The sequence below is a fragment of the Flagellimonas sp. 2504JD1-5 genome, from assembly GCF_053618295.1.
Genome location: NZ_JBSIOU010000001.1, coordinates 346,029 through 461,371 on the forward strand (window position 1 = coordinate 346,029; position 115,343 = coordinate 461,371).

Here is a 115,343-nt window from a genome sequence, read left to right on the forward strand (position 1 = left end):
CTGGAGGATATAAGGCCACAAACCATTGTGGCCCGAAAAGGCAAGCGAATTTTTGACAAAAAACTACCTGAATTCAATACTTACATAGATGCATATCTTGCCAATCATTATACATTGATCAAAACCATTGATAGGGGTTTGATTTATCAGCGATTAGAATGAGTTAAGCGTCGCTTTGAATTGTTCAGCATATTTTTTGACCGTTTCTTTGTCGAAACCTTCTTCTTCATTGATTCTTCCTAAAAAAGTGACTCCTGTTTTTTGAAGAATGATACTTTCAGTGGTTTCATGTTCATCACCACTAAAAATAATTCCAATTTCCAGGTTTTTTTCCTGAAGTTTTTCAATGGTCAAAAGGGAATGGTTAATACTGCCCAAATAATGTCTCGATACCACAATGACTTTGTCATTCGGTTGAATCAAATCAAAAATGGTATCCTTATCATTTAGTGGGACCAACAATCCGCCGGCGCCTTCGACAACCAGATGGTTCTTAGTCTGAGGAGGCACAATTTTATCCAATTCTATAGTTATACCATCAATTTCCGCAGCTGCATGCGGACTCATGGGGGTGTTCAGGGCATAGCTGTTCTTATGAATTGTACTCTTATTATTGGAAATCAAGTCTTGAATCTTGTGACTATCCGAATTATCCAAATCCCCAGCTTGAATAGGTTTCCAATAGTCTGCCTCAAGTGCTTCAACAACTATTGCTGAAGCGATTGTTTTGCCGACTTCTGTGGAAATTCCGGTAATAAAAACTCTCATTATTGGGGTTTTGTAATAAAATTACAGTTGGTACAGCGGTATTTTCTAGGTTCAAAAAAGGGAAAGAGCTTATAAAAGATGGTATTTCTCAAAAAGTGCACTTCGGATTTGCTCTGCCCGCAGTTAGGACACTTAATAAGAATCCCATTTTCATCTACAGCATAATTGCGTACCTCATTGAAAATAACCTGCGCTTTTTCCTGATCAGAGCTATATACTTGCAATTTTATACCTCCCAAAGCATTGCTTGCAAAAGGCTCCACACTTACAGTGTTTTCATCTTTTAAAACCACCGCTATCCCTTCAGCTTCAAGACGCCCCTTGATGATTTGAACATCTGCCAAGAATTCAAAACTTCCCAATGTCACCAAATCTTTGCTCATATATGTGTTTTAACTATTTGAAGTAAGTTCGCTATCTCTGCTTTTGTGTTGTACGAATGTAAACAAAATCGAAGTCGTTCCTGCCCTGCCTTTACCGTTGGGGATAGAATGGGTTTCACATCAAACCCTGCTTCATGAAGTTGCTCGGACAATTGCTTTACTTTTTGGTTTCCGGGCACCACGAAACAATGAATCGGAGAGCCACTTGGAATAAAACTATCTGCCAACCCCAATAATTGAATCTGTTCCTTAAAATAATCAATATTGGATCTTAGTTTTTTACGTTGTATTTCACCATACTTCATCATATAACTATATGCAACCAAAACCGAGGCAATGGTATGCGGAGAAAGTGCTGTAGTATAAATCAAGCTCCTCGAAAAATTGACCAGATATGTTTTTAGCTCTTCACTGCATAAAACAGCAGCTCCGTGATTACCCAGCGCTTTACCGAAGGTAATAATTCGTGCAAATACATCTTTCTCAATATTCAATTGAGCAATTAATCCTCGGCCATCCCCAAAAATTCCCGTGGCATGGGCCTCATCAACAATCAAATGATATCCGTTTTCAGCGCAAAAATTGGCCAATAATTCCAAATCTGGAGAATCTCCGTCCATCGAAAAAACAGATTCTGTGACGATGTAGATTTCAGAGTCCTCGACCAGGTCATTTCGACTTCGCTCTATGACCTTTGACAATTTCTCTATATCATTATGACTGAACTTGTAGCTTTTGGCATTGCCCATTTTAATACCATCTCGGATACTGGCATGCACTAATTCGTCATAGTAAATGATATCTCCCCGCTGCGGAACAGAGGAAAAAAAGCCAATATTGGCATCATACCCTGAGTTAAATACCAAGGCCGACTCTGACCTATGGTAACTTTCCAAAAATTCTTCCAGGTCAGTATACAAAGTATGATTGCCACTTAAAAGGCGAGACCCAGTAGAGCCGTTTTTGTGCAATTGACTTAGATTCAATAGTTCATCGGTCGACTCGCTCAACTCAAAATTATTGGCCAACCCTAAATAGTCATTGGAAGAAAAGTCAATCAAGACATGTGATTCCGGAAGTTTCCGTAAAGCATTGTCTGCTCTCCTTTTTTCCAATTTTTGCTCGAGCTTCTTGGGAAATTTCGCCATATGGCAAATTTAGTATTTACTATCCTTAAACATTATATTCGTTCCCAATAAACTATTGAAGGATGAAAACCCCATTTACTTTTTTAAGCTTGATTTTTACTTGCATTGCATTGGGTCAAACCAACACCTACAAAATATCATTTGAAAATGCCGTGCACCACGAAGCCGTCATTGAGGCAACTTTTCCAGACTTGAAAATGGATACCGTTGCATTGCGCATGAGTAGAACTTCGCCGGGTCGCTATGCCCTGCATGAATTTGCCAAAAATGTCTATGGATTTAAAGCCACCGATGGTAACGGAAATCGATTAAAAGTACATCGACCTAATCCCTATGAGTGGGAAATAACGGGTCATGATGGAACCGTGAATATACAATATATCCTTTTTGCCAATCGCGGAGATGGCACATATTCCCAAATTGATGAAACGCATGCCCATTTGAACATCCCTGCAACGTTTATGTATGTTCCCGAATTGGGTGAGCGAAAAATAGAGGTGAATTTTGATGTTCGTGAGGATTTAAACTGGAAAGTCGCCACACAACTACCCTTGGTTTCGGGTTCAACACATATGGCGCCAAACCTGTACTATTTTATGGACAGCCCGACCGAAATCAGTGATTTTACCCTGAAATCTTTTGAATTGGCTGGACAGATAATACAACTGGCTCTACACCATAATGGAACCGAAGCAGAGGCGGATGAATATTTTGAAAGCGTAAAAAAGACCGTTCTGGAACAAAAAGAGGTGTATGGCGAGCTCCCAAATTTCGATTACGATACCTATACCTTTCTGGCATGTTATATTTCCAATGCATCTGGTGATGGGATGGAACATCGGAATTCGACAATTTTGACAAGTACCCGAAGTCTGGCCAACGGAGGGATGAGTCGCAACCTTGGTACTGTTTCCCATGAGTTTTTTCATGCTTGGAACGTAGAGCGAATTCGTCCCAAAAGTTTGGAACCTTTTGATTTTGAAGCTACCGACATGAGCGGGGCACTTTGGTTTGCTGAAGGGTTTACCAGTTACTACACAAACTTAATTCTGTGCAGGGCAGGACTTATTTCTCCAAAAGAGTATGTGGAAGGACTTGCTGGTGGGTTTAATTATGTTTGGACCTCTCCGGCACGTCAGTTTTTCAATCCCATTGAAATGAGTTATCAAGCTCCTTTTGTTGATGCTGCTACTTCGGTTGACCCTGTAAATCGTGAAAACACCTTTATTTCCTATTATTCCTATGGCAGTGTTTTGGGATTGGCCTTGGATTTGTCTTTGAGACGAGAAGGACTGAATCTCGATGATTATATGAAGTTGGTTTGGCAACGCCACGGTAAAAACGAAATTCCGTATACCATCCAAAATTTACATGAACTCCTCAATGAATATGCCGGGAAATATTTTGGAGATAACTTTTTCAATGAATTTATCTATAAAAGTGGAATGCCGGATTACGTTTCACTTTTCGAATCCGTTGGGGTTAGCTTGAAGCAAGATGGTGAAAGTCTATATTTTGGCGCTTCAGTTTCCATAAGTGATGATGGCACAAAAGCTATCGTTCGTAGTAATCCAAAAATTGGGAGCCCTGCTTATAAGGCAGGTTTAGCCCAAGGTGATGCTATTTCCAACATCAACAATATCCCATTTATTATTGGACAAAATTTTGCAGATTACTTAAAGCAATTTACGCAAGGTGAATCCCTAGACGTTAATTTCTCTCGATTTGGAAATACTAAAACAGCCCCGTTGATCTTGGAACCAAGCCCGAATTATTCCATAAACCTGATGGAGGATGCGGCGCAGAAACCTTCTGCCAAAATGTTAAAAATGCGAAAGGAGTGGCTCAAAAGTGAATAGATGATACACTTTACACAGGCTTCAACAACGGATCATCTTGAGCAAATTCTTGAGTTGCAACAACAAAATCTTCCCAAGAATCTTACCGCTAATGAAAAGGAATTGGAAGGTTTTTTAACGGTGGAGCATTCCTTGCCCATCCTAAAAGAAATGAATGATGTATGTGGACACATCATCGCATTGGATCATGAAAAAGTGATTGCCTACGCGCTTTGTATGCATCCAAAATTTGCAGAAAGTATTGAAGTCTTAAAACCTATGTTCCATGAGATCAACCAAGTTGTAAAGGGTAAAAGCAACTATATGGTCATGGGACAGGTTTGTGTAGCCAAATCGCATCGAGGCAAAGGTCTTTTCCGAAGACTCTATGAAACCATGAAGGAAAAATTACCTGATGGTTTTGACTCTATCATTACTGAGGTGGATGCCAAAAATCATAGATCCATAAAAGCTCACGAAGCTATTGGTTTTATCGAGCTAAAAAGGTATAGTTCGGATGGGAAGGATTGGTTGTTAATCGTTTTATGATAAATTATTATTGTTTTTCAATAATTACTGTATATTTGTTATCGTTAAACAATAATTTTATGAAAGACAACACCTATATCCTTAAAATAATCATTTATGGAGTACTGCTATCTTCCGTGGCAATCTTGTTAAATGATTTGCGTGATTTTAATTGGAACCGGTTTGAATCATTTCTTAACTGGAGCAGGACGGCTGACAAAAATGAAAATTGGTTTACTTCCCAAAACGCAATTGAGTGGAGCTACTATGCAGTTAGTGCCATGATATTCTTTTTTAGGGGCTATCTTATCTATGGCTTTACTTATTTTGTCTCTATATTAAATGAGGTTGAAGAGGGAAATTATTTTGGCGACAAGATCATTTCCCATTTTAAGAAGATTGGTAGGATCTTTATTACCTATGCCATCAATATTGTTGTTTTAAAGTGTCTGTTGGTCGCAATAGAAAAGTCAACCTTCAATGTATTTCAGGAAGCACGTAATGAGCTAATGTTACTTATTCCGTGTGGTTTAGGGTTCTACATTCTTGCCGAAATTTTTAAAAAAGCTAAGAACTTGAAAGAAGAAAACGATTTAACTGTCTAGTTATGCCCATAATTGTGAACCTAGATGTAATGCTTGCCAAAAACAAGATGAAAAGTAATGAGTTGGCAAAAAAAATTGGGATTACCACGGCCAACCTTTCCATACTCAAAACAGGAAAAGCCAAGGCAATTCGCTTTTCAACTTTGGAAGCTATCTGTAAAGAACTGGACTGTCAACCGGCAGATATTTTGGAATATCTAGAAGTGACACCCCTATAGTCCCCTCAAAGGGACATTGACTTCTGAAAATAAAAAAGCCGCTGCACTTCGACTTCGCTCGGTGACCGCGGCTTTTTAATCTATATGTTTGAATTGACTAATCTGCCAATACAATAACTTTGTTATCCTTCATTTCAATGGTGCCACTAGAAATGGATAAAACAGTTTCCCCATTTGCGCCTTTGGAAAACTTATTTTGAAAATCTTCTTCAATAGTGATATCTCCCTGCACTTTAACAGCCCCTTCTTGCAATAAGGAAACAATAGGTGCGTGGTTCTCCAACATTTGAAATTCGCCATTGATTCCTGGGACAGTAACCGAGGTAACTTCTCCCGCAAACAAAGTGGCTTCTGGTGATACAATTTCTAAATACATTTTTTCAAAGTATTGAGTATTGAGAAAAAAGTACTGAGAATTTCTAATTACTCACTACTAATCACTCAGTACTATTTACGCTTCAGCCAACATTTTCTCACCTGCCTCAATAGCATCTTGAATGCTCCCTTTAAGGTTGAAGGCAGATTCTGGTAGGTGATCTAGTTCACCGTCCATAATCATGTTGAATCCTTTGATGGTATCTTTAATATCTACCAATACCCCAGGGATACCGGTAAACTGCTCGGCAACATGGAAAGGTTGTGACAAGAAACGCTGTACCCTTCTTGCTCTACCTACTGCTAATTTATCCTCTTCGGAAAGTTCTTCCATACCAAGGATGGCAATAATATCTTGAAGTTCTTTATAGCGTTGCAACAACTCTTTTACGCGCTGCGCACATGCATAATGATCTTTTCCTAAAATCTCCGGGGTCAAAATTCTTGAAGTAGAATCCAATGGATCCACAGCAGGATAAATACCCAACTCAGCAATCTTACGTGAAAGTACGGTAGTTGCGTCCAAGTGAGCAAACGTAGTTGCAGGAGCAGGATCCGTTAAGTCATCCGCAGGAACGTAAACCGCCTGTACAGATGTAATGGAACCTCTCTTTGTCGATGTAATTCTTTCCTGCATCGCACCCATCTCTGTAGCCAAAGTTGGTTGGTAACCCACCGCAGATGGCATACGTCCTAGAAGTGCCGACACCTCAGAACCAGCTTGTGTAAAACGGAAAATGTTATCTACGAAGAAAAGAACGTCTTTTCCTTGTCCATCACCGGCACCATCACGGAAATATTCAGCAATGGTCAATCCAGAAAGGGCCACACGTGCACGTGCACCAGGAGGTTCGTTCATCTGTCCGAAAACGAATGTCGCTTTGGACTCTTTCATCGCTTTTTTATCCACTTTGGATAAATCCCATCCACCTTCTTCCATAGAGTGTAAGAAATCGTCCCCGTATTTGATAATACCAGATTCCAACATCTCACGAAGCAAATCGTTTCCTTCACGTGTTCTTTCACCAACACCGGCAAATACAGAAAGACCACCGTGTCCTTTTGCAATGTTGTTGATCAATTCCTGAATCAATACGGTTTTACCAACCCCAGCACCACCAAACAATCCAATTTTACCACCTTTTGCATAAGGCTCAATCAAATCGATAACCTTGATTCCAGTAAACAACACTTCTGTAGAAGTTGAAAGGTCTTCAAATTTTGGAGCTTCTCTGTGGATTGGTAATCCGTTGTCGCCAGTTTTTGGCAGGTTTTCCATACCATCAATAGCGTCTCCGATTACATTGAACAATCTTCCGTAAACGTCCTCACCTATTGGCATTTGAATTGCACTTCCGGTAGCATGGACATCAACACCCCTGCTCAAACCATCGGTCGAATCCATGGAAATGGTTCTTACCGTGTTTTCACCTATATGGGATTGAACTTCCAACACCAACTTAGTTCCGTCGGCTTTATTGATTTCAAGGGAATCGTAAATTTTTGGGATTTCAACTCCCGACTCAAACTCAACGTCAATGACCGGGCCAATAATCTGGGCAACCTTACCTGTAACTTTAGACATTACTGTGTTTATTTTTAATTGAATACGTGAGGAAAAAACTGCTTTTTTTCCGGCTGCAAAGATATACTATTCAGTTTGTAATAAGAAACTTAAAATTTGTTTTTTTAGCAACAAAAAAAGCATCGAAATTTTCGATGCTTTTGTAATTTCTTTTTACTTCTTGTCTATGGATTAATTGTCCATGAAACGTAATAGATAGATCCTATATTACCTGTACCCACCGCAGTAAAGTATTCATCGCCTAAAAGGTTAGATCCACCAGCCTTGAAAACTGATTTGATGCTAGGTACGGAATAATTGATTTGCGCATCCAACACAGTATAGGCTGGTACGTCGCCGTCAGCAAAAGATGCTTCCCAGAAATAGCTGTCGCTCCATCTGTAGTTAACGTTAAACCCAAAGTTTTTGAATAGTTCCGTATTTCCGAAAGAGGCTTTTACCTTATGTTTTGGAGTGTTAAAGTTTGTTCTGAAATCTGGGAACCTTGCTTCATCAAAATCCAATTCAGCATACGTATAGTTAACACCTAGGTCGAAATTTCCAAGTTTTGTGTCCACTCCAACTGTACCTCCATAGGAGTTAATGTCCACAGATGAATTGGTATACGTCTGGTAGGCTTGAAAATCTCCATTTTGAAGCGCAAGTAGTGATAACGCTCCGTCTCCTGCGGTACCATAAAAGGGAACCAATACGGTGACATTGGCAATGAAATCCTTATAGCTATTGTAGTACCCGCTCAAATCTATGGTGAATTTCCCAATTTGACCTCTATACCCAGCTTCCAGAGCTGTAATTTCCTCTGGTTTGATAAGAGGTGTGTTTACAGCTGTAGGGGCACCTGTTTGAACGGAATTCAATGAGAAAGCATTTTCATAGGCTGCTCTACCAGTAATGTCTACTGTAGATCTACCTATAACACCCTGTCCACTTTGACTCACGTTAAATGTTCTAACATCGCGATCCAAGTTGGAAGGGGCTGATCCAACCAAAATTGCTGCACCGGCGTTCAATCCAATGAACAAATCCTGCGTGGTTGGGTTTCTAAAACCTTGCTGGGCCGATATCCTAATATTATGGTTTCTCTTTTCACCAGCTGTATATCCCAATGAAAGTCTAGGAGAAACAAAGCCATCAAAGAATTCATTTTTGTCGTAACGAGCGGATCCTGTAAATTTCAATCGATCGTCCAAAAGCTTTTTTTGAAGCTGAACATAGGCGCCATATTCATTATATTTAATAGGACCATCTGAATCCGTGAAAATGGTACCTCCTGAATTCAATTCGTATTGTCTGTAAGATCCTCCAATCTGTAAATCAGCCCAATCGTCAATCAAATGTGCCAAATTATAGTTACCATTGATATGGCGGAACTTGGTGTTGTCGATAAACTTTGCCCCGGTTGTTAAATCCCCATCGTTGGTAACGGTATTGAACGCACTCTGGAATGCAGGTGTGCCAGGAATTAATCTACCTGTATCTGCCAACTGCCTGCCTGCGGCATGGGCAGCGACCGAAGCTTGCTCCCTTGTTAATCCTCCTTGCTGAATTCCTGCTAAGAAGGTTGGAATATAGGCGGTGGCATAATCCGTGAACCATGGGACATCATCTTTCCATAATCTATTTACGTTAATCGCAGTAAATCTTGTGTCGTATGAGTCACCTGCATTCTCAGTGGTGATGTATCCTCTTAGGAAGAAATTTTTGTTTCTAAACTCCAACTTATGCTGCTGAAGAATGAAGTTCTTTACGGAATATCGGTTTGCTCCTTGATAGATGGTATTTCCGCGTCCTACCCTTCCGTTATAGATGATTTCAAAATCATCGGCAAACGGTCTGTAGAAAATAGAGAAATCGGTCTTAACACTTTCCGCATCATAATCCAAAAGGTCACTTTCCGCATAACCTGTCCTTGAAATCCGTGCGCTCCCCACCGTGCCAGCTGGAAGTCCTGCAGCGGCATCAAAATTCAGTAAAGTGGAAACCTCGTCACCATATACATTAAGCCCGTTGTAATTTGGGTCGGTTCGATCAGCTCCCGGATTGTTCAAATCCAAAGTGTTCACGGCATGCCAATCCTCACCTTTTAAATAGGACAGATTCGCTTTTAAAGCCAGTTTATCACTAAAGGCATGGGCCACTCTTATTCCAAAATCATAATAATTATTGTCTCCGGCAGCAACTTGAGAAGTTATTCCCGTTTTTCCATAGGCACTTATTCCTTGGAAATCAAATGGACTTTTACTGTTCATAAATAAAATACCGTTGAAGGCACCCGCTCCATAAAGTGCGGAGGACGCTCCTGGTAGAATCTCGATACTTTGCACCTCCAATTCTGACATACCCACAAGGTTTCCTAAAACGAAGTTCAGACCTGGAGCTGAGTTGTCCATTCCATCAACCAATTGCAAAAACCTATTGTTCGCAAAAGTGGCAAAACCTCTGGTGTTAATCGATTGAAAGGTTAAACTGTTGGTATTAATGTCGACTCCTTTGAGGTTTTGTAGTCCTCCATAAAAGGATTCCGCGGTTGTGTTCTTTATTTCTTTCAATCCGAATCGTTCAACAGAGACGGGGGATTCAAATATACGTTCCGGCGTCCTCGAAGCGGAGATTACGATTTCATCCAAAATTGTTGATGCTTCGGAAAGGGTAATGGAAAGGGTTTGATTATTAGAGGTTACACTAGCCAGGAAATCGGAAAATCCTATGCTTGTAACTCGTAGTTGAAAGGGGGGTTGTTCAGAAGTATTAAAGGTGAAATTTCCATCAAAATCGGTAGTGGTTCCTTCTGCCTTTCCTACCAAGATTACGTTTGCTCCTGGTATGGGTTCGTTATTTTGGTCAACTACTTTTCCCTGAACTGTGGTCTGTGCATAAGCGATAACACCAAACAGCATGAGGGAAACAATCATTAATCTTCTCATCAGTTTTGTATTTGAGTTAATTAGTTTAAAGATCTGCTAAGTATTGGAGTCGGAAGATACATTTTTTTTCATTTGCTCACCACAAAATTGAAAAAAATTATGCATGCATAGTAATTTTTTGCTAAAAAAACCACGGTTTATCTATGGTTTTAACAAAAAAGGCATCGAATTCGATGCCTTTTCTTCATTTTATTAATTAAACCTAGTCACTCCACGGTAACCGATTTTGCCAGGTTACGCGGCTGATCTACATTGCATCCTCTCATCACAGCGATGTGATACGACAACAGTTGTAATGGAATGGTTGTCAACAGTGGAGATAAGCTTTCCGAGGTCTCGGGAACTTCGATGACATGATCTGCCAGTTCTTTTACCGATACATCTCCTTCGGTAACAATAGCGATGATTTTTCCGCTTCGGGATTTAATCTCCTGAATATTGCTCACCACCTTTTCATAATGTCCTTTTTTGGTAGCGATAACAATCACAGGCATTTGTTCATCAATCAATGCAATAGGTCCGTGCTTCATTTCGGCTGCAGGATATCCTTCTGCGTGGATGTAACTGATTTCTTTGAGTTTCAGTGCTCCTTCCAAGGCAACAGGGAAATTATACCCTCTCCCCAGGTACAAACAGTTGGTTGAGTCCTTATATATTTCTGAAATGTCCTCTACAATTTGGTTGGACTCCAACATCTTTTCCACTTTAACCGGAACACTTTCCAACTCCGTTAAGTATTCGTGGTATTTTGATTCTGAAAACACTCCTTTTTCATGGGCCAACTTTAGTGCAATAAGCGTGAGTACGGTAATTTGTGTGGTAAATGCCTTTGTTGAGGCCACACCAATCTCAGGCCCGGCGTGCGTATACGCCCCCGCATGTGTTTCACGGGCGATGGACGATCCCACAACATTACAAACACCAAAAACAAAAGCTCCTTTTTCCTTAGCCAGTTTAATAGCAGCTAAAGTATCTGCCGTTTCCCCAGATTGTGATATCGCAATTAAAACATCATTTTCAGTTATGACAGGATTCCTATATCTAAACTCTGAGGCGTATTCGACTTCAACAGGAATTCGTGCCAAATCCTCAAAAATATACTCCGCTACAAGACCTGCATGCCATGACGTGCCGCAAGCAACAATTATGATTCTATTCGCATTCAGGAATTTTTCCAGGTTTTGGTCAATCCCCGCCATCTTGATAATTCCTTGATCCGCCAACAACCGCCCTCGGTAGGTATCTAGAATTGCCCTGGGCTGTTCGTAGATTTCTTTGAGCATAAAGTGGTCATACCCTCCTTTTTCAATTTCCTCAAGGTTCAATTGAAGTTCAAGTATATTGGGATATGCAATGGCATCATCTTTTATCTTTCGCAGTTTGATTTCCTTTCCAATTCGTATAATGGCCATTTCTTCATCTTCCAAGTACACGGCATTGTTAGTGAATTCAATAAAGGGGGAAGCGTCGGAGGCAATGAAATACTCATTTTCACCAATTCCTATAGCTAATGGGCTTCCTAGTTTCGCCACGACAATCTCATCAGGTTTGTTCTTATCAAAAACGGCAATGGCATAAGCTCCAACTACCTGATTCAATGCAATCTGCACTGCTTGACCCAATTTAACACCTTCTTTTTTCTTTACTTCCTCGATAAGGTTAACCAATACTTCTGTATCGGTATCTGACTCAAAACTGTATCCTCTTTCTATAAGTGCTTTTTTTATTGCCTCATAGTTTTCGATGATTCCGTTATGAATAATCACCAAATCTCCTGAATTGGAATAGTGCGGATGGGAATTAGTGTCGTTAGGAACCCCGTGTGTGGCCCAACGGGTATGTCCAAGCCCCAATTTACCTTTGGTATCAATTGTTGCTTCTGATTTTTTCTTTAAGTCTTCGACCTTGCCCTTGGTTTTGGAAAGATGGGTTTCTTCTCCATCGAACAGTACTATTCCAGCACTATCATATCCTCGATATTCGAGACGTTGTAGGCCTTTTATAATAACAGGATAGGCATCCCTGTGGCCAATGTATCCAACAATTCCACACATAAGAAGAGTTTTAAGTAGTTATAATAGTTTGAGTTATCTGCAAATTTAGTATTACCATTGGGATAATTTGTATCACAACGGTTCTACGGCAGAAAAATTCTGTAAATGGTAGTAAAAAGTGTATAATTAGTTGGCTTGGGTGTAATAAATTTCCAATTTCAACTTTTTGTCCTCATTGCCGGGAGCGACGTTGCTTCCAAAAAGAACTGTCCCCAAGGGATTGATATTGGCCATAACCGGAACATCCAAAACTGGCTCTTGGGTTCCAACGGCCTCTGACACTGCTCCCACTCCAATGTTGGAAGTTAAGGTAAGGGCCAGTTTGGCATTTGTGGAATCCCTAATAATGATATTATTGATATGATCTGTAACTCGAATCGTGTATTTCCCTTGATTGTTTTCCTCTTTCAATATTCCATCGTACTCAAGAAAAAGCCCTAAAGGCTCATTAGTCACGCTATTTTCTGTGGCAGGGTTAAATATGAGCTGATTGGTTTCACCATTATATAAATAAAGACGTAGTGGCTCTTCCCCAACTCCAGCCGACTCATCCACATAAAACACCAAATTGGCTTCGTTAATTATCCAGTTATTGGATCGTATCTGGTTTATGATATCGGCACCGCCATTTTCAGTTTCCTCAAACAGTCTGATTTCCGCAAGAGTTCCTGCTCCTTTTACGTATATTCTCGAAGCGTTTTCGCCATTGTCCAACTCATTGGCAATGGGTAAAGGCTCATCCAAAAAAGTATTGACCGCATTTCCAGAAATAATCCCATTGTTATTAACCAAAAGATTGAGCACAAAATCCCGTTCTGCTGTCTCAATAACATCATCAGTTGCATTATAATCCTGAAAATTATATGTAATTGTGATATTTGCCTGTGTCAAATCCAATAAGAACATCAGTTCTTCCATATCGGATTGCCCCGATATACGTATCCCCCTTAAAAAGTCCCTAAAATTGGATTGGCTTAAGAGCTCTGATTTTCCTTCCTTATCCAAAATATTGGCTTGAAAGAAGTCGTTGTTCAAGGGTACTCGGATTCCAGGATTAAGACGAGTTCTCACCGTAGTGGATTCATCTACATCATCGGTATCTGGATCATCTTCATTAAAAAACAACATTTCCTCATCGCCAACAGTCACCGGACCCTCAAAAAGAATCTCTCCTTCAAAAGCAGTGAAATCGTGGTTGGAAAAATATTCTTGTGCTTCTTCGAAATTGGCACTTGGGTCTAAATCCCTCAGAAAGAAGGTACTTCTTGCCACTCTTAAATCAAATTCTCCTTGCCTGTTTCCAAAAATACTATCCAGATCAAATCTGTTTGGGAAAGTATTTGCAACAAAATCATCGCCCGTCCCATCCTCGTTTGCATCAAAGGGATTGGAACCTATAATACGTTCGTCATTGTCACTTACTCCATCACCATCCCAATCTGAATTGGGGTCATTCGGATCATCATCAAGTGAGTTTTGAACACCATCGCCATCATTGTCCCTTAATGTGGCGGGCGGCAATTGAAAGGGTATATAAAGAAATACTTCCTTTACGGTTTCATTTTCTGGGATGGTAGCATCCAGGTCATCTGAATCGGCAGCATCTTCCACATCTTGGGTCGAATCACCAAATCTTGGATCTCCTTGCCCTCCATTAGGCAATGTTAACTGCGATACGATACTGGCATTTCTTCGACCGTAAAATGGGTCATTGAACGTTCCCAATTGATATAGTGGCAACTGATTGGTCTGTACTGTAGCAATACCTTTATTGAACGCAAAAACGTCAAATGACTGTTTTCCCGTTGTAAAAGGTTCTCCTCCTACAACTCCTTCTCCAATAGTTCCCAATTCTTCCTCACAAGAAGTAATGATCAGAAATAAAGCTCCAAGTAAAGTTGAAACTTTTAAAATCCTAGAAAATTTCATGCAATTTATTTTAAAACTTCTGTTTGATAGAAATTTGTGTACGCTTCCTCCGCCTCCTGAAGAGAGACATAGGGCAATACTGGTTTGGAAAGATTTGCAATATGATTTTTCAAGTCCTCCGACACCTCTTCCGAGGCTAAAATAATGGCATCGGAATAATCGGCGGCAACTTTTAACAAATTATTATAGTCAGGCTTTGAAAGGGAAGAAATACTTTCCTTCTCAATACCATCAAAAGCAATTTTATCTATCATACCTTCATCAAGTTCACCTTCATAGGCCCGATCATAAATTGATGTTACTATTTTACTGTCGGCAAACAAGGGTTCATCTGCATAATATTTGCGTAAGTACAAGGGAAGCAATGAAGCCATCCAACCATGAACATGTATAATGTCAGGAGACCAGTTCAACTTTTTTACGGTTTCTACAACCCCTTTGGCAAAAAAGATGGCGCGCTCATCATTGTCCGGAAACAAATTCCCTTCTGCATCTTCAAACGTTGCCTTTCTCTTAAAATATTCTTCGTTATCAATAAAATACACCTGAATCCGCTCCCTGGGAATGGAGGCCACCTTAATAATTAGGGGCATGTCCATATCGTTGATCACCAAGTTCATCCCAGACAAACGAATGACCTCGTGCAATTGATGCCTTCTTTCATTAATATTTCCATATCTGGGCATAAAAATGCGTATCTGGCCCCCATTGCTGTTGACCATTCTCGGCGCTTCGTATGACATTAAGGAAACTGGGTTCTCTGGTAGATAGGGCACTAATTCAGAAGATACAAACAATATCTTTTTACCATTCATAAACACTTTCTTTTGCTTATCTGAAAAACGTAGCTGCAAAAGTACAAAAATTATGTCGATTAGCAGTATTTATAGTATTTTTGCACGCTTTTGAACCTTACTATGAAGGTATTTGATCAAAAAAAGGATTTAATTCCATTTATCTCGGCCCAGAAAGACAAAAATCAAAGTGTTGGGTTGGTTCCTACCATGGGCGCACTGCATCAAGGGCATTTGTCGTTGGTAAAAACAGCTCTTGAACAAAACGAGTTGGTTGTCGTCAGTATTTTTGTGAACCCTACTCAATTTGACAAGAAAGATGATCTGGAAAAATATCCCCGTAGTCTTGATCAAGACCTTGCTCTTTTAGAAAGTGTTTCAGAAAACATTGTGGTTTTTGCTCCATCCGCTGAGGACATCTATGAGGGGGAGGTAAAATCAGAATCTTATCAGTTTGATGGGTTGGACAAAGTAATGGAGGGCCGGTATAGAGAGGGACATTTTGACGGTGTCGGAACCATAGTTGGGCTTTTACTGGCAACCGTTTCACCTCACAAAGCCTATTTTGGGGAAAAAGATTTTCAACAACTCCAAATCATCAGGAATATGGTACGACAAAAGGAATTACCTTATGAAATAATTCCTTGCCCCATAGAGCGTGAACCCCATGGTTTGGCCATGAGTTCTCGTAACGAACGCCTGACAAAAGCAACAAGAAACGAGGCTGGTTTTATTTATAAAACCTTGCAGACTGCCAAATCAAAATTTGGCATAGAAAGTGCTATCTATATTTCAGAATGGGTAAAATCCCAGTTCGACAAAAATGAACTTTTGGAGTTGGAGTATTTTGAAATTTGTGATGAAGAAACATTGACCCCAATTTCAAAAAGGCAAACAAATAAAAAATATAGGGCTTTTATTGCCGTTTATGCCGAAGGCGTAAGGCTTATAGACAATCTAAGACTGAATTAACTAATTTTGCACCATGCAAGTAGAAGTTGTAAAATCTAAAATTCACAGAGTAAAGGTCACCGGGGCCGACCTCAATTATATTGGAAGCATTACCATTGATGAAGATTTGATGGATGCCGCGAATATAATTCGAGGTGAGAAGGTTCAAATCGTGAACAACAACAATGGAGAGCGTTTGGAGACGTACGCAATTCCCGGTCCCAGAGGTTCGGGTGAACTCACCTTAAATGGAGCGGCCGCCCGTAAAGTTGCGGTGGGCGACGTACTCATTCTTATTACCTATGCATGGATGGATATTGAAGAAGCAAAATCATTCAATCCAGCATTGGTATTTCCTAACGAGGAAACCAATCTTTTGAACTAGTTTTGAGCAATTCCCTCAAAAAATTTCTGAAAATTTTGGTGCCCATCCTAATTGGACTGGGATTGGTTTTTTATTCCTACACCTCAACAACCCCAGAAGATAGGGCCAGAATTCTCGAAGCTATCAAAAATGCCGATCCGGTTTGGGTGTTCCTATCCATATTCATTGGAATTTTAAGTCATATCTCAAGAGCAATTCGATGGAACTATTTGTTAAACCCGATGGGCTACAAACCAAAATTGCTCAATAATGTACTCATTATACTTACAAGTTATTTTGCGAATACCCTTGTATTGCGATCTGGAGAATTTCTGCGAGCAACAGCATTGAACACCTACGAAAATGTTCCTTTTGAAAAAGGTTTTGGCACTATTGTTACGGAGCGAATTGTCGACGTAATCATGCTTTTGGCAATAATAGCGGCTGCGCTTTTGGTGCAAACCGATGTGATATTGGGCATTTTAGAAGAAAATGGTATCGGCTTGGTGGGCTCTCTCGTATTGCTTTTAGTTGGAGTGCTTGGACTTTTCATATCTATACGTATTATTAAAAAATCATCGTCCAAGTTAGCGGTGAAAATAAAAACGTTCCTCAACGGTCTTTTAGATGGCGTTCTGAGTATCTTCAAAATGAAAAGAAGTGGTGCTTTTATATTCCACACTTTCTTTATCTGGGCATGCTATATAGCCATGTTTTGGGTGATAAAATTCACGGTGCCCGAAACAACTGAACTCCCTTTAGGTGCATTTCTGGTTGCATTTGTAGCGGGAGCGTTTGCGATGGCCACCACCAATGGAGGTTTGGGACTCTTTCCTATTGTTGTTACCGCAGCTTTATCCGTTTATGGAGTCAGCAAAACATCAGGTGACGCCTACGGCTGGATCATGTGGACCGCCCAGACCTTAATGGTCGTTGTTTTCGGGACAATATCCTTTATCATCTTGCCGTTATTGAATAGAAATCGGTAGACCCCGACCACATAAAACTTTGTCCAATGAAAAGATGTCTATTTGTTTTAATAGGCTTACTGTGCTTCAATTTGGGCGCACAGGTCAAAAAAGAAATTTTTGAATCCTTCAAGCTTCAAGAAAGAAGGGATGTTTCCTATTATTTCCCCGAAGATTATTCCGAAGATCAAAAATATCCACTTTTAGTAGTGCTTGATGCTGAATATCTTTTTGATATTGTGGTAGCCAACGCCAAATTCTATAGCAAACATCACAGAATGCCCCAAGCCATAATAGTGGGAGTGGATCAAGCTAAAAATGACCTTCGTTGGGAAGATTGCGATTTTGAACAGACCACAGGGCTTCCAACAGAGAAAGGTGCACAATTTTATGAATTTTTGGGCACTGAGCTTATCCCATATTTGGAAACCAGTTATAATGTAGCCCCTTTTAAAATGTTTATTGGATATGATATTACGGCAAACTTTGGAAACTACTTTTTATTCAAAGACAGATCGTTGTTCAATTCATACCTGTCAATATCCCCTGTGCTGGCGACAGAAATGGAGAGTAGGGTACCATCCAGATTGTCCGATTTAGATCAACAGATTTTTTACAACATAGTACTGGAAAAAGAACCCACAGAAGATAGGCAGAGAATTCTGCAAATGAACAATGCTATTAAGTCGATAGACAAAGAATCCCTGCATTACTTTTTTGACGAGTATGCCAACGCCGACCATGTTTCAATTGCCGCTTATGGAATAAGCAAAGCTTTCGACAATGTGTTCAAAATCTTTCGTCCCATTACTCCAAAAGAATATAAAACCCAAATTCTCACATCCGACGAACCCGTATTTAAATATCTCCAAGATCGATATGATATGATCGAAAGTCTGCTCGGTTTCAGAAAACCGGTGGAGCTAAATGATATTATGGCCATTTACGCAGCTTCATTAAAAAAGGAAGACTTTGAGTCTTTAAAGCCCCTTGCCGAAGTCTGCAAAAAACAGTTTCCGGGTACCATGTTGGGTTTTTATTTTGAAGGTGAGTATTACGAGCAACTTGGCGAACCCAAAAAAGCATTCAAGACCTTTGAAAAAGCATTTCAAATGGAAGAAATCGATTTTTTGACAAAGGATATGGCACTTGAGAAGATTGATGCATTAAAAGCTGATTTCGGTTACTAGATTACTGAATTTTTAGGTTAGAAGATTGGTTGGCGTCTATTTCCAACAATCAAATTATCTAAAAATCCATTCCTCCAAGAATCCATTCATCCCACCATCAAATTCCATATCTTTAGGCTCTTCTTTTAAAAACGAATGGCCAAGACCAAAACAGCCTTTTTCTGTCAAAACTGCGGTTTCCAATATCCAAAATGGGTTGGGCAATGCTCCTCTTGCAAGCAATGGAACACGATTGTGGAAGAAGTGGTCCAAAAAGAAGAAAAAAGGACTTGGAAAAGTGATTCCTCAGCAACCAAAAAAGCATCCTCACCGCTCCGAATTTCAGAAATAACCAACGAAAAAGAGCTTCGGTTAGATACAAAAGATCAAGAGTTCAACAGAGTTTTGGGAGGTGGACTGGTTCCTGGTTCCTTGACGTTGTTGGGAGGGGAACCTGGAATTGGAAAAAGCACCTTGCTTTTACAGATAGCGCTAAAACTGTCATACAAAACATTATATGTTTCTGGTGAAGAAAGTCAGAAACAAATTAAAATGCGAGCCGACCGCATTCATCCAAACAGCGAAAATTGCTATATCCTTACCGAAACCAAGACCCAAAATATCTTTCAGCAAATTGCATCGTTGGAACCTGACATTCTAGTCATCGATTCCATACAAACCTTGCATACCGATTATATCGAATCGGCAGCTGGAAGCATTTCACAAATTCGGGAGTGCACAGCGGAGCTTATCAAATTTGCCAAAGAAAGTCATACCCCTGTTATTTTGGTCGGTCATATTACCAAAGATGGCACTATTGCAGGACCCAAGATTTTGGAACATATGGTCGACACCGTTTTGCAGTTTGAAGGCGATAGAAATTATGTGTATAGAATCCTTCGCTCGCTAAAAAACCGTTTTGGTTCTACCGCCGAATTGGGTATTTATGAAATGCAGGGAAGCGGACTTCGTGAAGTGAACAATCCCTCCGAAGTGCTCATTTCCAAAAATGATGAGGATTTAAGCGGAACGGCTATCGCCGCGACCGTGGAAGGTATGCGCCCGCTTTTGATAGAAATACAAGCCTTGGTAAGCACTGCAGTCTATGGAACACCCCAACGTTCAGCAACCGGATTCAATGCCAAGCGATTGAATATGCTTTTAGCCGTGCTTGAAAAAAGAGCTGGATTTAAACTGGCTGCCAAGGATGTTTTTTTGAACATTACAGGTGGAATCTCTGTGGATGACCCCGCTATAGATTTGGCCGTAGTTGCCGCAATTCTTTCGAGCAATTCGGACATCCCAATTGAAAAAGGAGTTTGTTTTGCTGCTGAAATAGGCCTTGCCGGCGAAGTAAGGCCGGTTCAACGTGTGGACCAACGTATCCTTGAGGCCGAAAAGTTGGGTTTTACATCAATTTATGTCTCCAAAAACAATAAGATAGGATTAAAAAATACTGCTATTGAAGTGCATTTGGTTTCCAAAATTGAGGATGTGGTTGGCAGGCTTTTCGGCTAGCCCCTAATTTTCTTGCACACTTTTTTGAAGATATTCCGGTAAAAAAGCAAGCATCTTTTCGCGATTTTTATTGTAAACTAGTTTATTGTGGGTGCCATTTTTTTGATAGCTGAAATTATCATACAAATAGAACATGAGTAATCGATTGTAATCATCTAGGTTTTTATCCGATACCATTAGTGGCAACTCATCTTCAAAAATTGACACATCCTTACTTTCGGCTATTGCCCTACCCATTCTTCCTATATTTCCAAAATAGTGATTTTCTGCCACATTTTTGCTCCTGAAAGCCGTTCCAAAAATCAATTCCGGAACATTGATATCCAGTTCTTCAAGTTCCTTGATATAGGTTTGCCTAGCCTCCCAAGCATAACTGCCATCTGAAGCCCTGTTAAAATAATCATTTAGAACATTAAGATGGGCTCTAAGAAAAATGTCCCAGTTCAAGGACTCTCCTGCAAGTTGAGCAATGTTCATGGCATGAATTCTTGGACTATTGTCCATACTACATTGACCCACTACAACCCTATTGCGTTTAAGTTCTAGCGCGTTCTCAGTCGATAATAAAAAAGAAACATATTCCTCGAACTCATTATTGGAGTTTTTATTTTTTAGGGCTTCATTATATGCTTCATTCAACAATTTGCAAAAAATAGGGTCTTTGGAAAGTTCATTTTTAACGAACATTTTTTTTGACTTCTCCCATCGTTTCAGACTGTCAAATCTTGCAAGCATTTCATCCCTTGATAAATCCTCATTGGGATACGTCGCAGGTTTTTCTTTACCAAACCTTTGAAGAATATAGCTATTGAATTTTTCCATTTTTACCCTAGATTCCTTTTTATGTGAAAACCATCGGTTTTTGGATGCACCCTCATTGAAAATTTGACTTGTTGTATCGATCAAACATTCTGAATACAATATCATTCGCGCATATCTGTCGGGCAAATCTTTACTAGAAAATTCTTTTTCCAAATAGGTGACGTACACGTATTCCGAATTGGAAAAATCCCATATCCACAACCCCTTTTTTGACTTTTCGAAAGATGATTCCAATATTTCCAATGTATTACCAGTAGGCTGTTCTCGAATTCCAACTACCTGTTTCCCTTTATAATTCAAGTAGTGGCTTTTGGTGAGAAGTAACGGTTTGAAATTGTTGGAAATTCCATATTTTTTGACAAAGGCATCAACGGAAATATTATTTAACAAATCCGTTTTCAATTGATTTAAACTAGGCTTGGTCAGCACAAAAACCCTCCCTTTGGTCTGTTCCAGTGATCGATACACTTTTGTTAAATCACACACCTTAAATTCCTCATTTTTTTCTCCTACTACTGTCTTTAGCCGCTCCATTGCGTAGGGTGAATAAATAAGTCCATTTTCGTAGGTTTGGAACTCTTGTGAAAATGCAAAAAAGGACAATAACACTAGAACGGTGAATAGACTATTTCTCATCTTGATCGGTTTTTGTGATTCAATATTAGTTCTGACACAACAATTATTCCAATCAAAATGAGGGAAGTGTACTTTTCAATGAGTAATAGGTCAAATCAAGTCTTCCATCAAATATCGTGACAGCAATAATCTTTCTATATTTAGAAAAACATCCGTATGAAAAACTTTGCCTTCCCTGTTTTTCTGATTTTACTTCTTTCCATATCCTGCAACAAAAATGGAAAAGAGTCCATAATAAAGGAATATCACACCACTTGGCAACATTACTTGGGTGACCCTGGAAGATCTCATTATTCAACATTAAACCAAATTGATACGTCAAATGTGACCCAACTTAAGTTGGCCTGGTCCTATAAAAGTGGAGGCGTTGAGGAAGGTCGAACCACCCAAATTCAGACCAACCCACTGATCATAGACAGTATTTTATATGGGGTAAATGCCGCTAACAGCTTGTTTGCCATCAGCACAAAAACAGGTCAAGAAATATGGACATTTAACCCTTTTTCAAAAGGCAATTCAGGAGCTGGGTTAAGTCGTGGATTAAGTCACTGGAAATCCTCTGATGATAATCCCAGTCGGATTTTTTTCTCTTCAAAACATAATCTTTATGCCATCAATATTTTGGATGGAAAACCAATTTCTTCCTTTGGAAATGGTGGCAGCATTGATTTAAGGGATGGGCTTGGCAGAAATGCAGAGCAACTATCTGTAATTACCAGAACTCCGGGTACCATCTACAAAAATTTGTTGATTCAAGGAACCTTGGTCGGAGAAGGTCCTGGTTCTTCCCCCGGCCATGTTAGGGCGTATAATGTGTTAACGGGTAAAATCGAATGGACCTTTCACACCATCCCGCAACCCAATGAATTTGGATACGATACATGGCCAAAAAATGCCTATAAAACTGTGGGTGGCGCAAACAGTTGGGCGGGCATGGCCTTGGACATTGAAAGAGGTATTGTTTATGTCCCCACGGGCTCACCGGCCTTTGATTGGTATGGTGGTGATAGGTCTGGCGCCAATTTATTTGCCAATTCGTTACTGGCATTAAATGCCGAAACCGGAGAACGTCTATGGCATTTTCAAATGGTCCATCATGATTTATGGGATCGAGATTTACCAGCTCCACCAAATTTATTTACAATGGAAAGGGATGGCAAGAAAATCCCAGCGGTGGCCCAAGTGACAAAAAGCGGTCATGTTTTTGTGTTTAACAGGATTACAGGGGAGCCCTTGTTTCCCATTGAGGAGAAACCCTATTCTTCTTCTCCTTTAAAAGGGGAAGAAACCTATAAAACCCAACCGCTACCTACCAAACCAAAACCGTTCGCTCGTCAATTGTTGACGGAGGCAGATCTATATGACCCCAACAGGCCCTCATTTGTAGATGATCTGGTAGATAAAAATCAAAAAACAAACCCTCCAACGGTTCAGGAAAAATTTGTTGAAATCACCTCAAAGGGACAATTTACTCCCATTGATACTACAGGAACAATTTTGTATCCAGGTGCTGATGGTGGTGCCGAATGGGGAGGTGCGGCTTTGGACCCCCGAAGTGGAATAATGTATGTGAATTCCAATGAAATGGCTTGGATAGTTCGTATGAAGGAAATCCAAGAAAAAGAAGGGGAGCAGAGCAATATTGGGCAATCCTTGACGCAAATCCACTGTGCCCGATGTCATGGAGGTGATCTACAAGGACTGGATGCTATTCCCAATCTTCAAAACCTTAAAGAGAAGTTTTCCATAGATTCCATTTCAAGTATCATTGAAAATGGAAAAGGAGCCATGCCAGGAATGCCTAATTTGTCTGACAACGAGGTTAAGGGCATAGCCAACTTTCTTTTAGGAATTGAAGAAGCAACCGATCATAGGGCAGAAAAAACTGATGTTGAAGTGCCATATTCCGTAGCTGGATTTGGTCGTTTTAAAGATGATAGGGGCTTCCCGGTCGTAAAACCGCCATGGGGCACCCTAAACGCCATCGATTTGAATACTGGCGAATATTTATGGAAAGTTCCACTGGGGCACGAAGATGCATTGAAGGATCCCAAAATTCCAATATCAGGAACGGAAAACTATGGAGGACCTGTCATTACCGAGGGCGGAATCCTATTTATTGCTGCAACAAAAGATGAAAAAATCCGTGCTTTTCATATGAAAACCGGTGAGCTGTTATGGGAAGACAAACTTCCGGCAGGTGGTTATGCTACTCCTGCAACGTATACCGTAGATGGCAAACAATATTTGGTTATTTCTTGCGGTGGAGGTAAAATGGGCACTCCGTCCGGTGATGAATATCGGGCCTATGTTTTGGAGTAATTAGGGTGCCGGGTTCGGAATTGCGTTATGAATATCCTCAATTCCTTTTAACACCTCATCAGAAAGTTCAACATCGATACTACCAATGTTCTCTTTTAGCTGCTCCATAGTGGTCGCACCAATAATATTACTGGTCAAAAATGGTCGGGTATTGATAAAGGCCAATGCCATTTGAGTCAAGCTCAAACCATTTTCCTTGGCCAATTGGTTATATTTTCGGGTAGCTTCAGTAGCGGTTTCACCACTGTAACGGTCATAATGTGGAAATAAGGACAATCTTGCCTTTCTTGGGGCTATCTCATCCAAATATTTTCCACTCAACACTCCAAATGCCAATGGCGAATAGGCCAAAAGACCAATATCTTCGCGCATTGATATTTCAGAAAGGCCAACCTCATACAATCGGTTCAATAAACTATACGGGTTTTGAATGGTCAACATTCTTGGAAGGTCTTGGTGCACCTTGCTTTCTTCCAAATAACGCATGGTTCCCCAAGGTGTTTCGTTCGACAGTCCAACATGCCTTATTTTTCCCTCCGCAATCAAATCGCGAAGCGTTTCCAAAATTTGGTGGATATTATCTTCCCAAGGATCTATGGAATGAGCATTGAAACCACGCTGGCCAAAAAAGTTGGTGTTCCTTTCAGGCCAATGTAACTGATACAAGTCGATATAATCCGTTTGCAAACGTTTTAAGCTTCCGTCAACAGCGTCAATTATAGAGTCTTTGCTGAAACCCGTGGTTCGAATATATTTTGCGAAATCTGCCCTTCCCACAATTTTTGTGGCCAAAACCACTTTATCACGATTTCCCGTTTTTTTGAACCAACTACCAATAAATTCCTCCGTAACAGCATAAAGCTCTTTTTTCGGTGGAATAGGATACATTTCGGCCGTATCAAAAAAATTGACCCCTTCTTCAAGAGCATAATCCATTTGTTCATGAGCCTCTTCTTCATTGTTCTGACGCCCCCAAGTCATGGTTCCCAAACAGATTCTGCTGACTTTGATATCGGTATGTGGTAGTCTGGTATATTTCATTTGGATATGCAATTTGAGCTGGCAAAAATACTTAATCCATATTTTAGCTTGCTAAGGCAATTGTTATTTTTCTATCTCGATAAGCACAGGACAATGATCACTATGCTTTGCATCGGAAAGAATTACCGAACGCTTTAATCGATCCTTTAAAGATTCGTTCACCATTCCATAATCCAACCGCCATCCTTTATTGTTGGCTCTTGAATTGGCACGGTAACTCCACCAGGTATAGTTATGGGGTTCTTTATTGAAGTGTCTGAAACTGTCAATAAATCCACTTTTGATGAAATTCCCGATCCATTCGCGTTCCACGGGTAAAAATCCTGAGACATTTTTGTTTCGTACGGGATCGTGAATGTCAATGGCTTCATGACAAATATTATAGTCACCACATACAATAAGATTGGGACGTTCCTTTCTTAAATTGTCGGCATACTTCTGAAAATCTGCCATATAGGTGAGCTTATGCTCCAAACGCGCCATATTGGTTCCGGAAGGCAGGTACATGCTCATTACGGAAACATCTCCATAATCTGCCCGGATGTTTCTCCCTTCAAAATCCATATAATCAATGCCTGTACCATATTCCACATGGTCCGGCTTTTCCTTACATAGCAAAGCCACTCCACTATACCCTTTTTTCTGCGCACTGAACCAATAGTGATGGTTATATCCAGCAGCTTCAAACAGAGATACATCCACTTGCTCCTTCATTGCCTTCGTTTCTTGAATACAGACCACATCTGGGTCTACCGCCTGTAACCAATCAATAAAACCTTTGTTCAAGGCTGCTCGAATTCCATTTACGTTATATGTGACAATTTTCATTTCAAAATTTTCACTAAATGTAGCCATAGTATTTGGCTCTTTAAAATTGATTTTTGTGATGACCGTATCAGCATAAAAGATTGTTAATATACAGTCCTCCAATAGGAATTAAAGGTTTAAGCAGTAAATTTAAGCTTTAGTTTTCCTGAATGACCGCCTTAGTATTGATAGACATCCAACTTGGTCTCCAAGAAACCCATTTTTATGGCTCTGAGCGGAACAATGCAACGGCCGAAACCAATGCGGGTAAAATCTTGGAGGTTTTTAGAACCAGAAATCTCCCGGTTTTCCACATTCAGCATAACTCCACCAACCCAAAATCTCCTTTGTATCCCGGAAAAAAGGGGAATGGGTTTAATCCTGAAGTTATTCCCATAAAAGGGGAGCTGGTTTTTCAAAAAAATGTGAACAGCGCCTTTATAGGCACCCCATTGGAAAGTGAACTCAGAAAACAAAACATCGATCATATTGTTGTGGCCGGGCTTACTACCGAACATTGTGTGTCCACCTCGGTTAGGATGGCTGCCAATTTGGGATTCCGCGTAACCTTGGTTTCCGATGCGACCGCAGCTTTTGACAAAATCGGGGTTGATGGTCAAAAATTCAGTGCGAATCTTGTTCATAATGCAGCCTTGGCCAATTTAAAAGATGAATTTGCAACAATAACCAAAACGAAAACCATACTAAACGACCTTGCTAATTGAACCATGAATCCTTCAAAACATTTTAAAAAGACCGTTTTACAACGATATCTAATTTTTTGTCTCTTTTTGTTGACACTCCCGGTTTTAGCCCAGACTCAGGAAAAACCCTTGCGAGTCGGAGTTGCCGGACTTACCCATACCCATGTGCACTGGATCTTGGGCCGCGAGGACATTGGCGATATTGATCTCGTGGGTATTGCAGAGCCCAATCGCGAATTGGCCCAGCGTTATGCTGACCAACATGGTTTTTCTATGGATTTGGTGTTCGACACATTGGAAGAAATGATTTTCGCGACCAAACCCGAAGCTGTTACCGCCTTTGGAACTATTTATGATCATTTGGAGGTTGTGCAGACCTGTGCCCCATTGGGTGTTCATGTAATGGTGGAAAAACCCCTGGCCGTGAGTTTGGATCATGCCAAGCAAATGGCCGCCCTTGCCGAAGAACACAACATTCACTTATTGACCAATTATGAAACTACTTGGTACCCCACAAACCATATGGCCAAAAATTTCCTCAACCATGGCAAAATAGGAAGGCTTAGAAAAATTGTTGTTCGCGATGGCCATAAAGGCCCAGTGAAAATAGGGGTTAACAAAGAGTTTTTGGACTGGTTACAAGATCCAGAAGAAAATGGCGGAGGGGCCATTACCGACTTTGGCTGTTATGGTGCCAATTTGACCACCTGGCTCATGAACGGAAAGAGACCCAATACCGTTACCGCGATCACACAACAATTTCAACCCCTGAACAATCCAAAAGTGGATGACGAAGCCACCATTCTGCTTACCTACGATAACACCCAGGCAATCATTCAAGCGTCATGGAATTGGCCCATTGGCCGTAAGGATATGGAACTCTACGGATTGATAGGTGCCCTTTATGCCGACAATCGAAACGAACTTCGTCTTCGCATTGCTGAAGGCTACGACGGTTATCACGAGGAAAAATTTACGTTGAAAGAACGGCCATCCCCATACAACGATCCATTTGCCATGCTAGCTGCTGTTGTAAAGAACAAAATTCGGTTACGACCGTATAGTCTCACCTCTTTGGAAAACAATTTGGTGGTCATGGAAATTTTGGACGCAGCAAGAGAAAGCGCCAAACATGGAAAAACAATCAAATTAAGATACTAACCCCATCAATCTCAACTACAACTGAACCCATGATTTATAAAAAAACCCCTAGCATACTAGCTTTCTTGTTTTTTTCGTTTTCATTTTTCGCACAGGAGGTCCAAAAAGATTCTGTGAACCAGTTGGATGAAATCATTCTCATTGAGGATATCACCATTAGGAATGCAATAGGAATAACTCCAAGTTCCAGCATTGGCGTGCAAACCTTTGAAAAATTCAATCCCATTGACATTTCTTCGGCTGTCAATCAAATCCCAGGGGTCTATGTACTTTCAGGGGCGCTTAACACCAATCGAATTACTATTCGTGGTGTCGGTGCTCGTACCCCTTTTGGTACAGATAAGCTACGTATGTATTTTAATGGTATTCCTGTGACCAATGGAACGGGTTCTTCCACTATCGAGGCCTTCGATTTGGAGAATTTGGGCAATATTGAAGTAATCAAGGGGCCTAAAGGCACAGCTTTTGGTGCCAATTTGGGTGGTGCTTTATTGCTAGACACAAAAAGCCTTGAAGAAAATGAAACAAAATTAGCGAGTTCCTTCACCCTGGGTTCATATAAAATGTTGAAGGAGAACCTATCGTTCCAACATTCAGAAAACAACTTCAACCTGACTTTCAATTACAATCATTTTGAAACGGACGGCTATCGCCAGAACAATCGTTTTGAACGTGATGGATTTTTGCTAAACACCAATCTAAACCTCAGCAGTAAAAGCACCTTGGGACTATTGGTCAATTATATTGATTACACCGCACAGATTCCCAGTTCGTTGAACCAGACCGATTTTGACGAAGACCCTACCCGTGCAGCGGGCAATTGGCTGGCTGCCCAAGGTTTTGAAGCAAATAAATATGTGCTAACGGGGTTGTACCACACCTATGAGTTCAACCCTTCATTCGAAAACACCACAAGTATCTTTTACACCTATTTAGATCATTACGAACCCCGTCCTTTTAATATTTTGGATGAGTTCACCAACGGATTTGGTATACGTAGCCAATTCAAGGGCATGTCTGGAACTTTCGAATATACTTTTGGTGGGGAATTGTACAAAGACGAATATCATTGGGGTACTTTCCAGAATCTTTTTCGAGACAACAACGGTAATGGAAGTTTGCAAGGAAATCGCTTAAGCGACAATAGTGAATTTCGGAGACAATTGAATCTGTTCGGTACGTTCACACATGTTTTTGCACATGGATTTTCGGCTCAATTAGGTCTTAACCTGAACAAGACCAACTATAATTTTCAAGATCTGTTCAACCAAGGAGATGCCAATACCTCCGCCAACCGGAATTTTGACGCCATTCTCTTGCCCAGTTTTGGGTTGCAATACCTGTTTGCAGGTGGAAAATTGTTTGCCAATGTTAGTAGGGGCTTTTCCAATCCCAGTTTAGAAGAAACTTTAACTCCTGATGGAGTCATCAACCCAGATATTGCCCAAGAAACAGGAACTAATTATGAGCTTGGCGGAGTGCTAAACCTGCTAAAGGAGCATTTGATTTTAGATTGGTCTATTTACCATATGGACATCAACAATTTGTTGGTGGCCCAACGTGTGGGTGAGGACCAATTTATTGGTCGAAATGCAGGTGAAACCCGCCACCAAGGTTTAGAGCTGAGCGCAAAATCAGTATTTGAGCTTTGCAAAGACCTTAAGGTCTATCCCTATCTCAACTATACCTTTAGTGATCATAGTTTTGTGGATTTTGTTGATGAAGATGATGATTTTTCGGGTAATCCATTGACCGGAGTACCCAAACACCGGATCAGTTCTGGAGTGGATTTCAGGCACACCGCTGGTTTTCAACTGAACCTGGTCCACCAATATGTAGATGAAATTCCATTGACCGATGCCAACAGCTTAAGCAGTGATTCTTTTAATGTGTTCAATGCCAAATTGGGGTACAAAACTAAGCTTTCCAACCATTTTTCCTTGGGATTGAATGCAGGAATCAACAATCTGTTTGATACCCGTTATGCCCAAAGTGTATTGATCAATGCCGTTGGGTTTGGTGGTGCCCTGCCCCGATACTTTTATCCTGGAAATGACAGAAATTTTTATGGAGGGATTAAACTAGGGTATCTTTTTTAAAGCTGCGAATACGGCAATGGTTTTAAAAACACTCGGATAATATCGTTCATGGAATTGGCATATTCTTCCACTTTAATGATTCTTTGCCATTCGGGGTGCGCAATAAACTTGGACCAGCCTTCGGCATGTGCTTCCATATCCTTTAGTGCCAGCATATAGGTGAGGCAGGGCATTTGGCCCCCGGCAATGTTCACCCCAAAAAATAGCATGGGAAGTCCGGCATCCGCAAAAATGGGAAACTCGGCATCATTGAACATCTTCACTTTTCTGCGCAGTGCATCCTCATTGGCGCTCTCGTAGATTCTCAATTCAAAAAGATTGGCTTCGCCACTGGGCTTTATCAAATTTGGAAATCCCGTGGAAGACCGAATTAGACTTGTGGAAATTCGTTTATAGGGAATCACATCATCCCCGGCAACCAGATAATCATGCGCATCTTTTAGATACTGCGCATCTTGGGCCAAGGCGTCCTGACTATCTTGAAAAGCTTGGATATTGGCATAGGCCACCAATAAATATATTTTTTTGGGCAGGGCATCACCTGCTTCCTCAAAGGCACCGACATTTTCAATCCCTTGCCTGTTCAAGGCTGGAATAAGTGCATCCTTAAAATAGTTGTGCAGCACATTTGCCGATCTAAAAAATTCCAGTTCATAGGTTCTGAACTCATACACCTCTTCTTGGGCAGCTATAAATTGTACAGAAACCAGTAATAGAACAAGGGAGCAAAACAGTTTGGATTTCATAATCATTGAGTTTGATTGGTTTTAAGAAGCAATTGATTACCAACAAGATACTAAAATGTTCTTTCCAAAACCTCATGGTTTGGACTTTCTTGTTGGTAGTCCAGAAAATCTTACATTGTTGTTCTCAAACGTTATATTTTACTTTTAAATCACGATTGGATCATGCTACCACGCTTAAAAACTACTTGGGCATTATATATTTTAATCTTGGCATTGGCATGCCAGACCAAATCCAAAGAAAAGGAAGCTGAGTCCGTTGCTGCTTTTGAGCAGCCCAATATATTGTGGTTGGTGGTCGAGGACATGGGGCCGTACATTCCCTCCTTTGGAGATTCTACCGTGGTAACGCCCAATCTAAACAAATTGGCCTCCGAAGGTATCCGTTATACCCATGTATTTTCTCCTTCCGGGGTGTGTGCCCCCAGCAGGGCGGCCATTGCTACGGGCATGTACCCAACCAGTATCGGGGCCAGCCATATGCGCACCCATTCCTATACCGAGGTTACCGGATTGCCCGCATACGAAGCCATTCCCCCGCCACAGGTAAAGATGTTCAGCGAACTGCTGCGAAGTGAAGGTTATTATTGCACCAACAACGCCAAAAACGATTATCAATTTAAAGCTCCGGTGACCGCTTGGGACCAAAATGGCAAAGATGGTCATTGGCGAAACCGCGAGTCGGGGCAACCCTTCTTTTCCATTTTTAATATTGGGGTAACGCACGAATCCGGGCTTTTTGAACCCTATGAAAGGGAAGAAATTATCCCCAAGGATACCCAGTTTCCGATTCCACCCTATTTGCCGGATACCGAAGTGGTGCGCCATGACCTTTGGAAAATGTACAACAACATCGCCTTAATGGACCGTCAAGTAGGGGACATCTTGGATCAATTGGAGGCCGATGGACTTTTGGAAAGCACCATCATCTTTTTCTATGCCGATCATGGTGGGCCATTGCCGCGCCAAAAAAGATTGGTGTACGATTCTGGGCTCAACGTGCCCTTGATCGTACGTTATCCAGATAAATCACATGCTGGAACCATTAACGACCAACTCATAAGTTTTATAGATTTTGCACCTACCATGCTCACTTTGACCGGACAAACACCTCCCGACCATCTGCAGGGCCAAACTTTTGTAGGGGATCAAAAACCAAGACAGTACATTCATGGAGCGGCGGATCGATTTGATGGTGTTACCGATGCCAGAAGGGCGGTGAGAGACCAACGTTTTAAATATGTTCGAAACTATAGGCCGGAGCACGGCAACTATTTGGCCAATACGTATCGGGAGCGGATTCCCACCATGAAAGAACTCCTCCGCATGCGGGACCAAGGGCAACTGAACGAAACCCAGATGTTGTGGTTCAGAGAAAGTAAGCCCAAGGAAGAACTGTATGATTGCCTGAACGACCCGCACGAGATCAACAATCTGGCCCAAAACCCGGAATATGCTGAAAAACTACAAGAATTGAGCGCGGAGATGGACCGTTGGCTGGCGGAAATTGGTGATCAACCCAACCTGCCCGAACGCGAACTGATTGACCAGCTTTGGCAAGGTGCAGAAGAGCAACCCATGACAGCCAAACCTACGGTGATTCAGGTAGGTAACGAGATTGCGATGGAATGTAAGACCAAGGGCGCCTCCATCGGCTACCGAAAAATGGGCGACGACCCTGACACACCATGGAAAATTTATGCAGCCCCGTTTAAAGTGGAAAATGGTACACAACTGGAACTAGTAGCCCATAGAATTGGGTTTAAGCCGAGTGAAGTTATACAGTTTCAAGTGTCGTTTTAACCAAAGGAACTCATTTACTACAGATATCCCTTACAGTTTATAGTGTTTATACGTTATATTTATACAATGCAGTTGTGTTGTATATTTCTGCAAACAAGTTGGGTTACTTAAACATCAAATATGAGCTTGTCAGCAACAAAGATTACGGATAATACCCATGAAATGAGTTTTCATGAGCTTTTTTCACAATCAACTCAGGTACAGATTCCCTTGTTTCAGCGAGAATATGTTTGGACTGAAAAGCAACTCAAACGTATGATAGAAGAAATTGATGTGATTGTCGAAGGTGAAGATTCCAATCGTTTTCTTGGAGCAATAATCGCTGTTAGAAGAAATGCCAATCCTTCTGAACCACAGCCCTATGAGATAGTTGATGGTCAACAACGTTTATCTACGCTATACTTATTTGTTCTTGCGGCAGCCTATGTGGCGGCAAGGAACAAAGAGGACGATTATGCGAGAGGATTGATTAATACAAACCTCATGATTGATTGGTGGCAGAATGGTGTAAATACGAAGCTAGTTCCTTCTTTTGCAGATAGAAATCAGTTCTGCCAAGCATTTCAAGTCCTAATAAATACTGGTAACATGTCTGACTGGCTTGGAGTTAAAGCCAAATTACCAGAAAAAAGCGGACTTGATAAAGGACGTTATTTAGCCCAATTCAATCGCATTAAGTCTTTTTTACAGAAAAGATTCAAGGAATATGGAATAAATCATCTAAAGGAAATTGTAACTACAGCGCAAACTAAATTAACCTTTGTGTTCATCCTGCTTAAGGACCCTTCTAATGCAACTACGGTATTTGAAGGCCTTAATGACCCTGGCATCCCAATCGGTATTGGAGATTTAGTGCGAAATGAGGTGTTCTCCAAAATTAGTGATCAACCTGACAAGGCACAATCAATTCATAGAGATGTATGGTTGCCATTTAGAAATAAATTAGGACCTAATTTTGACAATTATTTCTTCCCCTATGCAATTATCCAGGAATCATCTATAAAAAATGCAGATTTGTTTCGTGGTTTGCGGAAAATATGGGGAGAAACAAAAGAACCGGAGGAAATAATATCACAGCTTGAAGAATATACAGTTCCATACTTAGCTATAAGCGCAGGCCTATATCCAAAAAATTATAATAAAGATGTCAAAGCGGGTTTGGAAAAACTTGTGCGCGCCAAAAGCCCTACTTCAATTTACCCTTTTGTTATGCGTCTTTTAAAAGGGTATCAGGAGGGATCTGTTAGTGAAAAGAATACAGGAGATTGTTTAAGAGTTCTTGAGTCTTTTTTGGTAAGACGCGCGTTATGCGGTATTGAACCAACCGGACTCCTAGTCCTATTTAGAACTGCTTGGAATGTTATGAAAGGTATCCCCACCAAGGAGAATCTTGAATCAACAATAAAAAGAAGAAATACAATTGAGTGGCCAGATGACCAAAGGTTTGAAACTTCCATACTAACCAGAAATATTTACTCAAGTTCTATCTGTAAGTATGCACTTTTGGAGTATGAAGCCAGCCTTGGGTCTGACATTCCAGAAAATGATTTTTGGATTGAGCATGTAATGCCTCAATCTTTAACGAAGGAATGGAAGGAAGTAATTACCCCTGAAGATCATCAAAATGTACTACACACTTGGGGTAACCTCGTTCCCTTGACCAAGGAAATGAACAAAGGAGTATCGCGATCAGTATTTGATAAAAAGAAAGTTCAATTTGAAAAACATTCTGTATTTGCTACAGCTAGATCTATTGCAAAAGAGTTTGATGAATGGAATAAAGAAGTAATCATGGAAAGATCCAAAAAAATAAGTAAGTGGGCTTTAAAAAGATGGGAGAAATAACCAACCCCACAATTCCTATGATGGATTAAATACTATTTTATTAAGACCATTGTCTCAAAACCTCTCCCAACCCTTTTAGTAATTCCACTGCACTTTGCACCTCTCTTTTGGTAAAAACTTCTTCTTCCAAAAAGTGCAGCATAAAAATTAGGTTGTCCAATTGCTTGCTCAGTTCTTCTGGAGAACCATAGGCTTCTTTAATCCACGAGTTTATGTTTTCTAATTGGGTAGGTGTTAACATGGGAGCAAGTTAAACAGCGAAACCCACCTATGTAACCACTAATTAGTAGTATTTTTAAAGTAGCAAAGTCCTAAAAATGACCATCAAACACCTTACCCCAGAAGACTTAACCGTTGACATGGAAAACCAAATGGTAAAGCTGTTTAAGCAGTTAAACCCCGATATAAAACTCAACCCCTTGGCCAAAATCATGGCAAAACCAGACCAGTTGAGCTTGGTGTATTGCCAAGAGGGTGACCAAATAATCGGTATGGCGGCTATGGTTACTTACAGTGTACTTTCAGGCAGCAAAGGTTTGGTAGAAGATGTTGTGGTGGATGTCAACGCGCGTGGCAAAGGCCTTGGCCGTAAACTTATGGAGGAGCTGCTCGATATTGCCGAGCAAAACGGACTGTCTGAGGTACTGCTCTTTACCGGCAACCATAGGCAAAGTGCCATCCGTTTATATACCAAACTGGGGTTTGCAAAATCGGAGAGTGGGATGTACCGACTTCGGTTGGCTACGTAGAAAATCCAACAAAAACCATACCTTTAAAAGGAACATCATTCATCAATCAACATAACACCATGAAGTATCGCCTATCCTTTCTTGCTTTGGTGCTCTCCATTTCCGTGGGGGCTACCGATCTTAAAATTTCAACCCCTCTGCTTTATATTGAGGGCGACCAAGCCTATACCCTATTTAATGTAAGCTGGGACAATGCTTGGTACAACACAAAAAACCACGATGCTGTGTGGTTGTTCTTTAAATCCATTTCGGAAAACGGAGGCTATAAACACATTAATGTGGCCCAAAGTGGGCATCGTGTCGTTTCAGTTTTTTCCAAGGATCCCAATCTCATTTTTGAGGTGCCCAAAGATGGTGCAGGTTTGTTCGTAAAACCCAATAACACCTTCCGCGGCAGAGTGGAGGTGACCCTAAAAGTGGCCTTGCACAAACCCAGCTTTGTAGATGTGGACCAAAGGGGCTGGTACTTTCATGCCTATGGTATTGAAATGGTCCATATTCCGCAAGGAGGCTTTACCTTGGGCGACCCAGACCCCGTAGCCCAAGAATTTGGCAGTTTTTATAAACCCAATAAAAAGGGAAAGCCTTCTGGCTTAGTGAAAATCACTTCCCAAGATCAGGAATTGACCGTTTCCGAAACTGGAGATTTGTTCTATAATTCAGGAGAATACAAATACGAAGGGGATCAACAGGGTCCCATTCCAGCTTCCTATCCCAAGGGTGTTACTCCCTATTATATGATGAAATACGAACCTACGGAAGGTCAATATGCTGAATTTCTAAATAGTTTGGCATCTGATCAAACTCCAGCGAGATTGCTACATCTTGAACGGCAATATAAGGACCACGATGGGACCATAACCCCAAAAAATGATAGGTACATTACCAAATTTCCCAACAAACCTTGCTTGTTTATGGGATGGGATGATGCCATGGCCTATGCCGATTGGGCCGGATTGCGTCCCATGACCGAATTTGAGTTTGTCAAGGCCGCACGGGGAACGGAACCGCCCAAAGCCCATGATTTTCCATGGGGAACCAGCAGCAAAGAAAGGATGCAACGCCTACCACATCCCAATCGAACCTTGATCATGGCCAATGGGTGGGACGAGTCCAAACTTACGGAAGAAACCCGTGATTATTATGGGGCTTCCCACTATTGGGTGATGGACATGGCTGGAAGCATTTGGGAGCGGGTAATTACCTTAGGGCATCCGAATGGAAGAGCGTTTACTGGAGTACATGGTGATGGCAACTTGTCGCCCGATGGGGCTGCAGATGTTCAAAATTGGCCAACGGGTGAATCTGAGGGCGGCATAGGATTTCGCGGTGGTGGATTTTATAGTTATGATCGTGAATACCATGAGTTCAATCCGTTTAGCCCTGTCGCATACCGAAGATATGGCGGGTGGCATGGCCCCATGCGCAACAATGCCTACGGCACCCGATTTGTACGAAGTATTGATTAACTTAGTGCCCCTTACAATCAAAAAACCAAAACATGAAATCTCTTTTTTACATGGCAACCTTTAGTCTATTGTTTGTTTCCGTAAAAGCGCAAACAAAAACCATAGAACTTTCGCACTATGTTTTTCCAAAATTTACTCCGGGCTATGTGCTTATGAAATCGGGGGAAAAGAATGCAGCCTTGCTAAATTACCATTCCATTCTTGAAGAGGTGGTTTTTGAGGATGGCCAAGGTAAGAGAGCAATCGCAGATGCACAATTACCGCAGGTGGACACAGTCTTTATTAAGGGCAGAAAGTTTTTCAGACTTAACGATACATTTGTAGAGTTGGCCCACCAGTCAACCTATGACCTTTATATTGAATACAAGTGCGATGTGAAATATCCCGGAAATGTCAGCGCTTTTGGTCAGACTTCCCAAACTTCTTCCAATCAATCTTTTTCACAAGTGGCCATTCGGGGGACCATGTATGAATTGTCCTTGCCAAGTGGTTATAAAACCAAACCCTACCAATATTATTGGATCAGGAAAGACGGCGAATTGAACCAGTTCAAAAACCTGAATCAGTTGCTAAAACTGTATGATGCCAAAAAAAATGCTGGTAAAACCTTTATAAAAGAGCATAAAATCAAAATCAAAGATCAAGCTGACGTGATTCAATTAATTGATTATTTGGAAACGGATTGAGAAGCTTGTGAAAAATCTACAGCTACAGTCCAACCCAGCAGTTGCTGCGGTTTTTAAACACTATCCAGATAACGTTCGGGCTAAAATGGAGACGCTACGGCAGCTAGTTTTGGAAGTGGCCCAAGAAACTCCCGAAATTACCAAGTTGGAAGAAACCCTAAAATGGAGTGAACCTAGTTACTTGGCTCCAAAAGGCAGTACCCTACGTATGGACTGGAAGGCCAAATCGCCAAACCAATATGCGCTCTATTTCCAGTGCTCTAGTCTATTGGTGTCCACCTTTAAAATGGTATATGGCAATACGTTCAACTATGAGGGCAATCGGGCCATCGTATTTCAATTGGAGGATAAACTCCCGGTGGAGGAACTCAAAAACTGCATTCGTGCTACTTTGCAATACCATAAGGTAAAGCACCTGCCCAGTTTAGGGATGTAACAAAAGGCTTATGTCATACTGAAACGTGTCATCCTGAGCCCGTCGAAGGATTGACACCTCAATACTTTCTACACACTTCGACAGGCTCAGTGTGACTATGCTACAGTTAAGGTCTCCGTCACATCGAGTGGATTTTCTCGACCTTTGGAGAGAAAATTTGTATCGAGATGTTTTTACAATAGGTTCTCGATACACTCCTCCTTCGGCGAAGCACTCGAACAGACAGTTTTATCAGATCGAGCTATCTTAGTCCAATGCAGAAGGTTTATCGTTTAGTTATTCTTGTTTTGTTGATGCACCAATTTATGTGGTCGCAAACTACCGTGTCCTCGGAAGATTTGGTAGAGGCTGCTCTTGAACTCACCCAACAACAGGTGACTTACGATGGCAGTTATTTTTCCATTCCCTACCCTAATGGCGATGTGCCAGAAGGCAAAGGTGTTTGTACCGATGTGGTCATACGTGCCTACCGAAAAATGGGGGTGGACCTTCAAAAAGAGGTGCATGAAGATATGAAGGCCAATTTCAGTGTTTATCCGAACATTTGGGGCCTTTCCCGAACCGATACCAATATAGACCATCGCCGTGTTCCCAATTTGATGACCTATTTTAAGCGTCAAGGTGCTGAAAAACCTATTACCGACAATGCGAAAGATTACCTTCCCGGGGATGTGGTCTGCTGGAACTTGGGCGGTGCCATCACCCATATCGGTATTGTGGTGGATAAAAAATCGCGGGATGGAAAACGACATTTGATTGTCCATAACATTGGTCGTGGACAGGTGATGGAAGATATTCTTTTCGATTTTAAAATTATTGGGCATTATACCTACAAACCCGAAATCTCAAACTAACTCACTATGTCTTTGTACCAAACCTTGATGGATTTCGGTGCCAAATTCTTTAAAAAGAATGTGCTGCTCAAATACGGGTTCAATCTGTCTCCCATGTATCGACGTAGCACTGGCAGAATCACTTTTATTTCTGAAGATCTGTTGACAATAACAATGAAACTTCCCATTACCTACAAAAATCGAAACTATGTAAACACCATTTTTGGAGGTAGTATGTTTTCGGCCGCTGATCCCATTCCCATGGTACAGCTCATCAATCTATTAGGTCCTGACTATGTGGTTTGGGATAAATCCGCAGAGATTTTCTTTAAACGCCCTGCCAAGGAAACCCTTTATGCAGAGTTCCGTTATACCATAGAAGAGTTGGAAGAAATCAAGGCGAAAGTGGCGCAACAAAATGAATTGGAAATCATAAAAACTACTGATCTCACCAACAAGGACCAAAGTAAGGTATTCTGTCAGATCAAGAAGATCATTTACATTGCGGACAAGGCCTATTTTAAACAAAAAAGGGCCAGAAAATGATCTTGAAAACTGTTCCGATTGTAGTATATTGTACAAGCTAACACGGAACAATTTTGTTCCGTTCCGACTAATTCAAAACAACAACCCATGACCGATTTGGAAATTGCCAAAGGCGTTACGCTACAACCTATTTCGAACATTGCAGAAAAATTTGGAGTAGACCCCGATTCCATAGAAATGTATGGCAAGTACAAGGCCAAATTACCGTTGCAAGCCATTGATAAGAACAAAGGGGAAAAGAGCAATCTTATTTTGGTATCGGCCATTTCACCGACCCCGGCCGGGGAGGGTAAGACCACCATGTCCATCGGCTTGACCGAAGGATTAAACAGGTTGGGCAAGAAAACAACCGTTGTGCTTCGTGAACCCTCTTTGGGTCCTGTTTTTGGCATTAAAGGTGGTGCCACAGGGGGCGGATATTCACAGGTACTCCCAATGGAGGATATCAACCTTCACTTTACCGGGGATTTTGCCGCTATTGAAAAGGCGCATAACCTATTGTCTGCGGTAATCGATAATAACATCCAAAGCAAAACAAGGTCGTTACGCCTTGACCCAAGAACTATTGGTTGGAAACGGGTGATGGATATGAACGATCGTTCGTTGCGTCATGTAATCGTTGGATTGGGCGGAACTACTTCGGGTATCCCACGGGAAACCGGGTTTGATATTACCGCTGCTTCCGAAATTATGGCGATTCTCTGTTTGGCTGAAAACCTAAGTGACCTAAAAAAGCGACTGGGAAGTATTTTCATTGGCTATACTTTTGACAAGGAACCTATTTATGCACGGGATCTAAACGCGGAGGGTGCTATGGCCGCGCTGTTGAAAGATGCCATCAAGCCAAATCTGGTGCAGACCATGGAAGGGAATCCGGCCATTATTCATGGTGGGCCCTTTGCCAATATTGCGCAAGGAACCAACTCTGTGATTGCAACCCGAATGGGGATGACATATTCCGATTATACGGTTACCGAAGCTGGTTTTGGATTCGATTTAGGAGCAGAGAAATTCTTCGATATTAAATGTCAAAGTGCCGGATTGAAGCCAAAGGCAGTTGTGCTTACCGCTACCATTCGCGCATTAAAATACCATGGCGGAGCTGACTTAAAATCCTTAACGGAGCCCAATGTGGAGGCCCTTAAAAAGGGATTGCCCAATTTGGAAAAGCATTTGGAGAACATTGCCAAGTTCAATGTGGTTCCCGTTATTTCTATCAACAGGTTTGTTTCGGATACCGATGAAGAAATTGAGGTGATCAAAGAATTGGCAGCATCCAAAGGCGTTCGGGTGGCCTTGGCCGAGGTTTGGGCCAAAGGTGGAGAAGGTGCGGAAGAGTTGGCCCAACATGTAATTGATGTTGTGGAATCTGGCGCTTCAGATTTTAAACCCTTGTACAAATGGGAGTCGAGTGTCATGGATAAAATTGCCACCATTGCCACAGAAATCTATGGGGCCGAACATGTGGATTATACTTCAAAAGCCAAAGCGCATCTTAGAAAAATAGCGAATTTGGGATTGGATCATTTGCCAGTCTGTATTGCAAAAACCCAAAAATCCCTTTCGGACAATCCCAAACTGTTGGGACGGCCAAAAGACTTTATCATCACCGTTCGGGAAATCGAAATCGCTGTTGGCGCTGGATTTTTAGTACCCATTACCGGAGATATTATGCGTATGCCAGGGTTGCCAGCCCATCCTTCATCCGAAGGGATAGACGTAAATGATGCTGGTGAGATTACTGGCCTATTCTGAATTCGAAGGTTTAGATTTTCTGTAACCAATAACGCATATCCACCTCTTTGGAGATGATTTCTTTGACCTCATCCAACTTTACACGTTGTTGCTCCATGGTATCGCGATGACGAATGGTAACGGTGTCATCTTCCAAAGTTTGATGGTCAACCGTAATACAGAAAGGTGTGCCTGCAGCATCTTGACGTCGGTAACGACGACCCACGGCATCCTTTTCATCATAGATGACGTTAAAATCCCATTTCAAATCATCAATAAGCTTATGGGCTACTTCAGGAAGGCCATCACGTTTTAGCAATGGTAAAACCGCAGCTTTTGTTGGTGCCAACACTGCTGGAAGCTTAAGTACGGTTCGGGTAGTGCCATTTTCCAATTCCTCTTCTTTTAAGGAGTTTGAAAAAACAGCCAAGAACATACGATCTAGACCTATAGAAGTTTCGAGTACATATGGTACGTAGCTCTTGTTTTCCTCTGGGTCGAAATACTGCAATTTTTTACCTGAAAATTCTTCGTGCTGACTCAAATCAAAATCGGTACGGGAATGGATTCCTTCCAGTTCTTTAAAGCCAAATGGAAACTTGAATTCAATATCGGCAGCGGCATCGGCGTAGTGAGCCAATTTTTCATGATCATGGAAGCGATAATTGTCTTCTCCCATTCCTAGAGAAAGGTGCCACTTTAATCGTTTTTCCTTCCATTTTTCGTACCACTCTTGCTGGGTACCAGGTTTGATGAAGTATTGCATTTCCATTTGTTCAAACTCACGCATACGGAAGATGAACTGACGGGCCACAATCTCATTACGGAACGCTTTTCCGGTTTGGGCAATTCCAAACGGGATTTTCATACGTCCAGTTTTCTGTACGTTCAAAAAGTTGACGAAAATTCCCTGGGCGGTCTCTGGTCTTAAATACAGATCCATGGCGGAATCTGCTGAAGCTCCCAACTTTGTCCCGAACATCAAATTGAACTGTTTTACATCCGTCCAGTTTTTAGATCCTGAAAGTGGGCAAGCAATTTCCAGTTCTTCAATCAAGGCCTTTACGTCAGCCAAATCTTCATTTTCCAAAGATTTGCCCAGTCGTTTAAGAATTCCATCACCCTTTGCTTGATAATCCAAAACACGTTGGTTGGTCGCCAAGAATTGCTCCTTGTCAAAACTATCTCCAAAGCGCTTGGAAGCCTTCTTGACTTCCTTATCTATTTTAGCTTCAATTTTGGCAACGTGGTCTTCCACCAAAACATCGGCACGGTATCTTTTTTTGGAATCTTTGTTGTCAATCAATGGGTCATTGAAGGCATCTACGTGACCGGAAGCTTTCCAAGTGGTGGGGTGCATAAAAATGGCCGCATCAATTCCAACAATATTGTCATTGAGCTGCACCATGGCTTGCCACCAATATTCTCGAATGTTCTTCTTTAGCTCTGCTCCATTCTGGGCATAGTCGTAAACAGCACTGAGTCCGTCATAAATCTCACTGGATTGGAATACATATCCATACTCCTTTGCATGGGAGATAACCTTCTTAAAAATGTCTTCTTGATTTGCCATTGCGCAAAAATAGAATTTTGCCCAAAAAGAAAAGTGCTATTTCAGCTGAAATTCGGTGGAAGCCAGCAATCTTTCGTCTTCGAACACATTTAGGGTGTAGATACCTTCGGAAAGTGACCCTTCTGGTACGGTTATGGCATCACAAACGCTAATTTCTTTTCCTGTGTAGATGATTTCAACTTTTTTACTATACGTGTTTCCACTTACCGAAATAGTACTTGCATTATCCTCGATAACCGCCATATTGGGGTCTAAAAATTGTAGGTAGAGTACTTTTACATCACCTTCCTCACCTGGATTGGCAAGAATGGTAACACAGCCCCTTAGTTTTTCAATTGTGGAAGCTTTGTTTGTTTTTAAAGGCCTTCCTGCCCTTAGTCTAAAACCGCTCCCTTCTGCATCTTGGAGTTTTAGGTAGCTTTTTATTTTTAGTTCCCTTGCCAATTCCCTATTGGTTTCACGCAGCAAAGATTCGGTTTGCTCCATAGAGCTGGCTCTTCCCTTGGCATCTTCAAGCTGTTTTCGGGTTTCTTCAAATCGGTTGGCCAACAAGCTATTGTTATACCGAAGAAAATTGTTTTTGAGTTTTAAACTATCAAACCTAATCTCTAAAGTTCTAAGTTCTTTTCGGGTTTCCTTCAGCTTGGTTAAACTAAAGTTTAATCGACCCACAGAATCAAGCAGTTCCTGAACCCTGAAGCGGGATGTCTGGAGTTCAATTTCATTTACCTCGTTAAGCCCCGACAAACGATCTACTTCGGCCTTCATCAAGGTCAAGTCCTTTACCAATAATGACTTTTCCTGTTCCAAAAAGGTCATTTGGTTTTGGGACTGCGCATAACTGTAGTAAAAAGCAATGAGAATGCCCACGATCACTGCAACAAGCGCTGCAAAGATGATCTTGTAGTTGAAATTGTTATCTTGGGCATCCATGGGGTCAATTCGGCTTCTGTAACGCGTATAAGACTTGATCGATAAGTTGGCTAAGATACTAAACGAGATTAACACCATACTATTGCCAAAGGTATGTTTTGGATGTAATGCGCAATTATCCAGAGGAGAAAACGTGTTGTGTACCGTTTGTCGACATGAAATGCCACTCACCGATTATAACTTTACTGATGAAAACGCGGTAGACCGCATATTTTATGGGAGGATTCCTATAAAAAAGGCGGTTTCTTTCCTGTATTTTTCTAAAAAAGGGGCCGTAAAGGAACTGTTGCATTATCTGAAGTACAAGAATCAGGAGACCGTTGGGGATTTTTTGGGGGAATGGTTTGGTTCTTATTTGGAAGAGGAGGAAAATCTTAAATCGGTTGATGTGGTCGTTCCAGTTCCACTTCATCCCAAGAAACAAAAGAAGCGTGGTTATAACCAAGTTACCCTGTTCGCGAAGCGCATTTCGGAAGCAATCCAAGCGGAATACCGTGATGATATATTGGTAAAAGTGAACAACACTAAAACCCAGACCAAAAAAGGTAGGCTTTTACGATGGGAAAACGCCCAAGAAGTCTTTGAGGTAAATGCCAATACCAAGAGAGGCTTTCAACATATTTTGTTGGTAGACGATGTTATTACAACTGGAGCCACTGTGGAAGCCTGTGCAAAAAAATTGCATTCCCTGGGCCCAATTTCCGTTTCTGTACTGAGCATGGCGGTGGTGCCCAAGGGTTAAAATTCTATAAATCCTTGGTTTCAATTTTTAAATTAGTTGTTTCTTTGCCCAACACTTGTTTTTCAATGCGGTACTTTAAAAAACTGTTGAGTTTATCCTTTCTTTTTTTAATGGGTTTGGCGCTTTGGCAATGTGCCAAAAGAGGAACTCCCACCGGCGGACCAAAAGATGTGACTCCTCCAGTTTTGTTAAGGACTGAACCTGAGAATTTTTCCACCAACTTTGAAGCAAAAGAGATTCGATTGTATTTTGATGAGTTCATCAAACTCAAGGATGTCCAAAATCAGTTGATCGTTTCCCCTCCGCTAAAATATCCACCAGAGGTAACACCTTTAGGTGGTGCCAGCAAATATATTCAGGTGGTCATCAAGGACACCCTAAAGGAAAACACCACCTACACCTTAAATTTTGGACAGAGTATTACTGATAATAATGAGGGAAATCCAAACAGTTTTTTGTCCTATGTGTTCTCCACAGGCGATTATATCGATTCCTTAACGCTTTCTGGAGCGGTCAAGGATGCTTTAAATCGAAAGGCCGATCAATTTGTAAGCGTGATGCTTTACGAACTAGATACGGCTTACACCGATTCCACCATATATAAAAGCCCTCCCAATTATATCACCAATACGTTGGATAGTGTTCCGTTTTTTGAACTAAAAAACTTAAAGGCAGGGAAGTACAGTTTGATTGCAGTTAAAGACATCAACAAAAACAATATGTTTGATCAACGGCAGGATAAAATTGGTTTTTTGCAGGACACGATTACAATCCCAACAGATTCCATTTACCTGCTCAATCTTTTTCAAGAGCTTCCGGATTATAGCATATCCGTACCAAGTTATGTGGCCAAAAACCGTATCATTTTCGGATACCAGGGCGAACATAAAGATATTGAAATAACTGCGTTGACCCCGCTTCCTGATTCCGTGCAAACAGTAATTTTAAAGGATAGGGAAAAAGATACACTGGATTACTGGTTGCAACCCACAGATATCGATTCCATAATTTTTACGGTGACCAATTCAAAATTGGAACAGATCGATACATTTACAGTAAAAACCAGAAAACTTCCTTTGGATTCTTTGCTCTTGAGCACAAGTATTGGAAGGTCTTTTGGATTTGAAGATACGTTTAGCATTTTGGCCAACACACCTATTACCGAATTGGATTCCAGCAAAATTGCGCTTTTTATTAAGGATTCCATAAGCTCACCATTTTCATTTTCATTGGATACCCTTGAGAACAAAGTTGACTTTGATTTTACCATTGAACCCAACCAAAGCTATTCTTTTGAGTTGTTACCTGGGGCCTTTACCGACTTTTTTGGCATGCAAAACGATTCCCTCAACTATCGGTTTTCTACCCAAGGTTATGCCGACTATGGGAATCTACGCATAAATGTGGGTGGGGCGGTGCGTTACCCGCTTATTGTTCAACTAACCGATGAAGCAGGCGAAATAAAACGCGAGCTTTTTGCCCAGCAGCCCCAACAGTTTGAATTCAATAATCTTGATCCCAGCAACTATGTAATTCGGGTCATTTTTGACGAAAATGGAAATGGCATCTGGGACACGGGCAGCTATTTGAACAAAAGACAGCCCGAAAAGGTAAGTTATTATCCTGATGTTATTGATGTTCGGGCCAACTGGGAATTGGAGCAGACTTTTGTTATTTCAGACTAAAATGATCTCTATCTTCCAAAAACCGTAGCTTTTCTCTGGTTGAAATGATATGTTCCTTATCCAAAGTTGCATATAGGATTTCTTCATTTTCTGAATAGGCCAATTGATTTCCAAGAACGTCATAAACTGCAGAGTGGCCTGAATATTCATAGCCCAATCCATCCTTACCAATACGATTTACGCCAACACAATAAGCCATATTCTCTATTGCACGTGCTTTTAACAAGGTGTCCCACGCTTGAACCCTGGGTCTCGGCCAATTGGCCACATAGATCAAAGCATCATAATTTTCCACATTTCGCGCCCAGACGGGAAATCTAAGATCATAACAAATCAAGGGACATAATTTGAAACCTCGATATTCCACTATTAATTTGGAATTTCCAGCTTTAAAGACTTTGTCTTCTCCGGCCAAGGTGAAGGAATGTTTTTTGTCATAATGCATGCTTTCTCCTTCAGGATGAACAAAAAACAAACGGTTGTGGTTTTTACCTTCTTCAAAGAAAACAATGCTTCCAATTATTGCAGCATTCTTCTCCCTTGCTTTTGCCTGCATCCACTTTACCGTTTTTATGCCCTCTTCCGGGTCAATATTTTCTGGATTCATAGTGAAGCCCGTGGAAAACATTTCTGGGAGTACAATTAAATCCAGCCCTCCTGAAATACCCGCAATTTTTTCGTCAAATAATTTTCTGTTGGCTACCGGGTCCTCCCAAATTAAACGGGATTGGATCAAGGCTATTTTTAATTTTTGATTCATGGCTTCCACTAAAAACATGCTTCGACGAGCTCAGCATGACAATTTAAAGTAATATCAATCAAAATAAACATTAGAAGCTGACGATTTCGCCAATTCATATAAATGCTTTAATTGACTTTCTAAAATTCGTTCTTCGGAAAGTTCGGGTAAATTGTCCAAAGCAAAAAAGTCGGCCCCCAACATATCAAAGCCAGGACTAAGTTCTCCACCAACAATTTTACATAAGAAATTGAGCTTGTATATGTAGTAAGGTTCTGGTGGATGTGGATGCACTTGTTTATCATATACAGCAAGTAGTTTTACCACCTCAACCTTTAAGCCGGTTTCTTCTTCCACTTCTTTGATAGCAATTTCCGAGGGTGTACTGCCAATATCCGCCCACCCTCCTGGAATGGTCCATTTGCCATCTATACTCTCCCTCGCCATTAAGATTTCATCTTTTTCGTTCAGTACAAAACCACGAACATCAACTTTTGGAGTGGGATAATCATCCTGTGGTATAAAGAATTCCTGTAAAACTTCTATTGAGGTATCCCCAATATTGGACATCAATCTTAAACTGATCTGTTGTAGTTCTTCATAACGCTCACGATCATAAAGGTCTTGTGCATACACCAAACCAGTTTCTGAAATTGCCTTTATACGCTTAATCAGGTTCAGTTGTTCTTTTGAATCCATTACGATTTTTGGCTTTTCTGAAAAAGTTCTATCAAAGGTTTAGTCCCTTGCATTTTGGCATGATCCATCGCGGTATTTCCCCGAGCATCTTTTATTGATATATCGGCTTGATGCTCCAATAGCAACTGCGCGATTTCAACTCTGTTAAATGTAGCCGCATAGATCAAACAGGTTGCTCCCATAGCATTTATATGGTTGACATCTGCGCCAGCGTTAAGAAGCAATTTCGCTAGTTTATTAAATCCTTTAAAACAAACTCCCATTAGCGCAGTGTTCCCCGACCCATCTTGCGCATCAATATTTGCTCCTTTTTCCAATAAAAGGGCGGTTATGTTTTCATGATTGTAGTAAGTGGCCAAAATTAATGGCGTAGAGCCCCGTTCGTCTTTGGTTTCCAATAATGCCTTGTCTGATTCCAGAAATTTGGTGGTTGTCTCTACATCACCATTTCTAATTGCATTGAAGAAGTCTTCCTTTTTACTCATAATCTTACGGAAAGTTATAAAAAAACTGCCACAACCTTTGCAGGAAGTGACAGTTGTTGATAGTTAATTTTCTTTTTCTATGCTTTATGCTAAATCGAAACGATCTAGATTCATAACCTTGGTCCATGCTGATACGAAATCGTTCAGAAAACGGTCGCCGGCATCGTTGCTTCCATAAACTTCGGCAATGGCCCTAAGTTCAGTATTGGAACCAAAAATAAGGTCAGCTCGGGTACCAGCCCATTTCACTTCGCCAGAGACACGGTCACGGCCTGCAAAAACGGTTTCATCTTCTGAAGATGCTTCCCATTTGGTACTAAGATCCAACAAATTCACAAAGAAGTCATTGGTAAGGGAACCGACTCTTTCGGTGAATACCCCATGCTGGGATTGTTCATGATTAATGTCGAGTACCCGAAGTCCGCCAAGCAACACGGTCATTTCAGGAGCGGTCAAGGTCAATAATTGCGCTTGGTCAATCAACATTTCCTCTGCTGATACTGTGTATTTCGATTTCATATAATTTCTGAATGCATCGGCTTTAGGTTCCAAAACAGCTACTGATTCAACATCCGTCTGTTCTTGTGTGGCGTCACCTCTTCCAGGTGTGAATGAAACGGAAATGTTTTTACCTGCGTTCTTGGCCGCCTGCTCAATTCCGGCATTTCCTCCAAGCACAATTAAATCGGCCATGGAAACTTTTTTACCGGATTGATTGCTGTTGAACTCTCCCTGGATTCGCTCCAAAGTATCCAACACTTTTGCAAGTTGCTCCGGATTGTTCACTTCCCAATCTTTCTGGGGAGCAAGTCTGATTCGGGCTCCATTGGCGCCCCCTCTTTTATCCGAGCCACGGAAGGTAGAGGCCGAAGCCCAAGCTGTACCCACCAATTCAGCAACTGAAAGTCCCGAAGCCAAAATGTTCTGCTTTAATGCAGAAGCATCTTCTTCATTGATCAAATCGTGATCAACTATTGGAATTGGGTCTTGCCAGATCAATTGTTCTGACGGTACTTCTGACCCCAAATATCTTGAAATGGGTCCCATATCACGATGTGTCAATTTATACCAAGCCCTTGCAAAGGCATCGGCAAACTCATCCGGATTTTCATGAAAACGTCTTGATATTTTTTCATAAGCTGGATCCTCGCGTAAAGACAAATCCGTAGTCAACATTATAGGTGTATGTCTTTTTGATGAATCATGCGCATCTGGCACGCTATTCGCCCCTGCACCATGCTTTGGAATCCATTGGTGGGCTCCAGCGGGGCTTTTTGTCAACTCCCATTCGTATCCGAACAAATTCCAGAAAAAGTTGTTGCTCCATTTGGTAGGAGTTGTGGTCCAAGCTCCTTCCAATCCGCTTGTAATGGTATCTCCGGCATTACCTTTTCCAAAATTATTCTTCCATCCCTGGCTTTGTTCAGTTATTCCGGCAGCGGCAGGCTCGCGTTCTACATATTTACCAGGATCCGCAGCACCGTGTGTTTTACCAAAGGTATGTCCACCAGCAATCAATGCAACGGTTTCCTCATCGTTCATTGCCATCCTACCAAAGGTTTCACGAATGTCGTGTGCGGCGGCAACTGGATCCGGGTTCCCGTTTGGTCCTTCCGGATTTACATAGATCAATCCCATTTGAACGGCTCCCAACGGATTTTCAAGTTCACGGTCACCCTCATAGCGTTTGTCACCCAACCATTCTGTTTCTGCTCCCCAGTAAATGTCCTCCTCAGGTTCCCAAACGTCTTCACGCCCTCCACCAAAACCGAAGGTTTTGAATCCCATGGATTCCAAAGCGCAATTCCCTGCAAGAATCATCAGATCTGCCCAGGAAATTTTCTTGCCATATTTCTGTTTGATTGGCCATAATAATAAACGTGCCTTATCCAGATTCGCATTATCGGGCCAGCTGTTCAAGGGTGCAAACCGTTGGGTTCCTGAACCAGCTCCACCTCTTCCATCTGCAATACGGTACGTTCCTGCACTGTGCCACGCCATACGAATAAAAAACGGTCCATAATGACCATAATCTGCGGGCCACCAATCTTGCGAATCTGTCATTAACTCATATAGGTCTTTTTTAATGGAGTCCAAATCCAAAGATTTGAATTCTTCTGCATAATTGAAATCTTCATCCATTGGGTTTGAAAGTGAAGAATGTTGACGCAGAATATTCAGTGGTAATTGGTTTGGCCACCAATCCCGGTTTGAAGTTCCTCCCCCTGCTCCATGTTTTAGGGCTCCGGTCATAAATGGGCACTTGCTCTCTCCATTTGCATTTTGGCCTTCGGCTGAAGTTGCTGATTTTTTACTCATGATCGTATAGTGTTTTATTATTTTTTTAACCTCAATAAAATTAAGCAAACATCCTATTTTATAATAGATAATTCATATTAAAACATTATAAAAAAATAAACATAATCTATTCTATTCTTTCAAAAACCGAACCTTTAGCGGAAATCCACATTTATTTTGGCACATATGCCCCCTTTTATGGTGTAAATTTACATTAACTTTGAAGTCGGACCTTTAAGGTATGATTTTACCAATGTCCAATTTGAAGTTTTCTAAACGTCAGTACACAGTAACTATAGCTTATACAATTTAATTTAAACTTTAGCAGTAATGAAAAAATTGATTTTACCCCTGATTGCCTTGGTTCTTTTTAGCTTCGGCATGGATACGTTTAAACTATCAGATGATGATCGTAAAATGGCAGTAAATCATTTGGAAAAAACACGTGATGAAATGTCCAAAGTGCTCCGTGGTCTTTCCGAAGAACAATTGAACTTTAAATCGGAAGAAGGTTCTTGGTCCATCTCAGAATGTGTTGAGCACCTGACCATCTCCGAAAATGCCTTTGGTGGATTGATCCAAAAAACCGTTGCGGCAGGTCCGAACCCTGCACTTAAGGATTCTGTAAAATTCAAGGATGACCAACTCTTGGGGATTATTTCGGACAGATCAAAAAAAGTTAAGACGCGTGAACCTTTTGAACCATCTGGAAAGTTTGGTTCGCACGAGGCGACCGTTCAAGCTTTTATCGCCAAAAGAGATGAACATATCAACTACATTAAAACCACGGATGACGATTTAAGGAATCGCTACAATTCTGATCTCCCCTTCGGAACAGTTGATGGACTTCAAGTTGTACTCTTTATGTCTGGTCATACGGAGCGACATGTAAACCAAATGAAAGAAATTATGGCGCACAAGCTTTTCCCAAAGGGGAAATAGGTAAGTGTTAACATTTATTGGCAAACCCTTTCCGTATTGGAAGGGGTTTATTTTTTAATTTTAGCTGTACTTTATAAAGAAGAGATTATATGAAAAAAGGTAGATTGCTGGTAATGATTTGTTTGATGTTTGCCACTTCGGCAACCTTTGCCCAAAACAAGAAGGACAGAAAAATAATGAACGATGCCAAAAAGGCCAAGAAGACACTTTTAAAGGCCGATTCGGGGCTGGAGCGATTCTTTGATAATTCCGCTGGCTATGTACTATTTCCTAATGTAGGAAAAGGTGGTTTTATTATCGGCGGTGCATCCGGGAATGGTGTGGTCTATGAAGGTGGAAAAACCATTGGAATGGCCGGTCTTAAAAAATTGAATATTGGATTACAAGCAGGCGGGCAGGCCATAATAGAAGTGATTTTCTTTGAAACCTCGGTGGATTTGCAACGCTTTAAGGAGGGAAAGTTCGCTTTTGCCGCAGAAACCTCCGCAGTAGCTTTAAAGTCTGGAATCGCATTTAATGCTAAATACAAAGATGGGGTTGCGGTTTTTGCATTGCCCAAAGCTGGTCTTATGGCCGATGCTTCAGTGGGTGGGCAAAAGTTTAGTTTTAAGCCGTTTTAAAGTTTTAGCCTCAATTCCTTTGCCCCGGAGTAAAATCCTCGGGGGCATTTTGGGGTAGTTTTGTGGTGCCCGAATCTCCGGTATCGTTAAGTATTGTCCACTCGGAAAAAGTGTAAACTGGATTGCCTTTGATAATTTCAAACCTCCGAATTGCCCTTCCGTCCTCAAACTCATGATTGGTACCGGAACCATCTTCTCCGACAATTCCAAATACGTCTATGACGGTCCCAAAAGGGTCCACCAATTCCAAATTATCATCTCCATTGGAATCCGCAGGACTGTTGGTGGAGACGCCCATGTCTGGTGGAAAACCATATACCAATTCAAACTCAGCGGCATTGGGAGAAATCACCAGGGTACTTTGCGCTTCTACAATAAAACCTGAAAGGTCAATGGTGGAGCTTACCTCGGTCTTATCATTGGTATAGCGCCTCAAGGTCCATTTATTCAAATCCAATGGTTCGGAAGCTGAATTGAAGAGCTCTACAAACCGGGCTCCGGAATTGTTATCGGGGTCGGCCAATTCGGAAATTAAAATATTGGTAGACGTAAATTCAGTAATGATTTCCGGACAACGTTGATTGACCAAATCCATATCCTCTAAATCACGAATGACCAATTGATATTGCTTTCCATCTTTCTTTAATATTCCTGTTACCGAACCATTGCCCTTCGGCAAAATTTCAGTTTGAAAATCAGAAAAGCCACTGTTCAAAAGAAGCACCTCATTTTCCGCACAATCTTTTAACCGATATTCGGTGTCCTCCCCTTCAATGGCAAATGGATTACCCAAGTGTTCTTCCACAATTTCCAAACTATCAATTTTAACAAGGGTGTTTAAGGCGACACTATCCAATGATGGAATTGATATCGTGGTAGTACTTAATTGATTAAAGGCATCGCAGGCCTTAAAAATATGTTGCTTAACCTTGTGCGTGGGCAATCTCCCCACCGAAACATTTCCGAAGGAAGAAAATGTACCTCCGAGCTTTAATGTTTCTCGACTTTTGCCTAAAAACAACCCTTTTAACTTGATAAAAATCTTGTTGCCAACTGGGTAAAAAAGATGGGATTCCCTTAACTCAATTTCCAATTGAATGCCTGCAGTTGGATTATTGGGCAAATCTTGAATGAAAAGGACATTGTAAAAATTTCCGGCCTTGTCCGAAGAAATCACAAAACCTTCTATGACCAAATCCTCTTGAATCTGAATGGTCTCCCCTGTGAACAAACTTTCCAATTCCGTAAAACTAGTATTCGCCAGTAGATTAGAATCACAGTCTTGTTTTGGAACATCAAACTCTGCATTTTCCACACAAGACCATGCAATTACCAGTATACAATACCATCTGATCTTCTTACCAATTCGCATATTATTCTTTTTGATTTTTATTGAACGCTTATTAGAAACTCACTGCCAGATTTAAAAAAAAGGTGCGCCCGTAACCATACCAATATTTTGGCCCAAAAGACGGTGAACCACTTAAATTATCCTGATACAATTGCCCATAATTCCCATTTCGACCTTGTTCATATCCACCACTTTTGAAAACCTCATCAAACAGGTTGTTTACACTTATAAATGCACTGACATATTTTTTCCCCACCAACCAAGATTTCCCTCCAATTAAATTGAGAAGGTAAAATTTGTTCAAAGGCCGTTGTTTTAAAATGGCGCTCACATTTTCGTCGGTGGCGTTGGGGAATCGCTCTCCGGTTTCGGGATCCAAAAGAAAACTATTGGTATGCCGAATGGCGGATATATCAATGTAGCTATTGGCCAGATGGTTTGCAGTTGCTCCCATCCACCAGTATCTAGGGCTTCTATACTCCACTCCAACTGTAAAAGCGGTTTGAGGTCCCTGGGCCAACTTCAACCCTTTTAGCTTTGCTATTCCCAAATCCTGACTTCCTTTCGTGCTAATAAGGTCTTCATCCGCAGCGGCGGTATCAAAATTTATCTGTACTGAGGGATCACTGGCGTAAACATATGCTCCCAAATTGCCAGCCATAGAAACTTTGACGCTGGACGAAAGTTCATATTGTAATCCAAATTCAATTCCTTTATGAAGTTTGTCCAATCCCGTGATCGCCTCTTGAACAAAATCAGAGCCCAAACCAGAATCCACATAGAAGAAATTAATATCGGTGGTGTTCATAAACCTGGTATAGAAAGCACTGATCCGTCCGGTTAAATCCGGCAATCGAATATGGTAATTGATGTCTGCCGTGGTAATGGTCTCGTTTAAAATTTCTGGAACAACCGCATTATTTTCTCTTGGATTGATGAAGATATTTTGAATTGTGGGTGGCCTTTTCACCAATGCTCCGTTTGCAGTAAACCAATGCCTGCCTGAGAGAAAATATGTTGCTCCCGCCTTTAATTTCATATTGGAAAAGTCGATTTTATCGCTTTTACCCAATGAGTTATCCAAAAAGCGTTCATTTTGAAACAAACCCTCCCGCTCTGTGCTGAAATTGCCAATGGCTGCGGAAACGAATCCACCCATTTTTTCAAAATCCAGTTGTACTTGTCCAAAACCTTCCCATTCCGATGCTAGTAATTTGTAATGGTAATTGAATTTTTCTCCCTCAATTTTGGTGGGGTTTCCATTCAAATCGTTTTGAGTATCTGAAAAAGTATCCATGTCGTCATGGAAATCGGCTCCCATTAAGTCTTGAATTTTTGCATAGTTTTCAGATGTCAGCGCTTGGTAGCGTATCCCTCCGCCAATTTTTATCTGTTCTTTGATATCCCAATTGAAATTGGTCGAGGCTATGATTCGTTCATCTTGGGTCTGGTCATCATAAAAAAGATAGGCCGCTTTTTGGTTGGCGTTGGCAACGTAAAGGGATTCCCAATGCATTTGAGGTTGATCTATAAAGCCTTGCCTCGCAAGTGCAGCATTATTGAAATCGGCACCTATTGGACTGTTCAGATAAAAGCTTGGTAAATAGCGATAATATGTTGGGTCCGGACTTGAGGCATTGTAGTATCCCATTCTGCTTCGGACCGTGGAACCAAATTGATAGGCGATCCCGGTATTCCAATTCCAGGTGTTGGATTTTGCATAATGATTGAATAAAAACAAGGGCTCAAATATCTGACGCTCCCTGGAGTTTCTCATTTTTCCATCTTGATTCCCCCAATATGGATTATACCTACTTCCCACTAACTCAAAAACTTCCTCCGTTAGCGCAGCGAAACGCCCACGTCGGTTTTTGGCCAAAATCGAGGTGAGAACAATGCTATGTTTTGGGTTTAACTGATATTCCAAAGCGCCAAAAAAGGAATAGGCATCGTACAAGGTCCCTTCTACATAGCCCGAATCCGACCACCTTCTTGAGGAAGAAACGGTATAGGCCAATCCACTTTCCTTCACCCCAGAACTATAGGTAGCCATTAGTCGACCTCCATAGGTGCGGTTGGACGCAGAACCTGACAGCCGCATTCCGGGTCTTGAACCGGATGGACGTGTATCCATATTGGTGTTCCCCAAAATACCTCCAAAAGTATATGGGTTTGGATCAAGTGCGTTGGTGAACTCCTGATTTCGGGTTGCATCATTGAGTCCGCCCCAATTATTCCAATCGGGTCGGCCATTAAAAAGTTTGTTCATAGGGATTCCATTGATCATGACCATGCCATTGCGTGAATCGTACCCTCTAACTCTAAAAAAGGCCTGTCCAAAATCGAAAGCTGCCTTACCCAGAAAAATATCCCTAGTGGATTGTAGCAAACCAGAAGAGCCGGATAGGGTTTCACTGTCATTGGAAATATCATTTTCCGTCAGCGTGATAAGATTATCCGTTTTTTCGATGGTAATATCTTGCTCCAAAAAAATATCGCCCAAATTCACAGGTCCACCATTCAAAAAAATGGGAATACGTTTCAGCAAATAATCCGAAGATTGGACAATCAGGGTTTGTTCCCCTTCCAATACCGTTGAAATATTAAAATTACCATGGTCATCGGTCAAGAATTCTTTGGAAGTACCACCAATACGAAGTACTGTCCTCGGTATTGGGTTTCGTGTGACCCGATCATTTATTGTCCCGGAAATTAGAGTGTGCTGTTGGCCATAACTTATTGTTGCACAACATATCAGCACAAAGAACAAAGCTGTTCTCATAAGCTTTAATAGTAGGTTAATTAATAAGATTACGGGGTTATTATCTTTCTTTTTTGTAAGAAAAGTGAACAATCTTACTTATTTTCGAGCACAAATCAAAACCCAAATGAAATTTTTAACCTACCTACTCCTGTTCTGTGTGCTCTCAATTTCAGCCCAGTCCCCTAAAAAATACAAGCTAAGAACCATCGCTTTTTATAATGTTGAAAACCTTTTTGATACCACCAACGATTCGTTGGTTTTTGATGATGAACGGACTCCTGAAGGAAAATACCAATGGACCACAAATCGATATCAAAAGAAAATAGAACACATATCCAAAGTGCTTTCACAAATAGGTGTAGGCACTTCCAAAACTTCACCAGATGTTATTGGATTGTGTGAAGTAGAAAACAAATCTGTAATAGAAGATTTAGTACATCATTCCAACCTCATTCATAAAGATTATGGCATTGTTCACATCGATTCTCCAGATGAACGTGGGATAGATGTGGCACTATTATATAAAAAATCAGCCTATCTGCCGTCTTCGTTCAAAAGTCATCGATTACTGTTGTTCGATGATCTTGGAAAAAGAAATTATACCCGTGATCAATTGGTTGTTGGGGGTATGTTGGATGATGAAGAATTTTATTTTCTGGTGAATCATTGGCCCTCGCGAAGAGGTGGGGCTTCCAAAAGCAAACCCAACCGAATTAGGGCGGCTTTGCTCAACAAGCGGATCATCGATTCTGTGCAAAGACTAAATCCGGATGCCAAAATCATTAGCATGGGCGATTTAAATGACGACCCGCGGGACGATAGCCTAAAAAAGATTTTACACACAAAAGGAAAGATAAACCAACTGGACAGTACCTCACTGTTTAATCCCATGGAAAAATTGTACAAAAAAGGGATTGGTTCCTTGGCCTATCGTGATAAATGGAATCTTTTTGACCAGTTTTTTATGTCGACAAATTTGGTGCAAAAGGATAAGGCACAATTCTCCTTTTGGAAAGCTGGGGTTTATGCTCCATCCTACTTAAAAACTTCACAGGGGAAATTCAAGGGATACCCATTGCGAACCTATGCAGGAGGAACTTACACTGGTGGTTATAGCGATCACTTCCCAGTATATCTTTTTTTGATTAAAGAAATGGAATGAGATTCCCGCTTTCACGGGAATGACAATATTAGTTTTAATTAAACCACTGCCCCCAAGGGATACGGCTTAAAATCAATAGCAGTCCTAAACCATAAAAAATGGCAATACTCTTGAATTTGGCAGTACTATCCTCCTTTTTCTTATGACGTGACCATCCAATAGTAATCAAAGCTATGGCCAAAATATTGGTAAATGGATGTTCCACGGCCAACAATCGCGCTGCGGAATTCATACCTCCCATTCCCAAAGTTTGGATGGCCTTAAGGCCATTGGCTGAAACAAAGAATACAATAAGCCCAATCACCAATTGTAAATGAGACAAAATAAGAGCAAAAAGGCTAATTCTCAAATCTTTGTGCATGGTGAACTCCTTTTTGCCCAACCAGCCCATTAAGGCGTTGAACACTGCAAAAATGAGTAGAATAAGTACTATGTATGCAAAGTAAGAGTGAAGTGTACGTAAAATTTCCATTGGTATAGTTTGAGTCCTAAAAGTAAGGATTTTTACCCATAAAAAAACCCGCCTATCGGCGGGTTTTTCAAAATATGCTTTGTGATAACTTAGAAGTTATACCTCATGCTAATATTCCATGTTCTTCCAAAACCAAAGAATACTTTGTTTCTGGTATTTAACCCTCTAAAGGTTGCATCATTACCTTCTGCAAATGTGTTTGTCAATGATTCTGCGATATACTCAGTATCAAAAACATTGTTTACGTTGGCGGCCACACTAATCGCATTGCTGCCACCAATATTAAACTTGTAATAAGCACCTAGATCAAACAAGCTGTAGCTTGGCAATCTCAGCGACCCTTGGTGATCAGGATCAGCAAAATCTTCAGCATTGATTTGCGCAAACAATCTTGAAGCTGAATAAAGGTTAGCGCTCAATTTCAAGTTTTCAACTGGCCTCACAATCATTTCTAAATTTGTGGTGAACTGTGCTGCATCCCCAACTTTTACTTCGTCCAAATACAAGGTTACTTCCGGGTCGATTACATTTCTGTCCTGATCCAAAGCAGCCCCTGTTGCGTTACCTCCATACTCCCAATTACCCATAGAAAGCATTCCTCTGAACTGAACCACTTCCGAAGCTCTATAGTTGGCCTCAAGCTCAAATCCTGAATGGATTTGTTCAACCCCATTAATGTTGGCAGTTCCTTCAGCACCTTCGTCCGTTTCTATATCTAAATCCTCAAACCTGTCTTTCCAAGAAGTTCTGTAGATATTGATTTTGGCCCTAAAATCTCCAAGGTTGATTCCGTAACCAGCCTCAAGACCTAAAATCTTCTCATTGGTCAAATCTGGGTTCAATTCGTTCGCAAAATTCAAGTATACAGCGTCAAACAAAGGTTGCTTGGAATAATATCCTGAATTAACGAACACATTGTGGGCTTCGTTGATGTTATAGTTGATTCCTCCTTTGATATTTCCGCCCAATCTATTTTCAAAATCTGTTTCTTGCTGTGGGTCAGAATCCAAATAGGTGAAATAGTCAATACGTTTGAATCCTTGTTGCGACACACCTCCTTGAAGGAAGGCGGAAACTGTACCATTTGAATATTCAATTTGCCCAAAGGTTCCTAACCATCTTACAACTCCATCATTGTAGTAGTCTATTTTCTCGTCGTCGTCAATACTTCTAAACACATTCCAAAGTCCTGACAAATCAGATTCCACCTCTTGGGTAACAATGTTAAATGGATTGTTTACATCGTCATTATCACGGTACCCATCAGCACCTAAAAGATTATCAACCCTTCTGTAGTGGATTCCTTTATAACTTCTAGCATCTATTCCAATATCCCAGCTCCATTCGTCATTGATTTCAGTATGCAAGTTGGCAATAAGTCCAAACCAGTTATGAGAGTTCATAGATGCTCTTCGGATGGCACCATTTCTTCTTTCCACTCCATCCAATCTGTCTGCTGGATTTCTAAATGAACTGAAGCCACTATAAATATCAGCATCGTTTACAATAAATGTCCCTGTTTGAAAGTCTGGTACATTCGCATATGTAGAACCATTGGAGAAAGTACCTCCTGCACCTGAATTCGCAGCAACAATCTCGTTCCATAGTACTTGACCTGTTTCTGTATCCCTAAATCTACTGGAACTTGCAAAGCTGCCATCAAGACGACCAATGTCGCCAGTTCCCCCACCTCTTCCTACGGACGCATAAATTGAGGTGGAAAGTGTAGTCTTATCATTAAACTTTCGATCCCAATTCAAGGAAGCAATTGGTTTGTGGTAGAAGTTTCTTCTCCATCCAAATTCCTCTCCATTTAAGAATCCATGGTTAAAGTTATATCTAGCTCCATGTTCCAAGTGATCCTCTATAGTAGCCACATTGAAAAAACTTGATGTTCTTTGGTTGTGTACCTGTGGCGCACCTGTTAGGATAAATTGGAAGTTGTTCTTGTCATTTGGCTCATATCCCAATCCGATAAAGTAGTTATATCCTTCAAATTTGGTCCCTTCCACATATCCGTCCCCGGCAGTTCTACCTAATAGGATTGAAGCTGCAAAGCCGTTTTCAGATTTTCCAGTATTATAGGAAGCTGTGGTTTTCAAATAGCCATCATTTCCGCCTCCAAAACGAACGGAACCTCCTTCTTCTTTATCTGTAGACTTAGTAATAACATTTATGGTTCCACCAACAGAGCTAATGGCCAATTTGGAAGACCCAAGACCTCTTTGTACCTGCATCGCAGTGGTTACATCACTAAGTCCTGCCCAGTTACTCCAGAAAACTCTACCATTTTCCATATCGTTTACCGGAATTCCATTAATCATGATCGCAGTGTTCTGGGAATCAAATCCTCTCACGTTGATTCTTCCATCACCAAATCCACCACCCGTTTTGGTAGCGTAAATTGATGGTGTCGACTTTAATACTTCAGGTAGTTCTTGTGAACCGATTTTTTCCTGAATATCGGCAGCTGTGATGGTTGACACAGCGACAGGTGTTTCCCTGTCCTTGGCAATATCCAAGATTCCAGTTACAACAACGCCTTCCAATTCTTCGGCATCAGGACTCAAAGTGATAGAGCCTAAATCTCCATAAGAACTGAAAGAAATTCTTTTGGTCACAAATCCAATGTAGGAAACTACAAGCGTCCCAGAACTGTCAGAAACCTCAAGGGAAAACTTCCCATCGAAATCGGTTGATGCTCCATTGTCTGTTCCTTGAAGCACAACGCTGGCACCTGGAAGCGGGCTTCCAAGGTCACCATCCATTACGGTACCTGAAACCGTTCCTTGTGAAAACATAATCGCAGAGCTGAATAGCGCCACGATCAATACATACAGTTTTTTCATTTCAGTAGTGTTTAAGTTATTTGAATAGCATTGCAAAAGTCCCGTTTTTTAACATTCAAAATGTTAAGTTAACGTTAAGAAAACCAAATATAATAAATATCAATGACTCCTTACTTAGCTGAAAAACAGCAAGTTACAGGTTATTCAAATTTTAAGAAACCTTAAATCATTTCTTAAAAAACTGCAAAAGATTCAGGGTAGAACTGTCATGTTTGCCAATTTCTGAACTTTCGATGTCCTGCAATATATTTTTAGCAAGTTGCTTCCCCAATTCCACACCCCATTGATCGTAGCTGAAAATGTTCCAAATAATCCCTTGAACAAAGATTTTATGCTCATAAAGTGTAATCAAAGATCCTAAAGTTTTTGGGTCAAGTTTTTCAATCAAAATGGTATTTGTGGGCTTGTTCCCTTCGAATACTTTAAAAGGAAGTAGGGAATCTATCTCATTTTGGGAAAGTCCTTGTTTTTCCAGTTCATATTTTACCTCAGCAGCAGTTTTCCCGTTCATCAAAGCTTCGGTCTGGGCGAAGAAATTTGCCATAAGCTTGTTATGATGATCCTTGTCACCATGAAGTGACTCTTTAAATCCAATAAAATCGGCAGGAATCAGTTTTGTGCCCTGATGGATCAACTGAAAGAATGCATGTTGGGAATTTGTGCCTGGTTCTCCCCAAATAATAGTTCCGGTTTCATAGTTGGCTCTATTCCCCGAACGGTCAACACTTTTCCCGTTACTTTCCATTATACCCTGCTGTAGGTATGCGGAAAAGCGGTGTAAATATTGGGTGTATGGAATAATGGCTTCTGTCTCAGCACCAAAGAAATTATTGTACCATACACTAAGTAAGGCAAGAACTACCGGAATATTTTGCGAAAATTGCGTTTCCTTAAAATGGATGTCCATCTCATTGGCCCCATCCAACAATGCTTCAAAGTTTTTGTATCCCACCGATAACGCTATAGAAAGCCCAACGGCGCTCCATAGCGAGAAACGTCCACCTACCCAATCCCACATGGGAAATACATTTTCATCGGCAATGCCAAATTCTTTTATTTTCTGAGTGTTCGTAGAAACTGCCACAAAATGTTTGGCAATATCTGATTGGGAAGCATGCTCCAAAAACCATTTTTTAATGGTCATCGCATTGCTCAATGTCTCTTGGGTGGTAAAAGTTTTAGATACTACCACAAACAGGGTAGTCTCTGGGTCAAGGTCTTTGATCACCTCGTGCACATGGTCTCCATCAACATTGCTGACAAAGTGCATTTTTAAATGATTCTTGTAGAATTTAAGTGCTTCGGCCACCATTGCTGGGCCCAAATCGGATCCCCCGATTCCAATATTCACTACATCTGTAAATGGTTTGTTTGTGAACCCTTTTTTATCTCCTGAAATTACGGTCTCGGTGAAAGCTTTTATCTGCTCGCGGACTTCGTACACCTCTGGAACAATATTCTTCCCGTCAACAAAAACCTTATCTCCTTTTTTAGCTCTAAGCGCGGTATGGAGTACGGCCCTACCTTCGGTCTGGTTAATGGTCTTTCCTCCAAAATAGCTCGAAATGGCTTCTTTCAATCCAATTTCATCTGCTAAATCCAGTAGTAGGGAAAAAGTTTCCTCGGTAATCCTGTTTTTGGAGTAATCCACAAAGAAATCATTCCAAACCAATGAAAACTTTTGCCCTCGATCCATGTCGGAAACGAATAATTCCCTTAAATGTTTGTATTGAGTCTCTTTATGGTGTTGTAAAAGTTTTTTCCAGCTTTTTGTATTCGTAGGGTTGGTCGTGGGCAATGTCATTTTATGGGTTCAGTGTTATTTGGTCCTCCTGCTGAATGTGTATTGGTCCTCTTTCCAAGAACTCTATACAATCCAATTGGGTTTTTAATGGGTCAATGTGAGTGAGATATTCCACTCTTAGTGAATCGGCAATGGGTTCGGCTGCTGGTAGTTTCTCCCGTAAAGGGTCTACTTGTCTACCATTTTTCCAAAATCTGTAGCATACGTGGGGCCCTCCCGTATTTCCGGTCATTCCTACCCAACCTATAACATCACCTTGTCGCACAAATTCGCCTCGCTTTACCTTCTGTTTTTTCATATGAAGGTATTGGGTACTGTAGGTTCCGTTGTGCCTAATTTTTACATACCGACCATTTCCACCTCTTCGGGTTGATTCGGTTACGGTACCGTCTGCTGTAGCGATTATCGGGGTTCCAACAGGTGCAGCATAATCCGTTCCTTTATGTGGTCTAACTTTATAACCGTAATATGCAATCCTCCTTCTTAAATTGTATCTTGAGGAAAGTCGATACCCAAACTTTATGGGCGCCCTTAAAAAAGTACTGCGCAAGTTGTTGGCGTCTTGATCGTAAAAATCCAAAATGTTCTTCAGAGAATCCGTTACATAGGGAAATGCGTAAATGGGCGTGCCCTTATGTTCAAAAAGTGCTGCTTTTATGGCTCCTCGACCTGCATAAATGGAGTCGTTAATAAAGTATTCATCATAGATGACCTTGAATTTATCGCCTTTTTCCAACCTGAAGAAATCGATTGTCCATGCGTAGATTTCAGAAAGGTCAATGGTGACATTGTAATCCACCCCGAGGTTGTCAAGTGTTTCGGAAAGGTTGTTTTCTATGATTCCGGCAACCTCTCGCTCGAGGGACTTCACCTTCCTCTTTCCTTTGTAAGCATTAGCCGTACTATCTCTAAAATCAAAAACCGTGTAATTGATCTTGTCGTTTTGATAAATAAAGACTTCAGCCGTTTCGGAGGTGTCTTTTGATTTTAATAGCACATATGGTTTTCTATCTATCCTACGAATATCAAAAGTGTCTTTATACTCCTCCGCAATATGAATTATTTTGGGATAATCTACCTTGTTTTTGAGCATGAGCTCTCCAAAGGTCTCTCCCTTTTTAATGGTATCGTAAACAACGTTGTAGTCGTCCAGATTGAATCCAAATCGTTTTACAATAGGCTTTTCAACCGGGTTTTTAGGTTCCAGTTGTTGCACCAATTCTTTTTTCTCCTTGCACGACACCAAAACCAACAGTGCCAAGATTGCCCCAAAAAATCTTTGCATTTTATTTATTTGTTAGCGGGATTAAAAATGTGGTCAACCCATTGTTTTCCCCATGTATCCAGCTCTTCTTCAGAGTACAAAGTTGGGAAAAATATTATTTTCTGAAAACTTGGCGGCAAAAAGTCTTTCCAATTTGTGCCCCCAGTGGCATCGACCTCCTTGTTTTCCTTGGCCAAATATCTATAGGCGGAACCCATATGCATCAAGGGCCAATTAACATTTGCGTTCAAATCCAAGTCTTTTAATGATTTAATCAAAGTCCCATCATTCCTTGAAGCTTCTGGAAGCTGAAGATATTTATGGTAGATGGTGCTAGTCTTCACCTGATTTGATATTCTTAGTAGTCTTGGTGTATACCTGAACTCAAATTGTTTAAGGGTCAATGTTTTTTCGCCAGTGGTAAGATCGGTTGCTCCTTTTTTCCAATAGATATGTTCAAAAAGTTCTTCTATACCGTCTTTTGCCGAGTAATTGTCACGCTCTGAAAAATGCACAAGATTTTCCAAAGGAGTAGCATAAATCTCAATCATTCGGTATTGTGCCGATTGAAATCCACTTGCAGGCAACAAGGCCATTCGGTACCTTAAAAACTGCTCTCTTTCCATCCCTCTTATCATAATACTAAAGGACGATGTGAGTGCTTTAAAGTAGTTGTTGATTCGATTTACTTTTTCGATAAAAAAAGTAAGATCTTGGGATTTATCCTCTACTATTTGTTTTTGCTCATGTAGAATCAGCTTAAAGTATAGCTCCGTAATTTGGTGGTACATGATGAAGATTTCTTCATCGGGAAAATGGGTTCGTGGCACCTGAATGCTCAGCAGGGTGTCTAAATGGATATAATCCCAGTAGGTAAGGTATCGTTGATAAAGGAGTCCGTCTAGGTATGAACTTAAATCCTGTCCTGAGTTTTTGTACTTTTCTTCAAGCTTATTGATTTGGGACTCAATTCGCTCATCATTCTTCATTCAAGCTATTTCATTATTATTTTAAACTGGTTTCTTAGCCCATTGTAGGCATCTAAATCTGCTTTCAATGATCCAACCGCTAAATCTGCTTTAATTCGAACTGGAATTTTATTCAAATCGTTCGAAACCCAAAGGGTAAGGCTTTCTTGTTCTTTAAAAACACGGCCTGATTGAACCACGGGCCTAAATTTAAGACATTCTACTTTGCCGAACTTGGTTCGAATGATTTCTTTTCCTAAAAACTTTAATTTGAATTTATATACTCCATCATCATCATAAAGCATATCCATTTCCACGGATTCTCCAATCTCGAAATCATCAAGGGCGTATTTGTTTCTTAAATAGTAGGATGATGACAACAAATCTTGAATACCATCATGCACGGGAATATCCATTTGCTTCCCATTTTTATTGTCTTTTAAAACGGCCTTGTCTTGATCGTAGTAAAAATCGATTTCAATGTCCTTGGTATATCCTCCTTCAGATATTTTTCTGATAAAGCGATGTGGTCTGCCATCCTTTTTTCCGAAATAACTTTCATAAGTGTCATCCACTTTAAAAAAGATACTTGCAAAGCCGGTTGTTTTGCCCCTGCCGACCACATGGTACACCGGAGTATTGTCTATAGTGTCATTGCTAAGTTGAAGGGTAGCGTAGCTGGCATTTAAAAACCCGTAGTGTATCCTGAATTTTAGCCATTCTCCGGCCTTAAATGCGGGACGAACGTTTTGCGCCATTAATGGCGTGATAAGTAGGAAGGCAAATATGGTAACAATCTTTTTCATAATCTTTATGTCGGTATAAAATTACTAAAATCACATCTCGGATTCAGCACTTTACATATACTTAACAAAACTTGTTCCAAAATATTATATACAAAAAAAGCCCAGTCTTAAAACTGGGCTTTTTCTAAATAACCAACCAAACTTTAAATTATGAAAAACCAATACTTAAAGTTATAAGGGAACCACCCCTTATGTGATACAAAGATACATTAAGACATCACAGAAATGTAAGTTTTAACGTACTTTAACTATCTTTTTAGCAAATAGTGAAGATTTGGCAATTAATTAAGAAAAATTAGGGGTTTTGTGTCAACTTTGTTCCATATTTCTCCTACAAATATTGGGATTATCAAATTGTGTTTTTGCTGTTGATTAGAACCAGTATCCCACACTAAAGAACACATTGCTATTATCACTTTCCGGAGACCATGAATAGTATATTTGTACCGGGCCCAAAAAGGATTCCAGTCCATAGCCAAGTCCATATCCTGAGAAGGTTGGTTCCGAAAACCATTCGCCAGTTCTGAACAAATCGTCGTCTACATTTGCAAAATTGGCCGAAAACAAAAAGTGGTTTTTGTCTGCAAATTCATAATCAAACCTACCGTAGGCCTTTACATAACTGTTACCGGGGAGGCTCAAAAAATCGTAGCCCATAAAAGGGGTGAAATTGTTGACGAAGTCATTACCAAAGCCGCCCAATACAAAATCAAAAGAGGTTACCCCAGAGGTGCCCAGTTTAAAACCACCTTCTGTTTCCAAGTTAAGTGTTAAGTTTTCAAATAGGGGGAAAGCGGTTCCAATTTTAGCTTTTCCAATGGAAAATTCCTTGAAGTTATCGTTGAAATCGGACGAAAAAAGATACAAATGAAAATCACTGTCAAAAAATAGTCCCTTAGTAGGAAAGTATTTATCGTCATAGGTATCCAGGGTGATCTTACCATAAGCGCTAAAGTAATTTGAATCGTCAAAAATTGTCCGATCCGATGATGACAGTTGCAATGCCGCTTCAGGAGCTTCTTCAAATTGGTTCAATGTTCGGGTGCTATATCGTAACAGTTTGTGCTCTGCACCCAAGGTAAAGGCAAATTCTTCCCTCAAAACTGTTTGCAAATATATTTGATTGGTCCAATCGGTGACATCGAGACTGATTTCCCGGATGTTTGGATCATTGGGCGCATCAAAATTAGATCGTATAAGTTCAAAATCGATTTCTTCATCAAAGTCGGTAAACCTTGAATTTACCCCAAAGCTCCAGTAAAAACCTTTATCAAGATAGTACTGCATATTATATCGAATATGGTCCCCCAGAATGAAATCGAAAGAAGCCACATCATCTTTTAAAAGGAAGTTCTTTTTAGTGAGATTGATCAATGCTGAGCTCTTATAAAGATCATCATAGTGGGCCGCCATTTTAATGAACATCTTGGTGGGATTTTCCTTTAACTTTAAAACAAGGTCTGTTCCCAATCCGTTGGATATCAACTCATATCTTATGGCCTTAAAATTCCCTGTAGCTGAAAGGTTGTTGATTCCCTGCTTTAACTTTTCAAATGGGATTTTCTCCGCTAGATTAAATCTTAGTTTTCCCTTGATATAACCACGGGTATACTGATCATTTCCTCTTATGATCAATCGGTTTATGGTCAAACTATCCATGGGGTCAATGTTTTGGCGAACCATGGGATCGGCACTCTGTTTTTGAGCCAACTCTTCCAGCCTTGAAATGATAGCCGAAGCCGCTTTCTCCCCACTATCCATAATTTCAGTGCTACGGTCAAAATCGATAACAGAAAAATCATCGATATCCGGTCGAATATAAATATCCGTTTTTTCTGCTTTGACCTTCATGTCATTCACTGTTCGATAGTTGTTGATCTGCAAAAGAATTTCCGTCGCCGAAGAGAGGGACTCACGAGTAGATAAACCATGTTGTACATCAACTCCTATAATAAGGTCGGCTCCAAGTGCCTTTACCTCATCTATCGGGTAGTTATTGACCACCCCGCCATCAATCAAAATTTCCCCTTCTATCTCCGCTGGCTCAAACAGCGATGGAAAAGTGCCACTTGCCATAATAGCTTCTGGTAAGTATCCTGAATCCAACAACACTTCCTCTCCGGTCTCCACATTGGTCGCAATGCATAGAAATGGAATAGGAAGTCTTTTGAATTCCTGAACATCTTTTACATGAAAAAGAAGTCGGACCAGTTCATTATAAATGTTCTGTCCACCCGAAATCGCCTGCGGGAATGATACGTTGAAATTGGTAAAGGGGAGACTTAGTGCATAGCGCTCTGAATCTTCCTTCTCGTAAAATGTTTTAGCTCCTCTAGGCACGTTATCCTGGATGAGTTTTGAAAAATCGGTCACCCTAAAAATAGAATCCAACTCCTCTCCAGAATATCCTGATGCGTATAAGGCCCCAACTATGGCACCCATACTTGTTCCTCCAATATAATCGATCTTTATTCCTGCTTCATCAATAACCTTCAACGCCCCAATATGGGCCAACCCTTTAGCTCCGCCTCCACTTAAAACCAATCCAACTTTTGGGTTTTCCTTATTAGTTAATGTTTGCCCCCAGCTAAAGGTCACCAACAAACCAAATAAGACCATTAATATTATCCTTTTGTCACCCATTTTCTAGTGGAACGATTTATAAATTTTTTTTGCTTTGGCCATACCTATAGATTGCGCTAAGGTCTCAATGGTTGCTTCCTTTATTCGCTTTACCGACTTAAATTCCTGCAAAAGTTGCTCCGCAGTCTTTTTCCCAATTCCTTCAATATTCTCCAATTCAGAATCTATAGCGGCTTTGCTTCTTTTGTTCCTGTGATGTGTTATCCCAAATCGATGTGCTTCGTTTCTTAGTTGTTGTATAATCTTCAGGCTTTCTGATTTTTTGTCCAAATACAATGGAATGGGGTCTTCAGGAAAGTATATTTCCTCTAGTCGTTTTGCAATACCAATAATGGCAATCTTTCCCCTAAGTCCTAAAATATCCAAGCTTTTTACAGCACTGGATAGTTGGCCTTTTCCCCCGTCTATTACAATAAGTTGTGGCAATGGCTGCTCTTCATTCAGCAATCTTCTATATCTCCTAAAAACCACTTCTTCCATGCTTGCAAAGTCGTCGGGCCCCTCAACAGTTTTAATATTGAAATGACGATAATCCTTTTTAAAAGGTTTTCCGTTCTTGAAAACAACACATGCCGCCACTGGATTACTTCCTTGTATATTGGAATTGTCAAAACATTCGATATGGGTGGGTTCTTCAGAAAGTCTTAAGTCAGCTTTCATCTGAGCCATTATTCGTTTGGTATGCCGATCAGGGTCAGTTATTTTTATCTGTTTAAACCGATCTTGCCTAAAGAACCGTGCATTACGTTCAGAAAGCTCCAAAATCCTTCTTTTATCCCCCAATTTTGGCAGGGTGACCCTCAAATCTTCTTCCACGGTAACAGGAAACTGAAGATAAATTTCCTTGGATTGGGATTTAAACCGCTGTCTAAGCTCCGTTATGCCCAGTTGCAATAGTTCCTCATTGGACTCATCCAGTTTCTTTTTTATCTCCATAGTATGAGACCTTATTATGGCGCCATGTGAAAGTTGTAAAAAGTTGACATAGGCATGGGTCTCATCAGAAATGATCGTAAACACATCAACATTGTTGATTTTTGGGTTGACCACTGTGGATTTGGCCTGATAATTCTCCAAAATCTCAATCTTGTCCTTTATCCGCTGTGCCTTTTCAAACTCCATTTCTTGGGCCAAGGCCTTCATTTGTGATTTGAATGACTGCAACGAATTCTTGAAATTTCCTTTAATAATCTGTCTAATGTCCTCAATTTGCTTTTGATAGTCTTCTTCGCGCTGCAAACCTTCACAAGGGCCCAGGCAATTTCCCAAATGATATTCCAAACAAACTTTGTACTTCCCCGCTGCTATTTTTTCTTCTGACAAATCGAAATTGCATGTTCGCAGGGGATACAGGCTTCTCACCAAATCCAATAAGGTCCGCACGGTTTTCATGCTTGTGTATGGCCCATAATACTCCGAGCCGTCCTTTATCAGTTTTCTTGTTGAAAAAACTCTTGGAAAACGCTCCTTCTTTATGCAAATCCAAGGATAGGATTTATCGTCCTTTAGCAAGACATTATATCGGGGCATCAATTTTTTGATCAAGTTGTTCTCCAATAGGAGCGCATCCGATTCTGTTGCCACCACTATATGTTTAATGCTTTCAATTTTTTTTACCAGCACCCGTGTTTTCCCATACTCTTGCTTTTTATTGAAATAGGAGGATACTCTTTTTTTCAAATTCTTGGCCTTTCCCACATACAGAATTTTCCCTTCGTTGTCATAAAATTGATACACCCCAGGATTATCGGGGAGGGCACTTAGCTGAACACTAATTGAAGGAGTTTTGGGCATAAAATTTCCAAAAATTGAAGCTTTTACAAAGGTATACCTTAATAATAGGGTTTTTTTGTTAAAATTGATAGGTGATTATTCTGCCTCATTCCCACATGCTTTGTTGTTTGGTACGTACACAGAAGGGTTACAATCCACTGAAAAATGCTCTTTTTTGTTAAGCTGTTGCTAAAAAAAGTGTATTTCATCGATTAAAAATGCATTTCATGGTAAAATTTCCAATTCTTTTACCTATTTTTAAAGCATAAATTACAACCTCAATGGAGAATTACATTATCGTTTTGGGAATGTATTTGATCTTGATGCTTTTCTTCAAGATATTTTTCTCTGTTTCAACAAGAACAGAGTAGAAAGTTTCCCAAAAAACAACCCCAAAAATTTCAACATTTAAATGTTGAAACATGAACTAAGAAAAAAATACAAAAATCTGAGGGCGGAGCTCGAAAGTTCGCATATTTCAGATTTGAGTATCAATTTAGCGAATCATGCACTTCAAATCCCTATTTGGGATTTTTTTTATTTCCATATTTTTCTCAGCATTGAAGAAAACAAAGAAATTGACACTATACCCCTGATTACACTTTTGCAGGGAAGGGATAAAAATGTCGTTGTCCCAAAAATAAGTGGTAAACAATCCATGGAAAACTATTTGCTTACCGACAACACCGTCCTCAAAAAAAATAAATGGAATATTCCTGAGCCTGTAGACGGGATTCTTGTCCCCGAAAATAAAATAGATGTGGTTTTTTTGCCATTATTGGCTTTTGACAAGCAAGGCAACCGTGTAGGGTATGGTGGAGGATATTACGATGCTTTTCTAGCCAAGTGCAATGAAGAAACCGTAAAAATCGGGTTGTCATTGTTTGAGGCCGAAGATGCTACAATAGAAACACATTCCAACGACGTGAAGCTCGATCATTGCATAACCCCAACAAGAGTTTATAGTTTTTAGCTTTTAGATTCTTCCTGCTCGGGTTTTGGAAAAGCTTTTTTATTGAATACAATCAAAATACCAACCCCTGTACTGATTGCCGTATCGGCTATATTAAAAACAGGTTCGAAGAAACGGAATCGATTGCCTCCAAAATAGGGCACCCAATCTGGCCACGAAGTATCGATCAAAGGAAAGTATAGCATATCCACCACTCTTCCATAAAACAAGCTTTCGTAGGGTTCTGGAGAGAACAATGTGGCCACTTGACCATTACTGTGGTCAAATATCAACCCGTAGAAAACAGAATCGATTATATTTCCCAAGGCTCCCGCAAAAATCAAGGAAACTGCCAATATCAACGTTTTTGGAGATTGTTTTCTGATAATGTCCCAAAGCCAGTAACCGATTCCCATTATCGCGAAAAGTCTAAAAATCGTTAATATCAACTTTCCTGTTGATTCAGATACTGGAAGTAGGTCGCTTAGCTTGGTTCCCCAGGCTGCACCCTCATTTTCAATAAAAAGAATTTTGAACCAACTAAAAACTTCATTGGATTCTCCAAGAAAAAAATGGGTCTTCACATAAATTTTGCTGATTTGATCAATTAAGAGGACCAATACAATGATCAATAGGGACTTCTGTAATTTCATGTCTTTAAAAAGATTGCGCAAAAATATGGATATTATTTTGTTTTCTTCAGATGGATTTCCCCTTCTATAGTATTCAATGTAAATTGATTATCCCCATTGGGAATGTCTTCTTCAAATATTTCACCATAAGTGCTTTTTGCAAATATATTTCCTGAAGGAACCGTTACAATGATATCTCCTTTTTGTGTAGTAACCTCCACCGTTTCGCTCACATTGACAAGAGTGCATTTCCCGTCAGAAAGTTTCGCCTTAAGCCTTTTGTACTTTCCTATTGCGCTAAGATTGCTGTTTGTTCCATAAACAAATACATCTTTATACTCTGGCAGATTGATCTCCAACGCAATGGAAATGACTTTGTGGGCACTCAATTTGTCGTTGGGATTGATAAAATTAGGTTGAAATCGAGTACTTATTAACATTGTAGCTCCTTCCTCTTCAATGCTAACAACCAAATCCTTGGCATATTCACCCTCCATGGTCGCTTTGACAACAACTTCTTCTGTTTTGGAGGTAAGGAGGTTTACTTGATAGCAAAACTCAGCGTCTATTTGAATATACTCTGTCGTGTTGCTCAAAGCTTTTTTTACCAACTTTTGTCCTTGCAGATTAGCAAATGAAAAAAACCAGAGGGTCAATAATAGCATCTTCATAGCCAAAATGGTTTTGCAGAATCTGGATGTCACATCGAGCGCGGTCGAGATGTTCATCACATTTCCATTAAATACCATAAAGAGTTCTCGACTGCGCTCGAACTGACAATTTGTGCTCTCTGGAGTAGATTATTTCTGCATGTTCTTTGCCTCTATGCTCAAGGTTGCATGGGGAACTAATTTAAGACGTTCCTTATTGATAAGCTTTCCTGTGACCCGGCAAATTCCATAGGTTTTGTTCTCTATGCGAAGTAACGCATTCTTAAGGTCCCTGATGAACTTTTCTTGACGAATGGCCAACTGCGTGTTCGCCTCCTTACTCATGGTCTCGGAACCTTCTTCGAACGCCTTGAACGTCGGAGAAGTGTCGTCTGTTCCGTTATTTCCATCATTCATATAAGAACTTTTTAAAAGCTCCAAATGACTTTTGGCCTTTTCTATTTTTTCTTCGATTAGGGTTCTGAATTCCTCTAGGTCTTTATCTGAATATCTTACTTTTAAATCTTGTGCCATTTTTTAATGTTTTTGGATAAACAATTTTGTGTTCACTTCATCGAAGGCAATCGCAATGCCTTCATCTAATTTTTCTTCGAAATTGAGCTCAGCGGTCAAAGTCTCTGTTTTAATGTACTCTTCATTGCTTGTTACAGCGTTTTCCACAAAGCCATCCTTCAATATTTTGATGTCGATTTTATCGGTCACTTCAAATCCAGATTCTTTTCTGAGGTTCTGAATTCTGTTGACCAATTCTCTAGCAATTCCCTCTTTTCTAAGGTTGTCATCAATGGTAACATCCAAGGCCACGGTGAGCGAACCTGAGGTGGCCACCAACCAACCTTCAATATCTTGGGAACTGATTTCTACATCAGTTAACTGTAAAATAATACTTTTATTTTTCAATTGCAGCATTAATTCTCCATCTCGTTCAATTTTTTGGATATCCTCCTGCTCTAATTGACCAACAGCAGCTGCAATATCCTTCATATCCTTCCCAAATCTTGGGCCCAATACCTTGAAATTTGGCTTTATCTGTTTCACCAAAATTCCGGACGCATCATCCAATAACTCAATCTCCTTTACATTCACTTCGGATTTAATCAAGTCTGAAACTGCTTCAATATCTTCTTTCTGTGCATCATCCAAAACAGGAATCATGATTTTTTGTAATGGCTGACGCACTTTTATTTTTTCTTTTTGACGAATGGATAAGACCAGCGAGGACACTTTTTGTGCCAATTGCATTTTTCGCTCCAACTTTCCATTCACCATGCCCTCATCAAAAGTTGGGAATTTGGCCAAATGCACACTTTCAAAACCTTCTTTTTGGGTAATTGCGTCCAAATCTTTGTACAATCGCTCCATATAAAAGGGCGCAATGGGTGCCGAAAGTTTTGCAACCGTCACCAAACAGGTATACAACGTCTGGTAGGCAGAAATTTTATCTTGCTGATAATCCCCTTTCCAGAATCTCCTTCTGCTCAAGCGCACATACCAGTTGCTCAGATTTTCTTGAACATAGTCCGAAATCATTCGAGCAGCCTTTGTTGCCTCATAATCTGCATATGCTTCGTCAACCCTTTGAATCAACGAATGCAATTCTGATAGAATCCATTGGTCAATCTCCGGTCTTTCGTTTAAAGGAATGTCCGCCTCTGCATAAGTGAATTCATCAATATTGGCATAAAGTGCCATAAAGGAATAGGTATTGTATAACGTTCCGAAGAACTTACGTTTTACCTCAACAATGCCTTCAATATCAAACTTAAGGTTATCCCAAGGGTTTGCATTCGAAATCATGTACCACCGAGTGGCATCTGCTCCATGTTTGGGAAGCACTTCAAACGGATCAACGGCATTCCCCAAGCGTTTGGACATCTTCTTTCCCTCCTTGTCCAAAACAAGTCCGTTGGAAACTACATTTTTGTAGGACACAGTATCAAAAACCATGGTGGCAATGGCATGAAGGGTGTAGAACCATCCTCTTGTTTGATCTACGCCTTCTGCAATAAAGTTGGCAGGGAAAGCCTCTCCATTATCTATCAATTCCTTATTTTCAAAAGGATAGTGCCATTGGGCATAAGGCATAGAACCGCTATCGAACCAAACATCAATAAGGTCGGCTTCGCGTGTCATAGGCTGACCCGAAGCAGAAACCAAGGTAATCTGATCTACAATGTTCTTATGCAAATCAATTTTGTCATAGTTTGCCTCGCTCATATCTCCAACCACAAAATCCTCGAAAACATCCTTTTCAAGAACTCCAGCTGCAACCGCTTTGGCCATCTCTGATTTTAGTTCTTCAACCGAACCAATGATCATTGTTTCCTTGCCATCCGCAGTGCGCCAAATGGGCAACGGGATGCCCCAATATCGGGAACGTGAAAGGTTCCAATCATTGGCATTGGCCAACCAGTTTCCAAAACGGCCCTCTCCGGTAGCTTTGGGTTTCCAGTTAATGCTCTGGTTAAGCTCGAACATTCGGTCCTTCTTGTCAGTCACTTTAATGAACCAAGAATCCAAAGGATAATATAGAATAGGTTTATCGGTACGCCAGCAGTTGGGATAACTGTGCACATATTTTTCGACCTTGAAGGCCTTATTCTCTATTTTTAGTTTGATAGCGATTTCAACATCCACCGACTTTTCGGGGGCCTCACCATCGGCGTAGTATTCGTTTTTGACATACTTGCCGCCAAATTCTTTCATCTCCAGCCTAAACCTGCCTTGTAAATCCACTAGGGGAACAGGGTTGTTATTCTCGTCCAATACCAACATTGGTGGCACTTCAGGCTTTGCCTGTTTTGCGACCAAGGCATCATCTGCTCCAAATGTAGGGGCGGTATGTACAATACCGGTACCATCTTCAGTGGTCACAAAGTCCCCGGCAATCACACGGAAAGCATTTTCTGGATTTTGATAGGGCTGGGCATAATCGATTAGCTGCTCATATTTGATCCCCAGCAAATCTGCTCCCTTACATTCTGCAGCAACAAGGAAAGGTATCTTCTTGTTTTCTTTGGAAAAAGAGGAAAGTACTGAAACATCATCGGTTTCTTCATACTTGCCACCAAATTGTTTTCCTACCAAATTTTTAGCAAGGATAACATGTACAGGCTCAAAAGTATATTGATTATAGGTTGCGACTACCACATAATCAATCTTAGCGCCTACGGTCAAAGCCGTATTGCTCGGAAGCGTCCAAGGTGTAGTGGTCCAAGCCAAAAAATGTAAATGGTCAAACTTTTTTAAGAACTCTGGGACTGTACTTTCAACAGCTTTAAATTGAGCAGTAACGGTAGTATCAGTAACATCTTGGTACGTTCCTGGTTGGTTTAACTCATGGGAACTTAAACCAGTACCTGCCTTTGGCGAATAGGGTTGTATGGTATATCCCTTATAAAGAAGTCCTTTGTCATAAATCTGCTTGAGCAACCACCAGACCGATTCCATGTATTTGGATTTGTAGGTGATGTATGGGTCATCCATATCTACCCAGTACCCTACCTTTTCGGTCATATCGTTCCAAACATCCGTGTACCGCATTACCGCTTTTTTGCAGGCTGCGTTATATTCTTCAACAGAAATCTTTTTCCCAATATCTTCTTTGGTAATGCCCAATTCTTTTTCAACACCGATTTCTATCGGCAAGCCATGGGTATCCCATCCGGCTTTACGCTTTACCTGAAACCCTTTCATGGTCTTGTACCTGGGGAAGATATCTTTAATGGTACGAGCCATTACATGATGAATCCCGGGCATGCCGTTGGCTGAAGGTGGGCCTTCGTAAAATACGTAGCTTTCTCCTCCCTCTCGCGTAGAGACACTCTTTTCAAAAATCTGGTTGTTTTTCCAGAAGTCAAGAATCTCTTCCGATACTTTGGGCAAGTCCAATCCTTTATATTCCGCAAACTTCATATCTACTGCTACTTCGTCTAGATTTCCAAGTTTGCAAAATTATAAATTTAGATGGAATAATCCTGCTGTAAACAAGGTATTTGGGTCAACGTAAATTGCTTACCCTAAATATGATATCACAAAAATGATGCTTTCCGTTAAATTCCATATCTTAACAGCTTTAACACTAAACCATTTTATAATGAAAAGAGTATTGATTGTAGCGATTGCATTGTGTTTTTCAATGTCAGCAACTATTTCTTGTAAAGAGTCGGCGGATAAAGCCAAAGAAGCCACCGAAGAGGCGGGAAAATCCCTTGAAGAGGCAGGAGAGGATTTAAAGGATGCGGCTACTGACGCCGTTGATGCTGTAAAAGATGCTGGCGAAGATGCAATGGAAGCCGGAGAACAAGCACTGGATAGCATCAAAAAAGCTGGTGAAGATGCCGTGGATAAGGCAAAAGAGATGGGAGAAGATGTAAAGGATGCTGTGAACGAAACTGCTGACGACCTTAAAAAAGCCGCAGAGGAACTAGATCATTAAATTCCACTTACCGAATTAAAGAGGCTTGGAATGTTCCAAGCCTTTTTTGTTAGAAGCTATATCCCAATCCTAAAATTAGATTGGTTCCCGGAGCGGAAATCCCAGACGAATAGGTTCTGTACCTTTGGTTGGTAATATTTTCAAGATTTATAGTGGCTTTGAACGCATTGGAAATTTGATATTGAGACCTAAAGTTCAATGTATACCAAGATGGAGAAAATGGATTTCCATCAGCATCTAAATCATAGATATAAGCTTTGCTTTGCTCGGTGAGTGCCAAGTTGTTATTACTTATTTCCCCATTATAATTCAAGAACAGGTCTGTTTTTAACTTTTGATTTTGCCAGATTAAGTGAAAATCGGCAAAGGTTGGAGCAGCATGCCTTGCCGGGGTATCCTCGCCACTGTCATCTTCTTCGGTGCCTTCTGTAATGGTTAGATTGGAAGTTAACGACCAGTTTTTATCTAAAAAGGCTTCCAGTCCTAATTCAAAACCGTACACGTATGCTTTTGCTGCATTCTGAATCGCCTGTACATTGCTCAACTCCCCATTGTATAAAATCTCTCTTTCCCCGTTAAAGGTAAAATCCCTTCGCACCAAGGCATCGACCAAATAGGTGTAAAACGCGGCTCCTTTTAAAACCACTTTATCATTGAAGTTCTTTCGAACGCCTATTTCTGCATTGTAGGCATATTCAGGCTCCAATTCCGGATTGGGCACCACCACCGAACCTGGTTCAGATTCAAACACCTTCCCAATATCATCAATATTGGGAGCTCTAAATCCTGTGGAACCATTAAGTGTAATCTGAAGGTCTGCACGTGGGAACCAACTAAACCCAAGGCTTCCAGTAAATGCTCCAGTAATCAAATCGGCCTCATCAAAAGGGAAAGAAAAAAAGGTGTTTTCGAACTGGGCATCCACCCAAACCTGGCTGTAACGTGCTCCAGACAGTAAAGTAAAATTTGGCATCAGTTTATATTCCCCATTGATGTATCCCGCAAAGGTTTGCCAAGTGGCCCCATCCGGGTAGCGCGAAGCCGCATCTGTAATGGTATTGGTCTCAATATTGGTTTGGGTTCCTTCGGAGTTGACCTTGTTGAAAATATATTCAGCGCCATAGTACAGTCGCAAATCGCCAATCTTTTTGTTTTCAAAATCAAGATTTATTGATATTGCATCAACCTTTTCAACCGTTGTAAATCTGTTGGGATCTTGAAATAATCGTTCATTTCTACTTTCTTCAAAATGTTGATAGGCTGCAGTCAGTTTTACCCCATCATAAAATTTGTTCTTTCCTTGTTTTGTGACCTGAAAATTTCCCATCAACCACTTTTGGGGGCCATAAAACCATTCCGCAGAACGAAGTCCATCCCCTGTGCTATTGGGTCGAATCAACCTATCGTATCTTGAAAAATCCGAGGTTTCGGAATAATACAATCCCAAGTCATAATTCCAGGTTGTGTTAGGTCGATAAGTAAATTTTTGAAGGAAATTTATTTGATCATATCCCGATGAAACTTGTTTTCGAGGGTCAATGTTTGACATTAAAACATCCGTACCATTTTCACGCACAACATAGTTGTTTCTTCGGAAGGAGTCCGGACCATTTTTACCCATTGTCAAGTCGTCAAAATCGTTATAACTGAAACTCGTATACGAAGCCCACTTTTGTTGTCCGAGGTTAAAATCTACATGTGTTGTGCTCTCGTTATTGGCCGACGCAAATCTGTAATTAACATTACCAGAAAATGTAAGGCTGTCAGTAAATGAAAAGCGCGGTTTTTGGGTGAAAAAATTCATAACCCCTCCAATGGCATCACTCCCATAAATGACCGACCCAGGGCCAAAAATCACTTCGGTATTCTTCACTGTGAAAGGGTCTATGGAAATCACATTTTGCACATTCCCCCCTCTAAAAATAGCATTGTTCATTCGGACCCCATCAACGGAAAGCAGCAGTCTGTTTGTTGCAAAACCTCTGATCATGGGACTTCCTCCTCCCAATTGGCTTTTTTGCATAAAAACTTTTCCGCTACTCTGTAAAAGATCTGCTGAAGTCTGGGGAGTGGTAAATGCAATTGCCCGTGCATCGATAGATTCTATTTTCTGGGGAACATCTTTTTTTTGTTGCTCCCATTTGGAAACTGACATTACAACTTCTTGCAATTCTTCGGGTTTCAGGTTGAGATAAACCCGATTGCCTTTTCGGCTTAGCTGTGCTTTGGTGGTACTATAAATTTCATAGCTTATATGGCGGAAAGTAATGCGCTCATTTCTAGCAAAAACATCAAGTTCGCTAGACCCATTAATATCGGTTACGGCCGTTTTGGATTTGTCCTTGTTGTAGATGGCCATATTGGCAATAGGAGTGCCTGTATCGGCATCCAACACAGTAATTTCCTGGGCGGACGCAGCTACATAACCCATCAAAAAAAAGAGGACAAAACCTATGGTTCGCATACTATTCAAAAACTGCATTTAAAACAGCCAAGGACTTGGGTTTTCTGAATCCGTGCAAATGTAGTTCAAAATACAGAATAACATTCTTTAAGAGTCCTTGTCTTTGGGGCTTGTTCATTCGTACTGTTGGAAGTGCATCAAAATTTATGCCCAAAAGCTTCTTGAAGTACTCTAAATCATCTCCCTGAATCAAGGGATTCAAAGATGGTTTTTTGTAAAAACTCCCCTCCAAGAGGTCAAAATAGGGTTGGTTTTGAAACGAAGTATCTGGATAAAAGCCCAAATATTTAGTCAGGTTGAGCAAAAACAGCGTATGGAAATTTGGGTTTGGTGGATACACATCGAGCCAATTAAGTGCATATTCCAAATAGTTGAACAATCCTTCATTCTGTTCTTCTTCTTGTATGCTGTTGGACAGCATCTCCGCCAAAAAAAGTACCATGCTGTTCTTGGCAATATCGGTATGCACCGTTTTGTACGGCAAGGCCACTTTGGCTTCGCGAATGCTTTCAAGCGTGCCTTTGTTTTTGTGTACTGCTATAATTTCGAGCTGCATCAAGGGAAGGAAATAGGCCGCTTTCAATTTCCCTTTTCTGGAGGAAAGCACGCCCTTAAGCAAGTAGGATTTTAGACCATCAGAGGCGGTAAATGCTTTTACTATAAGACTTGTATCCCCATATTTAATGGAAGAAAACACTATGGCTTTGGTTGTAACTTGCATAAAATGGTATAGCCTCTTGTAAAAACACCCCTAAAGTCCCCTCAAGGGGACATTATATGACTGATGAAGATAAAAAAAGTGGGCGATTATAAACTAACCGCCCACTTTGTAGTTTATTAATTCGCTTAACGCCTAGATAACTCCTTGTGCTAGCATGGCATCGGCAACTTTTACAAAACCGGCAATATTGGCTCCTTTTACATAGTTACAATACCCACCATCTTCTTTTCCATATTCGATACAGGAGTCATGAATATCTTCCATGATGCCTTTTAATCTATCGTCTACCTCTTCTCGTGTCCAACTGATTCGAAGTGAGTTTTGCGACATTTCCAATCCCGAAGTGGCAACACCACCCGCATTGGAGGCTTTTCCAGGTGCAAACAAAATTTTAGCTTCATGGAAGGCATGGATAGCTTCTGGTGTTGAAGGCATATTTGCACCTTCAGCAACAGCCATACAACCATTCTTGATCAGCTTGGCCGCATCATCACCATTAAGTTCGTTCTGCGTTGCACATGGAAGGGCAACATCACATGCCACTTCCCAAGGTGTTTTTCCTTTATGGTACTCTGCTGATGAATATTTATCAGCATATTCAGAAATTCTTCCTCTTCGGTTATTTTTCAAATCCATAACAAAGGCAAGCTTTTCTGCATCAATACCGTCTTTGTCAAAAATATATCCGCCAGAATCGGAAAGTGTCAATACTTTTCCGCCTAAGTGCATTACTTTTTCAGCAGCGTATTGAGCTACGTTTCCTGAACCGGAAATCACAACATTTTTCCCTTCGAATGATTTTTCCTGGGTCTTTAGCATACTATCTGCAAAGTAAACAGTACCGTATCCGGTAGCTTCCGGACGAATCAATGACCCCCCCCAAGAACGACCTTTTCCAGTCAATACGCCGGTAAACTCATTTCTAATTTTTTTGTACATCCCAAATAGGAATCCAATTTCTCTGGCACCAACACCAATATCTCCAGCTGGAACATCGGTATTCGGCCCTATATGCCTGTTCAGTTCCAACATGAAAGCATGGCAAAAACGCATTACTTCATCGTCGGATTTTCCTTTAGGGTCAAAATCGGAACCTCCTTTACCACCACCCATTGGCAAGGTTGTCAAGCTATTTTTGAAAACTTGCTCAAATGCGAGGAACTTTAGTACACTGGCATTCACTGTTGGGTGAAAACGAAGTCCTCCTTTATAAGGACCAATTGCGGAGTTCATTTGTATACGATATCCACGGTTTACGTGAATCTCACCTTGATCATCTACCCAAGCCACTCTAAACGAAATTAATCGCTCTGGCTCTACCATCCTTAAAAGGATATTTTTCCCATGGTAGATGTCGTTTTTTACAATGTAAGGGATAACAGTTTCAGCTACCTCTTGTACCGCTTGGATGAATTCGGGTTCATGGCCATTGCGGGCAATGATCTCATCCATAAATGCTTTGATTTTTGCTTCCATAAAACGGATTACTGTTTTAGTGTCCCCAGTTTCTCAAAAGGGGTCAATTTTATTGAATTAGGAATTAGACGGCAAAATTATGGTATTTACATAATTTAAACCTCTGTTTTTTAAAAATTTTTCAAAAACAGTTTATCCGATTGCCTGTTCCAGGTCAGCTATCAAATCACCAACGTCTTCGATACCCACACTAAGTCGAATAAGAGAATCGACCACTCCACTTTTTTCACGTTCTACCTTAGGGATACTTGCATGCGTCATGCTTGCAGGGTGACCCGCCAAACTTTCCACACCACCTAAGGATTCAGCTAGGGTGAAAACCTCTAATTTCTCCACAATTTTAATGGCTTCTTCGTAGCTGCTGCCTTTGGGAACAAAAGAGATCATTCCACCGAAATCATCCATTTGAGCCTTGGCCACATCATGGTTGGGATGGGTTTCAAAACCGGGCCAGTACACTTTTTCAATCTTCGGATGCTTTACTAAGTACTCCGCAATTGCTTTCCCATTGTCACAATGGCGTTGCATACGCACATGTAAGGTTTTGATACCACGAAGCGTTAAAAAGCTATCCATCGGTCCGCACACTGCACCGCTTGCATTTTGAATAAAATAAAGCTGGTCTGCCAAATCTTTATCCTTTACAACCAAAGCTCCAACAACAACGTCACTGTGCCCTCCTAAATATTTAGTAGCTGAATGCATCACAATATCAGCACCCAAATCCAAAGGGCGTTGCAGATACGGGGTTGCAAAAGTATTATCAACAGCCAAAAGCAAATCATTTTTTTTGGCCAAATCGGACACTGCCTTGATATCGATTACATTCATCATGGGATTGGTCGGAGTTTCCACCCAGATCAATTTGGTTTTATCATTGATTTGCTCTTCAATGGCAGCAATACTTTGCATCCCCACAAAATGAAAAGTAATTCCGTATTTTTCAAAAACCTGCTTGAACAAGCGATAACTACCTCCGTACAAATCATTGGTAGAAACCACCTCATCCCCAGGATTCAACAATTTTATAACGGCATCCATGGCAGAAAGTCCACTTGCAAAAGCAAGTCCGAAATTGCCATTCTCAATGCTCGCCAAGGAGTTTTCCAAAGCTGTTCGCGTAGGGTTGCCACTCCTCGAATATTCAAAACCCATATGTCCTCCAGGTGTAGTCTGCGCATAGGTTGAAGTTTGATAAATCGGAGGCATAACAGCTCCATAAGCTTTGTCTGGATGCTGCCCTCCGTGAATGGTCTTACTGTTGAATTTCAAATCTTTTTTGCTCATCTCGTATTAATCTGGCTACAAATGTATTGTTATCTTTTGGAGTAATCAATGATGTCTTATTTTTGAAGACCCTAAAACCTCAGCTTATGAAAAAAGCGTTCCGCCTACTCCTGCTATTTCTGCCCCTCCTTGGTTGTGAAAATGATGAGAAACTTACTTTTGAACCTATACACTTATCCAATGAGACCTGCGAAGGCTGTCCAAAAATTGACATAGCCATTCCCAAAGCTTTGGACGAAACCATTCTGTCCAATCGGATAAATACGGCTTTGGAAGAAGAAATTATTTTGCTTTTATCGTTTGATGAAGAACAGGAAATCACCACTATCGACAATGCCATAACTTCATTTACAACTAGTTTTAAGGAGTTGAAATCAAAATTTTCTGATGAAACGATGGGCTGGGAAGCTAAAGTAGAAAGCGATGTCTCCTATGAGGATAACGACATGCTAACTTTGTATTTCAATGCGTATTCTTTTACTGGAGGAGCGCATGGTTATGGATCCACTTCTTTTTTAAATTTTGATAAGCGAAAAGCAACTGAACTAGAAAATTGGGAACTGTTTGACGATTTGGAGGGCTTTTTAAAGTTCGCCGAAATCAAATTTCGCATTCAGGAAGATATTCCTCAAGATGACAACATCAATGCAACTGGGTTTATGTTTGAACGAGATGCCTTCCATCTATCTGAAAATGTAGGTTATACCAAGGAAGGGATTACACTCTTATACAACCAATACGAAGTAGCCTCTTATGCTGATGGGCCAATTACTTTGACCATCCCTTATGCAGAAGCAAACAAATATCTCCGGCGAAAAGTTAAACTTTAAGGTACTTTTGCCCTTTAAAATACTAAATCGAAGTTAAAACATATCTATATTTTTAGATATGTCAATATTTGTATATATTTGACGCATGGATATTGTTGAAATTAGTAAAGTGCTGTCCAATAAAACCCGAGTCAATATCTTAAAATGGCTTAAGGAGCCAGAGGTAAATTTTCCTCCGCACCAGGATATTGATCATTTTAATGATGGGGTTTGCGTGGGATACATTCAAGACAAAACCGGATTGTCCCAATCCACCATTTCAACATATTTAAACTCCATGCAAAATGCCGATTTGGTCATTCCAACCCGGCATGGAAAGTGGACCTATTATAAAAGGAACGAAAAAGTAATCAAAGCTTATGTAGAAAGCTTAAAGAACGATTTATAATTTTTTAACTCCACATATCGATAATTAGCGAAATATAAATTTGAAACTCATGGAAAATTGTATCAACTGTAACTGTATCGAAGAGGTTGTGGCCCATCAAAAGGCAAACAACAATTTTATTGAACGAATAGTGAACTTCTTAAGCAACTTTACCATTGAAGGAGCAGAAGATATATCAAAAATCAAATAAAAAAACTATGAAAACCATAGGTTTAATTGGGGGAATGAGCTGGGAATCTTCAAAGATCTATTACCAACATATCAATAAAATGGTTCGCGAAAAACTTGGTGGTTCCCACTCGGCCAAAAGCATTCTTTCTTCCGTTGATTTTGAAGAAATTGAGCGTCACTCCTTCTCTAACGATTGGAACAAAATAGGAGATATCATGGCTACTTATTCGCAAAATTTGGAAAAAGCTGGTGCGGAGATGGTCGTTCTATGTACAAATACCATCCATTTGGTAAGCGATTCCATAACCAATGCAGTGAATGTTCCTTTTTTGCATATCGCCAACGCAACGGGGGAGGCAATTCTAGCCAAAGGCATAAAAAAAGTAGCGTTATTGGGTACCAAATTCACAATGGAAAAGGATTTTTATACCAAAATTTTGGAAGAACAATATGAGTTGGAGGTTTTGGTTCCCAGTAATGAAGATATGGACATTTTACAGGATATCATTTACAACCAATTGGTCAAAGGAATCTTTACTGAAGAAGCCAAAAACACCTGCATAAAAATCATTAAAAAGTTGGAAAAACAAGGGGCTGAAGGGGCCATTTTAGGATGTACGGAGTTACCTATTTTAATTCCTTCGGAAGAAGTGGATATCCCAACATTCGACACCGCAAAAATACATGCGCAAAAAGCTGTTGCTTTTGCACTTTCATGATGTAAATTCCATCCAATTCTAAATTCCTTTCTTGCTAAATTTGCATAGCGGAATACAAATCCTAAAAGTATCATGAATGCAACGCTATAACCTAAATAACAAGACTTTTTTGCTTCTTGAAAATTCTGAAAACGGCAAAGTTACTTCAGATACCGTTTTTAGATACCAACAAGAAGGCAATCTTATCACTGCAGAGTATGATGGGGGTACTATTCGCTATGGAAAAATAATTGCCAAACTCCACGAGGATAAAATGGAAATGTTGTATCAATGCATCACCATGGAAGGGGAATTGAAAGCTGGAAAAGCCAAGGCACGAATCCGTCTTGATGCAAACGATAAAATCCATTTGTATTTGGATTGGGAATGGCTTGGTGATTCATCAAAAAAAGGAACTTCCGAATACATCGAAAAATAACTCAAATCACCATAATTAATAAAACAATCAATGAAAAAAATCTATCATCTAGGAAGCTGCTCAACTTGCCAACGGATACTGAAAGAATTGGAGCCCTTAAACGGGGTTGAATTGCAAGAAATAAAGACAGAATCCATTACCTCGGAACAACTTGAGGAAATGAAAAATCTGGCCGGAAGCTATGAAGCTTTGTTCAGTAGAAGGGCTATGCTTTTTCGTCAAAGAGGACTTCATGAGCAGCAGCTGTCAGAAGATGATTATAAAAACTTGATTCTTGAGCATTACACCTTTCTAAAAAGGCCCGTGACTATCATCAATGATCAGATTTTCATCGGAAATTCAAAAAAGGTGGTTGAAGCCGCAAAAGAAGCCCTTCATTCATGAGTAAACGAACCCTAGCCATGCTTGCGGCACTGGGTGCCACTACTATCTATGCCATAAACCATACCGTGGCCAAGGGTGTTATGCCCAATTATGTAGGTGCTTTTGGTTTTATCATGCTGCGTTTGGGTGGGGCTACCATACTTTTTTGGATAATTTCCTTTTTAGGTCCAAAAGAAAAAATCGAAAAAAAGGATTGGGGGCGGATTTTCCTATGCTCCCTACTAGGAATGGCCATTAATATGCTTGCCTTTTTTAAAGGACTTGAGTTGTCGACCCCCATCAACAGCTCCGTTTTGGTCACTATTACCCCCATAATTGTAGTGGTGCTTTCCGCACTATTTATAAAAGAGCGAATTACATTGAACAAGGGACTGGGAATTTTCTTGGGATTTATCGGCGCTTTGGGATTAATCCTTTTCGGCGCAGAAATACGCCAAGATGCCCCTAACATCCCTGTTGGCAATATGCTTTTTGTTCTAAACGCCACTGTTTACGGATCCTATTTGATCTTGGTAAAAAAGTTGATTGAAAAATATCACCCGTTCACCATGATGAAATGGCTCTTTTTAATTGGACTGGTCATTGCCTTTCCGGTAACCTATCCAGAGTTTTCACAAATCGACTGGATAAATATGCCCTTGTGGGTTTATGGGGTTATCGCCTTTGTGGTTATTGGCACAACTTTTTTAACCTATCTCTTTAACGTTTTTGCCCTTACACAACTAAGAGCCTCTACGGTAGGCGCCTTTATTTACTTACAACCATTGCTGGGCATTTTGTTTGCTCTTTTCTCGGGCAAGGACCAGCTTACCTCAGTCAAAATTATTGCAACAGTTTTGGTGTTATTTGGGGTTTATCTTGCTAGTAAAAGGCCGAAGCTGAGCCCTTGATTTTATTTAATTTACTGCATCGTGTTCAGGAACTGTTTCGGGAACGACATCATTAGGGCTTGGATTGCACGCTGCCAAATCTATTTGATACTTCGTATCAAAAGCAATAGCTAAATCCATTGGGAAGGATTTTTTATACAGTCTATAAAGAAAATCCTGTTCTGAATCTAAAAGCTCTTTTGTTTTTTTATTGATGGACAGTTCTGTCATAAACGCTAAATCCAAATCAATACTATTTTCCGCTCCATTGGTGTCAAATTCCTTCAAGATTTCTTCTAATTTTATCTTTTCGGTTTTATTTAAATTAATCTGAATCTCCTTGGTCGAATTTGTTTCAAATTCAAAGAAACTTGAATAAACCTCATCGTCAAGATACGCGATACTTGCAATTATAGCAGGCTTTCTATTAGGAATCAACATTTCTCTTGAATTTTCATTACCGACAAAAAAAGTTTTGTTATCCAAGGAATTAAGTCGATATAGGCTTTTAATCGATTTATAAAAGATATAAGTGTGCACTCTATCATAGAAATCACCATTTTTAACTAACACTTCCAACCTTTGAGATTCCCAGTCTTTTTCCCCAGCTCCTCGATCAATATTTACCCAGCCTAATTCAGTTTGTAGAAAACCATAGGTCTCCATTCTATGTTTTTCTCTTTTCTTTAGAACTCTACGATATGCTTCGCGTATTTTCTCTTTCTTTTTTTCTTCTATTTTTCGACTTTGTTCCAATTCTTCAAATATCTTTCTGGACTCTGCCTTAATTTGTCTTAATCTTTGCTTGTAATATTCATTTAGAATTTGAACATTCTTATCCGCTCCTTTAATTTTTGTTTTTCGTTGTCTGGAAAACTTTAAAAAAACATCTTCATATTTTTCTCCTCTTAATATTGTTGCTACCAAACTATCAAGTTCCCACAAGTTCTTATCCAAATTGTTTACATAGACATCCAAAATATCTGGTCTACAGGTTTTAAACATTACTTGTAACCTTTCCTCAAATTCTCTTGTCGCAATCAGGGTGTTTTGAAATTCATCTGATTTTATTGCTTTAATCTTCCGTGGATCTACACCATATGTAGTATACAACGTGTCTTGAATATCCTTATTAATCAAAACATCAGATTCTTCAGATTCAGATACTATGGAATCAACTTCGTCTGATGCTAGTATGGAATAGAGGTATCCTTCATTTTCGGTAGCAGATAGGCGTTTTTTCTCAATAATATCATCAACGTAGACATTACCATAATAGTACAAGCTGTCAATAGCTTGAGGTGTGGCCTGTTTAAAGTTTCTAAATGGCAATCCTTTTTCAACCTCCTCTTCAAATCCCTGTGGTAAAAAATTTAAAGAAAAAACATCGATGGCCACTAACGAATTCTCCAATTTTTTGGGTTGCACCCAATTCATGTTTCCACTTTCATCTCGAATGCCTTTATACACCATCATATCAGATTTGATCTCATCAGTGGGAATTTCAACGTAAATAGGAATCTCCGGATTTATTGATAGCTGTTTATTTTCGGTTGTGGCATTTAAATAAATCATTCCATCGGTCTCTAAAGGTTTCCCATGTGAAGTGGTGGTTAAATTTGAAAGCAACATTTGGTCGAGAGATAAAGCTTCCGCAATTTCAATTTCGATATTTTCAACTGCGGCGCTTCCATTAGAATCAATAAAGCACCCCTTAGGAAGAATGACAAGAGTTCCTCCCTCAGCTTCAATTATATTATCAGTCTTTCCAGAAATAGTAAAGAATTGACTTTCTACAATAGATTTTTCAAATGGGTCATCTTTCGAGTTTTTCATTACGGAAGAAATGTTATTCTGAAAACATCCCATTAAAGAGAAAGCAGCAAACAAGCACAAAAGTAATTTACATAATTTCATAAGCTGATATGGTTTTGCTGATAAACTACAAAAATCAAACCATATTGACTGTTTAGTATTTCTTTAAATCTCGTGGCACCTGAACAAACTTTCGAGTATCCTCTTTGGTCAGGACTTTAAAATTTTTGCCTCTTTCCATTTGATCAAAAGCATCCAAAAATTGTTGAGGTAAAGCAGTAAGTTTTCGCTCTTTTAAATCTATCCAAGCGCCCATCATATGGCAACGTGCAAAGTTTTTACCATTACTGTCATAAAAATCGTGATGAAACTCAAAGAACATTCCATTCTCACTCATCCCTTTAAAATCCAAGGAAACTTTTACCGGTTTTCCAGGGAACACTTCTTTAAAATAATACATATGCTCATAAAAGACCACAGGGCCAATACTGTGCTGCGCCATCGACTTTTGATTAAACCCCAGCTGACCTAAATAGGCCATACGGGTATGACTCATAAAATTGATGTAAGCCGAGTTGGCCAAGTGGCGATTGGCATCCAAATCGCTCCATCTGATATCAAATTCTTTAAAAAACATTGGCTGTTAATTTGTTATGCGTGCATAATAATTGTAAAATTACCATAGTTTTGAAAACAGACCGCATTCGAGTACAATAATTACCCTATTTTTAAATACACTTTAACAGAAAACCCATGAGCGACAAAGCCGAATTCATCAAAGACCTTTCCCTCCCAGCCGTAGCTGCACCCATGTTTCTTATTTCAGGGCCCAAACTGGTGGTCGAATGCTGTAAAAATGGGATCGTAGGAACTTTTCCTGCTCTGAACCAGCGAACCAGTGAAGGTTTTGAGGAATGGCTTATCCAAATAAAGTCGGAATTGGAGCAATTTGAAAAAGAAACAGGTAAAAAGGCCGCGCCTTTTGGTGTTAACCTTATCGTGCATCCGACCAACCCCAGATTGGAGGCCGATGTAAAACTTTGTATGAAACACAAAGTTCCTTTGGTGATAACCTCCCTGGGGGCCGTTAGTATGGTTGTAGATGCCATTCACAGTTATGGAGGTTTGGTTTTTCATGATATCATTAAAAAAAGACATGCAGAAAAAGCGGCAGAGGCAGGTGTTGATGGTCTTATTTTGGTGTCAGCAGGTGCGGGAGGACATGGTGGCAACCTAAACCCCATGAGTTTGATTGCCGAGGTGAAAAAAATATTCAACAAAACCATTTTGCTTTCTGGTTGTATCAGCACAGGAAGAGACATTGCTTCAGCCATGCAAATGGGCGCCGATTTGGCGTACATGGGAACCCGGTTTATCAATGTTGAAGAAAGTAAAGCCCCAGAAGAATATCGAAAAATGATTATTGAAGCTGGTGCAAATGATATTGTCTACACCGCTGCAATTTCAGGAGTTCATGCCAACTTCTTAGCAGCAAGTCTAAACGCTGCTGGAATTACAGAAGAAGATCTCAAAAAAGAACATAAAGTTGATTTTGGAAAGGAATTGGATACCGAAGTAAAAGCCTGGAAAACCATTTGGTCCGCAGGACAAGGAGTCACCACCATCGAAAATGTAGTACCCGTTTCAGAGTTGGTAAGCACTTTAAAAACCGAATTTAAATCGGCAATTGAGGAACAAACTGATCTTTTGAAAACCTTCCCTAAAGAATAGTAAGCTTTTATTCTTTACTCATGCCGTTGATTTCTTCAAATTATCACCCGCCTCGATTTTTCAGAAGTGGTCATTTGTCCACTATATATTGTGGACTGTTCAGAAGGGTCAATAATCTTGTCCAAACCCGGGAAAGGATAATTTTATCCGATCATGATTTTTTGGATTTGGACTGGAGTCATTCCACCACATCTACCAAAAAATTGGTTGTCCTGCTGCACGGGTTAGAAGGAGATGCCCAACGACCTTATATCACAGGCAGCGCCAAATTGTTCAATAAAAATGGTTTTGATGCCTGTGCGGTAAACCTTCGGGGCTGCAGCGGAGAACCGAACTTACTTTATCGCTCGTACCATTCCGGCGCGACCGAAGACTTAAAAGAGGTGCTTCACCATATACTTTCAACCAAGGATTATTCAGAAATATATTTAAAAGGTTTCAGTTTGGGTGGAAATCTTGCACTAAAATATTTGGGTGAGGACAATGCTACTCCCAAAGAAATAAAAGCTGCAGTTGCCGTTTCCGTTCCTTGCAGTTTAAAAGATTCTTGTGATCAATTGCTGTCGAACAAAAATGTATTGTACGCCAGAAGGTTTAAAAAACATTTAATTTCCAAATTGAAGCAAAAGCAGCCCTTATTTTCACATCAAATTTCCGACAGCGATATAAAAGCGATAAAAACACTAAAAGATTTTGATGATATCTATACGAGCAGAGCACATAATTTTAAAGATGCCCTAGATTATTACACCAAGTGCAGCTCACTTCAATTTCTGCCAAACATTACGGCCCCAAGTTTGATCATCAATGCCAAAAACGATTCATTTTTAGGAACGGATTGTTACCCCGTAGCTGAAGCGGAAAAAAATAAGAAACTCCTTTTAGAAATGCCTAATTATGGCGGACATGTCGGTTTTTGGGGTAAAAACAATATATCTTACTCTGAAAGAAGGGCCCTGGAGTTTTTTATGGATAACTAAATTTGATGCTTTTGTTTTGAATTATTAAACGAAAAGGTTTTCGCTCCATAAATCAGCTCCAAACCGGGCTTATCATCCATTTTACTATCAATATTTCGCTATATTAGTAGCTTCAGTTAGCTACAACTAAATCATCACCAATGAAAAAGCTGGTATTGTTTATAGCCTTGGGTGCGTTTATCGCAAGCTGCGGCGGAAAAAAGGAAGAAAAAAAAGAAGGTTTTGAAGTAAACAGAACCAAAAAAGAAGATAAAAAGGCACAAGCCAAAGAAGCCGTTCCTGTGGACTTGGACAATGATGGTGTTGGCCCAATCAAAGGCTTTGAGTTTCCATCTGATATTGATGCCGAGATGGCAGCACGCGGAGAGGGTAAATTCAATTCCATTTGTGTTGCCTGTCACATGGTGGATCAACGTATGATCGGTCCTGCGATGAAAGGGGTTTATGAAAGACGCAGTCCAGCCTGGGTAATGAACATGATTCTAAATCCTGATGGGATGCTCAAGGAAGATCCGATTGCAAAAGCATTGCTGAAAGAATACAACAATGCCATTATGCTCAACCAAAATCTGACCGAAGAAGAAGCTCGAGACGTCGCTGAGTATTTGCGTACTCTTTAAAAGCGAAAAATGTTTCATGTGGTGCTGTTATCCTTCCTTGGATGATGGCACTTTTTTTTTGCGCTCATTTGAATAACTTTATCATGATAATTCAATTCAAAAAAAATAGCTCCAAGCCAAGTACCTTAACTTGTATTAGAGCTGATGGTTCTAGAACATGGGATAAATTGCAGATAGATTTTGAGTTACATGATCTTGCACATTTTGCAATAGAAACGGAGCTTGGTTTTACAAATGCATTTTACGGATTACTGTCCAAGGGATATGATATTCAGGATTTTGCGCTCCCAATTGAACAACGCCCTAAGGAATTGATTTCCAAAAACCTGCCTCCCGAGTCCTTACAAACTGAGCATATTGCGAATTTGCTGTTGATTGGTCATTATCAAAAAAATATAAGTTCTGATTTCATAAATCAATTAAAAGGAATATTAAGGGAAAATGATTTAGCATTTCCCGAAGTCCTAACTCCTGAGAGATTAAAGAAAATCAATAGTCATTTCCAAGAATTAATATTGAAATGGAATGCCTTGGAAGAAGGAGAAATCCTGGAATTGCTATTTAGCCCAACTAAATGTTAAAAGCAACTTTAGTTATGAGGGCTTGGGCTTCAACTATTATTTTTATCTTTCAAAACTAATTGCCTCTGGCCGGATGTATCGAAATGCCCGGGGTTCAATATTAAGAGGAATGAAAGTATTTCTTGTTACACTTTTAGCACCATTGCTTCTGCTCTCCCAAGAAGAATCAGATAAAAAAATGCACTTTATAGCCCTTTATACCCTTGGTGAAAGTTGGGATATGGAGAAAACTCCTAGCGAACAAATCTATTTTAAGGAGCATTCCGCCTTTTTGTCCAAAATGCGAAAAGAGAAAAAAATTGTCTTGGGGGCTCGATATGCTGATACTGGAATGATCATAGTACTGGAGGACAATCTTGATGCTGCCAAAGAAATGCTGTCTCAGGATATCGCTTTACAACAAAAGCTTTTCAAAGTAGAAATCCATCGCCTAAATGCCTTCTATAAAGGCTGTATAGAATAACAATTTGTATGAAAAAAAACATATTTTTCGGCCTCATTTTCATTTTAGCATTAAATATGCAAGCACAAAAAGAAGAACTTCCATATTATCAAATTCCAGAATATCCTGAAAATTATGGTTCAGGTAATGTGGTTGCCCGTATGATTGATGGACTTGGTTTCCGCTATTATTGGGCAACAGAGGGCTTGTCCCAAAAGGATTTGGAATATAAACCTTCGGAGGATGGAAGAACCATAATGGAAACCTTATTTCATATTTATGGGATGTCTGAAATGATAAAAAATGCTCCTACTGCAACTCCGAATGTCCGTCCAATGGATATTGCTTCACTTACCTACGAGGATTTACGAAAAGGGACTTTGGAAAATCTTAAAGCAGCCAGTGATTTAATGAAGGGAACTAACGCAGAAGATTTTGAAAGTTTCAATGTCATTTTTCAACGTGGCGAAAAGCAAACTCCCTTTCCGTATTGGAATATGATCAATGGCATGCTATCGGATTGTATTTATCATGCAGGGCAAATTACAATGCTGAGACGTGCATCGGGTAATCCCATAAATCCTAAAGTAAGTGTGTTTAATGGGAGGTTAAGGGAATAGGTCCCGTTCTTTCGTTTGTAACAAAATCCGGTTTCTGACTACCCATAATTAAAAGGTTATTAATATGGGTTTCTCAAGTCATGCAAAACTAGTCCTTAAGCAGAATAGAGCTTTACTCCGTAAAAGAAAGAGCTACAGCGATATTCGCGAAGCCTATGAAGGGTATACCAATGACACCCAGTTACATTTTAATGAACTTACACCTTTTGAACAAAAGAAAGTTAGGGATAAAATTATTGCCCAAGCAAAAAGAGATCGCTTGCTTGAAATAAGAAATTACCTTGGTGCTTTTGTGATTTTATGCTTCTTGGTTCTTGGTGGCTATTTAATCTTTACCAACTAAATAGGTCTATTTTCATTGCACCTTATCTGCAACAACCTTATAGGTTGGATCTTCAAGCACATTTACCTCGATGATATCTTGGGCATTTTTTAGTAAACGAATGCAATCCCTACTTAAATGTCGTAAATGCACCTTTTTCCCAGCCTTTTTGTAACGCTCGGTAATTTTATTTAAAGCTTCAATACCTGACATATCTGCTACACGGCTTTCCTGAAAATCAATAATTACTTCGCTTGGATCATTTTGAACATCGAATTTCTCGGCAAATAAGGTGGTTGACCCAAAAAATAAAGGTCCATAAATTTCATAATGTTTAACCCCATTCTCATCCACATGTTTTCTTGCGCGAATCCGTTTAGCGTTTTCCCAAGAATAGGCCAAAGCAGAAATAATCACCCCGAGCAAAACTGCTATGGCAAGGTTGTGGGTAATTGCCGTAATCAAGGTTACCAAGACCATAACGATCACGTCAGAATTGGGCATCTTTCGAAAGGTTTTAAAGCTTGCCCATTCAAAAGTTCCAATGGCAACCATAAACATTAAGCCAACCAAGGCAGCCATAGGCAATTGTTCGATTAAGCTGCTGCCGAACATTATAAATACCAAAAGCATTACAGCGGCCGTAATTCCTGACAGCCTAGCTCTAGCACCTGAAGAGGTATTGATCAAACTTTGACCGATCATGGCACAGCCGCCCATACCGGAAAGGAATCCGGATAAGATGTTTGCAGTTCCTTGGGCCACACATTCCTTATTTCCGCTACCACGGGTTTCGGTAATCTCATCAATAATATTTAGGGTCAAAAGGCTTTCAATAAGTCCAACCCCGGCAACAATTCCAGCATATGGTAATATTATTAGAAAAGTTTCCAATGTAAATGGAATATTTGGTATTGATAGTGGAGGAAAGCCTCCTTTTATACTTTCGCCCTCTTGCATGGTATCTGCTACAGTTAGGGTATCTATGCCAAAGCCTAGAACAATTGCAGAAACAACAATTATGGCCAATAAGGAAGATGGAATCGCTTTTGTTATTTTAGGAAATCCCCAAATAATAACCATGGTCAACAAGGTGAGGCCAAGCATGGTATAAAGCGAACTTCCGGATAACAACTCCTCCGTTCCTTTTTCATAAAAATTGGGAAACTGCGCCATAAAAATGATAATCGCCAAGCCGTTGACAAATCCAAACATAACCGGATGCGGGACTAAACGGATAAACTTACCCAAGCGCAATACTCCGGCCAGAATTTGAATCCCCCCTGCAATGATGACCGTAGCAAAAACATAGTTCAATATTGTAGTCGGTTCTATCCCTGGAAAGGTATTTTTCAGCTCTAAAATCAACCCAACAAAAATGACCGCCACTGCACCGGTAGCACCTGAAATCATCCCTGGCCGACCTCCCAAAATGGAAGTCACTAAAGCCAACACAAAAGCAGCGTACAGTCCTGTTAAGGGTGAAAACCCAGGAATCAATGCAAAGGCTATTGCCTCTGGAACCAAAGCAAGGGCAACGGTCAATCCCGATAATACTTCAGTACGATAGTTGACTTTCTGTGAGAAATCAAAAAGATTCAGGTACTTCTTCATGGCTTAACGTTTGAAGCCGGCAAAAATACCAATATTCCCTAAGCAGACCATAACTTTACTGATTTTTAAGGATTTGGCAAGATTACCAGGGCTTTAGCCCCAATAACTTCTCTCCCAGTGGGCTTAATTTTGCAGTTTCGTATTTGTCTCGTTCCCAGTTTCTTGGGTCGCCGGGGAAAGCATAACCTTCTGGTGCAATTCTGTTCTTCCAGGAATTGATACGCCAGTCTTTTAGTTGAACATTGTCTTCCTCAGCCGGCATCATGGAAATATACTGGGCGATGCGTACTTTATCTTTTGATTTATTGGGTCGGATTCCATGGGGCTCCGTACTGTTGAAAATCAATAAATCCCCTGCATTCATTTTTACTTTGACAATTTTATCTTCCAGACCTTTGGTGTTGGGTTGAAATCGGTCTCGGTCCTCGGGCTGTGACAATTTCCAGGTATCGTAATTGCGATAGAGCCAAGGAATGCATTGAAATCCACCCATATTTTCATCGGTTTGGTCGGCAAGTGCCAACACCCCTTGTACGTTTTGTGGACGAGTTTCTGGATCATAATCCCAATGAATAAATCCCTTTTGCTCAAAACCAGGTCGATTTGGAAAGTTGAGATTTGCCCGATCAATGGTCACCCATAATTTCTCCGTTCCCCAGATATCGACAAAGGCATCATAAACGCGTTGTTCCTGTCGGTTGTTCCATAAATGTTGATGATTGTACACCTCAACCATTCCAGTGCCAGCAAGTTCTTTCATTTTCATTTCCGCCCGTGGTGGAGCATACCAGGTTTCAAGATCAGAAGGGTCTTTTTCTTCAAATTCCCACAGAAACTTGGCTGTATCTTTTGCTTGATCAAGAGGAACAGCATTCTTTATAATAATATATCCATTATGCATCCAAAATTCCCAATCCTCATCAGACAATACGCGTAGCGGTTTTCCATTGGATCTATCATTCAATTGTATCTTGCTACTGGTCGCTGTGGATGGATTCCCCGGAATCTCCTCATGCGCCTTATTGGCCATTTCAAGTTTATCTTCTTTCTCCATGACTGATTGTGTTGTTTCTAATTTCAATAAGGTAAAACTAGTACTCAAATAAAATCACCTCAACCTTTATATTGATCAATATTTGAATTATTTTGATATTTTATATCATTTTAGGTATTTTATGAAGCATTAAAGTGAAAATTGAAGATTCAATTAGAGACCATAGCGCCAAATACCAAGAGCCCATTCCGGCTTTTGCATCTTCCGAGGCTGAACCATCTTTTTTATTGGCATTTTCATCCTGAATATGAACTGGTGTACATTGAAGGTGCCAGTGCAACCCGGCATGTTGGCGACAATATTTCCAATTATGAGAAAAGCGATTTGGTATTTATTGGCTCAAATATTCCGCACTTAAATTTTGATTATGGAGTGCAAACCGATTACATCAAAGAAGTTTTACACATAAAGCCAGCTTTTAAAGAAAATGTGCTGGGCAATATCCCTGAACTTGAATCCATTTTGAGTCTTTTTGACCGATCAAGACATGGCATTGTGTTCACAAGGGAAACTAAAAAGCAGGTTGGCGAGCGATTAAAAAAACTGTATGGACTTTCTCCTTTCGATTTGTTTATGGAATCTATTCAAATACTTAAGGAGTTGGCAAATAGTAATGAGTACTTTTTGTTGCATGATCGTCCGTTTGTGAATCGATTTAGAAAAAAAGAACAGGATAGGCTTAGAACTATTCATGAGTTTGTAGATCAAAATTACCAACGAAAAATTGCGATTGACGAAGTTTCCGAACTGTGTAGTTTGGGAAAAGAGGCTTTTTGTCGGTATTTCAAAAAAACTACCGGTAACACCTTTACCAACTTTTTGAATCAATATCGCATCAGTCAAGCCAAGAGACTTTTGCTCATGGGAAAAAATGTTGGTGAAACTTGTTATGCCTGCGGATTTGAAAGCCTTTCATATTTCAACAGAACCTTTAAAAAGATTAGTGGTGAAAATCCTTCAGACTTTAAAAAACAGTATTTGGAGCATTTAAAAAAAGGAAGGTATGCTTAGCAAATAGCCGGTATCTATTCTGTTCAAATTCTTCTATAAAAAAAGAACCGCCCCAAGTTGAGGTACTTGAAGCGATTCTTAACTAAATAACCAACCAAAAAACTTATATACGTAGTCGAGGACCTTATTTTATCCTTACATTTTTCTTTGTCTGGACACGTTCATTATGGAATTTTTAACTTTTGAACGTTTTTTCCCCGTTGTTTTTCCTGTTTTTAAATATTGAATGTATCCCCTTCCCTTGAACTCATAAACGGTTTCACTGGCTACATGGTACAATTCAATGGTACTATCATTAATAACGTAAAGCTCAAAATAATCATTGCCCAAAAAGTCGTAATCCAGTGTTAAAGTTTTGAGCGATGCATCGTTGGCCACATCAAATACTTCAAAATTACCTTCGTAATCCCAAACCAAATTAGAAAGTGATGTGCCTATCGCGTCCACCGATGACCTAAAACTTTCGTCAGAGAAAAACTGAAGATGGTTTTCCTCATCAAAATCATTAACTGCGCCAACTTCACTGGTATAGGTTTTTTCCCAAGCTTCGTACTCCTGCAAAAAGTAGTGTATGTTGTCGTAAAAGACCATGTCATAATCAAAATTGTTTTTGTGATACCCACGTAGCACATAAGAGGTGTTGGAACGGGAATCAAACAATTCCAAAGTGTTATTGTTCAACGCATAAACATCCAACAGCCAAAGTCCATCCACGTCATGATCTATTTCGACCACTCCATTTAGGGTTGCGTAAGATCCTACATCAATTCCCAATCCATTGCCGGTTTTCCCTATTCCGACCATATTGTTGTTGGCATAAATAATTCCTCGGTCAAATGAAATGGTAAAAGCTCTTTGTAGATACGGCACTTCACCATTCCCTTTAGTTGCATTGATATCGATATACCATAAATCGTATGACTCTAAGGCCAAGGCCGTGTTAACGGGTGATGCTTCGATAAAGTCATCTTCCAATACAACTTCCGTGTAGCAAGAGCTGACCAATAATCCTAGAAATAATATTCCAAAAAGTAGTTTTCCAAATCTCATAATTTAAGTTTTTTGATTCATCTAGTTAAAACCAAGCATTGTGCCAAAAAACATAATGTTCTATTAATCAGCTACTTGCATATTAAAAATTAGATTGTTTAGTTTTACGCCATAAATTTTATCAATGATTGACAAACCTCGATTTGGTGTATTGGGCGGAGGCAGCTGGGGAACTGCGATTGTAAAAATGCTCTCCGAAAACCTAGAAAGTGTTTCATGGTATATGCGCAGCTTGTATGCAATTGAACACTTAAAAAAAGAGGGACATAATCCAAACTATATCAGTGCTGCGGAATTTGATATTTCTAAGCTGGAATTGAGTAACCACGTTAACGAGGTTGTTGAGAATTCCGACATCCTGATTTTTGCCATTCCCTCAGCATTTTTACATGGAGAACTTGAAAAGCTTACTGTTTCTCTAGAAGACAAAATAATTTTTTCAGCCATCAAGGGTATTGTCCCTGAAAGTGGATTAATTGTTGGGGAACATTTCCATGATGTCTATAATATTCCGTTTAAAAATATTGGTGTTATTACGGGGCCATGCCATGCCGAAGAAGTTGCATTGGAACGTCTGTCATACCTAACCATAGCATGTGCTGATGCCGCAAAAGCCGAAATGGTTGCCAGCAAATTGCAAAGCCATTACATCCGCACGAAGATTTCCGATGATATTATTGGAACTGAATATGCCGCCATGCTTAAAAACATCTATGCGATTGCTGCGGGAATTGCGCATGGTCTTAGATATGGTGATAATTTCCAAAGTGTTTTGATGAGCAACGCCATTCGCGAAATGAAACGTTTTATTGGAAAGGTGTACAAAATGAAGCGCAACATCAACAATTCTGCTTATTTGGGAGATTTATTGGTTACGGGTTATTCCACTTTTAGCCGAAACCGTATGTTCGGAAATATGATCGGCCGTGGATATACCGTAAAAAGCGCCATGATGGAAATGAATATGGTGGCCGAAGGGTATTATGCTACCAAAAGTGCCCATTTGCTTATGGAAAAATTGAAGAGAAAATCCAAAACACCCATTATAAATGCGGTCTACCAAATTCTTTATCAGGATAAGAATCCAAAAAAGGTCTTTAAAAAATTGACTGAAAAATTAGATTAACCTTAATTCAACAAGACCTCGTCGCTAATACTCTTTCCTCGAGGAATGGAATTATCTTGAATATCTATGGTCATGGCATCATACGATTTTATATGAACCTTGTTCACAATGTAAGATTTATGCACTCTTCTGAAATTATCGGGCAACACTTGCAATGCCGATTTTATACTCCCATAACTGGTAATCTTTGATTTGTCGGCTAAATGATAGGTTACGTAATTTCCAAGACCCTCCACAAAAAGAATATTCTCAAAGGGTACGCGATGAGTTTTTCGGTTAGAGCGAATTTCCAAAATTTCAGTCTCCAAACCTTCGTTCTTTTCATGCTCAATAGCCCATAATTGGAACAGTTTTGCGCCCAGCACCAACAAAACCGTGGTGTTTATCAAAACAATGGCCCTGACCAGCATCATTATGCTGAACAATCCAGAACTTGAATCGTTCAACAACAATTCTTCATAAAATAGATGGATAAAAACACGTTGTAGTATACCTCCCAAAAGCAGGGTAACTGCATATCCTGCAAAAAACTGCTTGAATTTTCGCTTCAATAAAAAGCGGGGCAGCAAAAAATAGATGGTAAAGTAGACCGCTAAAATGCGAATGGGCAGCAAAATAAATTCCAAATAAAAAGACGCCAAATAACCTTCCTTGCCAACCCAAATCAATCCAAAAAGTACATAATACAACGTCCAAAAAATGGCATGGGTGGCTACTCGGGAATTAAATAGATAAAAATTATTGGTCGATTTCACGTTCTCTAAATTTCAAATCATTGTGCGGAGTCTGTTGACATAAAAAACAGTTGTCTTCGTATAAATTGTCCCTCATCTAAAAATAGGCAATCTAATTTTAAGGAAAACTTAAATCATAAGCATGAAATCAAAAAACGGATTATTTATACTATGTGTTTTCACCTTATTCTCAACTTTGACGGTCAGTTCCCAAATTTTAGGAAGAAGAAGCTCATGGGAAGCCAAAATAAAAGGGCCGGAAGGAGGCCTTCCAGGTTCCAAAATAGTGGATGTAAAAACTAATTCTCCACTTGGAAAAGCCGGTTTTTTGGCCAATGATGTTATTATCGAAGTGGACGGAATTCCAATTTCCAATGGAGAAGTTTGGAGTGAGGTTTCCTATGGTCTTAGGGCGAACAAACCTGCCAAAATCAAAGCCGTGCGAAATGCTGAAGTGGTGGAGGCCACAGTCACATTTAATCCTTTGGAAAGGGAAAATCATCCCGGATTGGACACTTTTTATGAAGAAATCACCAGTCCCTACGGGATTACGCAGCGCATCATCATCACCAAGCCAAAAAAACCAGGAAAACAACCAGCAATTATTCTAATTGGGGGTTTAAGTTGTTCTAGCATTGAAACCTATCCGGGCAGAAGGGGAAATTGGGTGCAAACCATAAAGGATTTGGTTGAAAAATCGAGCATGGTTGTTATGCGTATAGAAAAACCTGGTGTGGGCGACAGTGAAGGCGATTGTAGCCAGTCCGATTTTAAAACGGATATCGAAGGCTTCCGAACTGCAATTAAAAAACTGAAGACAAAACCGTACGTGGACACTTCCAGAATCATTGTTTACGGTTCAAGCATGGGCAGTGCTCTTGCACCTCTTTTTGCCAATGAATTTGATTTGGCGGGAGTTATTTCAGATGGCACTTTTTTTAAAACCTGGTATGAGCATATGCTCGAAATTGAACGCCGCTTACTACAGTTCAGAGGTAATACTGAATCCGAAATTGTGAAAAAAATGAACAACTATTATATCCCATTATATTATGGAATGCTTATTGAAAAAAAGACGTATCAAGATGTAGTTGATGCCTATCCAGCCCTTGCTGAGTACAACTACCACTCAGCAGCACATATGTACGGTCGCCCAGTGGCCTATTACCAGCAATTACAAGACTTTGATTTAGCAGGACAGTGGGAAAAAGTAAAAGTTCCGGTAAGGATTTTGCGTGGGACCAACGATTGGATCATGTCTTCGTTCGACAATAAAATGATCATTGATGTTTTGGAACGAAGTGGTCACAAAGACCATCTTTTGTATGAATACCCCGGTTTAGATCATTGGAATACCATTCATGAAAGTCCAAAAAACTCTTTTGAGGGAAAGCCCGGAAAATGGGATGAGGGAACCATCAACCTTATTATTGAATGGGCTCAACAAATGGCCGGTTTAAAATCTTAATTTCTATCCAATGAAAAATGGGAGTGGGAATCCAATGCGGACAGGAGGTTTTCCTTGAAGGATTGGATTTCCTTCTCGTTATAGGCGCATACTTTTTTAAATTCTTGCAGCACGGGATCCATATAATCCCGAACACTGTCAATATCGAAATATAATCTTCCCGTGCGACGGATAAAGAAATCCATCGGATTGATGGCCATTTCATGAGCAATGGTAAACTGCGTTTCTGCGCATATCATCCGCTCATGTACGTTTTCTTGCTCCAGCGAGTTGTAAATTTCCAAAATAGTATCGGTCTGCTTACCGTATGTGGTGACCAAATACCATGCATCATACTCTGTAAATCCATCTTCCTTGATTAAGTCGAACACCTGGGAAATATACCTTTTTACATGCTTGTGTTTTTTAAAATCACTTCCGCACAGTCGAATTTTATCCGTCACACAAGGTTCAACTTCAATGCCATGGTCTTCGTCCATTTTTGTTGCGATTCGATTCACCACTCGTTCTGCCATTTTTCTATAGCCCGTTAGTTTTCCTCCGGCTATGCTCACCAATCCCGAATCAGATGTAAAAATTTCATCCTTGCGTGAGAGTTCGGATGCTGATTTTCCTTCTTCATGAATCAAGGGACGTAATCCAGCCCAAGAGGAAACAATATCATCCATTTCTAGATTGATGGAAGGAAACATATTGTTCACCGCAGAAATCAAATAAATGGCATCGGCCAAATCAACTTGGATATCATCCTTATCGGAATTGTAATTGGTATCGGTAGTACCCACATAGGTCACCTTGCCCCTTGGAATGGCGAACATCATTCTTCCATCAGGAATGTCGAAATAGACAGATTGTTTTACGGGAAGTTTTTCCTTCGGAAATACCAAATGTACACCCTTGGTCAGATGTAAGCGTTTCCCTTTTTTGGATTTGTTTACACTTCGAAGCTCATCTACCCAAGGTCCGGCAGCATTTATCACATACTTGGATTTTATAAGAATCTCATCTCCGGAAACCTCATCCTTTACCTTGACACCGCACACTTTTTCATCCTTGTAGACAAAATCAACAACCTTGGCATAGTTCAATGCCTTTGCCCCAAACTGAAGACTGGTTTTAATATTTTCTATGGTTAGTCGTGCATCATCCGTGCGATATTCGGCATAATATCCCGCTCCGTTCAATATCTTTTTAGGTAAAAGTGGCTCAAGTTTTAACGCTTCTTTTTTCTCCAACATTTGACGTTTGTCATCCCCGGTTACTTGGGCAAGAATGTCATAAACTTTTAAACCAATGGAAGTCAACCATTTGCCGTAGGATCCTCCTTCAATAAGTGGAAGCAACATTTTTTCAGGCAACACCAAATGTGGGGCCAATTTGTGCACAATGGCCCTTTCAGAACCTACTTCTTTTACCAACCAAAAATCGAACTGCTTCAAGTATCGCAGTCCTCCGTGAATCAATTTGGTTGATTTACTACTGGTTCCCGAAGCAAAATCTCCCTTTTCCAATAAGGCCACTTTCAAACCTCGCGAAGCCGCATCCAAAGCAATCCCACCTCCGGTGATTCCACCTCCAATGACCACTAAATCAAACGCTTCTTTTGAAAGGTTTCTAATGGTTTCTTTTCTATCTAGATTGGAAAATCTCACGTTCTCTTTCATAGCTGTAGTATTGAACAAGAGGAAAAGATAAGCAAAAGCCCGTTTCTGGGTAAACAGGTGAAATTAAGTTTGCATTAATTCTTCTTGGTGAACTCATACTCTTTTTCCACCAAACAAATTCGAACCTTGTACCATGAATACCAGTCCTTAATCCCTCTTTTTTGTGCAACTTGGTGGTCCATATTAGCTTTCCAATTGGCAATGGACTGCAGATCTTCCCAATAACTTATGGCAATGCCAAGGCCGTCACGCGCACTCTCAAAATCGATAAACCCAGGTTGCTGGCGGGCTAATTTCTCCATGTCATCGGCCATTTGGCCATATCCGTTGTCACCTTGGGTTCGAGTATTGGTGAAAATTACCGCATAATAAGGTTTCTTTAGCTCCATCTAGTTAATGTATTGTTTCTCCAAAAAATAGTGAACCAGTGCTTCCTTCATCAAAATTGCTTGTTCACCAGCCTTTAACGGAGGTAATTGCTCCTTTATCTTATAATGCGGCCAACCGTCCTCATCAAAAAAATCAAAATCATAATACCCGTAGGGTTCCAATAACCTACAAATAGCAATGTGCATTAGATTGACCTTTTCATCTTTTTTAAAGCTTTTATGAAGTTTTCCCAATTCTTGCACCCCCACCAAATAGATGATTCCATCCAAATCCAAAGTATCCCCATCCGCAAATTGAACGGATAATTTCTCCACCAAAAGTTCCCATCTTTCTTTAAGTATATCGTCTCTGGACATGAATGTTTTTACGAGTTCCAAAGGTACAAATCAATATCCTATATTTGTTTAAAACAGGGGTATGGAGTTTTTGGATATTGTAATTGGTGTGCTTTTGGTATGGGGGCTGTACAAGGGACTAAAAAATGGGCTTTTTGTTGAAATTGCTTCCTTAATTGCCTTGGTTGGCGGCCTGTACGGGGCCATTCATTTCTCATATATTATTGGAAATTATCTTGCCGAACGCTTTGATTGGAGCGAAACCTATATCAACATCACCGCTTTTTTGATAACTTTTTTTGCTATTGTACTATTGGTTCACTTTGCAGGAAAGTTTTTGACAAAAATTGCAGATTTTGCCATGCTTGGTTTTTTAAACAAACTTGCGGGTGGGGTTTTCGGAACTTTAAAAGTTGCCATCATAATAGGAGCATTGCTCATCTTTTTTGAGCGCCTTACCGATTCTTTTAACTTTGTAAACGAGGAAACCAAGAAGGAATCCATCTTCTATGAGCCCGTTAAGGAAATAGGGGCATTTGTTTTTGACCTTGTTTTAAAGGAAGAAAATAAAACCCCAGATTCAACCGAAGAATAACCTTACATATCAACGCTTTAGCGGTAGTAAAATACTTTTTTGGCACTATTTAAACGGTACGTTTTTCCCGATGAATGGAATTAGCTACGTCGTACTTTTTGGTACTTTAATGGAGTTTAGTGCAACTCAACGGATTAATTGAACCTCCCATGGAAATTTTATGGCTTAACCCCCTGCTCCCAATAGCTTAGGCAGCGAGAACACAGGGGAACTTAGAACACTCCCCGACAACCACCCCCGAAAATGAAAAAAATACGTTACACTTTTGTAGCCGTAGCATCGTTAATGATGTTATATGCCTGTAGTAAATCGACCCCTTTGGAGGAAGAAATTGATTTGACCGGGTCCAAATTGGTTATTGATGCTTCGGAACTGGAACAGCAAGTGTTGGATATGGTGAACGAGCATCGTTCATCAATCGGAGCTTCTGCATTGGTTTCAAGTCCTTCATCTTATAAATATGCGCAAGACCACAATGCTTATATGATTTCCAAAAATAAATTGAGTCATGATAATTTTGATGCCCGAGCTTCAAGCATTGCTTCTGAAATAGACGCTGTTGAGGTTGCAGAGAATGTAGCAAGGTTCTATTCATCTGCAGAGCTGGTTGTAGACGGGTGGCTTAAAAGCGCTTCGCATAAAGAGACCTTGGAAAAATCATTTACACATACCACTTTAAGTGTACAATTGGATAAAGAGGGAAGGCCTTATTTTACGCAAATATTCATGAAGGTAACATCGAACGTTCAATAATTTAGTTTTAATATTAGTGCTAAAAAGATCTGTAACTTGCAGGTCTTTTTTGTTAAAGGCTATGTGGCAAAAAAGGTTTTTTATACCTTTCACAAAATCATTTAAAAAATGCCCATTCAACCCCCTTTTAATCTTAATAAGTGGATAGAAGAAAACCGGGATAGTTTAAAACCTCCGGTCGGAAACAGAAATCTTTATAAAGATGCCGGGGATTATATTGTGATGATCGTAGCCGGACCAAACGCTCGCAAGGATTATCACTACAATGAGACCGAAGAGCTTTTTTACCAACTTGAAGGAAACATAGAAGTTCATATTCAAGAAGATCGCCAAAAAAAAACCATGAAATTAGGGCCGGGCGATATGTACTTGCATCCTGCCAAGGTCCCACATTCTCCGGTTCGGCATGAAGGTTCCATCGGTTTGGTAGTGGAAAGAAAACGGGCCGAGATGAATGTTGACGATGGTTTGCTTTGGTTCTGCGACAACTGCAATCATAAATTATATGAAGCCTATTTCACACTTCATGATATTGAAAAGGACTTTTTAGGTCATTTTGAACATTTTTATGGTTCGGAAGAACTCCGTACCTGTAACAATTGTGGCACCGTTATGCCCGTGGATAAACGTTTTATAGCAAAAAACCAATGATACTAATAACTGCAAAATTCTTTATTGTATTGGTTGCAATCTTGCACCTTTATTTTTTATGGTTGGAAATGTTTGCCTGGACCACCAAGGCCAAGAAAGTATTTCGCTCTTTTCCCGAAGATCTATTCGAACCGACCAAAACCTTAGCAGCCAATCAAGGGTTGTACAATGGTTTTTTAGCAGCTGGATTAATCTGGTCTTTATTGATCCAAAATCAAGAATGGCAGCTTTATGTGGCCTTATTCTTTTTAGGATGCGTTGCCATTGCTGGAATATATGGAGCGTTGACCGCTTCCAAAAAAATATTCACCGTACAGGCGCTTCCTGCATTGATAGGAATTGTGCTCTTGCTATTATCCCATTTCCTTTAAAAATCTTAGTTTCGCTCTCTCGTATTATTCGTAGTTTTGAAAAATATAACAATTCACAATTAAAAAGTTATAAATGTCAAAAATTGCAGCGGCTTTTGGAATAGCCGAAGCCCTAAAACAACTTGGGCTAACAGAAATAAATAACGGAACCTCAACAGGTTCGGAAAACTTTGGTTCAGGTGATATCATTGCGTCTTATTCTCCAGTGGATGGTGCCCTTATCGGTAAAGTAAAAACCACGACCAAAGAAGATTATGAAAAAGTGATGGATGCCGCCACCGCAGCTTTTGCAGAATGGCGTTTGGTTCCCGCTCCCCAAAGGGGAGAAATAGTGCGCCAATTTGGCGACAAACTTCGCGAACTAAAAGAACCTTTGGGAAAATTAGTTTCTTACGAAATGGGAAAATCCTATCAAGAAGGTTTGGGCGAAGTACAAGAAATGATTGACATCTGCGATTTCGCAGTTGGTCTTTCACGGCAATTGCATGGCTTGACCATGCACTCTGAAAGACCCGGACATAGAATGTACGAGCAATACCATCCTCTTGGCATTGTTGGTATTATTTCCGCCTTTAACTTCCCAGTTGCCGTTTGGGCGTGGAATACTGCACTTGCATGGATATGTGGTGATGTTTGTGTTTGGAAGCCTTCCGAAAAAACTCCAATGTGCGGGGTGGCTTGCCAAAATATAATTGCTGATATTCTAAAACAAAATAACCTTTCTGAAGGCATTTCTTGTCTTATCAACGGGGATTATAAGGTAGGGGAATATATGACCAATGACCGCAGAGTTCCCTTGGTTTCGGCCACTGGTTCCATTCGTATGGGAAAAATAGTTGCACAAGCTGTTGCGGCAAGATTGGGAAAATCCCTTTTGGAACTTGGTGGAAATAACGCCATCATTGTTACTCCTGATGCCGATATAAAGATGACCGTCATTGGTGCGGTTTTCGGTGCGGTAGGCACAGCCGGCCAACGTTGCACTTCTACCCGAAGACTTATTATCCATGAATCTATCTATAATCAGGTGAAGACCGCTATTACCGATGCTTACAAGCAGCTACGAATTGGTAACCCTCTTGACGAGAATAATCATGTCGGTCCGCTTATCGATACCGATGCAGTAAACATGTATACAAAAGCATTGGGAGAAGCCAAAAAAGAAGGTGGTAAGATTTTGGTTGAAGGAGGAGTATTATCTGGTGACGGCTATGAAAGCGGTTGCTATGTAAAGCCCGCCATTGTTGAGGCCGAAAATTCTTTTGAAATTGTTCAAGAAGAGACTTTCGCTCCCATTTTATATCTGTTGAAATATTCAGGAGATGTAGAAAATGCCCTTGCGCAACAAAACGGAGTGGTTCAAGGTCTTTCTTCAGCGATAATGACAAACAATCTTAGGGAAGCAGAACGCTTTTTATCAGCTTCAGGAAGCGACTGTGGTATCGCCAATGTGAATATTGGTACATCAGGAGCTGAAATTGGTGGAGCTTTTGGTGGTGAAAAAGAAACCGGTGGCGGACGTGAAAGTGGTTCGGATGCCTGGAAAATTTACATGAGAAGGCAAACCAATACCATAAACTACACAACAGAACTTCCGTTGGCCCAGGGAATTAAGTTTGACCTATAAAAGAAAAAGCCGCCTACTTTCGACGAACTTGAAAATAGGCGGTTTTATAAAACCAACTTAACTAACTCAAACTTAAATAAAAATTAAACCCTACTTCAATGCCGGAACTTCGTCGGGAGAAATAGGGTTCCTTACCTAATATATTTATCAAATTTCCACATAATATCCCTATTTCAAACAGGTCTTGGTATCACTGGTCATAAAAATTGTATGATTGGTTGCTTTTTGTGCATCATTAGTTAAGGTGCAATCCGTGGGGCCATTGGGTTTATTCTTAATAGGCTCACATTCTTGAGGTTAAACTCTTTTTTTTAGCATTTTTTTAATAATTTGTAGGGGCAGACAACTAACACTAACGCTATAAAAATGGATTTTGAGCATATAAATATTTGGTATTGGGCCCTTGTGATCTTAGTTGGATTAATGGGCGGAATTATTGGTTCTTATTGGGGAAAGGGGCAAAATTCTTCAAGTGAAGAAATAGAGGCACTGCAACAAGAGTGTGAAGACCTTAAAATGCAGTTGGAAGCTTGTCAAAAGCAGCAATCCCAATTAGTTGCCCCGTCAAAAATTGAGGCAACTGTAAAAGCAATTAAAGATGGGTTCAATGCCGAAGCAGCAAGAGCTGCATTCGGTAAAAAAATAAAAGAAGACGATCTCACTCTTGTAGAAGGAATTGGTCCTAAAATTCAGGGGTTATTCCATGGTTATGGCATCAAAACTTGGAAAGATCTTTCAGAGACTTCAACTGTGAAGTGCCAAGAGGTTTTAACTTCTGGAGGAAAAAGATACCGCATCCATGATCCTGCTTCATGGCCCATGCAGGCCAAAATGGCCTATAAAGGGCAATGGGAAGAGCTGGCTAAATGGCAAATCAAGCACAAATCAGGAAAATTCTAATTACGCCCGTTTTCCCCTGGATAAAAAATATGGACTGGGTCACTTTGCCAATATTCCTTCGTTTCAACATCCATTAGGGTTAGTTGGCCTTTAAAGGCCGCTCCCGTATCAATATTCCAAACATTGGCCCCTTTTTTGGGAACCGAAATTGTTTTCTTAGAAATTGGTGTATGACCGATAAATATCTCTTTGTAATGTGTCAACCTTTTTGGAAAATTAGGGTCTTCGGGTTCCAACAATGGGTCTAAGGCCCTTGCCAATTCCCACAGTGTACGATCCCAATAGAACAGCTGGTCAAAATATTCATATTCAACTCCTTTTAAATTGGTATATCCAGCATGCAAGTAGAGTCGATTGTCCTTATCCAAAAAATAATTCTGTAACCCGGCATAGAATTCAAGATGCGAATCCCAATTTTTCCTTTGGGCATTCAGGTAGGAGTCTCGCGTTGCAGTCCCACCGTGTGCAAGCCACTGCGGATTTTCCTCTTTTGTCAACAACCAATGCCTGCAAAGTTCATCATGATTCCCTCGGATAAAGGTACAGTTGTGGGTCTTATCCAATTCAATTAAAAAATCTACAGTTTCCACAGCTGTGCTCCACCCATCTACATAATCTCCCAAAAATATAAGATGGTCCCCGGGTTCAACCCTTGCCTTTACCAAAAGTTGTTCAAATGCCCTTATGCCTGAATGCATATCCCCGATAACTAATGTCCGCATGTAGTTTTTTTTGCAATGATAATTACAAAGGAAGTGCAATATGACAAATTAATGTAAAGTTTAAAGTACTTCGTTTTTTTGGTTCTGGTATAATTTTCTATGTACATTGTAGTATTCCAATCAAAAAAATGAAAAAAGTATTCTGTGTAGGGGAGTTGTTGATTGATTTTGTAGCTGAAAAACAGGGCAGCGACCTGTCAAAAGCAATTACATTCACAAAAAAAGCTGGCGGCGCCCCCGCCAATGTAGCTTGTGCCATCTCTAAACTTGGTGGAGCAAGTTTTTTTATAGGCAGTGTGGGCAATGACCCTTTTGGTCAATTTTTACTAAACGTTCTCAAAGCGCAAAGAGTAGATGTTTCAATGGCCCAAACCAGCGACACCTTTACCACTTTGGCATTTGTTTCCCTGGCAGAAGATGGAGAAAGAGACTTTGTGTTCAATAGGGGGGCAGACAGGGAATTGACCTATGACCCAGCACTTCGGAAAAATTTTAAAGGCAATTTGATGCATTTGGGTGCGGCAACCGCCCTTTTGGGTGGTGATTTGGAAAAAACCTATGGCAAGTATTTGTTTGATGCCTTGACCAAGGAAATGTTCATCAGTTTTGATCCCAATTTTAGACAGGATTTATGGAAAGGCAATGAGCAGCAGTTTATTAAGAAATGTATGCCATTTGTTGAAAAATCCCACCTGTGCAAATTCAGTTTGGAGGAAGCCCAAATTCTCTCCGGGAAACAAGATGTGCACGAAGCCTGTGAAACACTTCATGATATTGGGGCCCAAATTATCACAGTTACTTTAGGTAAAGAAGGGACCTTATTAAGTTTGGACGGTTTAAAAACAATGGTACCCAGTATTTCCGTAAAACCAGTAGACACAACTGGTGCTGGCGATGCATTTATTGGATGTCTTTTATACCAAATAGCCAATTTGGATAATTTTGACCAAGTACTGGAGAATCATGATCTGTTGGTTAAAATGGTTGAAAAAGCCAACAAGGCAGGAGCTATAACCACAACAAATTATGGAGCGATTGTGGCGCTACCCACCAAATCCGAACTGGAGGCCTTATGAACCAGGCAAGTTTACATAGGTTGCTGGCCTCTAAGGGCAAAAAGAAAGGCCCAAAAGAACTTTTCGAGCTTCGCTTGGCTTCAAACCTAGGTTTAATACAGCGATTGTTTCATCAACTTTATCCGACAGAGCAAGCTTCAAGCAATCCATTTCAAAAGCTACTTTTGTTGCTTCCCAAACTTTTTGATACTAGGTCTGATCAGTTGAAAATCCAAGACATCAATCGTCTTGAGCACGGTAATTGGTATCAATCTGAAAAAATGGTGGGCATGCAGCTCTATGTGGAGCATTTTAATAAAGATTTGAAGGGGCTCCAATCCAAATTACCCTACTTAAAAGGTTTGGGCATCAATTTGTTGCATTTAATGCCCATCACCGACCGGCCAAAAGGTGAAAATGATGGAGGTTATGCTGTCAATAAATATTATGGTGTGGCAAAGCGGTATGGGTCATCCAAAGATCTTTTAAATCTTACTCAAGAACTCCGAAGACAGGAGATGTTCTTAATGTTGGATTTTGTGGTCAACCATACCTCCAACGAGTATCCGTGGGCGAAAAAGGCCAAGGCAGGAAATAAAAAATATCAAAATTATTATTACACCTACTCCGATGATACGGTTCCAAAAGAATTTGAAAAATCATTGCCGGAGGTGTTTCCAGAAACTTCCCCAGGAAATTTCACCTATGACCCTGAAATGAAAAAATGGGTCATGACCGTTTTCAATAGTTATCAATGGGATTTAAACTATGCCAACCCAGATGTGTTTTTGGAAATGCTTACCAATTTGGTCAAAATGGTCAACCAAGGAGTAGATGTGGTACGTTTTGATGCTTTGGCTTTCCTTTGGAAAAAAATGGGCACCATTTCACAGAACCTTCCCGAGGCCCACTTGTTGATTTCCTTATTTAAAATGTGCCTTCAAACCATAGCTCCAGGTGTAATTTTTTTGGCGGAAGCTATTGTCGCCCCCACGGAAATTGTAAAATATTTTGGAGAAGGCGCTAGAGAAGGCAATGAATGTGAAATTGCATATAATGCCTCATTGATGGCCCTCTTATGGAATTCTATCGCCACCAAAAAAACATTGTTGCTGTACAAAAGCCTTACCAATGTACCCATCAAACCCAAAGACTGTACTTGGATAAATTATATTAGATGTCATGACGATATTGGTCTAGGATATGAAAATACGTTCATCGAACAAGTTGGGTGGAATCCCCAGATGCATCGAAAATTCTTGTTGGATTATTATTGTCAGCGGTTGAATTGGTCCACGTCTACAGGGTTACTTTTTATGTATAATCCAAAAACAGGAGATGGAAGAATAACCGGAAGTGCAGCTTCATTATTGGGATTGGAAATGGGTCTGGAAAAAAAAGATCCTAATCTGGTCAAGGAGTCCATTTCCAAAATTATATTGCTCCATGGCATTATCTTGTCGTATGGTGGAATTCCCTTAATTTATGCAGGAGATGAGATAGGCGCACTCAATGACTACTCATTTTTGGAAGATGCCGCTAAAAAAGATGACAGTAGATGGGTCAATCGCCCTAAACAAAATTGGGATGTTGTTTCACGTTTGAAAGATCAAAAACTTCCACAATCACAAATATTCCATGCCATAAAAAAATTGACGGCTATCCGAAAAAGACATCCCGTTTTTGCCGACAACAATAATCTCATCATCCATTATACAGGAAATGACCATGTTTTTGCCTTTGAACGAACAGGAAATTCGGAAAGTTTATTGGTTTTAGCCAATTTTGATGAGAAAGAACAGGTTGTGCAGTCACGATGGATTACCAAATTGGGATATTTTACAGAGGGAGAGCCAAAAAACTTGGTGTCTGATGATATGATAACTCTTAATAGTGGACTGTTGAAATTAGGGCCATATGACTTATTATGGTTGTTAAAAAACTAGTTATAGCGCACCTTTCTAAGTATTCGTAATGATTCTTTTAAAGAACGATATACCTTTTTATGGTTCGCTTTTAATATTGGTCTTGCCCGCTCCAATTGCTCCTTTGCCTCTTCAAATCCGTTTAGATAGCAAATGAGATATGTGGCTGGCAAGTGGTTCAAATCCTCGACCTCGGTTTTGTTCAGTTCAATCCTTTTTTCTAGCTTTTGTACAATTGAATTATTGGAATTAAGTACATGGTGCAAGGTCTTTCTGTCGTATTGGGGAGGTTCAAAAACCAATTTGCTATCAATACTATACTTTCCATTTTCAAAAAAGGTGATCACCATTTCTTCCAACGGGTAATATTTTTGTTGTGCGCCCAATCCTAATTGCACAAATTCCATCATGCTAAACGAATCTTCATTGTAGGTAATTGTAATTTCATCCAATGCAGAGTAAAACAGTTTTACCTGTTCATTGATCAGTTCAATGTCTACCCTAGAATAATAAATTTTATCCTTTATGGTTTTCTTGTTCCCTGCCCAACACACCACAAATTGTTCCTTAAAAACTTTATAATCACTAGTTAAATCGGCATGCCTAGTGTTGATAAAATTGATTACTGCATCCAAAGTCAATTCAATATTGTTTCGGGCATGCTGTTCAATAGTTGCAACAGCTTCTGAGTTGATGTCCTTCAGCTCAATATCAAATGCTTTCGGAAGACTGATGCTTCCCTCCCTAAAAAACACCGCTCCGCCATAGTACTTCCAGATGTTTTTTCGAAGAGCACATACCTTACCATTGGATTTAATGGTCACCAGCCCCACAACCTTACCTTCGGGCAAATGCGGAAATGGGATGTTTTCGTAAGAAATAATAGGAGGGTTATCCAGATAGGCGTTCACCAAGTTTTGAATCTTACTGTCGTCAAAGAAATCAACCCCAACAATTTCATTGTCGGCATCTTCAACTCCAATAACAATGAAGGAGTTATTCTTGGGATTACTGTTGGCCAATGCGCAAACGTGTTTTAAAAATTTGGCCTTGCCCTCCTTTTCACCAATGGAAATAAAACGCTTTTTGTCATAAAAACTGTTTTCGTCATTATGTGCCAAAAGATTTTTTACCAGCAAGCGTTTATTGATCATGGTTCCTTCTTCACAATGGTACTGCTAGCCTGGGCCGTTGGCATCACAACCAAATCGGCAATGTTCACATGATACGGTCGGGTTATGGTAAAATGGATGATTTCGGCGATATCCTCAGGTCGTAATGGTTGATACCCTTGATATACTTTTTCGGCCTTACCTGAATCTCCCTTGAATCGTACATCACTAAATTCAGTTTCCACTAAACCGGGGTTGATTGCTCCTACCCTGATTCCATGTTCGTTCAAATCGATGCGCATTCCCTGATTAATGGCATCCACAGCATGTTTGCTTGCACAATATACGTTGCCTTTGGGGTAAACTTCTTTTCCCGCCGTTGAGCCAATATTGATAATATGTCCTGCTTTTCGCTCCACCATTTGAGGCAAAATAGCTTTAGAAACATAAAGTAACCCCTTTACATTGATATCCAACATCGCATCCCAATCGTCGGTGCTTCCTTGGTCTATAAAATCCAACCCGTGTGCATTTCCCGCATTATTGATCAAGATGTCTATTTGTGAAAAATCTGGAGGGAGGCCTTCAATTGCTTGATGCACCGCTTTTTTATCCCTAACATCAAAATTCAAAGTTTGGACATTCGCGGTTTTGCCGAATTGTTCTTTTAAAATAACGAGCCTACTTTCTCTTCTACCGCACAAAATCAAATTAAATCCATGTTTTGCGAGCAGTTCGGCTGTAGCTTTGCCTATTCCGCTTGTCGCCCCAGTAATAAAGACTGTTTTTTTCTTGTTCATTCTTATGTTTTCAATGGAACACTAGAATCTAGCTATATTTCTTGAATAATTATGCGTATGTTGCAGATTGAGTGAAAATATAAAATTAAACCCTTAAATCCTTCACAAAACTGGGGGTTCAGCGTTTTTTTTAACCATTAATTAACAGGTGAATTTTAAATAAATTTTCATTTTGCACTTCTTAGAAAAACACTGACATTAACGTATTACAATTATAATTTGTATGGAAGAAAACACTACTATTGATATTAGTGCTGTGAATGAAAAAATCGCCAAGGAAAGTGCTTTTATTGACCTCCTTACACATGAGATGAACAAGGCCATTGTTGGTCAGAAACATATGGTGGAACGCTTGCTCATCGGTCTTTTGGGAAAAGGCCATATTTTGTTGGAGGGTGTTCCTGGGCTTGCAAAAACCCTGGCAATCAATACACTGGCCAAAGCGGTAAAAGGTGATTTTAGCAGAATTCAGTTTACACCGGACCTGTTGCCAGCAGATGTGGTCGGAACCTTGATCTATAATATGAAGGAGAATGATTTCTCCATTAAAAAGGGGCCTATTTTTGCAAATTTTGTTTTGGCGGATGAGATTAACCGAGCTCCAGCTAAAGTGCAATCGGCCCTACTTGAGGCCATGCAGGAAAAGCAAGTAACCATTGGGGATGAAACTTTTAAATTGGAAGCTCCATTCTTGGTAATGGCTACCCAAAACCCTGTAGAGCAAGAAGGGACCTATCCATTACCCGAGGCACAAGTTGACCGTTTTATGCTGAAAACGGTAATTGATTATCCAAAAATGAACGAAGAGCAGTTGATTATCCGACAAAATTTGGGTAAATCTAACGAGCCCGTTAAACCTGTGGTTACCTTAAAACAAATTTTGAGTGCCCAGGAAGCCGTACAGGATGTTTACATGGATGAAAAAATTGAAAAATACATTTTGGATTTGGTATTCGCTACCCGTTATCCGGAAAAATATAATCTTGAAAATTTAAAACCCCTAATCAGTTTTGGTGCCTCTCCACGAGGAAGCATCAATTTGGCTAATGCCTCGAAATGCTATGCTTTTATTAAAAGAAGAGGATATGTTGTCCCAGAAGATGTCAGAGCGGTAGTTCATGATGTGCTAAGGCACCGTATTGGGATAACCTATGAAGCCGAAGCTGAGAACATCACTTCAGAAGAAATCATAAATAAGATTGTAAACGAGGTAGAGGTACCTTAAAATCAATGTGTAATTAACAATGGACAATTGACCAAAGGGCTCAAAAGCCTAATGTGAAGAATTGAACATTGTAAAATTGTTAATTGAACACATGGATACAAAAGAGCTACTTAAGAAAGTTCGTAAAATTGAGATAAAGACAAGACGTCTTTCCGACCATATTTTTGGTGGGGAGTACCATTCTACCTTTAAAGGTAGGGGTATGACCTTCAGTGAAGTTCGCCAATACCAGTTTGGCGATGATGTTAGAAGCATCGACTGGAACGTAACCGCCAGATACAACGAACCTTATGTAAAAGTCTTTGAGGAAGAACGTGAACTCACCATGATGTTGATGGTCGACGTAAGTGGGTCAGAGCTCTTTGGAACGGCAAATCAATTCAAAAAAGAGGTCATTACCGAAATTTCGGCCACCTTGGCTTTTTCGGCCATGCAGAACAATGATAAAGTGGGCTTAATCCTATTTTCTGATGAGGTAGAACTCTTTATTCCACCAAAAAAAG

Annotated in this window: 107 protein-coding genes (2 of these 107 cut by a window edge); 57 read left to right on the forward strand and 50 right to left on the reverse strand. The window is 40.2% G+C overall.

Translation table 11 applies throughout. The features are described 5' to 3' along the window. Nucleotides 1–162, forward strand: the end of a protein-coding gene (locus ACULLG_RS01535) for an ArnT family glycosyltransferase (RefSeq protein ID WP_452125003.1). 1,323 nt of this gene lie to the left of the window's left edge; 162 of the gene's 1,485 nt are visible here — the last part of the coding sequence; the start codon falls outside the window, past its left edge; its stop codon occupies nucleotides 160–162. Here ACULLG_RS01535 and bioD read toward each other — a convergent pair. Genes bioD through ACULLG_RS01550 form a run of 3 tightly spaced genes read right to left on the reverse strand, consistent with a single transcriptional unit; the run spans nucleotide 154 to nucleotide 2,299 of the window. Next, nucleotides 154–768 carry a dethiobiotin synthase gene (bioD, locus tag ACULLG_RS01540; RefSeq protein ID WP_452125004.1) on the reverse strand — a complete coding sequence of 205 codons (615 nt, stop codon included), beginning with the start codon at nucleotides 766–768 and terminating at the stop codon, nucleotides 154–156. The two genes, ACULLG_RS01535 and bioD, sit on opposite strands and share 9 nt — an antisense overlap. Beyond that, nucleotides 768–1,151, reverse strand: coding sequence for a DUF2007 domain-containing protein (locus ACULLG_RS01545; RefSeq protein WP_452125005.1), 384 nt, complete (start codon nucleotides 1,149–1,151; stop codon nucleotides 768–770). Before ACULLG_RS01545 ends, bioD begins: the two co-directional genes overlap by 1 nt. Then, entirely contained in the window at nucleotides 1,148–2,299 is a 1,152-nt protein-coding gene (locus ACULLG_RS01550) for an aminotransferase class I/II-fold pyridoxal phosphate-dependent enzyme (RefSeq protein ID WP_452125006.1), read from the reverse strand. The genes ACULLG_RS01545 and ACULLG_RS01550 overlap by 4 nt, the downstream gene beginning before the upstream one ends. A 62-nt stretch (nucleotides 2,300–2,361) precedes the next feature. Between ACULLG_RS01550 and ACULLG_RS01555 the strand changes: the two genes are divergently transcribed. The 4 genes from ACULLG_RS01555 to ACULLG_RS01570 are packed head-to-tail and all read left to right on the forward strand — an operon-like array spanning nucleotide 2,362 to nucleotide 5,488. Next, a complete protein-coding gene (locus tag ACULLG_RS01555; RefSeq protein ID WP_452125007.1) occupies nucleotides 2,362–4,158 on the forward strand; it encodes a M61 family metallopeptidase in 1,797 nt (598 codons plus the stop codon). Further along, complete coding sequence (locus tag ACULLG_RS01560) at nucleotides 4,159–4,686, forward strand: N-acetyltransferase family protein (protein ID WP_452125008.1); 528 nt, start codon at nucleotides 4,159–4,161, stop codon at nucleotides 4,684–4,686. It begins immediately after the preceding gene. A 59-nt stretch (nucleotides 4,687–4,745) separates the two neighbouring features. Beyond that, nucleotides 4,746–5,270, forward strand: a complete 525-nt coding sequence (locus ACULLG_RS01565; protein WP_452125009.1) for a DUF2975 domain-containing protein — start codon at nucleotides 4,746–4,748, stop codon at nucleotides 5,268–5,270. 2 nt (nucleotides 5,271–5,272) lie between these two features. After that, nucleotides 5,273–5,488, forward strand: a complete 216-nt coding sequence (locus tag ACULLG_RS01570) for a helix-turn-helix domain-containing protein (RefSeq protein ID WP_452125010.1) — start codon at nucleotides 5,273–5,275, stop codon at nucleotides 5,486–5,488. 97 nt (nucleotides 5,489–5,585) lie between these two features. Here the strand turns inward: ACULLG_RS01570 and ACULLG_RS01575 are convergent, their stop codons facing one another. The 6 genes from ACULLG_RS01575 to ACULLG_RS01600 all read right to left on the reverse strand — a co-directional run bounded on the left by ACULLG_RS01575 (nucleotide 5,586) and on the right by ACULLG_RS01600 (nucleotide 15,170). Further along, the gene (locus ACULLG_RS01575; protein ID WP_452125011.1) at nucleotides 5,586–5,864 is read right to left on the reverse strand and encodes a F0F1 ATP synthase subunit epsilon; all 279 of its coding nucleotides are present in this window, start codon (nucleotides 5,862–5,864) and stop codon (nucleotides 5,586–5,588) included. A 75-nt stretch (nucleotides 5,865–5,939) separates the two neighbouring features. Continuing rightward, nucleotides 5,940–7,448 (reverse strand): F0F1 ATP synthase subunit beta, encoded by a 1,509-nt coding sequence (gene atpD / locus ACULLG_RS01580; protein ID WP_452125012.1) that lies wholly within the window; start codon nucleotides 7,446–7,448, stop codon nucleotides 5,940–5,942. Between the two features lie 164 nt (nucleotides 7,449–7,612). Next, nucleotides 7,613–10,372, reverse strand: coding sequence for a TonB-dependent receptor (locus ACULLG_RS01585; protein WP_452125013.1), 2,760 nt, complete (start codon nucleotides 10,370–10,372; stop codon nucleotides 7,613–7,615). A 206-nt stretch (nucleotides 10,373–10,578) separates the two neighbouring features. Further along, entirely contained in the window at nucleotides 10,579–12,426 is a 1,848-nt protein-coding gene (gene glmS / locus ACULLG_RS01590; protein ID WP_452125014.1) for a glutamine--fructose-6-phosphate transaminase (isomerizing), read from the reverse strand. Between the two features lie 126 nt (nucleotides 12,427–12,552). Beyond that, nucleotides 12,553–14,355: a DUF4270 domain-containing protein gene (locus ACULLG_RS01595; RefSeq protein ID WP_452125015.1), complete on the reverse strand. Its 1,803-nt coding sequence runs from the start codon at nucleotides 14,353–14,355 to the stop codon at nucleotides 12,553–12,555. Nucleotides 14,356–14,360: 5 nt separating this feature from the next. Further along, complete coding sequence (locus ACULLG_RS01600) at nucleotides 14,361–15,170, reverse strand: glycogen/starch synthase (protein ID WP_452125016.1); 810 nt, start codon at nucleotides 15,168–15,170, stop codon at nucleotides 14,361–14,363. 102 nt (nucleotides 15,171–15,272) lie between these two features. On the opposite strand from ACULLG_RS01600, the gene panC reads away from it, so the two are divergent. The 5 genes from panC (at nucleotide 15,273) to radA (ending at nucleotide 20,119) form a co-directional block, all read left to right on the forward strand. Continuing rightward, on the forward strand, nucleotides 15,273–16,121 hold the full coding sequence (gene panC / locus ACULLG_RS01605; RefSeq protein ID WP_452125017.1) for a pantoate--beta-alanine ligase: 849 nt from the start codon (nucleotides 15,273–15,275) through the stop codon (nucleotides 16,119–16,121). A gap of 13 nt (nucleotides 16,122–16,134) precedes the next feature. Then, nucleotides 16,135–16,485 carry an aspartate 1-decarboxylase gene (gene panD / locus ACULLG_RS01610; protein WP_452125018.1) on the forward strand — a complete coding sequence of 117 codons (351 nt, stop codon included), beginning with the start codon at nucleotides 16,135–16,137 and terminating at the stop codon, nucleotides 16,483–16,485. A gap of 2 nt (nucleotides 16,486–16,487) precedes the next feature. Next, nucleotides 16,488–17,453 (forward strand): lysylphosphatidylglycerol synthase transmembrane domain-containing protein, encoded by a 966-nt coding sequence (locus ACULLG_RS01615; RefSeq protein WP_452125019.1) that lies wholly within the window; start codon nucleotides 16,488–16,490, stop codon nucleotides 17,451–17,453. Between the two features lie 26 nt (nucleotides 17,454–17,479). Further along, complete coding sequence (locus ACULLG_RS01620; protein ID WP_452125020.1) at nucleotides 17,480–18,622, forward strand: alpha/beta hydrolase; 1,143 nt, start codon at nucleotides 17,480–17,482, stop codon at nucleotides 18,620–18,622. A gap of 135 nt (nucleotides 18,623–18,757) precedes the next feature. Further along, a complete protein-coding gene (gene radA / locus ACULLG_RS01625; protein WP_452125021.1) occupies nucleotides 18,758–20,119 on the forward strand; it encodes a DNA repair protein RadA in 1,362 nt (453 codons plus the stop codon). A 3-nt stretch (nucleotides 20,120–20,122) separates the two neighbouring features. Here the strand turns inward: radA and ACULLG_RS01630 are convergent, their stop codons facing one another. Beyond that, entirely contained in the window at nucleotides 20,123–21,577 is a 1,455-nt protein-coding gene (locus tag ACULLG_RS01630; protein WP_452125022.1) for a hypothetical protein, read from the reverse strand. Nucleotides 21,578–21,733: 156 nt separating this feature from the next. Here ACULLG_RS01630 and ACULLG_RS01635 point away from each other — a divergent pair, with 156 nt between their 5' ends. After that, entirely contained in the window at nucleotides 21,734–23,899 is a 2,166-nt protein-coding gene (locus tag ACULLG_RS01635) for an outer membrane protein assembly factor BamB family protein (RefSeq protein WP_452125023.1), read from the forward strand. On the opposite strand, the gene ACULLG_RS01640 is transcribed toward ACULLG_RS01635, so the two are convergent. Together ACULLG_RS01640 and ACULLG_RS01645 are read right to left on the reverse strand one after the other, a co-directional pair. Then, the gene (locus ACULLG_RS01640; protein ID WP_452125024.1) at nucleotides 23,900–24,940 is read right to left on the reverse strand and encodes an aldo/keto reductase; all 1,041 of its coding nucleotides are present in this window, start codon (nucleotides 24,938–24,940) and stop codon (nucleotides 23,900–23,902) included. Nucleotides 24,941–25,003: 63 nt separating this feature from the next. After that, entirely contained in the window at nucleotides 25,004–25,768 is a 765-nt protein-coding gene (locus ACULLG_RS01645) for an exodeoxyribonuclease III (RefSeq protein WP_452125025.1), read from the reverse strand. 149 nt (nucleotides 25,769–25,917) lie between these two features. On the opposite strand from ACULLG_RS01645, the gene ACULLG_RS01650 reads away from it, so the two are divergent. The 3 genes from ACULLG_RS01650 (at nucleotide 25,918) to ACULLG_RS01660 (ending at nucleotide 29,711) form a co-directional block, all read left to right on the forward strand. Beyond that, the gene (locus ACULLG_RS01650) at nucleotides 25,918–26,472 is read left to right on the forward strand and encodes a cysteine hydrolase family protein (RefSeq protein WP_452125026.1); all 555 of its coding nucleotides are present in this window, start codon (nucleotides 25,918–25,920) and stop codon (nucleotides 26,470–26,472) included. Between the two features lie 3 nt (nucleotides 26,473–26,475). Continuing rightward, the gene (locus ACULLG_RS01655) at nucleotides 26,476–27,612 is read left to right on the forward strand and encodes a Gfo/Idh/MocA family protein (protein WP_452125027.1); all 1,137 of its coding nucleotides are present in this window, start codon (nucleotides 26,476–26,478) and stop codon (nucleotides 27,610–27,612) included. Between the two features lie 113 nt (nucleotides 27,613–27,725). Beyond that, nucleotides 27,726–29,711 carry a TonB-dependent receptor family protein gene (locus ACULLG_RS01660; RefSeq protein ID WP_452125028.1) on the forward strand — a complete coding sequence of 662 codons (1,986 nt, stop codon included), beginning with the start codon at nucleotides 27,726–27,728 and terminating at the stop codon, nucleotides 29,709–29,711. On the opposite strand, the gene ACULLG_RS01665 is transcribed toward ACULLG_RS01660, so the two are convergent. Further along, on the reverse strand, nucleotides 29,708–30,457 hold the full coding sequence (locus ACULLG_RS01665; RefSeq protein WP_452125029.1) for an NIPSNAP family protein: 750 nt from the start codon (nucleotides 30,455–30,457) through the stop codon (nucleotides 29,708–29,710). The two genes, ACULLG_RS01660 and ACULLG_RS01665, sit on opposite strands and share 4 nt — an antisense overlap. A gap of 162 nt (nucleotides 30,458–30,619) precedes the next feature. On the opposite strand from ACULLG_RS01665, the gene ACULLG_RS01670 reads away from it, so the two are divergent. Next, a complete protein-coding gene (locus tag ACULLG_RS01670; protein ID WP_452125030.1) occupies nucleotides 30,620–32,257 on the forward strand; it encodes a sulfatase-like hydrolase/transferase in 1,638 nt (545 codons plus the stop codon). A 120-nt stretch (nucleotides 32,258–32,377) separates the two neighbouring features. Next, on the forward strand, nucleotides 32,378–34,102 hold the full coding sequence (locus ACULLG_RS01675) for a DUF262 domain-containing protein (protein WP_452125031.1): 1,725 nt from the start codon (nucleotides 32,378–32,380) through the stop codon (nucleotides 34,100–34,102). A gap of 40 nt (nucleotides 34,103–34,142) precedes the next feature. Here the strand turns inward: ACULLG_RS01675 and ACULLG_RS01680 are convergent, their stop codons facing one another. Continuing rightward, nucleotides 34,143–34,343 carry a hypothetical protein gene (locus ACULLG_RS01680; protein WP_452125032.1) on the reverse strand — a complete coding sequence of 67 codons (201 nt, stop codon included), beginning with the start codon at nucleotides 34,341–34,343 and terminating at the stop codon, nucleotides 34,143–34,145. 76 nt (nucleotides 34,344–34,419) lie between these two features. On the opposite strand from ACULLG_RS01680, the gene ACULLG_RS01685 reads away from it, so the two are divergent. The 7 genes from ACULLG_RS01685 (at nucleotide 34,420) to ACULLG_RS01715 (ending at nucleotide 40,576) form a co-directional block, all read left to right on the forward strand. Next, entirely contained in the window at nucleotides 34,420–34,851 is a 432-nt protein-coding gene (locus tag ACULLG_RS01685) for an N-acetyltransferase family protein (RefSeq protein ID WP_452125033.1), read from the forward strand. 59 nt (nucleotides 34,852–34,910) lie between these two features. Then, entirely contained in the window at nucleotides 34,911–36,320 is a 1,410-nt protein-coding gene (locus ACULLG_RS01690; RefSeq protein ID WP_452125034.1) for a formylglycine-generating enzyme family protein, read from the forward strand. Nucleotides 36,321–36,352: 32 nt separating this feature from the next. Next, entirely contained in the window at nucleotides 36,353–37,006 is a 654-nt protein-coding gene (locus tag ACULLG_RS01695; RefSeq protein ID WP_452125035.1) for a hypothetical protein, read from the forward strand. Nucleotides 37,007–37,013: 7 nt separating this feature from the next. Beyond that, nucleotides 37,014–37,442, forward strand: a complete 429-nt coding sequence (locus ACULLG_RS01700) for a DUF1801 domain-containing protein (protein WP_452125036.1) — start codon at nucleotides 37,014–37,016, stop codon at nucleotides 37,440–37,442. A gap of 293 nt (nucleotides 37,443–37,735) precedes the next feature. After that, complete coding sequence (locus ACULLG_RS01705; RefSeq protein ID WP_452126519.1) at nucleotides 37,736–38,296, forward strand: DUF1287 domain-containing protein; 561 nt, start codon at nucleotides 37,736–37,738, stop codon at nucleotides 38,294–38,296. A 6-nt stretch (nucleotides 38,297–38,302) separates the two neighbouring features. Beyond that, entirely contained in the window at nucleotides 38,303–38,821 is a 519-nt protein-coding gene (locus tag ACULLG_RS01710) for a PaaI family thioesterase (protein WP_452125037.1), read from the forward strand. Nucleotides 38,822–38,908: 87 nt separating this feature from the next. After that, a complete protein-coding gene (locus ACULLG_RS01715) occupies nucleotides 38,909–40,576 on the forward strand; it encodes a formate--tetrahydrofolate ligase (RefSeq protein WP_452125038.1) in 1,668 nt (555 codons plus the stop codon). Between the two features lie 10 nt (nucleotides 40,577–40,586). On the opposite strand, the gene ACULLG_RS01720 is transcribed toward ACULLG_RS01715, so the two are convergent. Together ACULLG_RS01720 and ACULLG_RS01725 are read right to left on the reverse strand one after the other, a co-directional pair. Continuing rightward, complete coding sequence (locus ACULLG_RS01720) at nucleotides 40,587–42,128, reverse strand: glycine--tRNA ligase (protein ID WP_452125039.1); 1,542 nt, start codon at nucleotides 42,126–42,128, stop codon at nucleotides 40,587–40,589. Between the two features lie 36 nt (nucleotides 42,129–42,164). Beyond that, nucleotides 42,165–43,061: a hypothetical protein gene (locus ACULLG_RS01725; RefSeq protein ID WP_452125040.1), complete on the reverse strand. Its 897-nt coding sequence runs from the start codon at nucleotides 43,059–43,061 to the stop codon at nucleotides 42,165–42,167. A gap of 46 nt (nucleotides 43,062–43,107) precedes the next feature. Between ACULLG_RS01725 and ACULLG_RS01730 the strand changes: the two genes are divergently transcribed. Then, entirely contained in the window at nucleotides 43,108–43,803 is a 696-nt protein-coding gene (locus ACULLG_RS01730) for a ComF family protein (protein WP_452125041.1), read from the forward strand. Between the two features lie 65 nt (nucleotides 43,804–43,868). Then, on the forward strand, nucleotides 43,869–45,488 hold the full coding sequence (locus tag ACULLG_RS01735) for an Ig-like domain-containing protein (protein WP_452125042.1): 1,620 nt from the start codon (nucleotides 43,869–43,871) through the stop codon (nucleotides 45,486–45,488). Here the strand turns inward: ACULLG_RS01735 and ACULLG_RS01740 are convergent. From ACULLG_RS01740 to katG, 4 genes are all read right to left on the reverse strand, one after another. Further along, the gene (locus tag ACULLG_RS01740) at nucleotides 45,475–46,248 is read right to left on the reverse strand and encodes an amidohydrolase (RefSeq protein WP_452126520.1); all 774 of its coding nucleotides are present in this window, start codon (nucleotides 46,246–46,248) and stop codon (nucleotides 45,475–45,477) included. The genes ACULLG_RS01735 and ACULLG_RS01740 overlap by 14 nt on opposite strands. A gap of 54 nt (nucleotides 46,249–46,302) precedes the next feature. Continuing rightward, nucleotides 46,303–46,926, reverse strand: a complete 624-nt coding sequence (locus ACULLG_RS01745; RefSeq protein ID WP_452125043.1) for an NUDIX hydrolase — start codon at nucleotides 46,924–46,926, stop codon at nucleotides 46,303–46,305. Then, a complete protein-coding gene (locus ACULLG_RS01750; RefSeq protein ID WP_452125044.1) occupies nucleotides 46,926–47,411 on the reverse strand; it encodes an ankyrin repeat domain-containing protein in 486 nt (161 codons plus the stop codon). The genes ACULLG_RS01745 and ACULLG_RS01750 overlap by 1 nt, the downstream gene beginning before the upstream one ends. An 84-nt stretch (nucleotides 47,412–47,495) precedes the next feature. Then, nucleotides 47,496–49,730 carry a catalase/peroxidase HPI gene (gene katG / locus ACULLG_RS01755; protein WP_452125045.1) on the reverse strand — a complete coding sequence of 745 codons (2,235 nt, stop codon included), beginning with the start codon at nucleotides 49,728–49,730 and terminating at the stop codon, nucleotides 47,496–47,498. A 309-nt stretch (nucleotides 49,731–50,039) separates the two neighbouring features. On the opposite strand from katG, the gene ACULLG_RS01760 reads away from it, so the two are divergent. Further along, on the forward strand, nucleotides 50,040–50,651 hold the full coding sequence (locus tag ACULLG_RS01760; protein WP_452125046.1) for a DinB family protein: 612 nt from the start codon (nucleotides 50,040–50,042) through the stop codon (nucleotides 50,649–50,651). 89 nt (nucleotides 50,652–50,740) lie between these two features. Further along, nucleotides 50,741–51,271 carry a lipid-binding SYLF domain-containing protein gene (locus tag ACULLG_RS01765; protein ID WP_452125047.1) on the forward strand — a complete coding sequence of 177 codons (531 nt, stop codon included), beginning with the start codon at nucleotides 50,741–50,743 and terminating at the stop codon, nucleotides 51,269–51,271. 10 nt (nucleotides 51,272–51,281) lie between these two features. Here the strand turns inward: ACULLG_RS01765 and ACULLG_RS01770 are convergent, their stop codons facing one another. Together ACULLG_RS01770 and ACULLG_RS01775 are read right to left on the reverse strand one after the other, a co-directional pair. Continuing rightward, nucleotides 51,282–52,643 carry a DUF5689 domain-containing protein gene (locus tag ACULLG_RS01770; protein ID WP_452125048.1) on the reverse strand — a complete coding sequence of 454 codons (1,362 nt, stop codon included), beginning with the start codon at nucleotides 52,641–52,643 and terminating at the stop codon, nucleotides 51,282–51,284. Between the two features lie 31 nt (nucleotides 52,644–52,674). Continuing rightward, entirely contained in the window at nucleotides 52,675–55,404 is a 2,730-nt protein-coding gene (locus tag ACULLG_RS01775) for a TonB-dependent receptor (RefSeq protein WP_452125049.1), read from the reverse strand. Nucleotides 55,405–55,510: 106 nt separating this feature from the next. Here ACULLG_RS01775 and ACULLG_RS01780 point away from each other — a divergent pair, with 106 nt between their 5' ends. Then, nucleotides 55,511–56,548, forward strand: a complete 1,038-nt coding sequence (locus ACULLG_RS01780) for an endonuclease/exonuclease/phosphatase family protein (protein ID WP_452125050.1) — start codon at nucleotides 55,511–55,513, stop codon at nucleotides 56,546–56,548. A 34-nt stretch (nucleotides 56,549–56,582) separates the two neighbouring features. Here ACULLG_RS01780 and ACULLG_RS01785 read toward each other — a convergent pair whose 3' ends face one another. From ACULLG_RS01785 to uvrC, 8 genes are all read right to left on the reverse strand, one after another. Further along, nucleotides 56,583–57,020: a hypothetical protein gene (locus ACULLG_RS01785; protein WP_452125051.1), complete on the reverse strand. Its 438-nt coding sequence runs from the start codon at nucleotides 57,018–57,020 to the stop codon at nucleotides 56,583–56,585. 89 nt (nucleotides 57,021–57,109) lie between these two features. Then, complete coding sequence (locus ACULLG_RS01790; protein WP_452125052.1) at nucleotides 57,110–59,869, reverse strand: TonB-dependent receptor; 2,760 nt, start codon at nucleotides 59,867–59,869, stop codon at nucleotides 57,110–57,112. 166 nt (nucleotides 59,870–60,035) lie between these two features. After that, the gene (gene pgi / locus ACULLG_RS01795; protein ID WP_452125053.1) at nucleotides 60,036–61,673 is read right to left on the reverse strand and encodes a glucose-6-phosphate isomerase; all 1,638 of its coding nucleotides are present in this window, start codon (nucleotides 61,671–61,673) and stop codon (nucleotides 60,036–60,038) included. A 1-nt stretch (nucleotide 61,674) separates the two neighbouring features. Beyond that, nucleotides 61,675–62,958 (reverse strand): M23 family metallopeptidase, encoded by a 1,284-nt coding sequence (locus ACULLG_RS01800; protein WP_452125054.1) that lies wholly within the window; start codon nucleotides 62,956–62,958, stop codon nucleotides 61,675–61,677. A gap of 5 nt (nucleotides 62,959–62,963) precedes the next feature. Then, nucleotides 62,964–63,926 carry a tryptophan 2,3-dioxygenase family protein gene (locus ACULLG_RS01805; RefSeq protein ID WP_452125055.1) on the reverse strand — a complete coding sequence of 321 codons (963 nt, stop codon included), beginning with the start codon at nucleotides 63,924–63,926 and terminating at the stop codon, nucleotides 62,964–62,966. Between the two features lie 5 nt (nucleotides 63,927–63,931). Continuing rightward, nucleotides 63,932–64,711 (reverse strand): DUF3108 domain-containing protein, encoded by a 780-nt coding sequence (locus ACULLG_RS01810; protein WP_452125056.1) that lies wholly within the window; start codon nucleotides 64,709–64,711, stop codon nucleotides 63,932–63,934. Between the two features lie 372 nt (nucleotides 64,712–65,083). After that, nucleotides 65,084–67,330 (reverse strand): patatin-like phospholipase family protein, encoded by a 2,247-nt coding sequence (locus ACULLG_RS01815; protein ID WP_452125057.1) that lies wholly within the window; start codon nucleotides 67,328–67,330, stop codon nucleotides 65,084–65,086. Between the two features lie 27 nt (nucleotides 67,331–67,357). Next, a complete protein-coding gene (uvrC, locus tag ACULLG_RS01820) occupies nucleotides 67,358–69,148 on the reverse strand; it encodes an excinuclease ABC subunit UvrC (RefSeq protein WP_452125058.1) in 1,791 nt (596 codons plus the stop codon). Nucleotides 69,149–69,539: 391 nt separating this feature from the next. Here uvrC and ACULLG_RS01825 point away from each other — a divergent pair, with 391 nt between their 5' ends. Further along, a complete protein-coding gene (locus tag ACULLG_RS01825; RefSeq protein WP_452125059.1) occupies nucleotides 69,540–70,100 on the forward strand; it encodes a 5-formyltetrahydrofolate cyclo-ligase in 561 nt (186 codons plus the stop codon). Here ACULLG_RS01825 and ACULLG_RS01830 read toward each other — a convergent pair. The 4 genes from ACULLG_RS01830 to ileS all read right to left on the reverse strand — a co-directional run bounded on the left by ACULLG_RS01830 (nucleotide 70,097) and on the right by ileS (nucleotide 75,297). Further along, nucleotides 70,097–70,732, reverse strand: coding sequence for a lipoprotein signal peptidase (locus tag ACULLG_RS01830; protein ID WP_452125060.1), 636 nt, complete (start codon nucleotides 70,730–70,732; stop codon nucleotides 70,097–70,099). The genes ACULLG_RS01825 and ACULLG_RS01830 overlap by 4 nt on opposite strands. 32 nt (nucleotides 70,733–70,764) lie before the next feature. Further along, nucleotides 70,765–71,382, reverse strand: a complete 618-nt coding sequence (locus ACULLG_RS01835; RefSeq protein ID WP_452125061.1) for a hypothetical protein — start codon at nucleotides 71,380–71,382, stop codon at nucleotides 70,765–70,767. Between the two features lie 129 nt (nucleotides 71,383–71,511). After that, the gene (locus ACULLG_RS01840) at nucleotides 71,512–71,895 is read right to left on the reverse strand and encodes a TraR/DksA family transcriptional regulator (RefSeq protein WP_420320682.1); all 384 of its coding nucleotides are present in this window, start codon (nucleotides 71,893–71,895) and stop codon (nucleotides 71,512–71,514) included. Nucleotides 71,896–71,898: 3 nt separating this feature from the next. Next, complete coding sequence (ileS, locus tag ACULLG_RS01845) at nucleotides 71,899–75,297, reverse strand: isoleucine--tRNA ligase (RefSeq protein WP_452125062.1); 3,399 nt, start codon at nucleotides 75,295–75,297, stop codon at nucleotides 71,899–71,901. A gap of 181 nt (nucleotides 75,298–75,478) precedes the next feature. Between ileS and ACULLG_RS01850 the strand changes: the two genes are divergently transcribed. Then, nucleotides 75,479–75,820 carry a hypothetical protein gene (locus tag ACULLG_RS01850; RefSeq protein WP_452125063.1) on the forward strand — a complete coding sequence of 114 codons (342 nt, stop codon included), beginning with the start codon at nucleotides 75,479–75,481 and terminating at the stop codon, nucleotides 75,818–75,820. A gap of 49 nt (nucleotides 75,821–75,869) precedes the next feature. Here the strand turns inward: ACULLG_RS01850 and ACULLG_RS01855 are convergent, their stop codons facing one another. The 4 genes from ACULLG_RS01855 to ACULLG_RS01870 form a co-directional block, all read right to left on the reverse strand. After that, the gene (locus ACULLG_RS01855; RefSeq protein ID WP_452125064.1) at nucleotides 75,870–78,284 is read right to left on the reverse strand and encodes a TonB-dependent receptor; all 2,415 of its coding nucleotides are present in this window, start codon (nucleotides 78,282–78,284) and stop codon (nucleotides 75,870–75,872) included. A gap of 1 nt (nucleotide 78,285) precedes the next feature. Further along, the gene (gene recO / locus ACULLG_RS01860; RefSeq protein ID WP_452125065.1) at nucleotides 78,286–79,005 is read right to left on the reverse strand and encodes a DNA repair protein RecO; all 720 of its coding nucleotides are present in this window, start codon (nucleotides 79,003–79,005) and stop codon (nucleotides 78,286–78,288) included. Between the two features lie 132 nt (nucleotides 79,006–79,137). Further along, nucleotides 79,138–80,481 (reverse strand): NADP-specific glutamate dehydrogenase, encoded by a 1,344-nt coding sequence (gene gdhA, locus ACULLG_RS01865; RefSeq protein ID WP_452125066.1) that lies wholly within the window; start codon nucleotides 80,479–80,481, stop codon nucleotides 79,138–79,140. Between the two features lie 132 nt (nucleotides 80,482–80,613). Then, the gene (locus ACULLG_RS01870; protein WP_452125067.1) at nucleotides 80,614–81,768 is read right to left on the reverse strand and encodes a cystathionine gamma-synthase; all 1,155 of its coding nucleotides are present in this window, start codon (nucleotides 81,766–81,768) and stop codon (nucleotides 80,614–80,616) included. An 86-nt stretch (nucleotides 81,769–81,854) separates the two neighbouring features. Here ACULLG_RS01870 and ACULLG_RS01875 point away from each other — a divergent pair, with 86 nt between their 5' ends. The 7 genes from ACULLG_RS01875 to ACULLG_RS01905 all read left to right on the forward strand — a co-directional run bounded on the left by ACULLG_RS01875 (nucleotide 81,855) and on the right by ACULLG_RS01905 (nucleotide 85,568). Further along, nucleotides 81,855–82,598, forward strand: coding sequence for a DUF3298 domain-containing protein (locus ACULLG_RS01875; protein WP_452125068.1), 744 nt, complete (start codon nucleotides 81,855–81,857; stop codon nucleotides 82,596–82,598). An 85-nt stretch (nucleotides 82,599–82,683) separates the two neighbouring features. Beyond that, on the forward strand, nucleotides 82,684–82,986 hold the full coding sequence (locus ACULLG_RS01880; RefSeq protein WP_452125069.1) for an ArsR/SmtB family transcription factor: 303 nt from the start codon (nucleotides 82,684–82,686) through the stop codon (nucleotides 82,984–82,986). 49 nt (nucleotides 82,987–83,035) lie between these two features. Next, the gene (locus ACULLG_RS01885; RefSeq protein WP_452125070.1) at nucleotides 83,036–83,176 is read left to right on the forward strand and encodes a hypothetical protein; all 141 of its coding nucleotides are present in this window, start codon (nucleotides 83,036–83,038) and stop codon (nucleotides 83,174–83,176) included. A 7-nt stretch (nucleotides 83,177–83,183) separates the two neighbouring features. Beyond that, on the forward strand, nucleotides 83,184–83,876 hold the full coding sequence (locus ACULLG_RS01890; RefSeq protein ID WP_452125071.1) for an aspartate/glutamate racemase family protein: 693 nt from the start codon (nucleotides 83,184–83,186) through the stop codon (nucleotides 83,874–83,876). A gap of 76 nt (nucleotides 83,877–83,952) precedes the next feature. Then, nucleotides 83,953–84,294: a hypothetical protein gene (locus ACULLG_RS01895; protein WP_452125072.1), complete on the forward strand. Its 342-nt coding sequence runs from the start codon at nucleotides 83,953–83,955 to the stop codon at nucleotides 84,292–84,294. Between the two features lie 30 nt (nucleotides 84,295–84,324). Further along, nucleotides 84,325–84,678: an arsenate reductase family protein gene (locus ACULLG_RS01900; RefSeq protein WP_452125073.1), complete on the forward strand. Its 354-nt coding sequence runs from the start codon at nucleotides 84,325–84,327 to the stop codon at nucleotides 84,676–84,678. Then, nucleotides 84,675–85,568 (forward strand): DMT family transporter, encoded by an 894-nt coding sequence (locus ACULLG_RS01905; protein WP_452125074.1) that lies wholly within the window; start codon nucleotides 84,675–84,677, stop codon nucleotides 85,566–85,568. Before ACULLG_RS01900 ends, ACULLG_RS01905 begins: the two co-directional genes overlap by 4 nt. 6 nt (nucleotides 85,569–85,574) lie before the next feature. Here ACULLG_RS01905 and ACULLG_RS01910 read toward each other — a convergent pair whose 3' ends face one another. Continuing rightward, nucleotides 85,575–87,464: a hypothetical protein gene (locus ACULLG_RS01910; protein WP_452125075.1), complete on the reverse strand. Its 1,890-nt coding sequence runs from the start codon at nucleotides 87,462–87,464 to the stop codon at nucleotides 85,575–85,577. A gap of 52 nt (nucleotides 87,465–87,516) precedes the next feature. Further along, nucleotides 87,517–87,999, reverse strand: a complete 483-nt coding sequence (locus ACULLG_RS01915) for an acyl-CoA thioesterase (protein ID WP_452125076.1) — start codon at nucleotides 87,997–87,999, stop codon at nucleotides 87,517–87,519. 116 nt (nucleotides 88,000–88,115) lie between these two features. Here ACULLG_RS01915 and ACULLG_RS01920 point away from each other — a divergent pair, with 116 nt between their 5' ends. The 7 genes from ACULLG_RS01920 to ACULLG_RS01950 all read left to right on the forward strand — a co-directional run bounded on the left by ACULLG_RS01920 (nucleotide 88,116) and on the right by ACULLG_RS01950 (nucleotide 92,679). Then, a complete protein-coding gene (locus ACULLG_RS01920) occupies nucleotides 88,116–89,093 on the forward strand; it encodes an NAD(P)H-dependent flavin oxidoreductase (RefSeq protein WP_452125077.1) in 978 nt (325 codons plus the stop codon). A gap of 20 nt (nucleotides 89,094–89,113) precedes the next feature. Continuing rightward, complete coding sequence (locus tag ACULLG_RS01925; RefSeq protein WP_452125078.1) at nucleotides 89,114–90,073, forward strand: YheT family hydrolase; 960 nt, start codon at nucleotides 89,114–89,116, stop codon at nucleotides 90,071–90,073. Nucleotides 90,074–90,213: 140 nt separating this feature from the next. Further along, nucleotides 90,214–90,693: a c-type cytochrome gene (locus ACULLG_RS01930; protein WP_452125079.1), complete on the forward strand. Its 480-nt coding sequence runs from the start codon at nucleotides 90,214–90,216 to the stop codon at nucleotides 90,691–90,693. Nucleotides 90,694–90,776: 83 nt separating this feature from the next. Further along, nucleotides 90,777–91,274 carry a hypothetical protein gene (locus ACULLG_RS01935; protein WP_452125080.1) on the forward strand — a complete coding sequence of 166 codons (498 nt, stop codon included), beginning with the start codon at nucleotides 90,777–90,779 and terminating at the stop codon, nucleotides 91,272–91,274. Nucleotides 91,275–91,383: 109 nt separating this feature from the next. Further along, nucleotides 91,384–91,737 (forward strand): hypothetical protein, encoded by a 354-nt coding sequence (locus tag ACULLG_RS01940; RefSeq protein WP_452125081.1) that lies wholly within the window; start codon nucleotides 91,384–91,386, stop codon nucleotides 91,735–91,737. A gap of 56 nt (nucleotides 91,738–91,793) precedes the next feature. Continuing rightward, on the forward strand, nucleotides 91,794–92,336 hold the full coding sequence (locus tag ACULLG_RS01945; protein WP_452125082.1) for a DinB family protein: 543 nt from the start codon (nucleotides 91,794–91,796) through the stop codon (nucleotides 92,334–92,336). Between the two features lie 64 nt (nucleotides 92,337–92,400). Next, nucleotides 92,401–92,679 carry a hypothetical protein gene (locus ACULLG_RS01950; RefSeq protein WP_452125083.1) on the forward strand — a complete coding sequence of 93 codons (279 nt, stop codon included), beginning with the start codon at nucleotides 92,401–92,403 and terminating at the stop codon, nucleotides 92,677–92,679. A 12-nt stretch (nucleotides 92,680–92,691) separates the two neighbouring features. On the opposite strand, the gene ACULLG_RS01955 is transcribed toward ACULLG_RS01950, so the two are convergent. After that, nucleotides 92,692–94,272 (reverse strand): SulP family inorganic anion transporter, encoded by a 1,581-nt coding sequence (locus ACULLG_RS01955; protein ID WP_452125084.1) that lies wholly within the window; start codon nucleotides 94,270–94,272, stop codon nucleotides 92,692–92,694. A gap of 82 nt (nucleotides 94,273–94,354) precedes the next feature. Beyond that, entirely contained in the window at nucleotides 94,355–95,326 is a 972-nt protein-coding gene (locus ACULLG_RS01960) for a phytanoyl-CoA dioxygenase family protein (RefSeq protein WP_452125085.1), read from the reverse strand. Between the two features lie 141 nt (nucleotides 95,327–95,467). Here ACULLG_RS01960 and ACULLG_RS01965 point away from each other — a divergent pair, with 141 nt between their 5' ends. After that, nucleotides 95,468–96,337, forward strand: a complete 870-nt coding sequence (locus tag ACULLG_RS01965) for an AraC family transcriptional regulator (protein ID WP_452125086.1) — start codon at nucleotides 95,468–95,470, stop codon at nucleotides 96,335–96,337. Between the two features lie 135 nt (nucleotides 96,338–96,472). Here the strand turns inward: ACULLG_RS01965 and ACULLG_RS01970 are convergent, their stop codons facing one another. Beyond that, complete coding sequence (locus tag ACULLG_RS01970; protein ID WP_452125087.1) at nucleotides 96,473–97,387, reverse strand: nicotinic acid mononucleotide adenyltransferase; 915 nt, start codon at nucleotides 97,385–97,387, stop codon at nucleotides 96,473–96,475. Between the two features lie 124 nt (nucleotides 97,388–97,511). Between ACULLG_RS01970 and ACULLG_RS01975 the strand changes: the two genes are divergently transcribed. Then, complete coding sequence (locus ACULLG_RS01975) at nucleotides 97,512–98,513, forward strand: NAD(P)H-dependent glycerol-3-phosphate dehydrogenase (protein ID WP_452125088.1); 1,002 nt, start codon at nucleotides 97,512–97,514, stop codon at nucleotides 98,511–98,513. Between the two features lie 2 nt (nucleotides 98,514–98,515). On the opposite strand, the gene ACULLG_RS01980 is transcribed toward ACULLG_RS01975, so the two are convergent. After that, nucleotides 98,516–99,268 (reverse strand): LytR/AlgR family response regulator transcription factor, encoded by a 753-nt coding sequence (locus ACULLG_RS01980; protein ID WP_452125089.1) that lies wholly within the window; start codon nucleotides 99,266–99,268, stop codon nucleotides 98,516–98,518. A gap of 121 nt (nucleotides 99,269–99,389) precedes the next feature. Here ACULLG_RS01980 and ACULLG_RS01985 point away from each other — a divergent pair, with 121 nt between their 5' ends. Further along, nucleotides 99,390–100,715 carry a PDZ domain-containing protein gene (locus tag ACULLG_RS01985; RefSeq protein WP_452125090.1) on the forward strand — a complete coding sequence of 442 codons (1,326 nt, stop codon included), beginning with the start codon at nucleotides 99,390–99,392 and terminating at the stop codon, nucleotides 100,713–100,715. Here the strand turns inward: ACULLG_RS01985 and ACULLG_RS01990 are convergent. The 3 genes from ACULLG_RS01990 to ACULLG_RS02000 all read right to left on the reverse strand — a co-directional run bounded on the left by ACULLG_RS01990 (nucleotide 100,712) and on the right by ACULLG_RS02000 (nucleotide 103,125). Beyond that, nucleotides 100,712–102,379: a glycerol-3-phosphate dehydrogenase/oxidase gene (locus tag ACULLG_RS01990; RefSeq protein ID WP_452125091.1), complete on the reverse strand. Its 1,668-nt coding sequence runs from the start codon at nucleotides 102,377–102,379 to the stop codon at nucleotides 100,712–100,714. The genes ACULLG_RS01985 and ACULLG_RS01990 overlap by 4 nt on opposite strands. 74 nt (nucleotides 102,380–102,453) lie before the next feature. Then, nucleotides 102,454–102,768, reverse strand: coding sequence for an antibiotic biosynthesis monooxygenase family protein (locus tag ACULLG_RS01995; RefSeq protein WP_452125092.1), 315 nt, complete (start codon nucleotides 102,766–102,768; stop codon nucleotides 102,454–102,456). Further along, nucleotides 102,769–103,125 carry a hypothetical protein gene (locus ACULLG_RS02000; protein ID WP_452125093.1) on the reverse strand — a complete coding sequence of 119 codons (357 nt, stop codon included), beginning with the start codon at nucleotides 103,123–103,125 and terminating at the stop codon, nucleotides 102,769–102,771. A gap of 61 nt (nucleotides 103,126–103,186) precedes the next feature. On the opposite strand from ACULLG_RS02000, the gene ACULLG_RS02005 reads away from it, so the two are divergent. From ACULLG_RS02005 to ACULLG_RS02030, 6 genes are all read left to right on the forward strand, one after another. Next, entirely contained in the window at nucleotides 103,187–103,699 is a 513-nt protein-coding gene (locus tag ACULLG_RS02005) for a CvpA family protein (RefSeq protein WP_452125094.1), read from the forward strand. A 243-nt stretch (nucleotides 103,700–103,942) separates the two neighbouring features. Continuing rightward, nucleotides 103,943–104,452: a CAP domain-containing protein gene (locus ACULLG_RS02010; protein ID WP_452125095.1), complete on the forward strand. Its 510-nt coding sequence runs from the start codon at nucleotides 103,943–103,945 to the stop codon at nucleotides 104,450–104,452. 108 nt (nucleotides 104,453–104,560) lie between these two features. Next, on the forward strand, nucleotides 104,561–105,103 hold the full coding sequence (locus ACULLG_RS02015) for a 3-hydroxyanthranilate 3,4-dioxygenase (RefSeq protein ID WP_452125096.1): 543 nt from the start codon (nucleotides 104,561–104,563) through the stop codon (nucleotides 105,101–105,103). Then, a complete protein-coding gene (locus ACULLG_RS02020) occupies nucleotides 105,100–105,474 on the forward strand; it encodes a DUF1304 domain-containing protein (RefSeq protein ID WP_452125097.1) in 375 nt (124 codons plus the stop codon). The genes ACULLG_RS02015 and ACULLG_RS02020 overlap by 4 nt, the downstream gene beginning before the upstream one ends. 73 nt (nucleotides 105,475–105,547) lie before the next feature. Then, the gene (gene amaB / locus ACULLG_RS02025) at nucleotides 105,548–107,101 is read left to right on the forward strand and encodes an L-piperidine-6-carboxylate dehydrogenase (RefSeq protein ID WP_452125098.1); all 1,554 of its coding nucleotides are present in this window, start codon (nucleotides 105,548–105,550) and stop codon (nucleotides 107,099–107,101) included. A 366-nt stretch (nucleotides 107,102–107,467) separates the two neighbouring features. Continuing rightward, nucleotides 107,468–108,001 carry a hypothetical protein gene (locus ACULLG_RS02030; protein WP_452125099.1) on the forward strand — a complete coding sequence of 178 codons (534 nt, stop codon included), beginning with the start codon at nucleotides 107,468–107,470 and terminating at the stop codon, nucleotides 107,999–108,001. Here ACULLG_RS02030 and ACULLG_RS02035 read toward each other — a convergent pair. Further along, a complete protein-coding gene (locus ACULLG_RS02035) occupies nucleotides 107,998–108,723 on the reverse strand; it encodes a metallophosphoesterase (RefSeq protein ID WP_452125100.1) in 726 nt (241 codons plus the stop codon). The two genes, ACULLG_RS02030 and ACULLG_RS02035, sit on opposite strands and share 4 nt — an antisense overlap. Before the next feature lie 128 nt (nucleotides 108,724–108,851). Between ACULLG_RS02035 and ACULLG_RS02040 the strand changes: the two genes are divergently transcribed. After that, nucleotides 108,852–109,799 (forward strand): carbohydrate kinase family protein, encoded by a 948-nt coding sequence (locus ACULLG_RS02040; RefSeq protein WP_452125101.1) that lies wholly within the window; start codon nucleotides 108,852–108,854, stop codon nucleotides 109,797–109,799. Continuing rightward, complete coding sequence (locus ACULLG_RS02045) at nucleotides 109,796–111,724, forward strand: amylosucrase (RefSeq protein WP_452125102.1); 1,929 nt, start codon at nucleotides 109,796–109,798, stop codon at nucleotides 111,722–111,724. Before ACULLG_RS02040 ends, ACULLG_RS02045 begins: the two co-directional genes overlap by 4 nt. Here the strand turns inward: ACULLG_RS02045 and ACULLG_RS02050 are convergent. Further along, a complete protein-coding gene (locus ACULLG_RS02050) occupies nucleotides 111,721–112,857 on the reverse strand; it encodes a DUF5929 domain-containing protein (RefSeq protein ID WP_452125103.1) in 1,137 nt (378 codons plus the stop codon). The two genes, ACULLG_RS02045 and ACULLG_RS02050, sit on opposite strands and share 4 nt — an antisense overlap. After that, nucleotides 112,854–113,615 carry an SDR family NAD(P)-dependent oxidoreductase gene (locus tag ACULLG_RS02055; protein ID WP_452125104.1) on the reverse strand — a complete coding sequence of 254 codons (762 nt, stop codon included), beginning with the start codon at nucleotides 113,613–113,615 and terminating at the stop codon, nucleotides 112,854–112,856. The genes ACULLG_RS02050 and ACULLG_RS02055 overlap by 4 nt, the downstream gene beginning before the upstream one ends. A gap of 223 nt (nucleotides 113,616–113,838) precedes the next feature. On the opposite strand from ACULLG_RS02055, the gene ACULLG_RS02060 reads away from it, so the two are divergent. Together ACULLG_RS02060 and ACULLG_RS02065 are read left to right on the forward strand one after the other, a co-directional pair. After that, nucleotides 113,839–114,840 (forward strand): AAA family ATPase, encoded by a 1,002-nt coding sequence (locus tag ACULLG_RS02060; RefSeq protein ID WP_452125105.1) that lies wholly within the window; start codon nucleotides 113,839–113,841, stop codon nucleotides 114,838–114,840. A 91-nt stretch (nucleotides 114,841–114,931) separates the two neighbouring features. Then, on the forward strand, nucleotides 114,932–115,343 hold the beginning of the coding sequence (locus tag ACULLG_RS02065; RefSeq protein ID WP_452125106.1) for a DUF58 domain-containing protein. It continues 455 nt past the right edge of the window; 412 of the gene's 867 nt are visible here — the first part of the coding sequence; its start codon is at nucleotides 114,932–114,934; its stop codon lies off the right edge, out of view.

What these genes read in the sequence shown, in the direction of transcription:
- ACULLG_RS01890 (WP_452125071.1), top strand. Translation starts at nt 83,184, where the DNA reads ATGAAAACCATAGGTTTAATTGGGGGAATGAGCTGGGAATCTTCAAAG.
- ACULLG_RS01710 (WP_452125037.1), top strand. Translation starts at nt 38,303, where the DNA reads ATGTCTTTGTACCAAACCTTGATGGATTTCGGTGCCAAATTCTTTAAA.
- ACULLG_RS02010 (WP_452125095.1), top strand. Translation starts at nt 103,943, where the DNA reads ATGAAAAAAATACGTTACACTTTTGTAGCCGTAGCATCGTTAATGATG.
- ACULLG_RS01715 (WP_452125038.1), top strand. Translation starts at nt 38,909, where the DNA reads ATGACCGATTTGGAAATTGCCAAAGGCGTTACGCTACAACCTATTTCG.
- panC (WP_452125017.1), top strand. Translation starts at nt 15,273, where the DNA reads ATGAAGGTATTTGATCAAAAAAAGGATTTAATTCCATTTATCTCGGCC.
- pgi (WP_452125053.1), bottom strand. Translation starts at nt 61,673, where the DNA reads ATGACATTGCCCACGACCAACCCTACGAATACAAAAAGCTGGAAAAAA.
- ACULLG_RS01830 (WP_452125060.1), bottom strand. Translation starts at nt 70,732, where the DNA reads ATGAAATTACAGAAGTCCCTATTGATCATTGTATTGGTCCTCTTAATT.
- ACULLG_RS01880 (WP_452125069.1), top strand. Translation starts at nt 82,684, where the DNA reads ATGGATATTGTTGAAATTAGTAAAGTGCTGTCCAATAAAACCCGAGTC.
- ACULLG_RS01800 (WP_452125054.1), bottom strand. Translation starts at nt 62,958, where the DNA reads ATGCAAAGATTTTTTGGGGCAATCTTGGCACTGTTGGTTTTGGTGTCG.
- ACULLG_RS01685 (WP_452125033.1), top strand. Translation starts at nt 34,420, where the DNA reads ATGACCATCAAACACCTTACCCCAGAAGACTTAACCGTTGACATGGAA.
- ACULLG_RS02030 (WP_452125099.1), top strand. Translation starts at nt 107,468, where the DNA reads ATGGATTTTGAGCATATAAATATTTGGTATTGGGCCCTTGTGATCTTA.
- ACULLG_RS01620 (WP_452125020.1), top strand. Translation starts at nt 17,480, where the DNA reads ATGAAAAGATGTCTATTTGTTTTAATAGGCTTACTGTGCTTCAATTTG.
- ACULLG_RS01745 (WP_452125043.1), bottom strand. Translation starts at nt 46,926, where the DNA reads ATGGATTCAAAAGAACAACTGAACCTGATTAAGCGTATAAAGGCAATT.
- ACULLG_RS01900 (WP_452125073.1), top strand. Translation starts at nt 84,325, where the DNA reads ATGAAAAAAATCTATCATCTAGGAAGCTGCTCAACTTGCCAACGGATA.
- ACULLG_RS01555 (WP_452125007.1), top strand. Translation starts at nt 2,362, where the DNA reads ATGAAAACCCCATTTACTTTTTTAAGCTTGATTTTTACTTGCATTGCA.
- ACULLG_RS01640 (WP_452125024.1), bottom strand. Translation starts at nt 24,940, where the DNA reads ATGAAATATACCAGACTACCACATACCGATATCAAAGTCAGCAGAATC.
- ACULLG_RS01655 (WP_452125027.1), top strand. Translation starts at nt 26,476, where the DNA reads ATGAATCCTTCAAAACATTTTAAAAAGACCGTTTTACAACGATATCTA.
- ACULLG_RS02035 (WP_452125100.1), bottom strand. Translation starts at nt 108,723, where the DNA reads ATGCGGACATTAGTTATCGGGGATATGCATTCAGGCATAAGGGCATTT.
- ACULLG_RS01560 (WP_452125008.1), top strand. Translation starts at nt 4,159, where the DNA reads ATGATACACTTTACACAGGCTTCAACAACGGATCATCTTGAGCAAATT.
- ACULLG_RS01815 (WP_452125057.1), bottom strand. Translation starts at nt 67,330, where the DNA reads ATGGTCTTATTTGGTTTGTTGGTGACCTTTAGCTGGGGGCAAACATTA.
- ACULLG_RS01810 (WP_452125056.1), bottom strand. Translation starts at nt 64,711, where the DNA reads ATGAAAAAGATTGTTACCATATTTGCCTTCCTACTTATCACGCCATTA.
- ACULLG_RS01780 (WP_452125050.1), top strand. Translation starts at nt 55,511, where the DNA reads ATGAAATTTTTAACCTACCTACTCCTGTTCTGTGTGCTCTCAATTTCA.
- ACULLG_RS01925 (WP_452125078.1), top strand. Translation starts at nt 89,114, where the DNA reads ATGCCGTTGATTTCTTCAAATTATCACCCGCCTCGATTTTTCAGAAGT.
- atpD (WP_452125012.1), bottom strand. Translation starts at nt 7,448, where the DNA reads ATGTCTAAAGTTACAGGTAAGGTTGCCCAGATTATTGGCCCGGTCATT.
- ACULLG_RS01960 (WP_452125085.1), bottom strand. Translation starts at nt 95,326, where the DNA reads ATGGAGAAAGAAGATAAACTTGAAATGGCCAATAAGGCGCATGAGGAG.
- panD (WP_452125018.1), top strand. Translation starts at nt 16,135, where the DNA reads ATGCAAGTAGAAGTTGTAAAATCTAAAATTCACAGAGTAAAGGTCACC.
- ACULLG_RS01570 (WP_452125010.1), top strand. Translation starts at nt 5,273, where the DNA reads ATGCCCATAATTGTGAACCTAGATGTAATGCTTGCCAAAAACAAGATG.
- ACULLG_RS01915 (WP_452125076.1), bottom strand. Translation starts at nt 87,999, where the DNA reads ATGTTTTTTAAAGAATTTGATATCAGATGGAGCGATTTGGATGCCAAT.
- ACULLG_RS01585 (WP_452125013.1), bottom strand. Translation starts at nt 10,372, where the DNA reads ATGAGAAGATTAATGATTGTTTCCCTCATGCTGTTTGGTGTTATCGCT.
- ACULLG_RS01695 (WP_452125035.1), top strand. Translation starts at nt 36,353, where the DNA reads ATGAAATCTCTTTTTTACATGGCAACCTTTAGTCTATTGTTTGTTTCC.
- ACULLG_RS01650 (WP_452125026.1), top strand. Translation starts at nt 25,918, where the DNA reads ATGACCGCCTTAGTATTGATAGACATCCAACTTGGTCTCCAAGAAACC.
- ACULLG_RS01550 (WP_452125006.1), bottom strand. Translation starts at nt 2,299, where the DNA reads ATGGCGAAATTTCCCAAGAAGCTCGAGCAAAAATTGGAAAAAAGGAGA.
- ACULLG_RS01670 (WP_452125030.1), top strand. Translation starts at nt 30,620, where the DNA reads ATGCTACCACGCTTAAAAACTACTTGGGCATTATATATTTTAATCTTG.
- ACULLG_RS01930 (WP_452125079.1), top strand. Translation starts at nt 90,214, where the DNA reads ATGAAAAAGCTGGTATTGTTTATAGCCTTGGGTGCGTTTATCGCAAGC.
- ACULLG_RS01595 (WP_452125015.1), bottom strand. Translation starts at nt 14,355, where the DNA reads ATGAAATTTTCTAGGATTTTAAAAGTTTCAACTTTACTTGGAGCTTTA.
- amaB (WP_452125098.1), top strand. Translation starts at nt 105,548, where the DNA reads ATGTCAAAAATTGCAGCGGCTTTTGGAATAGCCGAAGCCCTAAAACAA.
- ACULLG_RS02045 (WP_452125102.1), top strand. Translation starts at nt 109,796, where the DNA reads ATGAACCAGGCAAGTTTACATAGGTTGCTGGCCTCTAAGGGCAAAAAG.
- ACULLG_RS01910 (WP_452125075.1), bottom strand. Translation starts at nt 87,464, where the DNA reads ATGAAATTATGTAAATTACTTTTGTGCTTGTTTGCTGCTTTCTCTTTA.
- ACULLG_RS02055 (WP_452125104.1), bottom strand. Translation starts at nt 113,615, where the DNA reads ATGAACAAGAAAAAAACAGTCTTTATTACTGGGGCGACAAGCGGAATA.
- ACULLG_RS01875 (WP_452125068.1), top strand. Translation starts at nt 81,855, where the DNA reads ATGAAAAAAGCGTTCCGCCTACTCCTGCTATTTCTGCCCCTCCTTGGT.
- ACULLG_RS01725 (WP_452125040.1), bottom strand. Translation starts at nt 43,061, where the DNA reads ATGGATGCCCAAGATAACAATTTCAACTACAAGATCATCTTTGCAGCG.
- ACULLG_RS01885 (WP_452125070.1), top strand. Translation starts at nt 83,036, where the DNA reads ATGGAAAATTGTATCAACTGTAACTGTATCGAAGAGGTTGTGGCCCAT.
- ACULLG_RS01950 (WP_452125083.1), top strand. Translation starts at nt 92,401, where the DNA reads ATGGGTTTCTCAAGTCATGCAAAACTAGTCCTTAAGCAGAATAGAGCT.
- ACULLG_RS01895 (WP_452125072.1), top strand. Translation starts at nt 83,953, where the DNA reads ATGCAACGCTATAACCTAAATAACAAGACTTTTTTGCTTCTTGAAAAT.
- ACULLG_RS01630 (WP_452125022.1), bottom strand. Translation starts at nt 21,577, where the DNA reads ATGAGAAATAGTCTATTCACCGTTCTAGTGTTATTGTCCTTTTTTGCA.
- katG (WP_452125045.1), bottom strand. Translation starts at nt 49,730, where the DNA reads ATGAGTAAAAAATCAGCAACTTCAGCCGAAGGCCAAAATGCAAATGGA.
- ACULLG_RS01940 (WP_452125081.1), top strand. Translation starts at nt 91,384, where the DNA reads ATGAAAGTATTTCTTGTTACACTTTTAGCACCATTGCTTCTGCTCTCC.
- ACULLG_RS01835 (WP_452125061.1), bottom strand. Translation starts at nt 71,382, where the DNA reads ATGAAGATGCTATTATTGACCCTCTGGTTTTTTTCATTTGCTAATCTG.
- ACULLG_RS02005 (WP_452125094.1), top strand. Translation starts at nt 103,187, where the DNA reads ATGGAGTTTTTGGATATTGTAATTGGTGTGCTTTTGGTATGGGGGCTG.
- ACULLG_RS01945 (WP_452125082.1), top strand. Translation starts at nt 91,794, where the DNA reads ATGCAAGCACAAAAAGAAGAACTTCCATATTATCAAATTCCAGAATAT.
- ACULLG_RS01565 (WP_452125009.1), top strand. Translation starts at nt 4,746, where the DNA reads ATGAAAGACAACACCTATATCCTTAAAATAATCATTTATGGAGTACTG.
- gdhA (WP_452125066.1), bottom strand. Translation starts at nt 80,481, where the DNA reads ATGGAAGCAAAAATCAAAGCATTTATGGATGAGATCATTGCCCGCAAT.
- ACULLG_RS01975 (WP_452125088.1), top strand. Translation starts at nt 97,512, where the DNA reads ATGATTGACAAACCTCGATTTGGTGTATTGGGCGGAGGCAGCTGGGGA.
- ACULLG_RS01750 (WP_452125044.1), bottom strand. Translation starts at nt 47,411, where the DNA reads ATGAGTAAAAAGGAAGACTTCTTCAATGCAATTAGAAATGGTGATGTA.
- ACULLG_RS01995 (WP_452125092.1), bottom strand. Translation starts at nt 102,768, where the DNA reads ATGGAGCTAAAGAAACCTTATTATGCGGTAATTTTCACCAATACTCGA.
- ACULLG_RS01785 (WP_452125051.1), bottom strand. Translation starts at nt 57,020, where the DNA reads ATGGAAATTTTACGTACACTTCACTCTTACTTTGCATACATAGTACTT.
- ACULLG_RS01985 (WP_452125090.1), top strand. Translation starts at nt 99,390, where the DNA reads ATGAAATCAAAAAACGGATTATTTATACTATGTGTTTTCACCTTATTC.
- ACULLG_RS01645 (WP_452125025.1), bottom strand. Translation starts at nt 25,768, where the DNA reads ATGAAAATTGTCACATATAACGTAAATGGAATTCGAGCAGCCTTGAAC.
- ACULLG_RS01760 (WP_452125046.1), top strand. Translation starts at nt 50,040, where the DNA reads ATGAAAAAATTGATTTTACCCCTGATTGCCTTGGTTCTTTTTAGCTTC.
- ACULLG_RS02020 (WP_452125097.1), top strand. Translation starts at nt 105,100, where the DNA reads ATGATACTAATAACTGCAAAATTCTTTATTGTATTGGTTGCAATCTTG.
- ACULLG_RS01690 (WP_452125034.1), top strand. Translation starts at nt 34,911, where the DNA reads ATGAAGTATCGCCTATCCTTTCTTGCTTTGGTGCTCTCCATTTCCGTG.
- ACULLG_RS02060 (WP_452125105.1), top strand. Translation starts at nt 113,839, where the DNA reads ATGGAAGAAAACACTACTATTGATATTAGTGCTGTGAATGAAAAAATC.
- ACULLG_RS01840 (WP_420320682.1), bottom strand. Translation starts at nt 71,895, where the DNA reads ATGGCACAAGATTTAAAAGTAAGATATTCAGATAAAGACCTAGAGGAA.
- ACULLG_RS02000 (WP_452125093.1), bottom strand. Translation starts at nt 103,125, where the DNA reads ATGTCCAGAGACGATATACTTAAAGAAAGATGGGAACTTTTGGTGGAG.
- ACULLG_RS01705 (WP_452126519.1), top strand. Translation starts at nt 37,736, where the DNA reads ATGCACCAATTTATGTGGTCGCAAACTACCGTGTCCTCGGAAGATTTG.
- ACULLG_RS01805 (WP_452125055.1), bottom strand. Translation starts at nt 63,926, where the DNA reads ATGAAGAATGATGAGCGAATTGAGTCCCAAATCAATAAGCTTGAAGAA.
- ACULLG_RS01635 (WP_452125023.1), top strand. Translation starts at nt 21,734, where the DNA reads ATGAAAAACTTTGCCTTCCCTGTTTTTCTGATTTTACTTCTTTCCATA.
- ACULLG_RS01765 (WP_452125047.1), top strand. Translation starts at nt 50,741, where the DNA reads ATGAAAAAAGGTAGATTGCTGGTAATGATTTGTTTGATGTTTGCCACT.
- recO (WP_452125065.1), bottom strand. Translation starts at nt 79,005, where the DNA reads ATGCAAGTTACAACCAAAGCCATAGTGTTTTCTTCCATTAAATATGGG.
- bioD (WP_452125004.1), bottom strand. Translation starts at nt 768, where the DNA reads ATGAGAGTTTTTATTACCGGAATTTCCACAGAAGTCGGCAAAACAATC.
- ACULLG_RS01935 (WP_452125080.1), top strand. Translation starts at nt 90,777, where the DNA reads ATGATAATTCAATTCAAAAAAAATAGCTCCAAGCCAAGTACCTTAACT.
- ACULLG_RS01790 (WP_452125052.1), bottom strand. Translation starts at nt 59,869, where the DNA reads ATGAAAAAACTGTATGTATTGATCGTGGCGCTATTCAGCTCTGCGATT.
- ACULLG_RS02015 (WP_452125096.1), top strand. Translation starts at nt 104,561, where the DNA reads ATGCCCATTCAACCCCCTTTTAATCTTAATAAGTGGATAGAAGAAAAC.
- ACULLG_RS01720 (WP_452125039.1), bottom strand. Translation starts at nt 42,128, where the DNA reads ATGGCAAATCAAGAAGACATTTTTAAGAAGGTTATCTCCCATGCAAAG.
- ACULLG_RS01855 (WP_452125064.1), bottom strand. Translation starts at nt 78,284, where the DNA reads ATGCGAACCATAGGTTTTGTCCTCTTTTTTTTGATGGGTTATGTAGCT.
- ACULLG_RS01775 (WP_452125049.1), bottom strand. Translation starts at nt 55,404, where the DNA reads ATGAGAACAGCTTTGTTCTTTGTGCTGATATGTTGTGCAACAATAAGT.
- ACULLG_RS01870 (WP_452125067.1), bottom strand. Translation starts at nt 81,768, where the DNA reads ATGAGCAAAAAAGATTTGAAATTCAACAGTAAGACCATTCACGGAGGG.
- ACULLG_RS01850 (WP_452125063.1), top strand. Translation starts at nt 75,479, where the DNA reads ATGAAAAGAGTATTGATTGTAGCGATTGCATTGTGTTTTTCAATGTCA.
- ACULLG_RS01740 (WP_452126520.1), bottom strand. Translation starts at nt 46,248, where the DNA reads ATGAATCAAAAATTAAAAATAGCCTTGATCCAATCCCGTTTAATTTGG.
- ACULLG_RS01825 (WP_452125059.1), top strand. Translation starts at nt 69,540, where the DNA reads ATGTTGAAACATGAACTAAGAAAAAAATACAAAAATCTGAGGGCGGAG.
- ACULLG_RS01675 (WP_452125031.1), top strand. Translation starts at nt 32,378, where the DNA reads ATGAGCTTGTCAGCAACAAAGATTACGGATAATACCCATGAAATGAGT.
- ileS (WP_452125062.1), bottom strand. Translation starts at nt 75,297, where the DNA reads ATGAAGTTTGCGGAATATAAAGGATTGGACTTGCCCAAAGTATCGGAA.
- ACULLG_RS01920 (WP_452125077.1), top strand. Translation starts at nt 88,116, where the DNA reads ATGAGCGACAAAGCCGAATTCATCAAAGACCTTTCCCTCCCAGCCGTA.
- radA (WP_452125021.1), top strand. Translation starts at nt 18,758, where the DNA reads ATGGCCAAGACCAAAACAGCCTTTTTCTGTCAAAACTGCGGTTTCCAA.
- ACULLG_RS01600 (WP_452125016.1), bottom strand. Translation starts at nt 15,170, where the DNA reads ATGAATGGTAAAAAGATATTGTTTGTATCTTCTGAATTAGTGCCCTAT.
- ACULLG_RS01545 (WP_452125005.1), bottom strand. Translation starts at nt 1,151, where the DNA reads ATGAGCAAAGATTTGGTGACATTGGGAAGTTTTGAATTCTTGGCAGAT.
- ACULLG_RS01970 (WP_452125087.1), bottom strand. Translation starts at nt 97,387, where the DNA reads ATGAGATTTGGAAAACTACTTTTTGGAATATTATTTCTAGGATTATTG.
- ACULLG_RS01680 (WP_452125032.1), bottom strand. Translation starts at nt 34,343, where the DNA reads ATGTTAACACCTACCCAATTAGAAAACATAAACTCGTGGATTAAAGAA.
- ACULLG_RS01770 (WP_452125048.1), bottom strand. Translation starts at nt 52,643, where the DNA reads ATGCGAATTGGTAAGAAGATCAGATGGTATTGTATACTGGTAATTGCA.
- ACULLG_RS02040 (WP_452125101.1), top strand. Translation starts at nt 108,852, where the DNA reads ATGAAAAAAGTATTCTGTGTAGGGGAGTTGTTGATTGATTTTGTAGCT.
- ACULLG_RS01905 (WP_452125074.1), top strand. Translation starts at nt 84,675, where the DNA reads ATGAGTAAACGAACCCTAGCCATGCTTGCGGCACTGGGTGCCACTACT.
- uvrC (WP_452125058.1), bottom strand. Translation starts at nt 69,148, where the DNA reads ATGCCCAAAACTCCTTCAATTAGTGTTCAGCTAAGTGCCCTCCCCGAT.
- glmS (WP_452125014.1), bottom strand. Translation starts at nt 12,426, where the DNA reads ATGTGTGGAATTGTTGGATACATTGGCCACAGGGATGCCTATCCTGTT.
- ACULLG_RS01575 (WP_452125011.1), bottom strand. Translation starts at nt 5,864, where the DNA reads ATGTATTTAGAAATTGTATCACCAGAAGCCACTTTGTTTGCGGGAGAA.
- ACULLG_RS02050 (WP_452125103.1), bottom strand. Translation starts at nt 112,857, where the DNA reads ATGATCAATAAACGCTTGCTGGTAAAAAATCTTTTGGCACATAATGAC.
- ACULLG_RS01990 (WP_452125091.1), bottom strand. Translation starts at nt 102,379, where the DNA reads ATGAAAGAGAACGTGAGATTTTCCAATCTAGATAGAAAAGAAACCATT.
- ACULLG_RS01735 (WP_452125042.1), top strand. Translation starts at nt 43,869, where the DNA reads ATGCGGTACTTTAAAAAACTGTTGAGTTTATCCTTTCTTTTTTTAATG.
- ACULLG_RS01955 (WP_452125084.1), bottom strand. Translation starts at nt 94,272, where the DNA reads ATGAAGAAGTACCTGAATCTTTTTGATTTCTCACAGAAAGTCAACTAT.
- ACULLG_RS01665 (WP_452125029.1), bottom strand. Translation starts at nt 30,457, where the DNA reads ATGAAATCCAAACTGTTTTGCTCCCTTGTTCTATTACTGGTTTCTGTA.